This is a genomic window from Henriciella pelagia, from assembly GCF_002088945.1.
Classification (GTDB): domain Bacteria; phylum Pseudomonadota; class Alphaproteobacteria; order Caulobacterales; family Hyphomonadaceae; genus Henriciella; species Henriciella pelagia.
Window position 1 is genome coordinate 1 of sequence record NZ_NCSU01000015.1, and the last position, 113,022, is coordinate 113,022.

Annotated in this window: 107 protein-coding genes and 2 tRNA genes (1 of these 109 only partly in view); 53 read left to right on the forward strand and 56 right to left on the reverse strand. The window is 60.4% G+C overall.

Annotation, left to right across the window (positions count from 1 at the left end; translation table 11 throughout):
* Window positions 1-86: 86 nt before the first annotated feature.
* The 7 genes from B8746_RS14585 to B8746_RS14615 form a co-directional block, all read right to left on the reverse strand.
* On the reverse strand, window positions 87-1,160 hold the full coding sequence (locus tag B8746_RS14585; RefSeq protein WP_084394447.1) for an SDR family NAD(P)-dependent oxidoreductase: 1,074 nt from the start codon (window positions 1,158-1,160) through the stop codon (window positions 87-89).
* 33 nt (window positions 1,161-1,193) lie between these two features.
* Entirely contained in the window at window positions 1,194-2,093 is a 900-nt protein-coding gene (gene dapA, locus B8746_RS14590) for a 4-hydroxy-tetrahydrodipicolinate synthase (protein WP_084394448.1), read from the reverse strand.
* 37 nt (window positions 2,094-2,130) lie between these two features.
* Window positions 2,131-3,267 (reverse strand): cupin domain-containing protein, encoded by a 1,137-nt coding sequence (locus B8746_RS14595; RefSeq protein ID WP_143434614.1) that lies wholly within the window; start codon window positions 3,265-3,267, stop codon window positions 2,131-2,133.
* A 137-nt stretch (window positions 3,268-3,404) separates the two neighbouring features.
* Entirely contained in the window at window positions 3,405-5,693 is a 2,289-nt protein-coding gene (locus B8746_RS14600) for a TonB-dependent receptor (RefSeq protein WP_158084651.1), read from the reverse strand.
* Window positions 5,694-5,849: 156 nt separating this feature from the next.
* A complete protein-coding gene (locus B8746_RS14605; RefSeq protein WP_158084652.1) occupies window positions 5,850-6,704 on the reverse strand; it encodes an MBL fold metallo-hydrolase in 855 nt (284 codons plus the stop codon).
* Between the two features lie 224 nt (window positions 6,705-6,928).
* On the reverse strand, window positions 6,929-8,356 hold the full coding sequence (locus tag B8746_RS14610) for an FAD-binding oxidoreductase (RefSeq protein ID WP_158084653.1): 1,428 nt from the start codon (window positions 8,354-8,356) through the stop codon (window positions 6,929-6,931).
* Between the two features lie 286 nt (window positions 8,357-8,642).
* Window positions 8,643-9,191 carry a TetR/AcrR family transcriptional regulator gene (locus B8746_RS14615; protein ID WP_084394453.1) on the reverse strand — a complete coding sequence of 183 codons (549 nt, stop codon included), beginning with the start codon at window positions 9,189-9,191 and terminating at the stop codon, window positions 8,643-8,645.
* Window positions 9,192-9,339: 148 nt separating this feature from the next.
* Between B8746_RS14615 and B8746_RS14620 the strand changes: the two genes are divergently transcribed.
* The 12 genes from B8746_RS14620 to B8746_RS17635 all read left to right on the forward strand — a co-directional run bounded on the left by B8746_RS14620 (window position 9,340) and on the right by B8746_RS17635 (window position 20,614).
* Entirely contained in the window at window positions 9,340-10,194 is an 855-nt protein-coding gene (locus tag B8746_RS14620; RefSeq protein ID WP_084394454.1) for a fumarylacetoacetate hydrolase family protein, read from the forward strand.
* 48 nt (window positions 10,195-10,242) lie between these two features.
* A complete protein-coding gene (locus tag B8746_RS14625) occupies window positions 10,243-11,172 on the forward strand; it encodes a flavin reductase family protein (RefSeq protein ID WP_084394455.1) in 930 nt (309 codons plus the stop codon).
* Window positions 11,169-12,629, forward strand: a complete 1,461-nt coding sequence (locus B8746_RS14630) for an NAD-dependent succinate-semialdehyde dehydrogenase (RefSeq protein WP_084394456.1) — start codon at window positions 11,169-11,171, stop codon at window positions 12,627-12,629. The genes B8746_RS14625 and B8746_RS14630 overlap by 4 nt, the downstream gene beginning before the upstream one ends.
* A complete protein-coding gene (locus B8746_RS14635) occupies window positions 12,626-13,948 on the forward strand; it encodes an MFS transporter (RefSeq protein ID WP_158084654.1) in 1,323 nt (440 codons plus the stop codon). Before B8746_RS14630 ends, B8746_RS14635 begins: the two co-directional genes overlap by 4 nt.
* 7 nt (window positions 13,949-13,955) lie before the next feature.
* Complete coding sequence (locus B8746_RS14640) at window positions 13,956-14,873, forward strand: LysR family transcriptional regulator (protein ID WP_158084655.1); 918 nt, start codon at window positions 13,956-13,958, stop codon at window positions 14,871-14,873.
* Between the two features lie 99 nt (window positions 14,874-14,972).
* Window positions 14,973-15,641, forward strand: a complete 669-nt coding sequence (locus B8746_RS14645) for a carboxymuconolactone decarboxylase family protein (RefSeq protein WP_158084656.1) — start codon at window positions 14,973-14,975, stop codon at window positions 15,639-15,641.
* A 2-nt stretch (window positions 15,642-15,643) separates the two neighbouring features.
* Window positions 15,644-16,159 carry a carboxymuconolactone decarboxylase family protein gene (locus B8746_RS14650; RefSeq protein WP_084394460.1) on the forward strand — a complete coding sequence of 172 codons (516 nt, stop codon included), beginning with the start codon at window positions 15,644-15,646 and terminating at the stop codon, window positions 16,157-16,159.
* A gap of 55 nt (window positions 16,160-16,214) precedes the next feature.
* Window positions 16,215-17,159: an SDR family NAD(P)-dependent oxidoreductase gene (locus B8746_RS14655; RefSeq protein WP_084394461.1), complete on the forward strand. Its 945-nt coding sequence runs from the start codon at window positions 16,215-16,217 to the stop codon at window positions 17,157-17,159.
* Window positions 17,159-18,118 carry a thioredoxin-disulfide reductase gene (gene trxB, locus B8746_RS14660; RefSeq protein ID WP_084394462.1) on the forward strand — a complete coding sequence of 320 codons (960 nt, stop codon included), beginning with the start codon at window positions 17,159-17,161 and terminating at the stop codon, window positions 18,116-18,118. The genes B8746_RS14655 and trxB (B8746_RS14660) overlap by 1 nt, the downstream gene beginning before the upstream one ends.
* 17 nt (window positions 18,119-18,135) lie before the next feature.
* A complete protein-coding gene (gene nrtS / locus B8746_RS17630; protein ID WP_084394463.1) occupies window positions 18,136-18,348 on the forward strand; it encodes a nitrate/nitrite transporter NrtS in 213 nt (70 codons plus the stop codon).
* 407 nt (window positions 18,349-18,755) lie between these two features.
* The gene (locus tag B8746_RS14670) at window positions 18,756-18,956 is read left to right on the forward strand and encodes a hypothetical protein (protein ID WP_084394464.1); all 201 of its coding nucleotides are present in this window, start codon (window positions 18,756-18,758) and stop codon (window positions 18,954-18,956) included.
* An 8-nt stretch (window positions 18,957-18,964) separates the two neighbouring features.
* Complete coding sequence (locus tag B8746_RS17635) at window positions 18,965-20,614, forward strand: recombinase family protein (protein ID WP_370374008.1); 1,650 nt, start codon at window positions 18,965-18,967, stop codon at window positions 20,612-20,614.
* On the opposite strand, the gene B8746_RS14685 is transcribed toward B8746_RS17635, so the two are convergent.
* A tRNA-Ile gene (locus tag B8746_RS14685) sits at window positions 20,571-20,647 on the reverse strand. The genes B8746_RS17635 and B8746_RS14685 overlap by 44 nt on opposite strands.
* A gap of 103 nt (window positions 20,648-20,750) precedes the next feature.
* On the opposite strand from B8746_RS14685, the gene B8746_RS14690 reads away from it, so the two are divergent.
* Complete coding sequence (locus B8746_RS14690) at window positions 20,751-21,536, forward strand: SIMPL domain-containing protein (RefSeq protein WP_198943749.1); 786 nt, start codon at window positions 20,751-20,753, stop codon at window positions 21,534-21,536.
* An 88-nt stretch (window positions 21,537-21,624) separates the two neighbouring features.
* Here the strand turns inward: B8746_RS14690 and panD are convergent, their stop codons facing one another.
* Complete coding sequence (gene panD / locus B8746_RS14695) at window positions 21,625-21,990, reverse strand: aspartate 1-decarboxylase (protein WP_084394466.1); 366 nt, start codon at window positions 21,988-21,990, stop codon at window positions 21,625-21,627.
* Window positions 21,991-22,272: 282 nt separating this feature from the next.
* Here panD and B8746_RS14700 point away from each other — a divergent pair, with 282 nt between their 5' ends.
* Window positions 22,273-24,048: an SLC13 family permease gene (locus B8746_RS14700; RefSeq protein ID WP_084394467.1), complete on the forward strand. Its 1,776-nt coding sequence runs from the start codon at window positions 22,273-22,275 to the stop codon at window positions 24,046-24,048.
* On the opposite strand, the gene B8746_RS14705 is transcribed toward B8746_RS14700, so the two are convergent.
* Window positions 24,031-24,438: a VOC family protein gene (locus tag B8746_RS14705; protein ID WP_084394468.1), complete on the reverse strand. Its 408-nt coding sequence runs from the start codon at window positions 24,436-24,438 to the stop codon at window positions 24,031-24,033. The two genes, B8746_RS14700 and B8746_RS14705, sit on opposite strands and share 18 nt — an antisense overlap.
* A gap of 23 nt (window positions 24,439-24,461) precedes the next feature.
* Between B8746_RS14705 and B8746_RS17185 the strand changes: the two genes are divergently transcribed.
* Window positions 24,462-24,623, forward strand: coding sequence for a hypothetical protein (locus B8746_RS17185; protein WP_158084657.1), 162 nt, complete (start codon window positions 24,462-24,464; stop codon window positions 24,621-24,623).
* Here B8746_RS17185 and B8746_RS14715 read toward each other — a convergent pair.
* A complete protein-coding gene (locus B8746_RS14715; protein WP_084394734.1) occupies window positions 24,620-25,039 on the reverse strand; it encodes a secondary thiamine-phosphate synthase enzyme YjbQ in 420 nt (139 codons plus the stop codon). The two genes, B8746_RS17185 and B8746_RS14715, sit on opposite strands and share 4 nt — an antisense overlap.
* A 175-nt stretch (window positions 25,040-25,214) precedes the next feature.
* On the opposite strand from B8746_RS14715, the gene ypfJ reads away from it, so the two are divergent.
* On the forward strand, window positions 25,215-26,060 hold the full coding sequence (gene ypfJ / locus B8746_RS14720) for a KPN_02809 family neutral zinc metallopeptidase (RefSeq protein WP_084394470.1): 846 nt from the start codon (window positions 25,215-25,217) through the stop codon (window positions 26,058-26,060).
* Between the two features lie 8 nt (window positions 26,061-26,068).
* On the opposite strand, the gene B8746_RS14725 is transcribed toward ypfJ, so the two are convergent.
* Window positions 26,069-26,488, reverse strand: coding sequence for a VOC family protein (locus B8746_RS14725; RefSeq protein ID WP_084394471.1), 420 nt, complete (start codon window positions 26,486-26,488; stop codon window positions 26,069-26,071).
* 79 nt (window positions 26,489-26,567) lie between these two features.
* Between B8746_RS14725 and B8746_RS14730 the strand changes: the two genes are divergently transcribed.
* The 3 genes from B8746_RS14730 to B8746_RS14740 all read left to right on the forward strand — a co-directional run bounded on the left by B8746_RS14730 (window position 26,568) and on the right by B8746_RS14740 (window position 29,370).
* A complete protein-coding gene (locus tag B8746_RS14730) occupies window positions 26,568-27,215 on the forward strand; it encodes a helix-turn-helix transcriptional regulator (RefSeq protein ID WP_084394472.1) in 648 nt (215 codons plus the stop codon).
* Between the two features lie 121 nt (window positions 27,216-27,336).
* Window positions 27,337-28,620 (forward strand): O-acetylhomoserine aminocarboxypropyltransferase/cysteine synthase family protein, encoded by a 1,284-nt coding sequence (locus B8746_RS14735; RefSeq protein WP_084394473.1) that lies wholly within the window; start codon window positions 27,337-27,339, stop codon window positions 28,618-28,620.
* A 189-nt stretch (window positions 28,621-28,809) separates the two neighbouring features.
* Window positions 28,810-29,370, forward strand: a complete 561-nt coding sequence (locus B8746_RS14740) for a GIY-YIG nuclease family protein (RefSeq protein WP_084394474.1) — start codon at window positions 28,810-28,812, stop codon at window positions 29,368-29,370.
* Here B8746_RS14740 and B8746_RS14745 read toward each other — a convergent pair.
* From B8746_RS14745 to dnaG, 3 genes are all read right to left on the reverse strand, one after another.
* The gene (locus B8746_RS14745; protein ID WP_308421837.1) at window positions 29,345-29,755 is read right to left on the reverse strand and encodes a transglutaminase-like domain-containing protein; all 411 of its coding nucleotides are present in this window, start codon (window positions 29,753-29,755) and stop codon (window positions 29,345-29,347) included. The two genes, B8746_RS14740 and B8746_RS14745, sit on opposite strands and share 26 nt — an antisense overlap.
* Window positions 29,756-29,886: 131 nt before the next feature.
* On the reverse strand, window positions 29,887-31,851 hold the full coding sequence (gene rpoD, locus B8746_RS14750; RefSeq protein WP_084394475.1) for an RNA polymerase sigma factor RpoD: 1,965 nt from the start codon (window positions 31,849-31,851) through the stop codon (window positions 29,887-29,889).
* A gap of 60 nt (window positions 31,852-31,911) precedes the next feature.
* Window positions 31,912-33,735, reverse strand: a complete 1,824-nt coding sequence (dnaG, locus tag B8746_RS14755) for a DNA primase (protein ID WP_084394476.1) — start codon at window positions 33,733-33,735, stop codon at window positions 31,912-31,914.
* Between the two features lie 156 nt (window positions 33,736-33,891).
* On the opposite strand from dnaG, the gene B8746_RS14760 reads away from it, so the two are divergent.
* The gene (locus tag B8746_RS14760) at window positions 33,892-34,350 is read left to right on the forward strand and encodes a hypothetical protein (RefSeq protein ID WP_084394477.1); all 459 of its coding nucleotides are present in this window, start codon (window positions 33,892-33,894) and stop codon (window positions 34,348-34,350) included.
* A 7-nt stretch (window positions 34,351-34,357) separates the two neighbouring features.
* Here B8746_RS14760 and B8746_RS14765 read toward each other — a convergent pair whose 3' ends face one another.
* Window positions 34,358-36,379 carry a caspase family protein gene (locus B8746_RS14765; RefSeq protein WP_084394478.1) on the reverse strand — a complete coding sequence of 674 codons (2,022 nt, stop codon included), beginning with the start codon at window positions 36,377-36,379 and terminating at the stop codon, window positions 34,358-34,360.
* A gap of 153 nt (window positions 36,380-36,532) precedes the next feature.
* The gene (locus B8746_RS14770; protein WP_084394479.1) at window positions 36,533-37,021 is read right to left on the reverse strand and encodes a GatB/YqeY domain-containing protein; all 489 of its coding nucleotides are present in this window, start codon (window positions 37,019-37,021) and stop codon (window positions 36,533-36,535) included.
* Between the two features lie 128 nt (window positions 37,022-37,149).
* On the opposite strand from B8746_RS14770, the gene carA reads away from it, so the two are divergent.
* Complete coding sequence (gene carA / locus B8746_RS14775; RefSeq protein ID WP_084394480.1) at window positions 37,150-38,325, forward strand: glutamine-hydrolyzing carbamoyl-phosphate synthase small subunit; 1,176 nt, start codon at window positions 37,150-37,152, stop codon at window positions 38,323-38,325.
* An 89-nt stretch (window positions 38,326-38,414) separates the two neighbouring features.
* Here carA and B8746_RS17440 read toward each other — a convergent pair whose 3' ends face one another.
* Complete coding sequence (locus B8746_RS17440) at window positions 38,415-38,699, reverse strand: hypothetical protein (protein WP_233124351.1); 285 nt, start codon at window positions 38,697-38,699, stop codon at window positions 38,415-38,417.
* Here B8746_RS17440 and B8746_RS17445 point away from each other — a divergent pair.
* Complete coding sequence (locus B8746_RS17445) at window positions 38,649-38,984, forward strand: 2OG-Fe(II) oxygenase (RefSeq protein ID WP_233124353.1); 336 nt, start codon at window positions 38,649-38,651, stop codon at window positions 38,982-38,984. The two genes, B8746_RS17440 and B8746_RS17445, sit on opposite strands and share 51 nt — an antisense overlap.
* Before the next feature lie 4 nt (window positions 38,985-38,988).
* Here the strand turns inward: B8746_RS17445 and B8746_RS14785 are convergent, their stop codons facing one another.
* Window positions 38,989-40,611: a BCCT family transporter gene (locus tag B8746_RS14785; protein ID WP_084394482.1), complete on the reverse strand. Its 1,623-nt coding sequence runs from the start codon at window positions 40,609-40,611 to the stop codon at window positions 38,989-38,991.
* A 345-nt stretch (window positions 40,612-40,956) separates the two neighbouring features.
* Here B8746_RS14785 and B8746_RS14790 point away from each other — a divergent pair, with 345 nt between their 5' ends.
* Both B8746_RS14790 and B8746_RS14795 read left to right on the forward strand, forming a co-directional pair.
* Window positions 40,957-43,527: a TonB-dependent receptor gene (locus tag B8746_RS14790; protein WP_084394483.1), complete on the forward strand. Its 2,571-nt coding sequence runs from the start codon at window positions 40,957-40,959 to the stop codon at window positions 43,525-43,527.
* 74 nt (window positions 43,528-43,601) lie between these two features.
* Complete coding sequence (locus B8746_RS14795; protein WP_084394484.1) at window positions 43,602-45,596, forward strand: tetratricopeptide repeat-containing sulfotransferase family protein; 1,995 nt, start codon at window positions 43,602-43,604, stop codon at window positions 45,594-45,596.
* Window position 45,597: 1 nt separating this feature from the next.
* Here the strand turns inward: B8746_RS14795 and B8746_RS14800 are convergent, their stop codons facing one another.
* Window positions 45,598-46,104 (reverse strand): hypothetical protein, encoded by a 507-nt coding sequence (locus tag B8746_RS14800; protein WP_143434617.1) that lies wholly within the window; start codon window positions 46,102-46,104, stop codon window positions 45,598-45,600.
* A 64-nt stretch (window positions 46,105-46,168) separates the two neighbouring features.
* Window positions 46,169-47,080 (reverse strand): M48 family metallopeptidase, encoded by a 912-nt coding sequence (locus B8746_RS14805; RefSeq protein ID WP_084394486.1) that lies wholly within the window; start codon window positions 47,078-47,080, stop codon window positions 46,169-46,171.
* Window positions 47,081-47,188: 108 nt separating this feature from the next.
* Here B8746_RS14805 and B8746_RS14810 point away from each other — a divergent pair, with 108 nt between their 5' ends.
* From B8746_RS14810 to B8746_RS14865, 12 genes are all read left to right on the forward strand, one after another.
* Window positions 47,189-47,719 carry a paraquat-inducible protein A gene (locus tag B8746_RS14810; RefSeq protein ID WP_084394487.1) on the forward strand — a complete coding sequence of 177 codons (531 nt, stop codon included), beginning with the start codon at window positions 47,189-47,191 and terminating at the stop codon, window positions 47,717-47,719.
* Between the two features lie 5 nt (window positions 47,720-47,724).
* Window positions 47,725-48,462: an MBL fold metallo-hydrolase gene (locus tag B8746_RS14815; protein ID WP_084394488.1), complete on the forward strand. Its 738-nt coding sequence runs from the start codon at window positions 47,725-47,727 to the stop codon at window positions 48,460-48,462.
* 290 nt (window positions 48,463-48,752) lie between these two features.
* The gene (locus tag B8746_RS14820) at window positions 48,753-49,961 is read left to right on the forward strand and encodes a Tad domain-containing protein (RefSeq protein WP_084394489.1); all 1,209 of its coding nucleotides are present in this window, start codon (window positions 48,753-48,755) and stop codon (window positions 49,959-49,961) included.
* A gap of 98 nt (window positions 49,962-50,059) precedes the next feature.
* The gene (locus B8746_RS14825) at window positions 50,060-51,319 is read left to right on the forward strand and encodes a TadE/TadG family type IV pilus assembly protein (protein ID WP_084394490.1); all 1,260 of its coding nucleotides are present in this window, start codon (window positions 50,060-50,062) and stop codon (window positions 51,317-51,319) included.
* Between the two features lie 133 nt (window positions 51,320-51,452).
* Entirely contained in the window at window positions 51,453-51,791 is a 339-nt protein-coding gene (locus B8746_RS14830; RefSeq protein WP_084394491.1) for a YMGG-like glycine zipper-containing protein, read from the forward strand.
* 183 nt (window positions 51,792-51,974) lie between these two features.
* Window positions 51,975-52,301, forward strand: coding sequence for a hypothetical protein (locus tag B8746_RS14835; protein ID WP_143434618.1), 327 nt, complete (start codon window positions 51,975-51,977; stop codon window positions 52,299-52,301).
* 127 nt (window positions 52,302-52,428) lie between these two features.
* Window positions 52,429-55,707, forward strand: a complete 3,279-nt coding sequence (carB, locus tag B8746_RS14840; RefSeq protein WP_084394493.1) for a carbamoyl-phosphate synthase large subunit — start codon at window positions 52,429-52,431, stop codon at window positions 55,705-55,707.
* 69 nt (window positions 55,708-55,776) lie between these two features.
* Window positions 55,777-56,250: a transcription elongation factor GreA gene (greA, locus tag B8746_RS14845; protein ID WP_084394736.1), complete on the forward strand. Its 474-nt coding sequence runs from the start codon at window positions 55,777-55,779 to the stop codon at window positions 56,248-56,250.
* Window positions 56,251-56,499: 249 nt separating this feature from the next.
* Window positions 56,500-57,603, forward strand: coding sequence for a mitochondrial fission ELM1 family protein (locus tag B8746_RS14850; protein ID WP_084394494.1), 1,104 nt, complete (start codon window positions 56,500-56,502; stop codon window positions 57,601-57,603).
* Window positions 57,604-57,683: 80 nt separating this feature from the next.
* The gene (locus tag B8746_RS14855) at window positions 57,684-58,601 is read left to right on the forward strand and encodes a cation diffusion facilitator family transporter (RefSeq protein ID WP_084394495.1); all 918 of its coding nucleotides are present in this window, start codon (window positions 57,684-57,686) and stop codon (window positions 58,599-58,601) included.
* Between the two features lie 100 nt (window positions 58,602-58,701).
* A complete protein-coding gene (gene trxB / locus B8746_RS14860) occupies window positions 58,702-59,670 on the forward strand; it encodes a thioredoxin-disulfide reductase (protein WP_084394496.1) in 969 nt (322 codons plus the stop codon).
* 51 nt (window positions 59,671-59,721) lie between these two features.
* A complete protein-coding gene (locus tag B8746_RS14865; protein ID WP_084394497.1) occupies window positions 59,722-60,777 on the forward strand; it encodes a tetratricopeptide repeat protein in 1,056 nt (351 codons plus the stop codon).
* Window positions 60,778-60,786: 9 nt separating this feature from the next.
* On the opposite strand, the gene B8746_RS14870 is transcribed toward B8746_RS14865, so the two are convergent.
* Window positions 60,787-61,539: a tetratricopeptide repeat protein gene (locus B8746_RS14870; RefSeq protein ID WP_084394498.1), complete on the reverse strand. Its 753-nt coding sequence runs from the start codon at window positions 61,537-61,539 to the stop codon at window positions 60,787-60,789.
* 62 nt (window positions 61,540-61,601) lie between these two features.
* Between B8746_RS14870 and B8746_RS14875 the strand changes: the two genes are divergently transcribed.
* A complete protein-coding gene (locus tag B8746_RS14875) occupies window positions 61,602-62,714 on the forward strand; it encodes an NAD(P)/FAD-dependent oxidoreductase (protein WP_084394499.1) in 1,113 nt (370 codons plus the stop codon).
* A gap of 88 nt (window positions 62,715-62,802) precedes the next feature.
* A tRNA-Met gene (locus B8746_RS14880) sits at window positions 62,803-62,879 on the forward strand.
* An 82-nt stretch (window positions 62,880-62,961) separates the two neighbouring features.
* Here the strand turns inward: B8746_RS14880 and B8746_RS14885 are convergent.
* Both B8746_RS14885 and B8746_RS14890 read right to left on the reverse strand, forming a co-directional pair.
* Complete coding sequence (locus B8746_RS14885; RefSeq protein WP_084394500.1) at window positions 62,962-63,456, reverse strand: hypothetical protein; 495 nt, start codon at window positions 63,454-63,456, stop codon at window positions 62,962-62,964.
* 54 nt (window positions 63,457-63,510) lie between these two features.
* A complete protein-coding gene (locus tag B8746_RS14890; RefSeq protein WP_084394501.1) occupies window positions 63,511-63,990 on the reverse strand; it encodes a hypothetical protein in 480 nt (159 codons plus the stop codon).
* A gap of 395 nt (window positions 63,991-64,385) precedes the next feature.
* Here B8746_RS14890 and B8746_RS14895 point away from each other — a divergent pair, with 395 nt between their 5' ends.
* Together B8746_RS14895 and B8746_RS14900 are read left to right on the forward strand one after the other, a co-directional pair.
* Complete coding sequence (locus B8746_RS14895; protein ID WP_158084658.1) at window positions 64,386-65,669, forward strand: TadE/TadG family type IV pilus assembly protein; 1,284 nt, start codon at window positions 64,386-64,388, stop codon at window positions 65,667-65,669.
* 458 nt (window positions 65,670-66,127) lie between these two features.
* The gene (locus B8746_RS14900; RefSeq protein WP_267905925.1) at window positions 66,128-66,820 is read left to right on the forward strand and encodes an alpha/beta fold hydrolase; all 693 of its coding nucleotides are present in this window, start codon (window positions 66,128-66,130) and stop codon (window positions 66,818-66,820) included.
* 10 nt (window positions 66,821-66,830) lie between these two features.
* On the opposite strand, the gene B8746_RS14905 is transcribed toward B8746_RS14900, so the two are convergent.
* The 5 genes from B8746_RS14905 to B8746_RS14925 form a co-directional block, all read right to left on the reverse strand.
* Complete coding sequence (locus B8746_RS14905) at window positions 66,831-67,424, reverse strand: ATP-dependent Clp protease proteolytic subunit (RefSeq protein ID WP_084394737.1); 594 nt, start codon at window positions 67,422-67,424, stop codon at window positions 66,831-66,833.
* 71 nt (window positions 67,425-67,495) lie between these two features.
* Window positions 67,496-69,451, reverse strand: coding sequence for a hypothetical protein (locus B8746_RS14910; RefSeq protein WP_084394504.1), 1,956 nt, complete (start codon window positions 69,449-69,451; stop codon window positions 67,496-67,498).
* A gap of 20 nt (window positions 69,452-69,471) precedes the next feature.
* Window positions 69,472-69,999: an adenine phosphoribosyltransferase gene (locus B8746_RS14915; protein WP_267905918.1), complete on the reverse strand. Its 528-nt coding sequence runs from the start codon at window positions 69,997-69,999 to the stop codon at window positions 69,472-69,474.
* 10 nt (window positions 70,000-70,009) lie between these two features.
* Window positions 70,010-71,239: a hypothetical protein gene (locus B8746_RS14920; RefSeq protein ID WP_143434620.1), complete on the reverse strand. Its 1,230-nt coding sequence runs from the start codon at window positions 71,237-71,239 to the stop codon at window positions 70,010-70,012.
* A gap of 109 nt (window positions 71,240-71,348) precedes the next feature.
* A complete protein-coding gene (locus tag B8746_RS14925; protein ID WP_084394507.1) occupies window positions 71,349-72,221 on the reverse strand; it encodes an S-methyl-5'-thioadenosine phosphorylase in 873 nt (290 codons plus the stop codon).
* Window positions 72,222-72,336: 115 nt separating this feature from the next.
* Between B8746_RS14925 and B8746_RS14930 the strand changes: the two genes are divergently transcribed.
* Entirely contained in the window at window positions 72,337-73,146 is an 810-nt protein-coding gene (locus tag B8746_RS14930; RefSeq protein ID WP_084394508.1) for a DUF1206 domain-containing protein, read from the forward strand.
* Between the two features lie 224 nt (window positions 73,147-73,370).
* On the opposite strand, the gene B8746_RS14935 is transcribed toward B8746_RS14930, so the two are convergent.
* From B8746_RS14935 to petA, 3 genes are read right to left on the reverse strand one after another with little or no spacing between them, the layout of a single operon-like run.
* Window positions 73,371-74,369: a cytochrome c1 gene (locus B8746_RS14935; protein ID WP_084394509.1), complete on the reverse strand. Its 999-nt coding sequence runs from the start codon at window positions 74,367-74,369 to the stop codon at window positions 73,371-73,373.
* A gap of 12 nt (window positions 74,370-74,381) precedes the next feature.
* Window positions 74,382-75,839 (reverse strand): cytochrome b, encoded by a 1,458-nt coding sequence (locus tag B8746_RS14940; RefSeq protein WP_084394510.1) that lies wholly within the window; start codon window positions 75,837-75,839, stop codon window positions 74,382-74,384.
* 18 nt (window positions 75,840-75,857) lie between these two features.
* Window positions 75,858-76,433, reverse strand: coding sequence for a ubiquinol-cytochrome c reductase iron-sulfur subunit (gene petA, locus B8746_RS14945; protein WP_095380899.1), 576 nt, complete (start codon window positions 76,431-76,433; stop codon window positions 75,858-75,860).
* 268 nt (window positions 76,434-76,701) lie between these two features.
* Here petA and hemF point away from each other — a divergent pair, with 268 nt between their 5' ends.
* Window positions 76,702-77,586 (forward strand): oxygen-dependent coproporphyrinogen oxidase, encoded by an 885-nt coding sequence (hemF, locus tag B8746_RS14950; protein ID WP_084394511.1) that lies wholly within the window; start codon window positions 76,702-76,704, stop codon window positions 77,584-77,586.
* A 4-nt stretch (window positions 77,587-77,590) separates the two neighbouring features.
* Here hemF and B8746_RS14955 read toward each other — a convergent pair whose 3' ends face one another.
* Genes B8746_RS14955 through B8746_RS14980 form a run of 6 tightly spaced genes read right to left on the reverse strand, consistent with a single transcriptional unit; the run spans window position 77,591 to window position 81,194 of the window.
* On the reverse strand, window positions 77,591-77,977 hold the full coding sequence (locus B8746_RS14955) for a type II toxin-antitoxin system death-on-curing family toxin (protein WP_084394512.1): 387 nt from the start codon (window positions 77,975-77,977) through the stop codon (window positions 77,591-77,593).
* Complete coding sequence (locus tag B8746_RS14960) at window positions 77,974-78,267, reverse strand: AbrB/MazE/SpoVT family DNA-binding domain-containing protein (RefSeq protein WP_233124356.1); 294 nt, start codon at window positions 78,265-78,267, stop codon at window positions 77,974-77,976. Before B8746_RS14960 ends, B8746_RS14955 begins: the two co-directional genes overlap by 4 nt.
* Window positions 78,268-78,321: 54 nt before the next feature.
* Window positions 78,322-79,518, reverse strand: a complete 1,197-nt coding sequence (locus tag B8746_RS14965) for a CCA tRNA nucleotidyltransferase (RefSeq protein ID WP_084394513.1) — start codon at window positions 79,516-79,518, stop codon at window positions 78,322-78,324.
* Window positions 79,515-79,955: a DUF6111 family protein gene (locus B8746_RS14970; protein ID WP_084394514.1), complete on the reverse strand. Its 441-nt coding sequence runs from the start codon at window positions 79,953-79,955 to the stop codon at window positions 79,515-79,517. The genes B8746_RS14965 and B8746_RS14970 overlap by 4 nt, the downstream gene beginning before the upstream one ends.
* Window positions 79,952-80,587, reverse strand: coding sequence for a CoA pyrophosphatase (locus B8746_RS14975; RefSeq protein WP_084394515.1), 636 nt, complete (start codon window positions 80,585-80,587; stop codon window positions 79,952-79,954). Before B8746_RS14975 ends, B8746_RS14970 begins: the two co-directional genes overlap by 4 nt.
* Before the next feature lie 16 nt (window positions 80,588-80,603).
* A complete protein-coding gene (locus tag B8746_RS14980; protein WP_233124358.1) occupies window positions 80,604-81,194 on the reverse strand; it encodes a DUF1285 domain-containing protein in 591 nt (196 codons plus the stop codon).
* Between the two features lie 67 nt (window positions 81,195-81,261).
* On the opposite strand from B8746_RS14980, the gene B8746_RS14985 reads away from it, so the two are divergent.
* The 5 genes from B8746_RS14985 to B8746_RS15005 are packed head-to-tail and all read left to right on the forward strand — an operon-like array spanning window position 81,262 to window position 88,444.
* The gene (locus B8746_RS14985) at window positions 81,262-82,251 is read left to right on the forward strand and encodes an AAA family ATPase (RefSeq protein ID WP_084394517.1); all 990 of its coding nucleotides are present in this window, start codon (window positions 81,262-81,264) and stop codon (window positions 82,249-82,251) included.
* Between the two features lies 1 nt (window position 82,252).
* Complete coding sequence (locus tag B8746_RS14990; protein WP_084394518.1) at window positions 82,253-82,702, forward strand: hypothetical protein; 450 nt, start codon at window positions 82,253-82,255, stop codon at window positions 82,700-82,702.
* Window positions 82,678-83,565, forward strand: a complete 888-nt coding sequence (locus B8746_RS14995) for a DUF58 domain-containing protein (protein WP_233124360.1) — start codon at window positions 82,678-82,680, stop codon at window positions 83,563-83,565. Before B8746_RS14990 ends, B8746_RS14995 begins: the two co-directional genes overlap by 25 nt.
* Window positions 83,562-86,408: a DUF4159 domain-containing protein gene (locus B8746_RS15000; RefSeq protein ID WP_084394519.1), complete on the forward strand. Its 2,847-nt coding sequence runs from the start codon at window positions 83,562-83,564 to the stop codon at window positions 86,406-86,408. Before B8746_RS14995 ends, B8746_RS15000 begins: the two co-directional genes overlap by 4 nt.
* Window positions 86,405-88,444, forward strand: coding sequence for a hypothetical protein (locus tag B8746_RS15005; RefSeq protein ID WP_084394520.1), 2,040 nt, complete (start codon window positions 86,405-86,407; stop codon window positions 88,442-88,444). Before B8746_RS15000 ends, B8746_RS15005 begins: the two co-directional genes overlap by 4 nt.
* Before the next feature lie 390 nt (window positions 88,445-88,834).
* On the opposite strand, the gene B8746_RS15010 is transcribed toward B8746_RS15005, so the two are convergent.
* Window positions 88,835-89,692 (reverse strand): hypothetical protein, encoded by an 858-nt coding sequence (locus tag B8746_RS15010; protein ID WP_084394521.1) that lies wholly within the window; start codon window positions 89,690-89,692, stop codon window positions 88,835-88,837.
* Window positions 89,689-90,837 (reverse strand): DNA cytosine methyltransferase, encoded by a 1,149-nt coding sequence (locus B8746_RS15015; RefSeq protein ID WP_084394522.1) that lies wholly within the window; start codon window positions 90,835-90,837, stop codon window positions 89,689-89,691. The genes B8746_RS15010 and B8746_RS15015 overlap by 4 nt, the downstream gene beginning before the upstream one ends.
* 211 nt (window positions 90,838-91,048) lie before the next feature.
* Here B8746_RS15015 and B8746_RS15020 point away from each other — a divergent pair, with 211 nt between their 5' ends.
* Both B8746_RS15020 and B8746_RS15025 read left to right on the forward strand, forming a co-directional pair.
* Window positions 91,049-91,429 (forward strand): hypothetical protein, encoded by a 381-nt coding sequence (locus tag B8746_RS15020; RefSeq protein ID WP_143434621.1) that lies wholly within the window; start codon window positions 91,049-91,051, stop codon window positions 91,427-91,429.
* A gap of 716 nt (window positions 91,430-92,145) precedes the next feature.
* Complete coding sequence (locus B8746_RS15025; protein WP_084394524.1) at window positions 92,146-92,637, forward strand: GNAT family N-acetyltransferase; 492 nt, start codon at window positions 92,146-92,148, stop codon at window positions 92,635-92,637.
* Between the two features lie 51 nt (window positions 92,638-92,688).
* Here the strand turns inward: B8746_RS15025 and B8746_RS15030 are convergent, their stop codons facing one another.
* The 5 genes from B8746_RS15030 to B8746_RS15050 are packed head-to-tail and all read right to left on the reverse strand — an operon-like array spanning window position 92,689 to window position 95,780.
* Window positions 92,689-93,669 carry an alpha/beta fold hydrolase gene (locus B8746_RS15030; RefSeq protein ID WP_233124363.1) on the reverse strand — a complete coding sequence of 327 codons (981 nt, stop codon included), beginning with the start codon at window positions 93,667-93,669 and terminating at the stop codon, window positions 92,689-92,691.
* 5 nt (window positions 93,670-93,674) lie between these two features.
* Window positions 93,675-94,109, reverse strand: a complete 435-nt coding sequence (locus B8746_RS15035) for a PaaI family thioesterase (RefSeq protein WP_084394525.1) — start codon at window positions 94,107-94,109, stop codon at window positions 93,675-93,677.
* A gap of 42 nt (window positions 94,110-94,151) precedes the next feature.
* Complete coding sequence (locus tag B8746_RS15040; protein WP_084394526.1) at window positions 94,152-94,895, reverse strand: CPBP family intramembrane glutamic endopeptidase; 744 nt, start codon at window positions 94,893-94,895, stop codon at window positions 94,152-94,154.
* A gap of 56 nt (window positions 94,896-94,951) precedes the next feature.
* Window positions 94,952-95,131, reverse strand: a complete 180-nt coding sequence (locus B8746_RS15045) for a rubredoxin (protein ID WP_084394527.1) — start codon at window positions 95,129-95,131, stop codon at window positions 94,952-94,954.
* Complete coding sequence (locus B8746_RS15050) at window positions 95,124-95,780, reverse strand: TetR/AcrR family transcriptional regulator (protein ID WP_158084659.1); 657 nt, start codon at window positions 95,778-95,780, stop codon at window positions 95,124-95,126. The genes B8746_RS15045 and B8746_RS15050 overlap by 8 nt, the downstream gene beginning before the upstream one ends.
* A gap of 94 nt (window positions 95,781-95,874) precedes the next feature.
* On the opposite strand from B8746_RS15050, the gene B8746_RS15055 reads away from it, so the two are divergent.
* The gene (locus B8746_RS15055; protein ID WP_084394528.1) at window positions 95,875-97,149 is read left to right on the forward strand and encodes a cytochrome P450; all 1,275 of its coding nucleotides are present in this window, start codon (window positions 95,875-95,877) and stop codon (window positions 97,147-97,149) included.
* On the opposite strand, the gene B8746_RS15060 is transcribed toward B8746_RS15055, so the two are convergent.
* The 7 genes from B8746_RS15060 to dapB all read right to left on the reverse strand — a co-directional run bounded on the left by B8746_RS15060 (window position 97,146) and on the right by dapB (window position 104,341).
* Window positions 97,146-98,504, reverse strand: coding sequence for an ABC1 kinase family protein (locus tag B8746_RS15060; RefSeq protein WP_084394529.1), 1,359 nt, complete (start codon window positions 98,502-98,504; stop codon window positions 97,146-97,148). The genes B8746_RS15055 and B8746_RS15060 overlap by 4 nt on opposite strands.
* Window positions 98,505-98,978 carry a VOC family protein gene (locus B8746_RS15065; RefSeq protein WP_084394530.1) on the reverse strand — a complete coding sequence of 158 codons (474 nt, stop codon included), beginning with the start codon at window positions 98,976-98,978 and terminating at the stop codon, window positions 98,505-98,507.
* Window positions 98,975-99,445 (reverse strand): hypothetical protein, encoded by a 471-nt coding sequence (locus B8746_RS15070; protein ID WP_084394531.1) that lies wholly within the window; start codon window positions 99,443-99,445, stop codon window positions 98,975-98,977. Before B8746_RS15070 ends, B8746_RS15065 begins: the two co-directional genes overlap by 4 nt.
* A gap of 48 nt (window positions 99,446-99,493) precedes the next feature.
* Entirely contained in the window at window positions 99,494-100,378 is an 885-nt protein-coding gene (locus tag B8746_RS15075) for a methylated-DNA--[protein]-cysteine S-methyltransferase (RefSeq protein WP_084394532.1), read from the reverse strand.
* Window positions 100,379-100,467: 89 nt separating this feature from the next.
* Window positions 100,468-101,916, reverse strand: coding sequence for a sigma-54-dependent transcriptional regulator (locus tag B8746_RS15080; RefSeq protein WP_084394533.1), 1,449 nt, complete (start codon window positions 101,914-101,916; stop codon window positions 100,468-100,470).
* A gap of 286 nt (window positions 101,917-102,202) precedes the next feature.
* Entirely contained in the window at window positions 102,203-103,453 is a 1,251-nt protein-coding gene (locus B8746_RS15090; protein WP_084394535.1) for an acetyl-CoA C-acetyltransferase, read from the reverse strand.
* Between the two features lie 78 nt (window positions 103,454-103,531).
* Window positions 103,532-104,341, reverse strand: coding sequence for a 4-hydroxy-tetrahydrodipicolinate reductase (gene dapB / locus B8746_RS15095; RefSeq protein ID WP_084394536.1), 810 nt, complete (start codon window positions 104,339-104,341; stop codon window positions 103,532-103,534).
* Between the two features lie 147 nt (window positions 104,342-104,488).
* Between dapB and B8746_RS15100 the strand changes: the two genes are divergently transcribed.
* Entirely contained in the window at window positions 104,489-105,049 is a 561-nt protein-coding gene (locus tag B8746_RS15100) for a hypothetical protein (protein WP_084394537.1), read from the forward strand.
* A gap of 12 nt (window positions 105,050-105,061) precedes the next feature.
* On the opposite strand, the gene B8746_RS15105 is transcribed toward B8746_RS15100, so the two are convergent.
* Window positions 105,062-105,949, reverse strand: a complete 888-nt coding sequence (locus B8746_RS15105; RefSeq protein WP_084394538.1) for a peptidylprolyl isomerase — start codon at window positions 105,947-105,949, stop codon at window positions 105,062-105,064.
* Between the two features lie 50 nt (window positions 105,950-105,999).
* Between B8746_RS15105 and B8746_RS15110 the strand changes: the two genes are divergently transcribed.
* A complete protein-coding gene (locus tag B8746_RS15110) occupies window positions 106,000-106,884 on the forward strand; it encodes a 50S ribosomal protein L11 methyltransferase (protein WP_233124365.1) in 885 nt (294 codons plus the stop codon).
* Between the two features lie 43 nt (window positions 106,885-106,927).
* Window positions 106,928-108,739: an aminopeptidase P family protein gene (locus tag B8746_RS15115; RefSeq protein ID WP_084394539.1), complete on the forward strand. Its 1,812-nt coding sequence runs from the start codon at window positions 106,928-106,930 to the stop codon at window positions 108,737-108,739.
* On the opposite strand, the gene ligA is transcribed toward B8746_RS15115, so the two are convergent.
* The 3 genes in view from ligA to B8746_RS15130 are tightly spaced (at most 53 nt apart) and all read right to left on the reverse strand, a layout consistent with a single transcriptional unit that may run on beyond the window.
* Window positions 108,736-110,841 (reverse strand): NAD-dependent DNA ligase LigA, encoded by a 2,106-nt coding sequence (gene ligA, locus B8746_RS15120; protein ID WP_084394540.1) that lies wholly within the window; start codon window positions 110,839-110,841, stop codon window positions 108,736-108,738. The two genes, B8746_RS15115 and ligA, sit on opposite strands and share 4 nt — an antisense overlap.
* Window positions 110,838-112,538, reverse strand: coding sequence for a DNA repair protein RecN (recN, locus tag B8746_RS15125; RefSeq protein ID WP_084394541.1), 1,701 nt, complete (start codon window positions 112,536-112,538; stop codon window positions 110,838-110,840). The genes ligA and recN overlap by 4 nt, the downstream gene beginning before the upstream one ends.
* A 53-nt stretch (window positions 112,539-112,591) precedes the next feature.
* A protein-coding gene (locus tag B8746_RS15130; RefSeq protein ID WP_084394542.1) for an outer membrane protein assembly factor BamD crosses the window boundary here: on the reverse strand, window positions 112,592-113,022 show its 3' portion. 391 nt of this gene lie beyond the right edge of the window; the window shows 431 of its 822 coding nt (coding positions 392-822); its start codon lies off the right edge, out of view — the gene reads right to left on this strand; its stop codon occupies window positions 112,592-112,594.

A 113,022-nucleotide genomic window follows, 5' to 3' on the forward strand; every position in this document is an offset into this window, starting at 1 on the left:
TCGATTTCTGACAGATCGCAGAAAATGCGGCCTTGCGGGACGAACTCGCAAGGCCAGTTTGCTCGGAGGAATCGATTTGCTCGATCCTAGCGGATTTCCTGAACCCCGAAATCCGACGCCCCAAGAGCGAACAGCTTCATGATCAGGTCCATCGCCCCGGGCGCAGCCGCATGCGCGTCAAGGGCGGCTTTGCTGTCCCAGACCTCGAATATGACCAGTTGTTCGGGATCAGATGCGCTGATCGCTATGTCGTAAAACTGGCAGCCATAATGGCCTTGGGTGATGCCTGCGAATTCACGGAACAGTGCCAGGGCTTCATCGCGTTTGTCGAGGGGCACACGAAGGCCGCCCTTTGATACAACAACCCTTGACTGGCCGTGCTCGTCGAATGCGTCGCTTTCCGGCGCGAGATCAGCTTTTGCCATGGCAAGCAGTTTTTCCGATGTATCGGGTACCGCGGAGATCAGAAATCGGTCAGCTTTCAGCCCCTCGATCAGCACCTCTGCAGCCTGCCGGGCGGTCTGAATCTGGTCCGCTGACACGCCTGCGGCGAGAATTTCCTTCGGTATGCCCGTCAGGCGGCCAGCAGACATGAAGTTGGTCGCCGTTGCATCGGGACAGAAGACCGATACGCCGATGCCGCGATTACGAGTATAAGTCGCAAGGGCCCGACTATAGGCAATTATGCCAGCCTTGGTGGCAAGGTAGGGACCACCGAAGGGCATGTCATGAAACAGGCCAAGGCCGGAGGAAGTGTTGACGATCCAGCCACCGCCCTGCTCCGTCATGCGAGGAACGAATGCCGAGATGGACCGGCCAAGGCCTGTCAGATTGACGTTCAGCATCCAGTTCCAGTCCTCAGACGGTATCTGCTCGAGAAGCCCACCGACCGACACGCCAGCATGATTGAACAAGAGGTCTACCCGCCCGAGCTTATCGAAGGCGAAGTCGGCGAAAGCATTCACCGAGGCGTCTTCGCCGATATCGCAACTGGTCGCATGCATCTCAGCGACAGCCTGCGCCGCTACACCTTTTGCTGCGGCCCCATCAACATCACCAATAACGACGCGCGCACCAGCCTCATTCAGCATCAAGGCAAGTTCGCGACCGATACCGCCGCCTCCGCCAATGATCGCTGCCGTTTTTCCCTTGAACTCCATCAACCTGCCCTCCTTTTCTGTTTGTTTCGTCAACTAGTCGACCAGCTCCAGACGCTCCAAAAGGGCATCGAGACGTTGCTCAAGTTCCGGACTGGCCGGCACCATCGGCAAACGATGTTCATTCGCCGGAAGAATTCCGAGACGGCGCATCATGTATTTCATCGGGATCGGGTTGGTGTCCCAGAAGATGGCCTGGTTGATCTCGAACAGTTCGAAGTGAAGGCGCCGGGCTTCGGCCATGTCACCAGCCAAAGCTGCCGAAGCGAGTGCAGAAATCTGTTTTGGCAGAAGATTACCCGCCGCATTCATGAGACCTGCCGCTCCGATCGCCATCATCGGAAAGCTCAGCTCCTCAAGGCCTACGAAGATCCTGAAATCGGAACCACAGAGCGCCAGCGTCTCAGTGACAAATGCCAGGTCGGTCGATGCATGTTTGACGCCGACCAGGCTGGGGACCCGGCGCTTGATCTCGGCAATCGCTGACGGCGGCAACGAAACCCCCGATCGTCCGGGAATGTGGTAGATCAGGATGGGCAGACTGGTCTGCTCCGCGAGGGAGCGATAGTATTCTACCATTCCGCGCACAGGCGGCTTGATGAAATATGGTGTCACAATCATCAAGGCATCTGCCCCGGCGGCTTCGGCACCCTGACACAAAGCAAGGGATTCACGAAAGTTCTGTCCGCCGGTTGCTGCTACGACTGGAACCCGTCCCGCCGACACTTCCACGGCGGTTTTCACAAGCGAGATTCTCTCCTCGATGGTCAGGGTTGTTGGTTCTGCCGTCGTGCCATTTACAACAATGCCGTGCGACCCACCGTCGATGACATGCGTGGCAAGCGCGCGGTATGCGGCAAGGTCAACCTCGCCATCACGAAACGGCGTTACCAAAGGAGGAAAAGAACCCTGAAGGTTGGTCGAAACAGTCATCATTAACGATCCGTATTTTCGTGGAAAATGGGCAGGACGATCAGGCAGTCGTCTTGTTCTGAACGGTTGCAAGATTGGTCCCGAAACCGGCTTCCGAACCGAGCGTCAGGATGGGGCCACCCTTGATGTCTTCCTGCCAGATCAGCGATTCCATCCCGATGTGCAGGGGGTGATCCTGAATGGTCAGAATGACGGCGCCATCATCCTTTGTTGCATGCCCATGTGGCGCCCAACCGGGAGCCGAAAGCATGATGTCTCCCGCCCCCCATTCGAGACGCACACCATCCACGATGCTGTAGCCGCTGCCATCAAGAATATAATTGATTGCTGCGGAGACATGCTTGTGCGCCGGTCCCGTGAAATTCGGACCCGCAGCGGTAATCGTGGCGAAAAAGGAAAACGTTGTCCCGTTCCGGATTCCTGTCGCCGGGTTATAGAGGCACCAGAGCGGGCGCCCTGTATAACCCGTTTTCAGTGATCGAACGATACCGAGATGCTCGGCAACCTCGTCCCACTGCCAGAGAAGCGGCCTGGACTCGACGAAGTCTGGATCGATCAAGTGCTCATAAGGCAGCAACATCGCGCCCGAGTCGCCCACTGGAATGGCGCCACCCGCTGCCTCCTTGGCGCTCGCGATCTTTGAAGAGTAGGTCGAAGCAATTTGCGAGTCTGCAGCAGCCTCTTCGCCTTCGGCCGGATCATACTCTTCGTAAAAAACCTCGAGCTTTCGCAGCAAGGGCGAGTTCGAGTAGCTGACATAGGTGAACGGCTCTGTGCCATTATTGAGAATGGTTTCGACACGCATCCCCGGCGTATTCCAGCAATCGCGAGCCCGGACGTTAAATGCACGATCACCAATTCTCGCCTGCGCCGAACCCGACAGCGCCATTGTGAAACTGGAGGCGTTGTGACGCCGCGGACGCGTCCGCTCGCCCGGCAAAAGCACACCGAACACCACGGCAATGCCGGGCGACAGTCCGAGACCTGGCTCCACACTTGAAGGATGGACGACCAGGGCTTCTCTTCGCCCATCACTCCCGCAAGGGCCGTCGGACAACATGGTCAAGGCGTCTGAAATCTCACTGCCCCGCACAAGATGCGATGACCAGACGTCTGTTGACTGCGCCGAGAAGGAGCGCTGGTCGATCATTTTTCCTGGTAGAGTATGAGTTGTCATCGTTTGTGTCCTCTGGTTCTGCTCGCCGCGCGGGTCGGCCTTTACATGTCCCCCGCAACTGAGTTGCTGGATAAATTACGGCAGATGCGAACCGGCCTTCTGCCGGTACCGTCGCACCTCTCGGGTGCTTCGGATGATCAAAACCTCTGTGATACCGTCACGCCGAAGGTTCGCTTGGCAGACCAGCCTTCCGTCACCTGCTGATCGAGCAGGTTCGAATAGGTGCGGTACTCTTCATTTCCGAGATTGCGCCCCCAGAGCTGAATGCTGGTCGTCCCGTTTGGAAATGTATATTGAGCCGAGGCTGAGATCAGGCCGTGCGATTCTTCGAGATCTCGAGGCAGGTTTGCCGGCTGATAGTAGAACTCGCCGATATAGTTGTACGCTGCTCGTAACTGCAGCTCAGCTTCGCCGAAGGCCTTCGTGTAGATGGTCTCCAGATTGTAGCGGTGGTGCGGTGTGCGTACCAAATCATTGCCGCTGAAATCGATGCCTGCATTGGCATCAACTACGTAGGAATCATATGAAGCATCAAGGTAAGCGTAGCTCGCGTTGATCTGTAATTCCGGCGACAGAACCGCGGACGTTTCAATTTCCAGCCCCTTGATCGTGCTGCTGGCAGCGTTCTCGATGATGGCAGATGAGAAACCACCCGGAAAAACCACGACCCGGCGCACTTGCAGGTCTTCAAATTCATTCTGGAAGGCGGCGATGTTGAGACGGAACCTGTTGCTGAAGAACTCGGACTTCATTCCGACTTCATAGGCTTTGACCGTTTCCGGATCGGCTGATCGCCCTGCGATCTGTATCGTTGTGGCAGTTGATTGAACGGCTCCACTTTTGAAGCCTTCCGAATAGGATGTGTAGAACATCACATCGTCCACCGGACGGAACTCCAGGCCGACCTTCGGATCAAACGAGTTTGATTTCAGATTACCCGGCAGTGAAAAACTTTGCGGCACGACTGGCAGGGGCACACCCGGCAATCCATTGATCGAAGTATGGGTATAATCGCGATCATCCTCGGTGTAGCGGGCACCAAGCGTGAGACTGAGATAGTCGGTAAGTGAAAGTGTTCCCTGACCATAGACCGCAACACTCGTCATGTCGGTCGTCTGGTTCGTCTGGTCCGCCTTGCGAAGAACGCCAGGCGAGAACGGAGGCGTCTGCGTGGGATTGGCAGCCAGGAAGCTGACGATGCTGTCCGTTCCTGTTGTGAAAGTGGCGCCTTCATCACCTTTGTCATTGAAATAGTAAATGCCGGCGACCCAGGAAAGACGATCTCCGAAAGTCGCACCCCCACCATCATTGGAGGCGAGCCGCAGCTCAGCGCTATACGTGTCGGTATCCGTGACACCTTCATAGGTCACAATGTCGAAGGCTGTAGCGTCCAGATCCTGGGTGGCTGTCTGCTCAAACCCGATCCAGCTTGTGATGGCAGTCGCGGTGACAGCATCACCGCTCCAGATCAGTCGAGCGTCGATCTGCTGATGCTGAAGATCATTCTCGCCCGGAAGACTGTAATCTCCGCGATACCGGTCTCCATCCAGGGCAGTGGCCTGAGGCACAAACGGGCTTGCGATGAAGAGCGGCGTATTGGCAGCATGCAGGAAGGTGCCGCCCTGATTGGTGTCGGTGTAATTGGCGCCCAGCCTGAACAACAGACTGTCCGTGAGATCAAACTCAATCTTGCCGCGTACTGAGTACGTACGAACGCCATTGTCCTTGCCCGACACATTATCGAACATGAAGCCTTCTTCGTCGGCGTACCCTCCGCTCAGCCGCGCGCGAACGCGGTCACTCAGTGGCCCGGAAAGACTCCCGCCGCCAGCAATGTGTTCCTTGTTGCCGACCGTTCCGTAGATACGCCCCTCGAACTCGTCGGAGGGCGCCGAGGTCGTCGCTGAGATTGCGCCGCCGATGGTGTTCCGACCGAACAGAGTGCCCTGAGGCCCACGCAGGACTTCGACCCGCTCCAGATCGACAAGCCCAGACAGGACGTTGGAGAAACGCGGCTGGTAGATGTCATCGACATAAACCGCTGAGGAAGGATCACTGCCGATGTCGCGGCGGTTGGTTCCAACGCCGCGAATATACAACTCCGGTGTGGCAATGCTTGTATTGTCGTAGCTAATTCCGACAATTCCCTGGGACAGCTCGTCAAGATCGGTGACGGCCTTTGCTTCGAGCTCAGCACCGCTAACTGCCGTTAGTGATACAGGAACATTCTGCGCCGTTTCTTCCCTGCGCTGAGCCGTGACAACCACCTGGCCAAGGCGTGCGACAGCCTCTCCTTCCTCGGGTGATGCATCCGCAGCTGGCCCTGACACATCCTGCGCGAACGCAGAGTGCGAAAAGATCAGCCCAAGGGCGCTCGCACACAATGCGTGACGCTTCCAATCGCGAATAACCCTTTGATTATTCATAGCTACTCCTCCCATTTATTATTCTTAAAATCGGACTGTAACCGACCGACTTCACCGCTATAACCGAGCGACTACAGTCGTGTCAATCGGGATTCGCTCCTCGGGGCTAATTTGATCGGTAGTTCGATACGCAGGCGGGCTACAGATGCCCGTCGATCACAAACAATCGAAGTCAGATCCCAGCTGGACGGCTCCAGCGTAGTGCTGCCTGACTCCACTTACGTATGGGGTGATATCCTGCTCGCTATCGAGGCCCGGCACGACATGAGTCAGGACGAGCTGGCCGACGGATGCCTTCGCTGCCAGCAAGCCAATCTGGTCGGGCGAAATGTGCTCCTTCGCCATGTGATCCATGACCATTTTTAGCTGGCTGTCGGGTAGACCGCTCATTTCACGGACGACTTCCATCTGGCGCTCCAGATCGATGACCTCAATCACCAGAATATCTGCGTCTTTTGCGAGCTTCGCCAACGCATGGCTCTGACCAGTGTCTCCGGAGAACACGACCGATCGGTCTGCTGTATCGAACCGGTAGGAGTAGGAACGGTCGACACCGTATGGATGAACAAAGGCAGGCATCGTTGTGTAGTGCGAGTTCTCTGTCGCATACACGCTGACATTCTCGTCCTCGTAGATCAGGCTCGGCTCAACGTCTCCACTCACGCGAGGTTCTTCAGCGCTGAACAGCTCCACCGGCATAGGCACAGGTGGGTATTGCAAACGATGGATGTTGACTGGCGTGTCGATATAATCCAGCGCCGTCCGCACAAGGTGGCTTGTGCCCGGAGGACCGTAGACCGTCATCGGGCGAGCCTTTGCCGACGTCCAGCTAAACAGGAATAGTGGCGCAAGGCCTGCGACATGATCCGCATGAAGATGGGTGAGGAATGTCTGTCGGACCTCGGCAACGGGGATGCCGGCTTGCGTCAACTGGCGCACCACTCCGTCACCAGCATCGATAAGGTAATGCGCCCCATTGACGCTCAGCAGGCTTGCTGGCTGAGACCGCAACTGACGGGGTATCGGCCCCCCCGCCGTACCAAGTAATGTAACGGTTGTTGCGACTGATCCATCAGCATTGCACGCACGAGAGTTGGCTGCGTCGGCCAGATCCCGAGCGTCGCTTTGACGGCACCCACCCATCAGACCCAACGCACAGATTGCTGTCGAAAGGAACAATCTGGCCGAAACGCTCGGGCACCAGGCCGGTCTAGCGCGGCGCGGCTTTTGAGAGGTCACTCCCCCTTCTCCCAGCCATTGCGATTCTGGAAGCCGCCCGGCCCCGCCAGATGGGCGTGGAATACACCCTCAGGGTCTCGCTCATCCCGAATTTTCTGATACCGGCTCCAGGTCTCGTCGGTGAGGCATTTCACTTCACGGAAGGTCTGGTCGGAATCGCCCCAGTTCTGTCCGACCGTGTAAGGCTCAAGCTCGCCCATGGCATTGCGCAGCCAGTCCCGCAGCTTCTGATCGGCTGACTCATCTTCATGGATGATATAGGCGCCGACGCAGAGATCGGTTCCGAGATCCATGGCAATTTCTGGCGCATCGTCGGGACGTGGCAGCCGGAAGATCAGGAAGGTGTAGCCTGTATCTTCGGCCTGGCGATCCATCACGAGCGTTCGCATCGCCTTGATGATGTCCTGCTGCGGGCCATCAACCCAGGCGGAATCGACCTTGTAATACAGGCCAGCAGGATGAAGCTGATCAACCAGAGACAACTGCTCCGGCAGCGTTGTCGGCTGGGCGTCCGAAACCATGATGGCATCTTCACGGTATGGACAGTCTTTCAAGGGAGCGAGGACTTCGGCTGCCTCTTCCTGGGAATCGCAGAACGCGCAGGCCCAGATCATGAAGACGAGACCGCCGTCATGGCCCGGGATCGGCATGGGAGGCCGGGCAGAAACTGCGTTGAAATATACTTTGTCAGAAATATCTGGATGCTTGTCCCACAACCATTTCAACACCTGCTCATAACGCTCCACCGGATAGGCCTGCATCGACACAGCCACTCCGTCGGTCAGCGCACGTGTTTTCAGATGGAAACGCGAAATCAGGCCACAGAAACCCGGCCCGATACCTCTCGCGGCCCAAAAAAGATCCGCATTCTGATTTTCGCCGGCGCGGACAAGCTCTCCGTCGGCCGTAACAATATCGATAGCGACGACTTGCTCACAGGCATAACCCCATCCGCGGAAGTTCCAGCCCATACCACCCTGTAGCAGGAAGCCTCCGAGCCCCACGGAAGGGCAGCCACCCGCCCCAAAATATCGACCAAACTGCTTCAGGTACGGGTTCAGCTCGTCGCCGCCTTTGATAGCGGAAGTTGCAGTGACGATCTGGCTGTCGGCGTCGTAGGACATCTCCTTGTACCCCCCCAGGTCGATCAGCAGACCGGAATCCCGGACACTCCAGACGGGAAAACTGTGTCCGCCCGATCGCACAGCGACTGACCACCCTTTCTGCCTGGCCAGACGCACGCCGTTAACGAGGTCAGACTCGTTCTTCGCCAGAAGGATAGCCTCGGGAAAGCGGTCCGGTCGATTGGCATGCCAAATCCGGGCCGTACGGGCCTCTTCATAGCCGGGCTCTCCACGCAGGAATATCTGGCCCGCAAAGCTCGTAATTGCGTCGTTTAATGTGTTGTTTTCTTCGATTGGCACGACAGTCTCCCTTTGAATCGCGTGCCGTTCTTTCAAGGCGCGCCTGGTTCTGATGCACCTGCGGAGGGACGCCTTCTCAAGACAAAACGAGATTGCGCCGCCCGCACCCCGACTGGCGACAACAAGAACGCCCAGCCATCCGAGCCGCATAGTGCAACCCGTCGACTACAACAAGAGTTTTTAGATTGCAACCGAAAGACTACACTCTCGACGATTAGCGCCTAGAGTGCCTGAAAACCAAAGCTGACAGTCTTGTGGATCCGGCCTGACTTGAGGAGGAATGATGCTATTCAGTGGTGCCGGGGATCTTCGTTGCCAGCTCCCGCATCATCTCGCGAATGCCGGTTTCCATCTTGTCGGGTGCGCCGTCATAATCCAGCGCATGAATGATGAAAGGGGCAAAGAGGTGCCAGCCCAGATTGAGTGATGCAGCTGCCGCAATGACAGTCATCGCCTGCTCTCTGTCCTGCTTGCTTTTCCCCTTGGAGACCTTGTCAGCGAGAACTTTTAGGCCTCCCTCCTGCGCGACAAATGCATTCGGCGCATCACCGCCAAGCAGAAGCTGCGCGACAATCATCGTAAAGGCTGGCCGTTCGGTCGCGACATCAAACAACCGGACAAGAGTCGCACCAAAATCCTCCTCCTTGAGCATTGCCGCCCGGAAGGCACGCGCATGCTCATCCAGGACAGCCTGAAGCAAATTCTCCTTCGTGCCGAAATGGCGATGCACCAACGCGTGATTGACGTCGGCTTTCGCCGCGACATCGCGCACGGAAACAGCTTCCGGACCAAGGTTTCCAAACAACTCACTCGCCGCCTGGGTCAGGGCTTCCATCACTTCCTTTTTTCCGGTGGGGCGAGCTTGATCCAAATCGCTTGACGGCTTCGTAGTCACTTGGTTACACTCCTGTGTAGTCGGTCAACTTCACAACCATTAGTGGCTGATCCGAAGATTACCAGTCTGTTTTTGGGAGGACAGATGAATGAAGATTGGGAAGATCGTCTGCTCAGGGCAGACCCGAATTATTGCGCAATCAGGGTCGGGAGACTGGCGTGATCTCACAACCGGGGGCGGCATCGGCACAGTCGGAGCCGCCGCAGCCGCACTAGCAGCCGGAGCGTTGGAAGCAATCGCCAGGTTGAGCCCGCCCGCAAGGTTCGAGGAAAAAAACCTCGTCGCACCAATTGATGAAACGGCCCGAATCCTGTGTGCCGGGTTCAACTTTGGCGCTCATGCGACCGAATCCGGACGCGACGTGCCAGATCAGCCTACTTTCTTCTCCCGCTTTCCGACAAGCTTTGTCGGAAACGGCCACCCGATCACTCGGCCCCTCGCCTCAACGAGCCTGGACTGGGAAGGCGAGCTTGCCTTTATGATTGGCCTGGGAGGCAGGCACATTTCCGTGGAATCGGCGCTGGGCCATGTAGCGGGCTATTGCCCAATGGGCGAGCACAGTGTCCGCGAATACCAGCTACATGGTACGCAGGCCACTGCTGGAAAGAATTTTGACGGATCTGGCGGGTTCGGCCCCTTCATCGTCTCGGCGGCAACCTGCCCTGCCCCGTCGCAGATGGAAGTGTTCACACACCTCAATGGCGAGCAGATGCAACATGGCCTGCTCTCGGACCTGATTTTCGACATCCCGAAACTGATCAACTACATCTCCACATTCATCACTCTGCACCCGGGCGACATCATCGCAACCGGGACCCCGCCCGGCATTGGCGGACGGATGACTCCCCCGCGATGGCTCGTCCCTGGTGACACGATCTCTGTGGAAGTTCCGGGCGTCGGAAAGCTGTCCAATAGCGTCGTCGACGAACAACCCGGCCAGTGACCGAGCTTTTCGATCAGCCCGTCCCGTTAAAACAAGGAATATGACCTGATGTCAGACATACCAAGCATGAAGTGCTTTGATCCGGCCACAGACGGACCGGTTGCGTTCTTCAAGATCTTCAGCAGTGCCGTTGCGCCGCGACCAATTGCATTCGTGAGCACAGTCGCAGCTGATGGCACGAAGAATCTCAGCCCATTCAGTTTTTTCAATTTCTTCAGCGCAAATCCGCCCGTCCTGGTGTTCTCGGTGTCGACCCCAGCGTCCGGTGGTGAGAAGGATACGCTTCGCAATGTACGTGAAAGCGGCGAATGCATTGTACACATTACCGATCGCCCGCTGGGGGACCAGCTTAATCTGGCAAGTGCTGTCTATGCTCCGGACGTCGACGAGTTCGAAAAGTCCGGTCTGACGGCTGTTGCAGGCGAAGCAGTCAACGCCTTTCGCGTGGCTGAAGCAAAAATCGCCATGGAATGCCGCCTTCGACAGATCGTCCCCCTTGGCGACCAGCGCGCGTCCGGCAATCTTGTCATTTGCGACGTTGTCAAGCTGCACGCGGATGAAGCCATACTGTTTGAGGACGGCGCCAGTATCGATCCTCGCAAGTTCGCCTCCCTCTCCAGGCTCGGCGGGGAATGGTATATGGAAACTCGCCCCGACGCGCTCTTTGAATTGCCTCGTCCACCTGGCGGAGATGCCATGGGCGTCAAGGGTGTGCTGGCCGCCGCACCGCTCGCCAGCCAGTTGTCCCTAGCTGAGAGGGCAATACTCGGAACATCAAGCGCGCCACCAGACGGGACCGCAGTCGCTGCATTCGCCGAGCGCTGGCGCGCATCGCGGGCGAATGAGGAGCCGACACGTCAAGAAGTTGCCCTTCTGGATCACGCCCGAAAATCCCTGTCCGAACACAAAGTCGATGAAGGCTGGCTCGCCATCCTTGCTGCTGAACAACTGTCCGTCCCAAAGGAGCTGCATCGGTGAAGCTCTCAATCCGCGACAATCGCCTTCTCAGGCATGACGCCTTTATTGGCGGGGAGTGGGTGGCTGCCGATGACCGGTCAAGCATGGACGTGATAAATCCGGCGACGGGCGACATCATCACTTCAGTGCCCCGCATGGGGGACGTCGAAACGCGGCGCGCAATAGATGCCGCTGCGACCGCCCTGCCCGCATGGAGCGCCCTGACGGCCAAGGCGCGGGCAGAGCTGCTACGTAAATGGTTTGAGCTGATCCTAGCGAATGAGGACGATCTCGCCGCCATCATGACAGCAGAACAAGGCAAGCCGCTAACCGAAGCCCGGGGCGAGATCCGGTATGCTGCAAGTTTCATTGAGTGGTTCGCCGAAGAGGCGAAGCGAATTTACGGGGACATCATCCCATCGCACAAAGCTGGTGCGCAGATTGTCATCACGCGAGAACCGGTTGGTGTCACGGCCGCCATCACACCGTGGAACTTCCCTTCTGCCATGATTACCCGCAAGGCCGGGCCGGCCCTCGCAGCGGGTTGCACGATGGTGGTCAAGCCTGCTTCGGCCACCCCCCTCTCTGCCCTGGCTCTCGCCGTTCTGGCTGAACGCGCCGGCATTCCTGCCGGGGTCTTATCGGTTGTAACGGGCAGTGCGACCAGGATTGCCGGGGAAATGACCCGCAACCCAGCGGTCCGCAAGATCAGCTTTACAGGCTCGACCGACATCGGCAAGCAATTGATGGCCGAGAGCGCAGCGACGCTCAAAAAGCTCAGCCTCGAATTGGGTGGCAATGCGCCATTCATCGTGTTTGACGACGCTGACATTGATTCAGCCGTTCAAGGCGCGATCGCATCCAAATTCCGGAATGCCGGACAAACCTGCGTGTGCACCAATCGCTTCCTGGTCCAGGATGGTGTGTATGAATCTTTTTCGCGGAAACTGGTCGACGCCGTCGCCGCCCTTAAGGTTGGCAATGGCGCTGAACCGGACGTGGACCAGGGCCCACTGATCGACCGGGCGGCCGTTGAAAAGGTCAAGGCTCACATCGCCGACGCGCTCGCCAAGGGTGCCCGCGTGCTCCATGGCGGCGAACCCGATCCACGCGGCGGCACGTTTTTCATGCCGACGGTTCTCGCCGACGTGTCCAGCGCGTGTGAAGTCGCGAAGGAAGAAACATTCGGACCGCTTGCGCCGCTGTTTCGCTTTTCTGACGAAGCCGATGCGATCAGACAGGCCAACGACACCTCATTCGGCCTCGCCGCTTATGTCTACACGACGGATCTTGGACGGGCCTGGCGCATGTCGAGCGCGCTCGAATACGGAATCGTGGGGATCAATGAGGGGCTGATCTCGACCGAAGTGGCGCCCTTTGGCGGCATGAAGGAAAGCGGATTTGGCCGCGAGGGGTCCAGGTACGGGATCGAAGACTATCTCGAAATCAAATACACATTGATGGGAGGACTGCAGTGAAGACCTCGTTTGGTGCACTCGGACTTCTGCTTGTCCTGCTTCTGGCCAATACGTTCGCTTTCATTGACCGGCAGGTCATCAGTCTCCTGGTCGACCCGATCAGGAGCACTGTTGGCGCAACCGATATCGAAATGGGATTGCTCCAGGGGCTAGCCTTTGCGCTGTTATTTGCCGTGTTCGGGCTACCAGCTGGCCGGATGGTCGATACACAGAACCGCAAGATCATCCTGGCTGGCGGAATTATCATCTGGAGCGCCGCGACCGTGGCCTGCGGACTGGTGGGGTCATTTGCGGGACTATTTGTTGCTCGCATATTTGTCGGTGTGGGCGAGGCCACACTCGCCCCGGCCGCCTATTCCATGATCGCAGACAGGTTCGACAAGAAGGCACTGGGCCGGGCGCTGGCTGTCTACCAGTCTGGCATATACCTGGGGTCGGGCATCGCTTTTATTGGCGGCGGTGAACTTTACCGGCGCGCGCTGGAATCCGGTTCAATTGGCATACCTCTAACTGACGGGCTCAACGCCTGGCAGCAGGTCTTTGTCGCGGTGGGGCTGCCTGGCTTTATCATTGTTGCCCTGATTGCCTTCCTGAAGGATCCACCGCGCAAGTCGAAAACCGAGCCGCCATCCATGCGTGAGGTCTTCGGCTTTATCCAACGGCACATGTCTGCATATGGCTGGCTGACACTCGGCATGGCCGCGTTCGGCTCACTTGGCTACGGGCTGAATGCCTGGGCACCTGCGGCTGCTGAACGTACATTCGGCCTGTCGCCTGACATTGTCGGACGAGGTCTGGGCATTGCGGTTCTGGCCGGATCACTCACCGGGATAATTCTGGGCGGCCTGCTGGCAGACTGGCTGTCATCGCGGCGTGGCGGTCATATGCGCCTTGTCCTTCTCATGGTCGCGGGCTGTCTCGTCGCGCCTGTCGCATTCTTTTCGGCAACCGCTCCGTCGGCTGGCGTCGCCCTTGGCGCCGCAGCTATTCTCTTTCTATTGGCCGCGATGCCCTTCTCGGCAGGTGTTGCCGCCCTGCAGGCGATCACGCCCAGCGAGATGCGCGGGCAGATTTCAGCCCTCTATTACGCAACCGCGCTCGTCATGGCGATCATCATCGGGCCTGCCTTGCCGCCGGTGATCGCCGCTGTATTCCTGAATGGCGAACAGAGCATCGGCATGGCGCTGGCCTGGTCGATGGCCGGTCTCGGCCTCATCGGGGTCATGTGTCTGGGCTTCGCAGTCCGCGGCTATATTGCCGCCTCGGATGAGGCCAACGAGATGGACAGTGGCTTGCAGCCCAGTCTTCAAGGAGCCTGACACCGGAATGTCTTTGCGCCGTCAGGATCTAAACCTTCTCCCGATACTGCGTGAACTCATTCGCGCACAGAGTGTGTCCCGGGCCGCAGAAAGCATTCATCTCAGCCAGTCCGCAACGAGCGGAGCGCTTGCAAGACTACGAGACGTTTTTAATGACGAGCTCCTTGTCATGGACGGCCGCAACATGATTGCGACACCGTTCGCGAAATCCATTCAGCAAAGAGTGGAAGAGGCCTGTGCGGCCATCGAGACGCTTTACGAACCGTTGTCGTTTGATCCGAAATCCGAGCCCCGACAGTTCAATGTCGCAACCACCGACTATGTCGCGTACATGTTGGCTGGTCGAGTTGCAAAACGCATACTGAATGAGTGCTACTCTGTCAGCGTCCGATTCCACCCCATCAGCCGGGCGGTCGAGCAACATCTGCTACATGGCGATATCGACATAGCCATCATGTCGGACAAGGGGGCGGAACATACCGGCTCGACACTGCACGGTAGCCGCCTGTTCGAGGATGAACGCGTTGTCATTGCTTCGGCAATCAATCCGCCTTTCAAAGGCGCTTTGACACTTGAAGCCTACCTGAACGCGCCTCATGCGAATTTCGAGCTCCATCAGTTTGACAGTCTCTCGATGTCACAAATCTGGCCCGAGCTGGAGCGCCCGGTCCGCCAGGTCGTAAGCGTTCCGCATTTCACGGCCCTGCCAGAAACTGTCGCAAATAGCGGCTGCCTCGCACTGATACAGAAGCGGCTGGCGGCACAGATGGCAACCGCTGGTCTGGTTACAATTCACCCGGCGCCTTTCGAGGCACCTGCTGTCGAAATCTATGCCTATCGCAGCCCCCTGCGTTCCCAGGACCGGTCACTCGACTGGGTCACGGACCTTCTGGCAGACATCAGCGCGCATCTTCCTGATGTCTGATGGAGCGATCGCCTGCGCCGATACCTCTGTCCAGACAAGCGATTGGATTGCGATGGCGTCTCCATGTCAGGATCAATGGATAATAAGGGAGAACTTCAGATGGCGTTTGTATCTTCGCTGCCGGACGAAACGGTCGGACCGACTGTTTGGCAACTCCATCCGGAAGCCTATAGCGCCTGGCCTGACATCTGCGTCAGCATCATGGCGAGCGAGTCAGAGCTGACACTCGGCGAAAAAGAGCTGATTGGTGCCTACAGTTCGGCCCTGCGCGGCTGCCGGCACTGCTACACGGCGCACTATCCGGTCGCGGTGGCCTACGGGATTGACCAGGAACTGTTCCAGGACATCATGCGTGATCCGGAAGACGCGCCCGTCGATGTAAAGACAAGGGCTCTGCTCGTATTCGTCAAAAAGCTCTGCGATGAACCAGGCACGTTTTCACGGGCCGATGTTGAACGCCTCATGGCCGCGGGCTGGTCGGAAAGAACAGCATCAGATGCGATCAAGATGAGTGGTCTGTTCGCCTTCATGAATGTGATGATGATCGGGCATGGCGCTGACGATGTCGATCTCACTGATATTGGCCCTGTTCATGCAATCATCCGTGGCCGCGGGAAATATGGGCACGGTGAAGGCACCGGTCGCCAGAACGTCCTCCTGGTCATGCGCGAAAGCATCTCGAAATACGGTCTCTTCAACACACTCAAGGCCATCCGCCGGGGTCGCCAGCTGGGCGTTGTCGGCAACAAGAAAAAGAAGGCGCATTGATCATGACCACTTTTTCCTTTCTGCCTGAAAGTGCTGTGTCGACAGATGTCTGGAGCACCGAACCGGACCTTCTTGAAGCCTGGCGGACACTGCCGCGCAATGTCATGGCCAATACATCTGAACTCACAAGGGATGAGAAGGCTCTTATTGCTGCCTATTACGCCTCCTTGAAAGGCTTCGGTGATGCGGAAGCAGGACGGTTCCCCCTGGCTGAAGCCCTCGGCCTCGACGTGAAGGTCGACCACGGTCTCTTCCAGCAAGTCCTGAATGATCCAGAGACCGCTGCGGTCGACCAGAAACTCGTACCCTTGCTCCTTTACGTGCGCAAACTCGCGCTCGAGTCCTACAAGCTGCTGCAGCGCGACGCGGACAAGGTGTTCGCCGCTGGCTGGTCTGAACGCGCCTTCACGGACGCGATCATTGTTTGCGCGACCGTGATGTTCTTCGTGTCCGTTATGATCGGGCACGGGGTCACTGCGACAAAACTCGAAGATTTCGGCGGCACTGCGGCAGCGTAAGCCAGCACACCAACTGCTCAACCAGTCAGCACTGCTGGCAAGGAGAAGACGCTTGATGAAAGTTATTCAAGGCGGCACCTATCTGATCACAGGGGCAACTTCAGGCATGGGGCTGAAGACGGCCAAGCGCCTGATTGCTACGGGCGCCGACCATCTCATTACCGGAACGCGCAAGTCCGGGACAGATGCAGCCCTCCGCCGGACGATCCCCAAAGAAAAACTGACCGTACTGGATCTGGACCTCATGTCGCTCGCCAGTTCCAGGGACTTTGCGACCGCCGTACAGCAGACACTGGAGCAACGCAGCGAAAGCCTTTCGGGCATAGTCTGTAATGCCGGGCTTCAGATGATTGGGCCGAAAACCATGACCGAGGATGGGGTTGAGGCCACATTCGCGGTCAACTTCCTCAGCCACTTCATGATCGTGAGCCGTCTTCTTTCCAAGCTGAAGGATGGCGGGAAGGTCATTACTATTGGCAGCGGCACGCATAACCCTGATGACCCTGTCGCGAAGGCTGGCGGGTTTCGCGGTGCCGCATTTCCAAGCGCCCCGGCCGTTGCGCAAGGCGATCTCGGCACATCCGGAACCGATATTGAACTCGGTCAGGACCGTTATGCGACATCCAAACTCTGCTGCGTCCTCTTCGCGCGCGAAATGGCTCACCGCCACCCGCCACAGACTGCCAAATTTTTCTGTTTCGATCCCGGCCTGATGCCCGGCACAAATCTCGCGAGAGAACGACCTGCTGTGGTGCGCTTTGTATTCAAGAATGTGATGCCTATGCTGGTGCCGTTCGTCAGTCAGATCAGCTCCCCCAGCACGTCGGCCAAGATGATCGTTGACGGACTTCTGTCAAAAAATAGCGAATACAATTCGGGCGACTATGTCGAATTTACCGGCCATCTCGCACCGCACTCACCTCTGGCCGTTGATGACAGACGCGCCGCAGACCTGCTGGACCATAGCTACACGCTCATTCAGAATTTTGGGGCCCGGTAATGGAACGCAGCACAGCAACAGTTCAACATGCCGAGATTCTGATTATTGGCTCGGGCCCAGCAGGCTGGACAGCGGCCCTCTATGCAGCACGGGCCATGCGAAAAACCCTTGTCGTGAGCGGCCTGCAGCCGGGTGGCCAGCTGACAATTACAACGGAAGTCGAAAACTATCCTGGCTTTGCCGAGATCCAGGGCCCGGAGCTCATGTCAAAGATGCAGGATCATGCGCTTCAGATGGGGGCCGAGATCTCGGAAGATCATATTGCCTCAGTTGACTTCAGTTCGCGTCCCTATCGCGCTATCGGCGAAAGCGGCGTAATTTACACTGGTGATACGGTCATCGTCGCAACCGGCGCACAGGCGCGCTGGCTCGGCCTGCCCTCCGAGAAAAAGTATCAGGGGTTTGGCGTATCTGCATGCGCAACATGTGATGGCTTCTTCTATCGGGGGAAAGAGGTCATCGTTGTTGGCGGGGGAAATACAGCCGTTGAAGAAGCACTCTTCCTGACGAATTTCGCGAGCAAGGTGACGATTGTCCATCGGCGCGAAACCTTGAGGGCCGAAAGGGTTCTTCAGAACCGCGTATTCAATCATCCGAAAATCGAAGTCATCTGGAACAGTACGCTCCAAGAAGTGCTGGGTGAGGACAATCCGCTGGGGGTCACCGGCGTGCTCATCCAGAACCGGGAAACAGGCATCGTAACCAGCCTTCCGGCTCATGGCGTCTTCATTGCAATTGGGCATGCGCCCTCAACAGCCCTGTTTGAAGGTAAGCTTGCAATGAAGCCAAATGGATACCTGGTCACGTCTTCCAACTCGACAGCAACCAATGTCCCCGGCGTGTTTGCCGCAGGTGACGTCACCGACGAGACCTACCGGCAGGCAGTCACAGCGGCCGGACTGGGGTGCATGGCCGCGCTGGAGGCAAACAGAATGCTCGAAGAAGTCACGCTAAGTTGAGACGAAATTTAGACTGAATGGGCTTCTGGGACGCATTCCGCTTAAAGGCTACGCAACACCGCGCTCTGAGAGTCGCGATTATCGTCGGAACCGTTCTTACTCTGATCAATCAGGGCGATCTAATTCTGGCAGGGTCTGTCCCTGAAATCTGGAAAGTTCCACTGACCTACCTCGTGCCCTATTGCGTGTCGTCCTACTCAAGCGCCGCGATGCTGTCTTCCAAGGCATGAGCTAACGCGGCGTACACTGCTGCTGCTGAACCATTTCCTTCGCTGAGGCCGATACTCGACATCTCAAAGGCACTGCAGGTTAGAGGACTCAGGTTTTTCGGCTGAAAATAGCCCTCGGCATTTCTCGCTCACTGCACACGGAGCGCACACGAAGGTCCGTACACCTTTGTAATGTATTATTTTTTACCCCTTCCATCATTGCATGCATCCAGCCGCATAGCGATCGAAAGACTTGCAAAACCACTCAAGCCCAAAACACCAAAACCCTCTTTTGTACATCTTCGCTAGAGTTGCTAGCGGCTGCCGACGTTGGCCTGCTTCATGTCTCGCTACCAGCTCGACCAAATGGGATACTCACTCAAAAGTCAGTCTGGTCGGAAATGTAGACGGCTGGTTTCGAGTTGAGGATGATCCTGTTGAGCCGGCGCAATTCAGATAAAGTTGAATCAGCAAACCGCGCCACGAAACTTGTGGGCATCGACAAGTTTAGTCCTACCGGTAGTTTCAACTTGGAACCGGATGAGAATATCGTTCGGATCGTCAAGCTGTTGGCTCGGCAAAAAGCCGAAGAAGACTTCGCGAGGGCCACCGGCAAATCAACAAGCTGAGAACAGCCATGTCTAAAGTTGCCATCTACGCCCGCTTTTCCTCCGATCTGCAACGCGACGCTTCAATCGAAGACCAAATCCGTGAGTGCCAGGCACGTGCGGCGCGCGAAGGATGGACGATCGTTCAGTGTTACACTGATCACGCCATTTCCGGTGCCTCGATGAACCGGCCAAGAATACAAGCCCTGCTCCGCGACGCCCAGGAAAAGAAGTTCGATATCGTGCTAGCCGAAGCGCTGGATCGTCTGTCGCGTGACCAGGGCGATACCGCACACCTTCACAGGCAGATGAAGTTCCTTGGCATTCGGATCGCCACGCTGGCGGAAGGAGATGTCGGCATTCTCGACATCGGCTTCAAAGGCGTCATGAACCAGCTCTATCTCGACGACATGAAAGAGAAAGTGCGCCGTGGCCAAAGAGGCAGAGTGGAAGCGGGAAAGATCACGGCCGGCCTCGCCTATGGATACTCTGTCGTCAAAAAGTTTGGTCCCGATGGAAAGCCTGTTGCGGGAGAACGGGAGATAATCCCTTCGGAAGCTGCCATCGTTCGACGGATCTTTCAGGAATACGCGCTGGGTAAGTCGCCTCGTGCAATTGCTGTTGATCTCAACCGCGAAAACATTCCATCGCCACGTGGAGGTAAATGGCACCCTAGCACGATCGCCAACAGCCAAAGGCGCGGACTCGGGATCATCAATTGCGATCTCTATAGAGGAAAGATCATCTGGAACCGGACTACGGAGCTTCGTGAACCAGGAACGAACAGGCGCATTCCGCGCCTCAATGACGAGAGCAAACTCGTCACTGCTGATGCAGAACATCTTCGCATTGTACCTGACAAACTCTGGCAGGCAGTCAAAGAGAAACAGGAAAGGACCGCCAAGGGAGCGAGAACATTCAGAGACGCCAAGCGCCCCAAATATCTTCTCAGCGGCTTATTGAAATGCGGTGAGTGCGGCGGCGGTTTCAACAAGGCCAACCATGGCCGCTATGCGTGTTCGTCACGCCGAAACGCCAAGTCCTGCGAAAATCATTTGGCCATTCATCAGGACGATCTGGAAGAGGCCGTCATTGGCGGTCTCAGAGCTCGCTTGCTCACCGACGAACTCCTGCAAGTCTTCTGCGAAGAGTATACGCGCCACATCAACAAACTCAGCATGGCCAAGAACGCCAGGGTCAACCAGCTGCGGACCGAGCTCAACAAACTTCACAAGGCGAAAGAACGCTACCTTACTGCGATCGAAAACGGCGTACCCGCTGAAGAAGTCCGCGACAAGATTATCGCGGCTCGAGATCGTCGAGAGGAAATTGAGAAACAACTCGAACTGACAGAAGAGACACCCGTTCTCCTGCATCCAAAGATGGGGGACCACTACAAGAGCCAGATCGATCGTCTGGTAAAGTCTCTAAATGACGAGAGCTGCAATCTCGAAGCTCAAGAAATTCTTAGAAGCCTGATCGACAAAGTCGTGCTGACACCGAATTCAGCGCGCGACGAACTTGTCATCGACCTGCACGGCGACCTCGCTGGCATCCTAGCGGTGGCCGAGTCTCGCCAGGATACCAGCAGGCGGGCAGCGAAAACCGGAACTGGTCGTAGTCCGGTACTACTGGTGGTGGGCCCGGAGGGACTTGAACCCCCGACCAGACCGTTATGAGCGGTCCGCTCTAACCAACTGAGCTACAGGCCCGGATCTAAAATTTCTTGTGACCATCTTCTCGATGACACGAAGCCGCCGCAATGGCCGAATTATATCCGGAACGCAAGTCCCTGACGCTGAAAGGAGCTCAGAAATGCAATTGCCAAACGCCCGAATGATCGCAACCATCGCCGGCGCAGGCGCTCTCGTCGCCTGTGGAACCAGCATGGCGCAACAGGCCCCCGCCAGCACGCTCAACGTGCCCGGCGAGGCGCCTATTCCATCCTCGCACCCAAACTCGATCCAGCCGGAAACCACCCTGCAGATTTCCGCGACCGGTGAGGTTTCCCGTACTCCTGATATTGCCACCATCACCGCCGGCGTGCAGACTGAAGGCAAGACCGCATCCGAAGCCATGTCGCAGAACGCCTCGCGCATGCAGGGCGTCTATTCAGCCCTGCGCAGCGCTGGCGCCGCCGACCGGGACATGCAGACGTCCAACCTCTCCCTGCAACCGGCCTATGACTATTCCGGCCGGGACGGCAGCCCGCCACAGGTGACCGGCTATACGGCGAGCAACCAGCTGGATGTGAAGGTCCGCGACCTCGCCAATCTCGGCAAGACGATGGACGCCATTGTGTCCCAGGGTGGCAACACCATCTCCGGCCTGCAATTCGGTCTCGATGACCCATCCGACGCGCGTGACGAGGCTCGCGTCATCGCGATCCAGAAAGCCGTCGAGCGCGCCAACCTCTACGCCTCGGCGACCGGCTATCGCGTCGCACGGATCGTGACGATTTCAGAAAGCTCCGGCGGCGGCTACCAGCCCATGCCGATGATGAGCATGCGCGCCGAAAGCGCCGATCTATCAACCCAGGTATCCAGCGGCGAAGTTGGCTATTCGGTTGACGTGACCGTGACGTTCGAGCTTCGCAAATAAGTTCCAGACAAGACAAAAGCCGCCGGTCCCTTCCATGAAGAGCTGGCGGCTTTTTCTATGCGCGGGCCAAAACCCCTCGCAAGATTGCCTAGTAGGCCGCGCTTGGCGCCTTCATTTCATTGGCATCGTCAAGCAGGACCACCGTTGGCGCATGCTGGCGGGCCTTTTCCGCATCGATGGATGCGAAGGCCGCGATGATCACCTTGTCGCCGACAGAGAAGTGGCGGGCCGCAGCACCGTTCACGCCGATGGTCTTGGAACCGCGCGGCGCTTCAATCGCATAGGTCTGGATACGGGCACCATTGGTGACGTTCCAGATATCAACACGCTCATTGGGCAGGATGCCGGAGGCGTCCAGAAGCTCCTGATCGATAGAAACCGAGCCTTCATAGTGAAGGTCACACTGGGTGACCGTCCCTGAATGAAGCTTGGCCTTGAGCATGTTCAGAAGCATGAATGCGACTCCCGTGTTCCGATACGCGGCCTGTTACCGCCTCATTCGATATGGGTACAGCCTACCCCGAGGTAAAGAATGATACCGCACCGCAATAGTCATGCCATAAAGCATAGTTGGCGCTGCAGGTGAAGCCACCTTCGCCTCTGCAGGAGTTACAGCAGCGCAAAGGCCCTGAACAATTCCCTGATACGCCACTGGTTTATTGCCCTTTTCTGCCCGCCCGCCATGCAACCCTCGCATAGGCCGTGACGTTCTTGTTCCAATCCTGTGAGGTCCGGTTTGCTCGAATTCATAAATGCGCATGCGGCGTGGGTCGCGCTGTTCATCCTGCTTTGCATGTTTGCGAGCTTTGTGGCCGAACGTATCAATCCGGCCGCCACAGCGATTGCTGGAGCCGGAGCTTTCCTGGCCCTTGGCTACGTCAATGAAGATCTCGCCCTCGGTGCCTTTGCCAACAGCGCTCCGGTCTCCATCGGTGCCTTTTTCATTCTCGCCGCGGCGCTGCAGCGAACCGGGGTGCTGGAATATATTGCAGGCCGCATTCTCGCCATCGCAGACCGCTCACGGCTCGGCGCGCTCGGTCTTGTTGCCATCGTTGCGATCCTCGCCTCGGCCTTTGTCAGCAACACGGCCGTCGTCGTCATCCTCGTGCCGGTCGTGATCGCGCTGGCCCAGAAGCTTTCAATATCGAGCAAGCGCCTCCTCATTCCGCTGTCATACGTATCCATTCTCGGTGGCACGATGACGCTGATCGGCACCTCATCCAACCTGCTCGTTGCCGGTGTTGCCCAGTCACGCGGGCTGGAGCGGTTCGGCATCTTCGAGATCACGGTTGTCGGCTTCATCACGCTGGCGATCTGTTTCGCCTTCCTGCTCCTTCTCGGCCGCTGGCTGCTGCCTTCGGGCGAAGGTGACGCCAATGCCAGCCCACAGCAGCGCCAGTTCCTCACCGATATTTTTCCGAACGCAGACAGCAAGGTGATCGGCCAGCTTCCCGAAGATGTTCCGGCCCTGAAGGCAAAAGGTGTCACGCTGGTCTCGCACCGGCGCGGCAATCGCATCCTCTCCGCCGATCATGAGGACCGTGTCCTTGCCGCCAATGACCGGCTGACCATACGCGCCACGCTTGAGGAGTTGCTGACCCTGTCAACCGGGCAGACGTTCAAGGTTGGCTTGCGCGTGCGCCGGGCCAATCCCGATGAGCCCTTGCAGGCGCAGGCCACCATCTCCGCCACCGATGCCAATATCGGCCGCCCACTATCGCAGCTTTCGCACCTGTCCAATTACCAGATAACTGTGCGCGGCCTTGCCAGGCCCGGCAATACACCTGGGCCGACACTGGCCGCCTGCCGGGTCAGGGCGGGCGACCATCTCCTGCTTGAAGGCTCAGAAGGCACGCTGCGCGCACTGTCGAACTCGACGCCTCTGCTCATCGATCACGATATCGGTGCCGTCCCGTTTCGCCGTGGCCATGCGCCAATCGCCATTGCGACCCTCGCCGGCGTCATCATCGCCAGTGCAATCTTCGGCACGCCCCTGGCCGTGGCCGGCCTGATTGGCGTTGGCATTGTCATGGTCACCGGCTGCATCAGCAGCGATGATGCCTGGCAGTCGCTTCACGCCAGCGTACTCGCCCTGATTGTCGCCATGCTCATCGTCGGGCGCGGCATGGAGGAAACCGGCGCGCTCAACCTGATCGTGGAGGCGGTCTCGCCCGTGCTCATGGCAGCATCGCCTTTCCTCGTCCTGCTCGCTATCTACGCGCTGACCTCGCTGCTGACAGAACTCATTACCAATGCGGCAGTCGCCGTCATCATGACCCCGCTGGTCATCTCCCTCGCCGCCTCTCTCGGCATGGAGCCGCGTGCCCTCGTCCTCGCCGTGATGTTCGGGGCCAGCGCGAGCTTTGCCTCGCCCATTGGCTACCAGACCAATACGATTGTCTATTCGGCGGGCAACTACCGCTTCAGCGACTTCCTGAAGATCGGCCTGCCGATGAACGTAATCGCCGGCCTCGCCTCCTGCACGGCGATCTGGCTACTTTTCGTGCGCTGACGGGCCGATCCGCCAGGGCGGAAACCGGCGCATCTCGCCCGCCTGATAGAGGCAGATACGGTTTCCGGCCGGATCCCTCAGATAGGCCTCGCGCCATTTCCAGCTCTGGTCGACCGGCGGCGAGATGAAGCTCAAGCCTGCCGCGACAAGCCTTTCATATTCCGCGTCCAGGTCATCCACCTCGAAATAGACGAGCGGGTCGTCGGCACCCGGCCAGCCCTCAACATGGTGCAATGAGAATGTCGCCGGTTCGTCCCAGCCGTCAGCCGGACATTCGAACCGCGCATAGCGCGGCGGGCTGTCGACGATCTGGATGAGGCCGAGCGTCTTGTAGAAAGCAACACTCTTCTCATATTCGACGCATGGAACGGTCACCTGATTGAGCCGCATTATCCAATCCCCCGGAGGCCGTCATGGCGCATCACAAACGAAAAGGTCCGAAATCGACCCGTGCCGGCTGCCTTCTCTGCAAGCCGCACAAGCGCCAGGGCGCGCCGCTGCAGTCCCGCGAACGTTTCCGCCAGCATGCCAAACGTGTTGCCGCCGACCGTGAGGCCACGAACGCCGCTCACTAGCCCAGCAGGTGCAGCACGACCTGCCGCGTATGCGGACGGTCACGATGCTCGAACAGGTATAGCCCCTGCCAGGTGCCGAGCAGCATCTCGCCGCCGCTCACCGGAATGCCGATCGAGGTCTGCGTCAGCGCGGCCTTGATATGGGCGGGCATGTCATCGGGCCCTTCAGCGTTATGGATGATCCAGCCCATGGACGGGTCATCGGAGTGCGGCACGAGCCTTCGAAAGAACGTCTGAAGATCGGCTTGCACATCCGGATCGGCATTCTCCTGGATGAGCAGCGAGCAGGACGTATGCCGCACGAAGACCGTCAGCAGCCCTTCGCTCACCCCGCTTTCACGCACGAACTGGCGCGCCTGGCGCGTAAATTCGGTAAGGCCGGGGCCGCTCGTCGAAATGGATAATGTGTCGATCATGCGCGCCCATTGATAGGGCGTTGGCCGCATCCTGTCAGCCCAGCTGCGGCAAGGCTCGCAGGTTTCGTCAGGTGCACTCGTGTTCATCGTATCAACCTTTCAATTGACGGCGCTTGCGTGCATCCTCTTCAACGCTCGCGCGTTGGGGTTCGAGACAGCCAGGCAGGAGACAGGGATGCGTTGGAAGGGTGGCCGCACGAGCGGGCGGGTAGAAGACAGGCGCGGCATGAAGACAGCGGCCGCTAGCGGAGGTCTCGGCATTATCGTTCTCAGCCTGATCGGTTATTATTTCCTCGGCATTGAGCCTCAGACCACACAGAAAATCGCAAGCTCCTTTGGCGGCGCTGGTGTGCAGGAACGCGGCGAGGTCGGCACCCCGGAAGACCAGGCGGGCCTCTTTGTCGATATCATCGGCTCCAACATCAATGATGTCTGGTCGGCCAGCATGAACAATTATTCGCCGCCCAATACCGTCCTCTACACCCAGGGCACCAATACGGGCTGCGGCTATGGCCAGTCCGCCATGGGGCCGTTCTACTGCCCGGCTGATGAGACCATCTATCTCGACCTCTCCTTCTGGCAGCAGATGGAAACCCAGCTTGGCGCGTCCGGCGCCGACTTCGCCAAGGCCTATGTCATCGCGCATGAGTTTGGCCATCACGTCCAGAAGCTGACGGGCGCAACGACAGAGGTCCGCAACGCTCAGCAGCGGGCGAGCAACCAGGCCGAAGCCAATCAGTACGCCGTCGCGCTGGAACTTCAGGCCGATTGCTATGCAGGCGTCTGGGCCGCCAATGCGGCCCGCGTATCCGGCGGCGACGTCGCCCTTGAAGAGGGCGACATTCAGGAAGGCCTGCGCACCGCGAGCGCTATCGGCGACGACGCCCTGCAGGAGCGCGCCGGACGCAATGTGAACCCGGAAACCTTCACGCATGGCTCCTCCCAGCAACGCATGGACTGGCTGATGCGGGGCTACCGGTCGGGCGATCCCAATCGCTGCAACACCTTAGACGAGCTGTAGGGGCACCCTCACTCATACCGGTTCTTTTCGGCCGGATTGTCCGAGAAGTACTGCACGAATTCGAACTCGATATTGTTGCCGTCGATGAAATAGACATTGCGGCGGTGTTCAGTCGGCGCACCAGGATTGGTGACCTCGTGTCCTGCCGCTTCAAGCCGCGCTATGAGGCGTTCGACATCCGAGACCTCGAACGCGAGATGCGCCAGACCCGGTGCATGGCCCTTCAGGTCTCGCGGCGCGCCTTCGCCATTGTCTGAAAGCGCAATGTAAAACTCGTCGTCACCGAAATGCAGCCACGTACGCGGCTTGCCATACCAGTCTCCCTGGCCGCTGCCCCTGACGCGCCAGTGCGGGAAAGCGGCTTTCAGGAAGCTCAGTGTTGGTTCGATATCAGTGACGACGAGATTGGCATGTTCGAGGCGTACCATTGTCCTTCTCCAATTATTCTAGGTTTTTCTTTACTTATTTGCGCTTGTTTTTGAAAGCAATACCTTTTAAAAAAGAAAAATGGCTGCTGACTCCTCCCTTCCCGCGCTCACCGCAACGCGCAATACAGTTCTCGACCTGTTGAAACGCGGTGGCCCGCAATCGGCGGGCGCTCTGGCCGAAACGCTCGGCGTCACTGCGATGGCAGTGCGGCTGCACCTTTATGAGCTGGCCGAAGAGGGGCTGATCGAAGAAACGTCAAAGCCTCAGGGCCGCGGCAGGCCGACCAAGATCTGGTCGCTGACGGACGCGGCTTCCCGCGCCTTTCCGGATGCGCATCAGGGTCTTGCGCTGGAGATGATCACCTCGATCCGGGACATGTTCGGAGAGGACGGCCTTGCCCGCGTTATCGACCGCCACAGCGAGACCCAGCTCGCCGCCTATCGAGAGCACCTTGCCGGGCTGAAGGATATCGGCGCACGCGTGCAACGCCTGACCGAGCTGCGCTCAGCCGAAGGCTACATGGCCGCTGCCGCCCGCGATGGCGACGACTGGCTCCTCATCGAGAACCACTGCCCGATCTGCTCTGCCGCCAAGGCGTGCCAGCGCCTCTGCGCCAACGAATTACAGGTTTTCCAGGACGCCCTCGGCCCGGATATACGTGTCAGCCGCGAGGATCATATCCTCAAAGGTGCTCGAAGATGCGTGTACAGGGTGCACGCCCTGTAGCGTCGTCCTTTGCCAAAAAAACAATGTACATTCGTGCCTGCAATCCGCACAAAGCGGCGAGCATAATCTGGTGCGCCAGCCCTGCCTGTGCGGACGCATCAATCGTAGAGGGAACACCACAATGTCAGACACACCGACGCAGCAATTCGAAACCATCCAGATCCACGCCGGCACTGAGCCGGACCCGGCAACCGGCGCTCGCCAGGTGCCAATCTACCAGAATGCCGGCTATGTGTTCCGCGACACGGAACACGCCGCCAAGCTGTTCGGCCTGCAGGAAGTGGGCTTCATCTATTCGCGCCTGACAAACCCGACGGTTGCCGCGCTTCAGAACCGGATGGCCGCGCTTGAGGGTGGCGCCGGCGCGGTCTGTTGCTCGTCCGGGCATGCTGCGCAGATCATGGCGCTTTTCCCTCTCATGGCGCCAGGCCGCAACGTCGTCGCTTCGACCCGTCTTTATGGCGGCACGATCACCCAGTTCAGCCAGACTTTCAAACGCTTCGGATGGTCCGCGAAATTTGTGGACTTTGACGATCTCGACGCTGTGAAGGCAGCCATTGACGATGATACGCGTGCTGTTTTCTGCGAAACCATCGCCAATCCGGGCGGCTATGTCACCGATCTCGACGCCATCGCCAAAATCGCAGACGATGCCGGTATTCCGCTCATTGTCGACAATACCAGCGCCACGCCCTATCTCTGTCGCCCGATCGAGCATGGCGCGACGCTGGTCGTCCACTCGCTGACAAAATACCTCACCGGCAATGGCACCGTCACCGGCGGCGCCGTAGTCGATAGCGGCAAGTTCGACTGGTCGGCCTCCGACAAGTTCCCGTCGCTCTCCGCACCCGAGCCAGCCTATCATGGCCTGAACTTCCATGAGACGTTCGGCCCGGCAGCCTTTACCTTTCACAGCATTGCCATAGGCCTTCGCGACCTCGGCATGACGTTGAACGCGCAGGCCGCGCACTACACGCTGATGGGGATCGAGACGCTGTCGCTACGCATGACTCGGCATGTCGAGAACGCACAGAAAATCGCCCGCTGGCTGGAAGGCCATGAGGCTGTCGCTGCCGTGACCTATCCGGGCCTCGACTCCTCGCCTTACAAGGCCCGCGTTCCCCGCATCTGCCCGAAAGGCCCCGGCGCTCTGTTCACGATCAAGCTGAAGGGCGGCTATGATGCCTGCGTGAAGTTTGTCGAAAGCGTAAAGCTGTTCAGCCACGTCGCCAATCTTGGCGATGCTCGCTCGCTGGTCATCCATTCAGCCTCAACGACGCACCGCCAGTTGACCGAGGAACAGCAGATCGCCGCCGGCGCCGCACCGGACGTGGTCCGCCTGTCCATCGGCATCGAAGGCGCAGAGGACCTCATCGCCGATCTCGACCAGGCGCTGGGAGCATAAGGCCCTAAAAGGCTCTTCAACGAACGGTAGTCCAAATGGAAGGCGGCTCAGTGAGCCGCCTTCTGCCCGCCGGTGCATCTACCGGATCAGCGAACAAATCTGATTCCATAAAATTTCTTGTTTCCACCTAAGAGATCATCATCACCCTCCTGATAGAATGCCACACATAAGAATATAAGGAGAATGCGGGTGAAGACGACATCGATCAGGACGGCGCTGATCGCCGCCAAGGGGCCATGGTACCCGAAAGACCATCAGGGACAGGGCTTCTACGCATTGTTCCTGAAACAGGGCTGCAGCCTGCCATGCCTCGAAGTGGCAGAGGACGGACTGCTCTATATCGGCAAGACCGAGAAGGGCTTTTCCGCCCGTGATCAATTCGATCCGAAATGCGGCCATAGTGGCAGCTGCACGGCCCGCCGCAGTCTCGGCGCCCTTCTCAAGGATCAACTTCAGCTTTCAGCAGAGCCGCGAAGCCGCCGCTCATTCTTCAACCGCTCGCATCACTTCCGGTTCGACGAGGAAGGCGAACGCGCTTTGTCCGGCTGGATGCGAGCGCATCTCCATATTGCCCGTGTGCCCTTCGAAGGCAATGTGACGGCAGCCGAAACCATACTGATCGACTTGCTCTGTCCCCCGCTCAACCTGACGAAATGGCGAAACCCGCAAGCCCCTTATATCAAGCGGATGCGGCGACGCTGCGCCAGTGAGGCCCGGCTCTTCTTCATGCCGCGCCGCTCGGCTGCTTAAGCGCGCCTGATACGGCCCTCGCTTTGGCCTGCGCAAGCGTCACACTGACCGTTTGCCGGTTCAGCTGCACGGCCCCAAAGATTGTCATGAAGCTGATATTGGACGCGTCGCGTCCGGTGCAGATTCGCACCATTTGCGAGACATCGGCGAGCCGTGACGGATCAACCAGGTGCCAGCTTCCGTCCAGCCAGACCTCGACCACGGCATGAAAATCCGGCGGCTGGATGTTCGGCGTGTAAACCAAAACCATGCGCGCCGGCACACCGGCCGCCCGCCAGAAGCTGATCAGCTCGTCCCGATTTAGCAATCGCTGTAGGGTGGGTTGAGGCCCTGCCGATACCCACCGCGCTCCAACATAGCGAATGGCGGGTATCTCTCCGTTCAACCCGCCCTACAGCGCCAAAGTCGTTCGTAGTATATTGCATTGCTAATGAGCTTCCGGCTCATCGAGCGTGACGAAAATTGCAGCGCCTGGCTCCAACAAAAAAGGCGGCCCGCAGACCGCCTTTTCCAGATTTAAGTATCCAGGAAGCTCCGCAGTTTCCGGCTTCGGCTCGGATGCTTCAGCTTGCGCAGCGCCTTGGCTTCGATCTGGCGGATGCGTTCGCGGGTCACCGAGAACTGCTGGCCGACTTCTTCGAGCGTGTGGTCGGTGTTCATGCCGATGCCGAAGCGCATGCGCAGCACACGCTCCTCCCGCGGCGTGAGCGAGGCGAGCACGCGGGTCGTGGTTTCGCGCAGATTGCTCTGGATCGCCGCATCGACCGGCAGAAGCGCCATCTTGTCCTCGATGAAGTCACCGAGGTTTGAATCCTCGTCATCACCGATGGGCGTTTCGAGCGAGATCGGCTCTTTCGCGATCTTCAGAACCTTGCGGATCTTCTCCAGCGGCAGGCCGAGCTTTTCAGCCAGTTCTTCCGGCGTCGGCTCACGGCCGATCTCGTGCAGCATCTGGCGCTGCGAGCGGACAATCTTGTTGATCGTCTCGATCATGTGCACCGGAATACGGATCGTGCGGGCCTGGTCAGCGATGGAGCGCGTGATGGCCTGGCGGATCCACCAGGTCGCATAGGTCGAGAATTTGTAGCCGCGGCGATATTCGAACTTATCGACCGCTTTCATCAGGCCGATATTGCCTTCCTGGATGAGATCGAGGAATTGCAGGCCGCGATTGGTGTACTTCTTCGCAATGGAGATCACGAGGCGAAGGTTCGCTTCGACCATTTCCTTCTTGGCGACGCGCGCTTCGCGCTCACCCTTCTGGACGCGCTGGACGATGAGGCGGTAGTCGTCAATCGGGATACCGATTTCCTGAGACACAGCCGAAATCTCTTCGCGGATGTCATTGATCTGCTCGCCTTCCTTCTCGAAGAATTTTTCCCATTTCTTCTTCGATTTGGAGGAGCTGATCGCTTCTTCCTGCCAGGCCGGGTTCAGCTCGTTGCCGAAATAGCTGGTCAGGAATTCCTTGCGCGGCACACCATGCGCATCGGCGAGGCGCATCAGCTTGCCCTCAAGCCCCATCAGCTTCTTGTTGATCGCATAGAGCTGTTCAACCAGCGCTTCGATACGCGCATTGTTGATGTGCATCGTCTTCAGATTGTCGACGATGGACTGTGACAGCGCGTCGTATTCTTCCTGTGCCTTGGCGGGCAGCGCCTTGCCTTCCATGCGGCATTCGACGAGCTTTTCCTGGAGCTTGCGATACTGGCCAAAAGCCAGTGCCATCTCATCCAGCTTGCCGAGAACACCGTCGCGCAGTTCCGCTTCCATGGCGGACATGGACATGGCTGCGCCTTCTTCCTCATCCTCGCGTTCTTCGCGGGCAAGGCGTTCTTCGGTCGTCTCGTTCTCGCGGGCCTTGGCTTCGGCTTCTTTTTCTTCCTCGGTCTTTTCTTCCGGCTCTGGCGCAGGGTTTTCCGCGCCATAAGTGGTTTCAAGATCGATCAGGTCACGCAGCAGGATGCGCTCATTCATGAGCTCATCGCGCCACACCATCATTGCTTCGAAGGTCAGCGGGGACTCGCAGAGCCCGCGGATCATCGCGTCACGGCCAGCCTCAATGCGCTTGGCAATCGCGATTTCGCCTTCGCGTGAGAGGAGCTCAACTGCACCCATCTCCCGCAGATACATGCGAACCGGGTCATCGGTGCGGTCAGAGCCGCGCGCATTGCCCTTCTTGGCAACAGCGGTCGAACCAGTTTTGGCGACAGCTGTGCCCTTGGATGAGGTCTCGACCTCATCCTCATTCTCGACGACCTGGATCCCCATTTCGGACAGGGCCGACATGGTGTCTTCGATCTGGTCGGAGCTCAGCTCGTCAGACGGCAATACGGCATTGAGCTCGTCATGTGTGACATAGCCCTTGTCCTTTGCCTTCTTGATGAATTTCTTGACCTTGGAGTCATTCAGATCGAGCACCGGACGGTCTTCAGTTTCCACATCACCGTCTTCGTGCTCATTCTTCTGGGCTTTCGCCATGTAGTTCTCCCGCCTGTCGCAGTGCCTGTCTGCAACATTCAAACCAATTTTGCCAGCCGGTCAGTCCTGATCGGCTTGTTCTGCTGCCTCATTGAGACGCGCTGCGCGAGCCTTGCGTTCAGCGACCTCATGGTGCAATCGGCGCCAGTTCTCAGGTGATGCCGTCACATCATCTCCACTGCCGCCCCCATAAGGGCTGCTATCATCTCTGGCTACATATTGCTCCAGGGCGATCAGCCATTCCCGTTCCTCTGGCCCATCAGGCTCAATCTTCGGAATTTCGGGATAGTTTTTGAGCAATTCAGCAGCGCGCGTGTTACCTCGTTCTTCTAAATGGTCGCGGATAGCCTCGCGGTCAACTCCCTTGCCTGCTTGAGGCCAGGAAATAATCACATCACGGAGAATAGCGACATCTTCGTCACGAAAAACGCTCATCGACAACGTCTCGAAGCCAAAGTCGATCAGGTGCGGATTGTCGATCGCCCGGATGATCAGGCCGAGCCCGCGCGTCTTGGGCGCAGCAGCGGTCTGTTTCGCGCCTTTCTTGGGCGGCGCGCCTCCACCGGAAAACGTGCGCTCACGCCTGGACCGGCGCAGCTGCCAGAGATGCTCATTCATGCGGGCCTTCAGGTCCCGCTCATAGGCCGCCTTCACCGCCGGATTTTTAATGTGCGCAGCCGCCTGCATCAGCCGGGCTTCAAGTCCGGCCTGGCGTTCCGGCGTATCGATGGGCTCTGCATCACGTTCGCGCTGCCACAGCACCTCGACCAGCGGGACAGCCCCGGCCAGCGCCTGTTTCATCGCTTCGGGCCCCGACTGGCGAATGAGATCATCCGGGTCCATGCCGCCAGAGAGCAGGCAGAAGAAGAGTGAGCGCCCCGGCTCAAGGAATGGCAGCGCGCGCTCAATGGACCGGTACGCCGCGCGCAGGCCCGCCGCGTCGCCATCAAAACACAGCACAGGCTCGGGCCCGGCCCGCCACAACAGGGCCAGCTGGTCTTCCGTCAGCGCCGTACCAAGCGGGGCGACCGCGTGGCCGATCCCAGCCTCCGCCAGCGCGATGGCGTCCATATAGCCTTCCGTGACAATCAGGCCGCCTTCATCGGTATCGCCGAACGCGGTGCGCGCATCTTTGTACCGGTAGAGCACACGGCCCTTGTGGAAGAGCTCGGTATCATTCGAGTTGAGATATTTCGGCTTGGCGTCGGGCGCCATGCCCCGCCCGCCAAAGGCGATCACCTGCCCGCGCACATCGGTGATCGGGAAAATGACCCGGCCCCGGAAGCGGTCATAAGGATCGCCGCCGCCCTCCTTCTGGACGGAGAGTCCGGATTCAAGGATTTCGCGGTCGCTAAAGCCTTTGGACTTCAGATGTTCGATCGTGGTGCGCCAGTCATCGGGCGCATAGCCCAGCCGGTGGCGTGCCCACGCCCCAGCGCCCAGTCCGCGTCCTTCCAGATAGGCCCGCGCTTCTGTGCCTTCCGCCGCGCGCAGCCGGTCTTCATAGAAGGCGCAGGCCGCCTCGCAGCACTCATAGAGCCGCTTGCGACGGTCATAGGTTTCCTCATCCGCAGCCGTCGCCTTGGGCAGCTGCATGCCTGCTTCGTCCGCCAGCTTCTCCACCGCCTCCATGAAGGAGAGACGCTCTGTCTCCATCACAAATGAGATGACATCGCCGCCAATGCCGGAGGAGAAATCCTTGAAGATGCGCTTCTGGTCATTGACGTAGAAGCTCGGGCTTTTCTCGTTGGTGAAGGGCGACAGACCCACCCATTCCTTGCCCTGCTTCTTCAGCTTCACCTTGCGCCCGATGACATCCGACGGGCGGATGCGCGCTTTCAGCTCTTCGACAAAGCCATCGGGAATGCGGATGGGGGCGGACATTGGGGAGAGTGTAGCGCGGACCGGGCGATGCAGGAAGAACGAGGTTCAGAACAGCTTGCGCAATCCATATCGGGACCACAAGCATCGAGTTTAGAGTTAATTGTCCAGCCATTTTCTGCTACAGGTTAAGTTCTCTATTGAAGAAAGGGTGGAACAATGGGGTTTATTAGACCGGAGCTCTTCGAAGCACTTGCTGCGTTCGACGACGCCCCAGACTGCACGAATGTGTGCAAACAGGATGCTGTGCCAGCTGACACCCTAACGCCGGACGGCGCGGTACGTGAACTTACTCCGTGCGAAATCTGTCAATTGAAGAAGAAGAGGAATGCTTTATTTCGATTGGCGATGCTCCGGGCCGCAGCCTTCGTGAAAGCCAACAACCAAATGGATATAAAAGGCGGAAAGGGACTCGAAAAGAAGAGAGTCGCCCGCGTTACGATTGAGCTAGAATTCAATCATAGAATATTTCACGAGCGAAAGCCTAATCATCAACCACGAGGCGTTTCACCCGCAGCAAATTTTTCCGTTCCAATGGGCGTAGAGTACTCCAGATATGACGATGGTTCGACAGATCGCGAGCTTGCTGAACTGAACGGCTTTTGGCCCTGCATCTGAGCACCAGCTATTCCAATGCACTGACCTCGATGAGCTTGGAAGTGCAGCCCAGCGCCTCAATAGTCTTCAGGGTGGTCGGGCTGATGCGCATATCGTCGGCATAGAGCAGTTCGGCGCGGGACACTGTGGCGCAAGCGCCCTCACCATCTCCCAGAGCCGACTGGACTTCAGCAAGCCCAAGCAGGCTGAAGAATTGTCCGACAGGGGATCCTTCCTCACGCGCTGTCTTCAGTGCGTGGCTGAAGCCCGCTTCGGCGGCCTGCGTGTTGCCAAGCTTGAGATCAATCGAAGCAAGCTGGCGGTAGCCATTGGCGAGTGATTCAGGCCGGCCGGTCTGCTGCTCAAGGTTTAGGTAATTCTCAAAAAACCCTCGCGCCGCTTCCAGATCGCCATCAAGCTCCGCCATATTGCCCATGGTTGAGTAAGCCACGCCAAGGTCGCGGTCGAAACCGTGCGTCGTCTGCCAGGGCATCAATTCAGCCAGCATGGCGCGGGCTTTCTCATGTTCACCGCGAATGGCGAAACTCAGCGCTGCATTCGTCCGGGCCTGTGACACGAGCCGGTCAAATCCGTCGGCTTCTGCACGCCTGGCCGCATCGAGCAGGATCTCGCCAGCCTCCACCAGCCGGTCTTCATAGACCCGGATGGACCCTTCCTGAATATCAAGAAAGATCTCATCCTCAGCTCGCCCCGGTGACAGCGCGCGTGCCCGCTGAAGATAGCGCCGTGATGCCTCCACATCATGCTCGAAACGCGACAGGCGGACGAGCCGGAGATGGGCGTAATAGTCTTCCGGGTCCAGATCGATGAGCCTCTCATAAGCCTGCCTTGCCATCGGCATGTCAGCGTCGACGGCAAATGCTCCGATCCGGTGCAGGATGGTAATGGCTTCTGTGTCCTGCAGATGGTCCTTGTTGTCATCATAATAGTCCCAGAGCGTGTCGACGGCCGCGTGCAGGTTTCGCCGCTCAATCAGGTTCAGGACGGCCGCGTCGATGTCCTGTTCGGAATCGGCGAGACGCTGGATGATGGCGCGCAGCATGCGTACATCCACTGGCATGGCGTCTGGACCGGACAGCGCATCGACCGCCGCTTCGATCCGAAGGGCGCGGGCCGGACCAGGCATCTTGCGAAGCTCTGCTATCCGCGCCTCTACAAGGCCGCGTCCCTCGGCTCCCGGATATGAGCTGAGAAAGGATTCGAGCAGATCGGCGCTTTCACTCTTAACCGCCAGCTGCAGGGCGGCAATCTCGACCGAAGCTGCATCTTGTGCACGGTCACATCCAGCAAAGCAGAAATCGGCCTCTCCGCGCAGGCCCGACTCTGTCCAGGGCTGCTGGCTATATCCGGTCTGCTCCTCAACCTGGGTGGCGACACGCCGGAACATGGCCTCGGCCGCAATCCCGGGCTGGACCAGGTTCAGTGCCAGAGCTCTGCTGAATGGGCTGTTGCTTCCCTTTCCGTCTGCCGCCGTCATCCCCGGCGCCGTGGCATAGGCAATCAGGATGCCCCGAAGCCTGGAGGGCGGCGCAAGTCCAGACCCGCCGGACCGCGCCGCCGCGGGCAAGGGATTGTCCCGGCAGGCGTCCAGAACAACGAAGTTCACGTCATTCGACGCAGTCTCCAGCAGTTCGAGGAGCTGGCCAAGACGAGGCGCCTGGGCCCAGATATCCGCTTCGCTTCTCGGACTGGCATCGACCGGGATGAGATAATTGATTCCCTCGGACTGCACCGCGTGTCCGGCATAATAGAAAAACCCCGTGCTGGCCGGGCCGGCATCCTTCAGCTTCTGCGCATGACGTATGAAAGCGTCCTCAAGACCTTTCTCGTCGACGTCGAAAACCAGTTCCGTTTCGAAGCCGACAGCCTTGAGCGCATCCGCAACCAATCTTGAATCATTGTGGGGGTTGGCCAGAGTCCATCCAGGGCGCTCATAGTCTGCATTGCCAACAATCGTCGCAATTCTCTGCGCCGTCGCAGGGCTGGCTACGAGCACCAGAAATCCGAGCACTGACAAGAGAGTGCGCAATGTTTCGCCTCCGTAACGAAGGCACTATAAGCCACTTATCCACAGCTTGTTAACTATGATTCCGGGAAAATTCTTGTTCAGCAGGCCTTCCGCACACGCAGGGTCCTTGCCCTCAGCGGCTGCGAAAACCTCAAACTGGCAGGAAGGATCGGCTCAGACCAGCGCGCGCCGGACAGCCTTGCCGGCGCTTCCGGTATCGATGCGCCCCGGATAGCGGCTCTGCAGCTCAGCCATGCAGCGGCCCATATCCTTCAGCTTGTGCGCGTCGAGATCCTCGACCACCTTGCTGACGGCCTGTTCGAGGGCTTCGCCGGAAAGCGCCTTCGGCAGGAAGGTCTGGATGATGTCCATCTCTTCGCGTTCGCGCTCGGCATCGCTGACACGGCCGGCTTCGTCATATTCGCGCGCCGAAATTTCGCGCTGGGCGACCATGGTCTCCAGCAGGGTGCGAATTTCTGTTTCCTCGCAGCCTTCACACTTGCCCATGGTGCGCGCGGTAACGTCGCGATCACGCATGGCGCATTTGACCAGCCGCAGCGTGCGCGCACGCGTGCTTTCCGGCTCGTCTCGTTCAGCTGTCTGGAGCGCAACCAGGAGACGGTCGCGGATATTACTGGATGGAGAAACGCCTGTCTGTCCCATACCTGTACTTTTCTAATGGACCTGCCGCTTGACGGCCCGGTCACTGCACGCCTATCTCGCCAGCCAGAGTGCGATCATATAGTGACCGAAATCCTAATGACGTCGATAGGACGCGAGGAGATACGCCCATGGCCGATAAAAATCAATACGATACACCAGCGACGGGTGCGATAGCACTGGCAGATGGAACGGTTTTCCTCGGAACAGGTTCCGGCGCCCCGGGAATCGCCGTGGGTGAACTTTGCTTCAACACCTCGATCACAGGGTATCAGGAAATCCTGACAGACCCGTCCTATGCCGGACAGGTCGTGCTCTTCACCTTTCCGCATATCGGCAATGTCGGCGCGAATGCCGACGATCACGAAGAATCCTCGACAGCTGCAGGTAAAGCAGCGACCGGCGCGGTGTTCCGCGATCCGATCACGCCGCCTTCGAACTGGCGCGCCAATGACCATTTCGACGCCTGGCTCACGAAGAAGAACATCACGGCCGTCTCCGGCGTCGATACGCGTGCCCTGACCCGCATCATCCGCGAGAAAGGCATGCCGAAATGCGCCGTCGCCCACTCGCCTGAGGGGAGAATTGATGTCGACGCGCTGATCGAGGCGGCCCGCGCCTGGGAAGGCCTCGAACACGCCGATCTCGCACTGAATGTGGTCGGCGATGCCGCCTATGACAATTCCGAGCGTCTCTGGGACCTCACCACAGGCTTCGCCAATAATGACGAGACCGACTTTCATGTCGTCGTGCTCGATTTCGGCGTGAAGAAGAACATCCTGCGCAACCTCGCCCATGTCGGCGCCCGTGCCACCATTGTTCGCGGCGACACCCCCTTCGAAGAGATCATGAAGCTCAATCCGGACGGCGTCGTCCTGTCGAACGGCCCGGGCGATCCAGCCGCCACGATCAAGCGGTGCGGCGACACGATCCGCCAGCTCGTCGACAGCGGCAAACCGCTGCTCGGCATCTGCCTCGGTCACCAGCTTCTCGCCCTCGCGCTCGGTGCCCAGACCAAGAAGATGCCGCAGGGCCATCATGGCGCGAACCACCCGGTCAAGGATTTCGAGACCGGCAAGGTCGAGATTGTGTCGATGAATCATGGCTTTACGGTCGATACCGCGACGCTGCCTGAAGGCGTCGAGGAAAGCCACAAATCGCTTTTCGATGGCACCAATTCCGGGCTTCGCGTCAAAGGCCGCCCGATCATCTCTGTCCAGCACCATCCGGAGGCGAGCCCCGGCCCGCAGGACAGCTTCTATCTGTTTGAGCGGTTTGCCCGCTTCATGAAGGACCAGCAGAGCTGAACGCCATCTGTCTCGCGCCGGGCGACAATCGTCTCGGGGCCATCATTGACGACCTCACAAGCAAGGGCTGGAGCTGGCAGCCGGGTCTCCTACCGGACGCCCTCACCGCTGCCCTGCGCGAGGAACTTCTGGCCCGCGACGCCGCCGCCGATCTCGAAGCCGCCGGTATTGGCCGAGAAGGCGATTTCCAGCTCGACCGCTCGATCCGCCGCACGCGTATCACCTGGTTTGACGGCTCGACGCCGGCCCAGCGCGACTTCCAGGCCTGGACCGAAACCCTGCGCCAGGCGCTCAACCGCGAACTCATGCTCGGCCTGTTCGAGATGGAAGTCTGTTTCGCCGTCTATCCGCCCGGCGGCTTCTATGACCGCCATCTCGACAGTTTTGCCGGCGCACGAAACCGGATGGTCTCGCTCGTCGCCTATCTCAATGAAGACTGGGACGAGGCGCGCGGCGGCGCGCTCGCCGTCTGGCCGGAAGGGGCTGGCGAGGATGACATCCCCACCGCCCGTATCGTCCCGGAAGGCGGCGGCATCGTGCTGATGCTGTCGGAAGACATCCCCCACGCCGTCGAAGTCACCACTGAGAAACGCCTCGGCCTTGCCGGCTGGTGGCGCGTCAACCAGTCAGGCGCAGGCCGCGTGGACCCGCTGAACTAGTCGATCAGCCTGGATCCGGCGCTGCGGCTTCGTTCGTTGCCTTCATGATTCTCAGCTCATCCCGCATGCCGAGATAAAGGCTGATACAGCAGACCAGCAAGATCGCCGTGAAGGGCAGCGCCGCCGCAATCGTTCCCGCCTGAAGGGACTGAAGCGTTGCGCGTCCACCACCATAAAGCAGCATGGACGCCGTGACGCCGAGCATACAGGCCCAGAAAACGCGCTGTGGCACGGGTGCGTCTGTCTTGCCGCCTGACGTAATGCTGTCGACCACGAGCGCACCGGAGTCGGCAGATGTCACGATAAAGACAACCAGCAGGAAAACCGCGGCGGACGAGGTAATCGTGGCAAGAGGCAGGGTGTCCAGCAACTGGAAGAGTGACAAGGCCGCCGTCTGGATACCCCCGGCAAGATCGCCCGCTCCGGCTTCGTATTGCTGGATCGCTGTTTCGCCAAAGGTGGTGAACCAGATTACACAGATAATGAAAGGCGCGATGATCACGACGCTGAGATATTCGCGAACCGTCCGCCCGCGGGAGATACGGGCGATGAACATGCCCACAAATGGCGACCAGGAAATCCACCATGCCCAATAGAAAATGGTCCAGTCGTGGAACCAGGCCTGGTCTTCACGGCCAAACCAGTTGGTCAGCGCTGGTGTATCCTTCAGATAGCCAATGAAATTCTCGCCAAAGCCCAGCGTGATGGCGAGGGTTGGTCCTGCGACGAAGACAAAGATCATCAGGAGCAACGCGATCGTCATGTTGATGTTGGACAGCAGCTTCACCCCGCCATCCATGCCGCGCAGAACCGAAATCACAGCAAGCCCGGTGATCGCAAGCACCAGCCCCACCTGCATCAGCAGCGTCGGCTTGAAGCCGAGAAGATAGCTCAACCCGCTGCTCGCCTGCATGGCGCCGATGCCAATCGTGGTGGCAAGGCCAAAAACCGTGGAAATCACGGCCATCGTGTCGATAAAATGCCCCCATGGCCCCCAGACACGGTCGCCAAGGATAGGATAAAACGCAGACCGGATCGTGAGCGGCAGGCCCTTATTATAGGCAAAGAAGCCGAGAGCGAGGCCGACAACCGCATAGATCGCCCAGGGTGACAGTCCCCAGTGAAACAGGGTCGCGCTGAAGGCAAGGCGGCGCGCCTCTTCGCTTCCGGCTTCGGCATCCAGCGGCGTACCGAACCAGTCTGTGAAGTAGGCGAGCGGTTCGGCGGCGCCATAGAACATGAAGCCAATCCCCACACCGGCAGCGAATAGCATCGCGACCCAGGAGGTGAGCGCGAACTCAGGTTTTGCATCGACACCGCCAAGCCTGATCCTGCCGAGAGGAGAGACTGTCAGGAAGACGCAGAAGATGAGCAGCAGAACCGGGGTCATCGCAAACATCCAGTCGAAAGTTTGCAGCGTCCAGCTACGAGCGGCTTCCAGTCCGGCACCCGCCGCGCCAGGAAAGATGAGAGAAACAGCCGCGAAGAGAAGCACAAGGCCGGCGCTCAGGAAGAAAACCGGATTGTGAATGTCGAGGCCCCAGACATTCACATTGTCCTGCCCGACTTCGTAGTCGGTCTCATACTCACTTGTTTCGGGTTCGATCGGCGTAATGGGGTCGTTCATTCAAATCTTTCAGAACTAAACATTTGATTTTTTGAATTAAATAGTTCGGGCATCGCTATGAACATATATTTAGACAGATTCCAACAAGCCTGTGATTGCAGCCCACCTGTGACATCAAGGCAACAACCCTCACAACCCTTTATTTTAATTATATTTTCTTTGCTATTTTCGCACCCGCAGCAAACAGAGGGCAATCGCAGCTCCCTCCTCTCATTTTACTTTGCAAAATAAAATAATATCCATTGAGCGGTCGTCCGAACCGTTCGTGTTCAACTCGGCGCGTCTCATGGCGCTGCACGAGGTGATGCACGTACGACAATCGAAGCAATCGAAGGATACAACTCCATGAACAGACTTATGGGCGGAGCATCGCTGCTCGCCATCACCGCATTTACGATCTCATTGCCAGCCATAGCACAATCGGCCGATGGCGCTGAAAACCGGCGTCTAAAAACGGTCACTGTGACAGCGACCAAACGCACCGAGTCGGCACAAAACATTCCTGTCACGGTCAACGCACTCGGCGAGCAGGAACTCGACCAGCTCGGCGTCAAGAATTTCAGCGACTATCTGGTTCAGCTTCCCGGCGTAACCGCAGGCGGCTCAGGCCCCGGCCAGAACACGATCTATATTCGCGGCCTCGCCTCGACGACCCCGAACCTGACCGTGGCTGGCGTTGCCGGTCTCGCTCCAAACGTCTCCTTCTATCTCGACGAGCAGCCCCTCGCCCAGCCGGGTCGCAACCTTGATGTCTACGCGGCCGACTTGGAGCGCGTAGAGGTGCTGTCCGGCCCACAAGGCACGCTGTTCGGTTCAAGCTCGCAGGCTGGCACGGTTCGCCTGATTACCAACAAGCCATCGCTGTCCGGTTTCGATGCCGGTTTCAAGGCTTCGACCGCGTTCACCGATGGCGGAGAGATGAGCAACAGCGTCGAGGCGATGCTGAACCTGCCGGTGACTGACAAGTTCGCCCTGCGCGGCGTTGTCTACACCGACACCCAGGGCGGATATATCGACAATGTCGGCGGGACGCTCTCGACACGCGAATCGGCTCGTTTCCGTCCTGAAGGCACAGTTCGTGGCAATGGGGTGCCTGTGTCAGCCCAGCGGGCTGGCTTCCAGGCCGGCGCGGACCTGTCGGGCGTCACCTTTGTCGATGCGAACAATGGCACCATCGTCGAGAATGACATCAACGACACGACCTATCAGGGCTTCCGTCTGAGCGGCTACTACGAGTTCAACCCTGACTGGGACCTGCTGATCCAGCATTCGCAGCAGACCATTGAATCCGACGGTGTCTTCTTTGCCGATCCGGAGCTGGATGACTATGATATCGTCCGCTTCACACCCGAAGAGATCGAGGACAAGTTCCACTCGACCGCCTGGACGCTTGAAGGCCGTCTCGGCATGCTCGAAGCCATCTATACCGGCGCGTATACAGAGCGCACGACCGATCAGGTCGTCGACTATTCCGACTATCTCTTCGTCGGCCAGTACCTGCCTTATTATATCTGCGACTATGACGTGACCTATCCAACCGGCGCCGCGCCTGCGGGCACCTGCTATGCACCGGATCTGTTCGTGAAGTCGCACTCCGAAACCAAGGTCCAGACCCACGAACTGCGCTTCAATACGCCGAGTGAGAATCGTTGGCGCGCCACCTTTGGTGCGTTCTACAGCGACCTCGAACTGGCAGAGCGTAATGACTTTACCTATCCGGGCTCAACCATGGTCCAGTACACCGATGGTTCTGTCGGCTTTGCCCCGAACTACCCTCTGACCAATACCGAGGTGACCGGAGAGATCGGATCCGCATCGCCAGGCTATTTCAGCCAACCCGGACCATTCCCGGAAGGCGTGATTTTCCGCAATGACGTGCTGCGCACAGATGAGCAGATCGGCATCTTCGGTGAAACGACATTCGACTTTACTGACCAGCTCGCTCTCACACTCGGCGCGCGGTATTATGATGTCGAAGTTGACCTGAAGGGCAGTGCAAACTCCTCCTTCTTCAACCTCTTCGCCGACACCGATCAGCAGGTGTTCGGGACGAACATCTCCTTCCTCTACGGTCCGAACGGACCAGCGGAGGCACCTGACAAGGCGGCGACGGACGGGGTCATCCTGAAAGCGACGGGGGAGTGGACACCAACCGCGAACACCCTGTTCTACGCGACCTATTCGGAAGGCTTCCGGGCCGGACTGCTCAACCGTCCAGGCGGCGCGAGCGGACCGAACAATTATACCGTGCCTTACGCGGTCGATACCGACGAAGTGAAGAACTACGAAATCGGCTGGAAAACCGAACTGTTCGACAATTCGCTCCGTTTCAATGGAGCGGCCTTCTTTGTCGATATTGAAGGGCTCCAGACGACCATCTTCGATCCGTCCATTGTGAATCTCTTCTTCTCTGACAATGCGGCCAATGCCGAACTCAAGGGCATCGAAGGCGACTTCACCTGGGTGCCCGAGAGCGTCGACGGCCTGACCGTGGCCGGCGCCTTCTCCCTGCTCGATTCAGAGATCACGGATGTGCTCGTGCCAACGGATGACGTGGTCGCAGGCTCGGAACTTGCCTTTGCCCCTGCCTATCAGGGCAACCTGCGCGTCCGCTATGAGTGGGATCTGGAGCGCCAGATCGCCGGCCAGAATGTCCGGGCTCATGTCATGCCGCAAATGGTCTTCTCTGACAGCTCGGTCACCGACGTCATCGAAATCAACAAGATGGAACTTGATGGCTATGTTACCTTCGGGGCGACAGCCGGTATCACAGGCGACAATTGGGGTGCAGAACTCTTCGCGACCAACCTGACGAATGAATATGCCGAACTGAGCGGCAGCTTCATCTTCGACAGGAAGCGCGTCACGCCGATCCGTCCACGCACGATCGGCGTCCGCATCAAGTACGACTACTAGTCCGAACCATCAGCCCAGGGCTGAATTGCAGCGCTCCGTTTACTCGGGGCGCTGCATTGCTATTGAATGGACCCATGACCGCAACAGACACCTCTACCGACCAGCTGAAGCAGGCGCGCAGCCTGATGCAGCGGGGGTCGTTCAAGGAGGCATCGGCATTGCTCGGCGGTGTCCTGAAAGCGACGCCAGACCATCAGGATGCGATCTACATGGCCGCCGCCTGCGCCCGTTACCTCGACGAAACAGACGTCGCGTTCGAACACCTTGACCGTCTGAAACGTCTGGCACCGGACTTCGGGCGCGCCTTTCAGGAGGAAGGCCATCTTCACCGCAAACTCGGCAATGGCGATGCGGCACTGGCGGCCTATCAACGCGCCGTGCGCTACAATCCGGCACTCGTCGCAAGCTGGACCGCGCAGGCGGAACTGTTGTCAGCCTCCGGACGCACTGAGGCCGCTGCCCATGCCCGCGCCCAGGCCGAACGGTTGAAACAGCTTCCGCCGGAGCTGCTGGCGGTCACCAATTATATCCATGAGGGACGGCTTATCCACGCCGAGCGCCTCGCCCGGTCCTTCATGCAGAAAAACCCCAGACATGTGGAAGGCATGCGGCTGCTGGCCGATATCGGGTCCAGGCTCGGCGTGCATGAAGATGCCGACTTCCTGCTGGAGACCGCGATCGAGCTTGAGCCAGACAAGGCCCAGCTGCGGATCGACCATATTCAGGTCCTGCGCAAGCGCCAGAAGTACGAAGCAGCCCTCGAGCAGGCGAAAAAGCTGCTGGCCTTCGACCCGGGCAGCCCGGTCTTCAAATCGCTTTACGCCATCGAAGCGATGCAGGCCGGCAATTACGAGGAGGCGCTCGCTATATTCGATGAGGTCCTTGCCGTCCTTCCGGATGATCTCGCCACTCTGACCTCACGCGGCCATGCCCTGAAGACGGCGGGCCAAACGGATGAAGCGATCATTTCCTACCGGCGCGCTGTCGAGGTGACCCCTCTGCACGGCGACGCCTGGTATGCGCTGGCCAATCTCAAGACCTATCGCTTCAGCGAGGACGACATCGCAAAAATGCGGGCCGCCCTCGACGATCCGGACCTCAGCTTCATGGGGCGGGTGCATCTGGCTTTTGCGCTTGGCAAGGCGCTTGAGGATGATGGCCAGTATGACGCATCATTCGAGGCCTATGATCAGGGCAACCGGCTGAAAAAGAGCCAGGTCCGCTACACGACCGATCAGATGCGGGCCGAGGTCGATGCACAGATACAGCATTGCTCGGCGAAGCTGTTCGAACAGCGCCGCGGCGTCGGACACGATGACCCTGCCCCGATCTTCATCGTCGGGCTGCCGCGGGCCGGGTCGACGCTGATTGAACAGATACTTGCGAGCCATAGCCAGGTCGATGGCACGCTGGAGCTACCGAACATCCTGTCGCTCGCCCACCGCCTGCGCGGACGCCAGCAGATAACTGACCGCGATCGCTATCCCCGTGTCCTGCATGAGCTGCCGGACGAGGAACTCGTGAAACTCGGCCAGGATTACATCGACAACACGGCAATTCATCGCCAGGGGGCACCTTTCTTTACTGACAAGATGCCGAACAATTTCCGGCATATCGGTCTGATCCATCTCATCCTGCCAAATGCGAAGATCATTGATGCCCGGCGCGAGCCGATGGCGTGCTGTTTCTCGGGCTTCAAGCAGCTCTTCGCCGAAGGTCAGGAGTTCAGCTACAGTCTGCAAGACATCGGCAATTACTACCGGCTCTATGTCGAGCTGATGGACCATTGGGACCGCGTTCTGCCGGGCAAGGTGCTGCGGGTTCAGCATGAAGATGTCGTCGCCGACCTGGAAGGACAGGTCCGGCGCATCCTCGACTATTGTGACCTCTCATTCGAGCAGGCCTGCGTCGACTTTCACAAGACCAGACGCGCCGTCCGTACCGCGAGTTCAGAACAGGTTCGTCAGCCGATCAGCGCGGCAGGGCTGGAGCAGTGGCGCCATTTCGAAGCGCATCTGGGGCCGTTGAAAGACGTGCTCGGCCCAGCCCTCGCAGGCGCACCCGGCTGACCTATTCGTAAAGGCCGCACGCCGAGCCGGGCAATGGGTTCAGCACAAGCTGCCTTGCCGTTGGAATCGACACATCGCGCACGATATAGCAGCCAGACAGCCGCATCCGCGCCCAGTCCTGAGGCGCTTCGCCGCCATTGATCGGGCTGTATTCACACGAAAGTCCATTAGCCGGGTGATGCACAGCGTCGCCAATCGTCACATCCATGAGCAGATGGTTCGAGCCCGTCGGCACCGAAATGCTCTTCACATCGTCCAGCATCCCGAATTCGCAGGTTTGCGGCGTGGTATAAGTACCGTCCGCCTGCTCCACACTCGGCCAGGCAAGCGGAAGCATGTTGAGATCGAGCAGCACCACGTCGCGGTCGGCGAGGCCCTCAAGCCCGGCAAGCGCTTCGAACTCCGCCTCGCCCGGCAGGTCGCCCGCAACCGTCTTAACATCCTGCGCAAAAGCGCCTGACGCCAGAACGCCAAGGCCGAGCGCGGCCATAACAAGCCTTTTCACCATCGGGACTCCCCTATTCTGCTATGCCATCAAGCCGGAGGATTGTGGCAATCAATGGACGTTCGCCCTAACGCAGCCGGCCGCAATTTTGCTCGTACTGGGCAATCGCTTCCGGCATCCAGCGGCGGAAATTCTCAGCGCGCGTTTCAGAGGCAGGATGCGTCGACATCCATTCCGGCGGACGCTGGCCGCCTACTTCGCCCATCCGCTCCCACAGTTCCGGAGCTTCGCGCGGGTCGTAGCAGGCCCGCACTAGCAGCTCGAGGCCGATCTTGTCGGCTTCGGCCTCATGTTCACGCGAGAACTTCATCAGCCCACCCTGCGCCGCCATGCCCAGAGTCGCCATCACCATCTGGCGCTGGCCGGGGTCCATGTCGCCGACACCGACGCCGACAGCCATCATGCCGAGCTGCGCCAGTTGCCCCTGGCTCATCCGCTTGGCACCATGATGGGCGAGCGCATGACCGATCTCATGGCCCATCACCACGGCAAGCTTGTCGACATCATCAAGGTCGGCCAGCGTGACGCGGCCATCATAATTGCCGGTAAGGTCCAGAATACCGGTATAGACCGCCACATAGCCGCCCGGCAGGCAAAAGGCGTTCGGCTGTTCGGACACGATGACATTATAAGTCCACTGGAAGTCGCGGGCGACCGGCTCGAAGTCATATCCGGCAGCGATATAGTCCTGCTCCAGTTCGATGGCCGCCGCCTGCAGGCGCTCGCCAATCTCGCGAACGGTCGAGACCACCTCAAGGTCATCATCGGGGCACGCACCGGCAGACAGGCTCGGGCACAGAAGCTTGCCGCGCTCCTGCTGCAGGATTTGCGCATAGGACTGCGCGCCAAGCTGTGAGGCCTGATCAATCGAGATCGTGTTGAACTCTGCCCGCCCCGAGTACGGGTTCACTTCCCGGTTCGAGAAGTAATAAAGGGCGAGGCCCACAAGGGCGATGAGAATGATGGCGCCGCGACCCATTAGCTGCCTCCGGACAGACCCGTTTCTGCTCGCCGGCCAAGCTAGTCCTTATTGCGTTGAGAGGGAAGCGTTGACACCTTTGCCCGTGTCTGACGTTCTCTCCCCGACATGACAGATACATCCGCCCCTGAAACCACCGCCGAAGCGCGCCCCCAGACCAGACTGCCGAGCAAGATAATAGACGTCACCGCAGAGTGGCTGCTCTATGTTTCGGCCGCGCTGATCATCATGGGCATCTCCCAGCCGTCGATCATGAAGCCGAACACGATCGGCCTGATGATCGAATACAATCTCTGGGGCATTGTCCGCACCCTGTTCGAGTTCGACCTCGTCTTCATGGGATTGGTGGTGGTGGTCTTCTCGGGCATCTTCCCGCTGACGAAGACCTTTCTTGCCGCCGTCATCTTCCGGCGCGGGGCACCACCCAGCCCGAAGCTTGCCTGGTGGCTCAACGTGCTCGCCAAATGGTCAATGCTGGACGTCTTCCTCGCCGCCCTGCTGATCGGCTTGTCACAGACCATGGCCTATGTCGGCTTCATCCCGCGTATCGGACTCTACTACTTCACCGTAGGCGTGATCCTGAACAATCTCGCGACGCTGCGTCTGTCCTTTTCACGATGGAAACCAGTGACTAAATAGACCCCATGACAGACCAACAGACCGCACAGCCCAAACTCGAAATCCGCGTCATCCCGACGACACCACTGCAGCAGAATACCAGCATGATCTGGTCCATCGAGACCATGGAAGGCGTGTTCGTCGATCCGGGCGGCGATATCGACAAGCTGATGGGCGCGGCTGAGCAGTTTGGTGTGAACATCAAACAGGTCTGGCTGACCCACGGCCATATGGACCATGCCGGCGCGGCCAAGGCCGTGAAGGATATCACCGGCGCCGAGATCATTGGCCCGCACAAGGATGACCAGTGGCTGCTCGACGAGATTGAGTCTTCCGGCGCGCGCTATGGCATCACGGACGGCCAGAACGTCACGCCGGACCGTTACCTCGAAGATGGCGACGAGCTGGAACTCGGCGGCATCAAGTTCGGAGTCGCGCACTGCCCCGGCCATACGCCCGGCCATGTCGTCATCTACAATGAGAGCGGCGCGCTTGCCTTTGTCGGCGATGTCCTGTTCCGCGGCTCGATCGGGCGGACAGATTTTCCGCGTGGTAACCACCAGCAGCTGATTGATTCCATCACCGGAAAGCTCTGGCCGCTCGGCAAGGACATCCGCTTCGTGCCGGGCCACGGCCCGATGAGCACCTTCGGGCAGGAGCGGACCGACAATCCCTTCGTTGCCGACGCTGTCACCGGGTATCAGGGCGCGCAGAAAGGCGAAGCAAGCGAGATCGACCAGCGCCTCGCCAAACGCTGGAGCTAGCTGACCGACCTTCAAAGGTGATTCGAGTCTCGGCCTTTTTTGCTTTTCGGAAAGGGCTGATTTCCCAATTTCGCACCGACCGAAAATCTATTTCTGATTATTTATTAGCACCTTTGGTTTAATAAATTTTAGCATTAACTGAAAAACACTGCAAAAGACTGCTAAATCCGTCAAATTTGATCATTCAGCGTAGATCGGTTTTCACCAGCGCGTGTCATACGTAAGATGTGAAAAAGTGGCCGTTCCATACTGTTCTGGGCAAGTTTGCTGCGTCGCAAAGCGCCAGCACCATGCCCATTTTCGTCATCAGCCTGATGGCGATCATGTCGCTGGTCGGCGCGACGATCGCGCTCGGCATGGACTCCCGCTCATCCAACAATCTCCAGCATACAGCTGACTCCGCCGCTCTCGGCGGGGCGACAGCCTTTGTCACGCACCCCTCTCCCCGGGCTGCAGACCGGCTCGATGCAGCACGTCAGCAGGCGACTGTGCTCGCCCAGAGCAACTCCGACTATGTCCTCGCCGATCTGGAAGTCGGTGCGGTCACTGAAGATGCTTATGGCCAGCACACAAATCTCGAAGTTGAGGTCGAGGCCAAACCAGTCAATTATTTCGCGAACTTTGTGGGCGACGCGCAAACCGCGCCAAACCGGCGCCGCGCTGTAGCCATAGCAACCTGGGGGTTTCCGCTCTGCGTGTTGACGCTAGAGCCGAAGGACACTGGGCTTACGGTGAAGGATAGGGCCCAGCTCTCGGCCCAGAACTGCATTATCTGGTCGAACTCGACCGCAAAGGATTCGATGAAGTTTGACGGCGGCTCGGCCTCGACAAAAGCATTCTGCACGGCTGGCGATGTTGAGCGCGACGTCAAGGCAAGGGTCACTCCAATGCCGGAAACCGGCTGCCAGAAACTGCCTGACCCGCTGGCGGGATATGACCTGCCGATCGAAGGGCTGTGCGACGACATCGAGGTCAGCGTTATCAAGCGGGGGTCGACGCGGCTTGGGCCTGGCAACTATTGCGGCGGCATTGAAATAAAGGCCCGCAACGTGACGTTCGAACCAGGCGTCTATGTCATTCGCGGCGGAGGGCTGAAAATTGATGCGAGCGGCATTCTGCTTGCCGAAGGGGTGACCTTTGTTTTCGACGGAGAGATCGACAAAGTTGAAATCAAGGGCGATTCCGGCCTCACAGTCACAGCACCAGCCGAAGGCGCCACGGCCGGCATCGCGTTTGCAGAACTGGACACTGTTCTTCCTGCGTTCAAGGATATGAAAATCGAGGGTCAGCTGAACGTCGAAGGCGTGATCTACATGCCGTCCTATGACATCGAGATCAAGAAAATGGGCGGCGGGACGACCAAATCGCCCTATCTCCAGATCGTCGCCAACAGTCTTGAACTCTCTGATCAGGGTAATTTGGCGATTGAATTCGACATGACGCAAACTGACCTGCCCATGGTCATCAAACCTGCGCGCGAAGCGCGTCTGGTCGAGTAGCGACGGCTCGGGCTGCCGATACAAATATTTGGAAATTGATAGATTCCGATAACCGGGCCTAGATATATTTTTGACAGTGTCCGGTCGTGGAAACCTGCATGCCTCATACGCTCGGGAAGCGGATAATCCGGCACGCGTCCGGAAGTACCCTGCCGATCTTCGCCATCTGCCTGATGGCGATCATGTCGCTGGTCGGTGCAACAATTGCGCTCGGCATGGACACACGCTCGGCCAGCAACCTGCAGCACTCAGCAGATGCGTCGGCGCTTGGTGGGGCCACAGCCTTCCTGAACACCGACTCGCCGAAAGCGGACGTGCGTCTGAAAGCCGCTGAGACGCAAGCCCGCGTGCTCGCAACGGAAAACTCGCACTACTCGCTCGCCGACCTCGATGTCGCAGCGGTCACCGAGGACGCTTATGGCCAGCACACCAATCTCGCTGTCGAACTTGAATTCCAGCCCGTGAACCTTTTCGCGAAATTCGTTGGCCGCAATGCAACTGCGCCGGTACGCCGCAAGGCCGTGGCAACGGCGACGGCTGGGTTTCCCCTGTGCGTCCTCACCCTGGCAGAAACCGGCGTCGGCCTGCGTATCAAGGACCAGGGCAGCCTGCTCGCCAACAATTGCATTGTCTGGGCGAACTCGAAACATGCAGACGCCATGCGATTTGAAGGTGGCACAGCCGAAGCCAAGGCATTTTGCGCTGTCGGCGATTATGCGCGCGATTCCATCACCAAGGTATCGCCAACGCCGGAAACCGGCTGCCAGAAACTGCCCGACCCCCTCAGCAATTATTCAGTGCCAGTCTCAGGTCTTTGCGATCATCTGCAACTCAGCATCATCCGCATCGGATCGACCCGGCTTCGGCCGGGCATCTATTGCGGGGGTCTCGATGTACGTGCGCGCGACATCGCGCTCGAGCCGGGCATCTACCATATCCGCGGCGGCGGCATTAACATCGACGCCAGGGGCCAGGTGCTGGCCGAAGGCGTCACATTCGTTTTCGAGGGCCTGCTTGGCCAGATCTCTATCCGCGGCAATTCCGGCCTCCGGATCGCAGCGCCAAGCGAAGGACCGACTGCCGGTGTCGCCTTCGCCGAAATGGAGGCGCTGCTGCCCGGCACACGCGACATGATTGTCGAGGGCGCGCTCAATGTCGAGGGCGTCATCTATATGCCGAGTTACAATGTCCGCGTCCGCAAGACAGGCGGCGGCACCACCAGGTCCCCCTATCTGCAGATGGTGGCCAACACGCTTGAGGTGTCGGAACAGGGGGCGCTTGAGATCGATTTCAACATGGGCAAGACGGACCTGCCCCTGGTCATCAGGCCCGCCCGTGAAGCCCGTCTCGTAGAGTGAGAAAAGGGGGGCGAACGCCCCCGAACATCACAATTAATTCACTTTAAATTCCGCGTTCTGTCTGCGTTCATACGGGAACTCTTAGGGCACAGCTTCGTTTCCTGCAGTCGAAGCTACGAGAAAGGATGCCTCGATGAATACGCTTTTGAAGACAACCGCCATTGCCGCGACCGGCCTGATGATGGCCGCCTGCACGCAAACCGGCCAGACCGAACGTAACGCCGCTGTCGGCGCTGGCCTCGGTGCCGTTGCTGGTGCCGTGATCGGTAACAATTCCGGCGACGGAGATGCAGGCAAAGGCGCAGCCATCGGTGCAGCTATCGGTGGTGCTGCCGGTGCGGCAAAAGGCTGTACGGAAGCGGCTGACTGCGACATGCCTGGCGTAAAGGACCAGCCGGACGAGAAGGACAGCGATGGTGACGGCTATGCCGACGCCTATGACCGCTATCCCTACGACCCTCGCGCCTGGTAAGCGGAAAGGCCGCCTCGTTGGTCTGAACAGACCATTTTCAGGGCCCCTGCTCCTTTCGGATGCAGGGGCTTTGTTTTGCACAAGTCGCGAAAAACTAGCCGATAATTGCCGCCCTGTGCTTGACCGCACTCGCCGCACCACGAAAAACGTCAGCTGACGTCAACAGAACGGATCATGGGGAAGATGAGACCACTCCGCTATCTTGTCGCCTGTGCGGGCGTTGTGGCGCTGCTCGGCGGCTGCGCCGATCAGGGTGACCGGACCGCCGATGCTGCGTGCGCGATCGCTGTCGCCAAGGCACTGCCGCTTCTGCCTGAAAACATTGAGGTAGAGGCCGCACAGATCATGTCGGGCAAGAGCGGCCAGGCGGTGTCCTGCAAGGTCACCGGAAACCGCGACCACATCATGATCGACGCCACGACAACCTGCACGGGCGGCGCAGACGCGTTGATGGAATGCACCACGATTGATGCCATTCAGACCATGGATGGCGAGCCGGTTTATCCATAGGCCAACCAACTGGCCTGACAGAATGTCGCCGCCTGCGTTTTATTCTGCCTGCGGCCTTGCCCACCCCATCGACTCCCCGCTATAGCGCACCCGTTTGGCCATTAGCCATGAATAGCGAGGAGCCGAGATGCCGAAACGTACTGACATCAAGTCTATTCTCGTTATTGGCGCTGGCCCTATCATTATCGGCCAGGCCTGCGAGTTCGACTATTCCGGGGTGCAGGCCATCAAGGCCCTGAAATCGGAAGGCTACCGGGTCATCCTGGTCAACTCCAACCCGGCCACCATCATGACCGATCCGGACATGGCGGACGCGACCTATGTCGAGCCGATCACACCGGATTTTGTCGAAAAGATCATCCAGGTCGAAAAGCCTGACGCGCTCCTGCCCACGATGGGCGGACAGACCGCGCTCAATTGCGCGCTCGACCTCTACAAGGCGGGAACGCTGGACAAGTACGGCGTCGAGCTGATCGGGGCGCGCGCCGATGCCATCGAGATGGCCGAAGACCGCAAACTCTTCCGCGAAGCCATGGACCGCATCGGCCTCGAAAACCCAAGAGCCGCCATCGTCGCTGCGCCCGAGATCCGGAACGATGCCGGCAAGATCATCGGCTATGACCGGATCGGCGGCCTCCAGAAAGCGATGGAAGTCCTCGAAGAGGTCGGCCTGCCCGCCATCATTCGCCCCGCCTTCACGCTTGGCGGCACGGGCGGGGGCGTTGCCTACAATGTCGAAGAGTATGAAGAGATCGTCCGCTCGGGCCTTGCTGCCTCCCCGGTTGCCCAGGTCCTTATCGACGAGAGCCTGCTCGGCTGGAAAGAGTTCGAGATGGAGGTCGTCCGCGACAAGGCGGACAATGCGATCATCATCTGCTCTATCGAGAATATCGACCCGATGGGCGTCCACACCGGCGACTCCATCACCGTCGCACCAGCCCTGACGCTGACCGACAAGGAATACCAGATCATGCGCAATGCCTCGCTGGCTGTGCTGCGCGAGATTGGTGTGGAGACCGGCGGGTCCAACGTGCAGTTCGCTGTGAACCCGGACAATGGCCGCCTCGTCGTGATCGAGATGAATCCGCGCGTCTCGCGGTCCTCCGCGCTGGCTTCGAAGGCGACCGGCTTCCCGATCGCCAAGATCGCCGCAAAGCTCGCCGTCGGCTACACCCTGGACGAGCTGACCAATGATATTACCGGCGTTACGCCAGCCTCTTTCGAGCCGACGATTGATTACGTTGTCACCAAGATCCCGCGCTTTGCCTTCGAGAAATACAAGGGCTCCGAACCGCTCCTGACGACCGCCATGAAATCGGTCGGCGAAGCCATGGCCATCGGCCGCAACTTCCAGGAAAGCCTGCAGAAGGCGCTCTGTTCGCTCGAAACCGGTCTCAGCGGTCTCGACGAGAGCGAGATCACCGGCCATGACGCGCTGACCTCTGCCCTCGCCCGTCCGACACCAGATCGTCTGCGCCACGTCGCCCAGGCCCTGCGCGAAGGTTTCAGTGTCGAGGACGTCTACAAGATCACCAGTATTGACCGCTGGTTCCTGCGCCAGATCGCCGAACTGATCGAGATCGAAGGCAATATCCGCCGCGACGGTCTGCCCGAGGACAGGCACGCCATGACGACGCTCAAGGGCATGGGCTTCTCCGATGCCCGCCTCTCTGCTCTCACCGGACAGACTGAGCAACAGGTCCGCGACTTCCGTCACAAGCTCGGCGTGCGCCCGGTCTACAAACGCATCGATACCTGCGCGGCCGAATTCGCCGCCAAGACACCATATCTGTACTCGACCTATGAGCACCCGGCTTACGGCAAGGACCATGGCGACGATGAAGCCGGCGTGTCGGATCGCAAGAAGGCGATCATCCTCGGCGGCGGCCCGAACCGCATCGGCCAGGGCATCGAGTTTGACTATTGCTGCTGTCATGCCGCTTTCGCCATGGAAGATGTCGGCATCGAGTCGATCATGGTCAACTGCAACCCGGAAACCGTCTCGACGGATTATGACACGTCAGACCGTCTCTATTTCGAACCGCTGACGCATGAGCACGTCTCTGAGATCATCGCCAAGGAACAGAGCGCAGGCGAACTTGCAGGCGTCATCGTCCAGTTTGGTGGCCAGACCCCGCTGAAGCTCGCAACGCCGCTGCACGAGGCCGGCGTCCCGATCCTCGGCACCAGCCCTGTCTCCATCGACCTCGCCGAAGACCGCGAACAGTTTGCTGCCCTTCTCGACAAGCTCGGTATTCAGCAGGCGCCATCCGCCACGGCCCGCTCCGAGGAAGAAGCCCTCGAGAAAGCGCAGAAGCTCGGCTACCCGATCATGCTGCGCCCGAGCTTCGTCCTTGGTGGCCGCGCCATGGAGATCTGCCGCAATGACGAGGATGTGAAGACCTTCGCCAAGGAGGCCATGAAAGTCTCCGGCGACCAGTCCCTTTTCCTTGACCGCTACCTTTCCGACGCGATTGAGGTCGATGTCGACGCCCTCTGCGACGGCACGAATGTCCACGTCGCGGGCGTGATGGAGCATATCGAGGAAGCGGGCGTGCACTCTGGCGATAGTGCCTGCGCCCTGCCGCCCTACACCCTGTCGCCAAAAATGGTCGCGCGCCTCTCCGAACAGGCCATCGCGCTCGCGCGCGAACTGAAAGTGCGCGGGCTCATCAACATCCAGTTCGCCGTGAAGGATGAGGAAATCTTCGTCCTGGAGGCCAATCCGCGCGCCTCGCGCACAGTGCCTTTCGTCGCCAAGGCTGTCGGCGCCCCCATCGCGAAGATCGCCGCCAAGGTCATGGCCGGCGCTGATCTCACCGATTTCGACCTCTCCATGGCCAAGCCGCGCCGTGTCGCGGTGAAGGAAGCTGTCTTCCCGTTTGCCCGCTTCCCAGGCGTTGACCCTGTACTTGGCCCGGAAATGCGCTCCACCGGCGAAGTCATGGGCTGGGACGATGATTTCGGCGCAGCCTTCCTCAAATCGCAGATCGCCGTGGACGTGCACCTGCCGCGCGAAGGTGCTGTCTTCATCTCGCTGAAAGATGGCGACAAGCCTGCCGTCATCGAGTCCGCGAAAGACCTAATCGAGATGGGCTTCACCATCGTCGCAACCAGCGGCACTGCAGATTACCTTGAAAAGCAGGGCATCGCTGTCGAGCGGATCAACAAGGTCATTGAAGGCCAGCCGCACATTGTCGACCGCATGATCAATGGCGGAATCCAGCTCGTTTTCAACACGACAGAGGGTGCCCAGTCGCTCAAGGACTCCGCCTCGATCCGGCGCACGGCATTGACGCGGAAGATTCCTTATTTTACGACGCTCGCCGCCTCACGAGCATCCGTTCAGGCCATTCGGGCCCTTCGCGAACGCGAATTAACAGTCCGATCCTTGCAAAACGCCTGATATCAAACCACTTGACGCAAATCGCGTTTGGAAAGACGCTATTCGTTTACAACGACGGTTATCCAGAACATGCAAAGAACACCCATGACCGCCGAAGGGCACGCCGCCCTCGACGCAGAACTGAAGCATTTGAAGTCGGTTGAGCGCCCTGCCGTTATCGCAGCGATCGCCGAAGCGCGCGAACATGGCGATCTCTCCGAGAATGCCGAGTATCATGCTGCCAAGGAAAAGCAGAGCTTCATCGAAGGCCGCGTGGCTGAACTCGAAGACAAGCTCGCCCGCGCCGAAGTCATCGACGTGACCAAGCTCAAAGGCGAGAAAATCGTTTTTGGCGCAACGGTGACCCTGACTGATGTCGACACGGAGAAGCAGGCAACCTACCGCATCGTCGGTGAGGACGAGGCCGATATTGCCAAGGGCAAGGTCTCCATCACCTCGCCCATCGCCCGCGCCCTGATCGGCAAGACAGTCGGCGACGAAGCCGAAGTCGCCGCCCCCGGCGGCGCCCGCGTCTACGAGATCGAAGCCGTCGAATTCAAATAGGCTTCCATATTTCAACAACCAAAGCCCTCGTCCTTCGACTTCGCTCAGGATGAGGGCTTTTTTATATGCGCCGCCAGGAAGGCCTCATGGTGAGCGAGGTCGAACCACGAAGGCCGCTCGCGCATCGACAGAAGTCAAAGCCTCCCAGCCTCGGCAATCTCGATTGCACCCCTGCTGTTTCGCGAAAGGTGCAAGGGCATAGAAAAACTGGCACTCTCCGAGGGTAAACGAATCGCGAGGCATGCCGGGATGAACGCGCCAAGGAAAGCCAAGCCGATAGCCCCGCAAGTGGGCCCGTCCGTCTGGGCTGTGTCGGACGGCCGCGCCGGCAATGCCGCCCAGGTCCGCGCCATCATTCAGGCGCTCGGCAGCACCAGCCGCTGGATGAAGATCGCGCACATCCAGGGCGAGGGTCACCGCGAACGCCCCATCGTACTGACACCGCGCGCCCCCTGGACATGGCTTCCGGGCGCAAGGTGGCCAATGGAACGCCTCGCCCTGCCGCCTGAACAACGCACCATCTTCCAGCCGCCCTGGCCCGATGTCTGGATCGCTGCCGGCCGGCGCAGCGCGCCCTTCACCGCGGCTATCCGGCAACTATCCGGCGGCAAGACCCTCACGGTTCAGGTTCTCGACCCGAAATCCGATCGCGGTGACTTTGACCTGATCGTCGTGCCCGAGCATGACGAACTGGAAGGCCCGAACGTCATCCGCACCGTTGGCGCGCCCTCCTATTTTGCGCCGGACGATATTGAGGATGCCGGGCAGGCCTTTGCCGATCTTGCCGATGAGAATGGCAAGTCCGCCATCATCATTCTCGGCGGCGCGTCCAAGACGCACACCTTCTCCGATGCCGTGGCAGACAGGCTGGCCCAAGACCTGAAACGCCTCTCCGGCCAGGGCTGGCGCCTGCGCATCACGACCTCGCGCCGCACCCCGATCCCGGTCATCGCGAAGATGCGCGCGCTTGCTGGCGAGATTGGCGCAAGGTTCTGGGCTGGGCCGGACGATGGCCAGAATCCCTATCTTGCCTGGATGCTGTATTCCGATGTCGCCATGGTGACAGAAGACAGCGCAAACATGCTGTCTGATGCCGCCTTTCACGGCCTGCCAATCCACATGGTCCGGCTGGAAGGCTCCAATCCGAAATTCGACCGCCTGCACGACAGCCTCATCAAGCGCGGCTGCGCCCGCTGGTTCGAGGGCACGCTGGAGCAATGGCCATACGAGCCGCTGCGCGAAGCCGACCGCGTCGCCGATGAGATTGTCCGCCGCCTCGTCGCCCGTCACCCTCAGCCAGCGATGAAAAACCTCAAGGACGGCGGTGGCGTCGTCGCGCCGGACTGGCTATAATGCAATGTTATAGCATTCTTAAGTGATTGATTTTATTGAATTTCTTGACAATTCGACCGCATGACCGCATCTAGCAGGTCATGAGTCACGGACACGGCCATCATCACGATCACGATCATGGGCACGGCCATGCGCACCTGCCCTCGACCGATAGCGCCGATGCCCGCAAGCGCGTCGCCATTGCGGCGCTGCTGACCTTCGCCTTCATGGTCGTTGAAGTGGTTGGCGGCGTTATTTCCGGCTCGCTCGCCCTTCTCGCGGATGCCGCGCACATGCTCACCGATGCCGGTTCGCTCGCCCTCGCCTGGTTCGGCTTCCGCCTCGCCGCGCGGCCGGCAGACTCAAAGCGAAGTTTCGGCTTTGCCCGCTTCAAGGTGCTTGCCGCTTTCGTGAACGGTCTTGCCCTGGTCCTGCTGGCTGTCTGGATCATCTGGGAAGCCATTCACCGGCTGATGCAACCGCAGCCTATTCTGGGCGGCGTCCTTCTGGCGGTCGCAATAGGCGGCCTCATCGTCAACATCATCGCCTTCTGGATCCTGCATGGCGGCGACCGTGAGGACCTGAACATGCGCGGCGCGCTCTGGCATGTCGCCGGTGACCTCCTTGGCTCCGTCGCCGCCATCCTCGCAGCCATCCTGATCCTGACAACCGGCTGGACGCCCGTCGACCCGATCCTCTCAGTGGTGGTTGCGCTGATCATCGCCGTGGGCGGCGTCCGCCTCACCCGCGAAACCGCGCACATCCTGATTGAAGGCGTCCCTTCCGGCCTCGACCCGGCCATCATCAAGGCCGATCTCGAAGCCCATGTCGAAAACGCAGAAAACGTCTCCCACATTCACGCCTGGGCGCTGACCGAGCAGAAACCCCTCGTCACGCTGGAAGTCGTCGCCCGCGACGGCACCTGCCTCGACACGCTGCGACGTGCCGTGAAAGCGCGCCTGCACGACCAGTTCGGCGTCAGCCATGCCACGGTCGAAGTGCGCAAGTCTGTGCAATAGCTGAGCTTCACGGCCAGTTGAGCACCCCCGGGGGTTTATTCACGCGCCAAGAATCCCCATACCTAGTCCCCAACAAGCATAGTGACGCGTGGAGCGGGTGATGAGCGAGACAATCCATTCTGAAATCCTGATCATCGGGTCCGGCCCGGCTGGCTGGACGGCGGCCATCTATGCGGCCCGCGCCATGCGCGACACGCGCGTCGTTGCCGGTCTGCAGCCGGGCGGCCAGCTCACCATCACGACCGAAGTCGAGAACTATCCGGGCTTTGCAGAGATCCAGGGCCCGGAGCTGATGGAAAAGATGCGCGACCATGCCGAAAAGATGGGTACGCACGTCTCCGAGGATCACATTTCCGAAGTCGATTTCGAAAGCCGCCCTTTCAAGGCGCATGGCGAGAGCGGCGTTACCTATACTGCCGATGCCGTCATCATCTGCACCGGCGCGCAGGCCAAATGGCTCGGCCTGCCGTCCGAAACCAAGTTCCAGGGCTTTGGCGTCTCCGCCTGTGCGACCTGCGACGGTTTCTTCTATCGCGGCAAGGAAGTGCTCGTCATCGGCGGCGGCAATACCGCTGTCGAGGAAGCGCTGTTCCTCACCAACTTCGCCTCCAAGGTCACCGTCGTGCATCGCCGCGACAGCTTCCGCGCTGAGAAGATCCTGCAGGACCGCCTTTTCAAACACCCGAAGGTCGAAATCCTCTGGGACACGGTACTTGAGGAAGTCGTCGGCGACGAGAACCCGCTTGGCGTCACCGGCGCGAAGCTGAAAAACGTCAAGACTGGCGAAGCATTCACCCGTGACGCGCACGGCGTCTTCATTGCGATTGGCCATGCCCCGTCGACCGAGCTCTTCAAGGGCAAGATCGACATGAAAGCCAATGGATACCTCATTACCGAGCCGGGCACGACCAAGACGAACATTCCAGGTGTCTACGCTGCGGGCGACGTCACCGACGAGACTTATCGACAGGCTGTGACAGCCGCGGGCATGGGTTGCATGGCTGCCCTAGAGGCAGAGCACTGGCTTGAAGAGCAGGCGGCGATCAAAGAAGCCGTCGCAGCCGAATGAGCCTGTAACAGAGTTCTGGACGCGAGGCCCGGTCTGGATAAACTGCTCGCCATGCACAGGGTGGTCCGCACGGTTTTCCTGACTGCATCAGCCATGTTCGTCGCGTATTCAGGCCATGCTGACGAGCTGGGTGATGCTGTCGATGCATACCTGAAAGAGGATTACAGCCAGATCGAAACGATCGCCCGCTACGCCGATGATGGCATACCGGAAGCCATCGCCCTGCTCGGACAGGCCTATTTGTACGGAAACGGCGTGGAATCGGACCGCCCGCTCGGCCTTGCCCTGCTCGAACAGTCTGCCAGCCTCGGTGACCGCGCCTCCGCAGTACAGCTCGGGCGCGTATACGAATTTGGCGTCGATGGCGTCGCGCCCGATGACGCCCTCGCCGTCAAATGGTACCTCGTCGCCGCGAATGCCGGCGACACCGCATCTGCACCCGCCGCCCTCAAACGGCTTCCAGCCGAGCTCGTGATCGAAGCCGGCGGCGCAAGCTGGGCCAATCCGGACCAGCTCTACCGCACGGCAGAGGCGACAGAAGAAAAACCCCAATCAGTCGAAGAAGCCCCGGTCACGAATCCGGTCCTGCCGGCCGCGACATTCGCAACCGATGTCACTGCGCAGCACTCCACATCCGGCTCGCCCGCACGCGCGATTCTTGGCACCGACACGCCCCCTGCCCCGCTCTCCCTTCTCGACAAGACAAGCTTTCCGATCTTTGCCGACACGCGCCTCAGTGCCATCGGCGACGCCGCCGCAAGTTGCCTCGTGGTCCTGAAGCCGGAAGTCGAACGCCGCCAGTCCACGCTGGACGGCATGATGCAGCTCGGCAGTGAGATACCCACAGAGGAAAGCGGCGTCGGCTATGACAAGCTGCTGATCAATGACCGGGAACTGAAGGCGATGCGGGAAGCGCTTCAAGCCAGCGAGCGCGTCCTGTCGAGCACAAGCCAGAATGGTGGGCTCAACCCGGAAGGATTGCGGCTGGCGCTCATACCGCACAAGGAAGCCTATGCCTCCCGCCCCGCGACGGGCCCGTCTGCCGCATTCTGTGGCCGCCGGTTCATCCAGCTTGTCGGGGAAAGCGCCGGCTGGACCAGCCAGTAAACCGGCACTTCAGAGAAGCGACGCAGCCATCCGCTCGATGTCCCGCCTCGAATGCGTCGTCATATACGCCTCGAAATCGCGGGCCCGTGCCTGCATCACGCTAGACAGGGCCGTCTTCGGGGCTGCCGCTGCCGCACGCGACAGGCAGGCTTCGATTTCCTTACGGTATTTGCGCGCATTATGGGCAGCGAGGGCCCGCGCATATTGCCAGTCAAAGGATGGGTCCACGCCGCCATGGACCAGCGCCGCACGGTAATGGTCTCGCGCCTTGCGCATGCTCGCGCCCATGAAGGCCGACCCCATACTGCCGCCCCGCCTCACCACTTCGACATTCCAGACAGCCATGAAGCCGTGCGCATAGGCATTGTCTGGCTCATCCTCGAGCACGGCCTGGACGAGGTCGCGCGCCTGTGAGGCATGACCGGAGTCCAGAGCCTCTCCCCGGCTCATGTCACGGGCCAGCATGGACAGGGCAATGGCAAGCTGAAGGCGCGCATCGCCATGGTCCGGCTCCAGCGCCAGCGCCTGCTTCGCCAGCCCTTCCGCCTCTTCGATCTTCGCCTTGTCGACCCGGCCGGACACCATCGTCTCCGCCAGCAGCGCCCGCGCTGCAATGGCCAGATTGTCCGCGCCGCCCTCCGCCCTGGCGAGCGCAGCTGCCTCTGCGAACCGACCCGCATCGAAAGCGTCGGCAATGCCGTCCGCGCATGCCGGTGAGGCCGACATCAGCAAGACCGCGATCAGGCCAGCGACGAGCTTCATGACTCACCTTATATCTCAATCAAGATCGTGCTCATAATGCATAAAGCGAGGCGAGACCGGGCGTGGACCAGTTCGAGGCAGACATTGTGGTGATTGGCGCAGGCGTGATCGGCCTTGCCATTGCCCGTGCCGCAGCGAGGCGCGGCCGTGACGTGATTGTGCTTGAAGCCGAGGAGGCGATCGCCGTCCACACCTCCTCGCGCAATTCCGAAGTCATCCATGCGGGGCTCTATTACGCGGCCGGGTCCTACAAGGCGCGTTTCTGCGTGGAGGGTCGCCGCAAGCTCTACGCCTATCTCGAAGAACACGGCATCGACTACAAGAATTGCGGAAAGCTCGTCGTCGCGCATCCAGACGAAACGGATGGGCTGTCCGGCATTCTCTCGCGGGCAGAAGAGAACGGCGTCGAAGACCTGCGGATCATTTCCGGTAAGGAGGCCCGCGCCATCGAGCCTGCCCTCAGCCCTGACATCGCAGCCGCTATCCAGTCCCCCGTCTCCGGCATTTTTGACAGCCATGGCTACTTCCTCGCCCTGCAGGGAGAGCTGGAAGATCGCGGCGGCATGATCGCCTTCGGCACCCGCGTCGTGTCCGGCGAGGTCCGGTCCGGCGGCGCTGACCTTGTCACCGCCGGCGAGACGCCCGCGAAAATATCGGCCCGCACCGTGATCAATGCCGCTGGCCATCACGCCATATCGGTTGCCGCCTGCATCGACGGCCCGCACCAGGCCGGCCTGCCGACACCGCGCTATGTAAAGGGCAACTATTTCAGCATTCTCGGCAAGACGCCTTTCTCGCGGCTGATCTATCCGATGCCGGGACGCGCCAGCCTCGGGCTCCACCTCACCGTGGACCTTGCAGGCCGCGGCAAGCTTGGCCCCGACGCCGAATGGCTTCCCGAAGACGCATCCCCACCCTTCGACTACAAGGTCGATCCGGCGCGCGCCGGGCATTTCTACGCATCGGCCCGCCGGTACTGGCCGGACCTGCCGGACGGCGCCCTCGCCCCTGACTATGCAGGTGTGCGTCCGAAAATCGTCGGTCCGGGCGAACCATCAGGCGACTTCATCATCGATACAGCCGCTCCTGGCCTCATTAACCTGATGGGGATCGAGAGCCCGGGCCTCACCTCATCGCTCGCTATTGGTGATTACGTTGCCGGCCTGCTGGATTAGGCGGTTGCAGAGCGCCAAATCAATGTGTATTCAGCCCGCTTGCTGTGCTGACCCGGTGCCCGCCGCGCGTTTGCACACAAGCCGGATCGGTTCGGTAGCTCAGCTGGTTAGAGCGCACGACTCATAATCGTGAGGTCGGGAGTTCAAGTCTCCCCCGAACCACCATTCCTTCCCGTGTTGCATAGTTTCCGGACGTCAGCTGCAGCTGATGCTGGCCCCTTCCACCTCGACAGCGTCCCAGACGGCTTTACCGCGGTGTCGTCTCCACCAGCCTGGACGCTGTGATGGTGTCCGCACCGTCATTGAACAGCATCACGCAGACCTGCTCGTCCTCATCCACCTCAAACTCGAAGCTCTGGTTTCGAATGTCGGGATGATACCCGCCCAGAACCGCCATTTGGGACGCGTCGCTGGCAGGCCAGTTGGCCCTGAACCGGCAGGCCAGGGCATTTTCACTGCAGTTGAGAAAATCTAGGTGCGCCTGCTTCAGCGACGCATCGCTGATGCTTTGCGGCTTGTAGACGACCAGTGACACACTGCCGGATGCCGCAATGGAGACGCTCATGTCGCGATCGGAGGTGAAGGTCAGGCAATCGATCACGGTCTGGCGACCGACCTCGATCTCATCATCAATGAAAACGGAGGGGTTTGCCCGCAGGAAAACGTTGACGACAACCGGCACCAGAAAATAGATGGCCACCCCAGCCACGGCATAGATCAGCAACAGTTTCAACCGGTTCATGTCTTAACCCCCAGAAGTTTCCACCCGCCCCTCATTGCGGCGGCCGTCCCAAATTCATTCACCACAAGCGAGCTTGCCCGCCCGAAAGTCTGCGCTCGCCTCATCGAGATCGAACAGCAGTATCGACACCGTTGTGTCTGGCGGGTCTGCCACCCTGATTTCACGATCCCAGAGAATGCTGATGCTCATTGCGCGATTGGACGCCAGGTCGAGGTATTCGATGTTTCGGCTCTGATAGTTGTCCAGATCCGTCACGCGTTGCCCGCACCATTGCCAGCCGCGATAGTTCGCCCCTTCCGGCAGCCACGACTCATAGAGATCGAACGCCTTGCTCCGCCCCAGCTGCGTATCGTAGATACCACTGCTGATGAGATGCGGAGCGTCCTGGCCGGTCGCATTGGTGATCTTTGCCTGGTTGGAGACGAGGCTGACGGCCGAACCAGGAACTGGAATATCTCCCTCGACGAGGACAGGCGCTGTTCCACCCCCATCCGCGCATCCAGAGACTAACAGTATAGAGACAAAAACAGACAATACCCCACGCACAAGCACGTATGAACCTCCCCCAAATGCTCACCACCTCACCTACAATTGCATCAATGACTACCTCTGTACACCAGTACAGTCCTCCAAAATTGCCGAGATACACAACAAATTCTTTGGCGCACGAAATCTCGCCCTCTTCCGACCGGCAATCGAGCATGCCTGTCGCCGTAATATTTCTGACGCTCGCGTAACCGGACGCAGCCTCCTGCACCACCAAAGGTCGGTCTGCCGCTGAAAACCGCCAGACAGGCACCCCGGGGTGGCATTGCCCCCAGGGCAGTTGAACTTTTCGGAAACTCGTCGAAGGCCCACCTTGCGAAAGCATTTAACTTCACATCTGGGCGAAATACTATGTTTATCAGTCTCCATTAAGAATGCTTCTTATGGGGAATGCTTCATTCGATATTCGCAGGCTATTGCGCGATCAGAACGGCTCGACCATGCCGATCTTCGTACTGTGCCTGGCTGCGCTGGTTGGCCTTGTAGGCTTTGCGCTGGCTTTTGCCTTCGACCTGCGCACAACCTCAAGGCTGCAGCAGGACGCAGATACCGCCGCGCTGGCCGGCGCTTCAGCCTACATCATGGAAAATTTCTCCACGCGGGAAACCAGCCGTCTTCAATCAGCAGAACAGGCGGCGCGGATAAGCGCGGATGCAGTGGCATGGGACACAACACAAGCCGCCGCCGTCCAGGTGCAGAAAGTGGGAACTTTCCGGCAGAAGGCGACTGTTGAAGTCAATCTCAGCTCCAGGCCTGAAAACCGGTTTGCCTCCTGGGTCGGCGCCAGCACCGACCGGGTCCGCAGCCGCACCGCCAAGGCCGAAGTCACGCGCGGTCTTCCACTGTGCGTGCTGACCTTGGGCCTTGTCGTCCAAGGGGTGGAAATCGATGGCGGCGGAACGCTGAACGCGGAAGACTGCGTTGTCTGGTCGAATGCCGGAGGCCTGCTCTCCATGTCTTTTTCCGGTTCCGGTTCAGCCACCGCAGAACTGTTTTGCGCCGTCGGGCGAACCTATAAGGCGAGCAATTTCACGGCGACTCCCCGTCCTTCGGAGAACTGCGATTCACTCCCGGACCCTCTGGAAAGCTGGGAAGCCCCGAAACCCGGACTGTGCACGTCGAAATCACCCAGTCGCGTTCGGGGCCGCGATGGCGAAACAGTCACGCTGCAACCGGCGACATATTGTAATGGCCTGACCATCTCTGCCGACAATGTCATCCTCGAACCAGGCGTCTACTTCATAAAGAACGGCGCCCTCACCATCAGCAGCGACAGTCAAGTCATCGGTGAAGGCGTCACCATCGTCCTGACCGGATCAGGCGCGACCATGGAAATGAAAGGGCAGAGCCTCGTCGACATTTCAGGCCCCACATCAGGCCCACTGGCCGGGCTGGTGCTGGTGAGCGACCGGACCACAGACATCGGATCCGATGTGAAGCTCGTTGGCGGCGCTGGCTTTTCGATCAAGGGCCTGATTTACCTGCCTCGGCAGGATCTTGAAATCGGCGGCGGAGGAACCCTCAACACAACGGCGCCAAACCTTCAGATCATTGCCCGGAGCATGAGATATTCCGGCAATGGCACCTTGAACCTGAGCTATGACAAGAACGAAGCTGCACTTGGCAGCCGGGTCATCACGAATTCCTTCGTCCGGCTCGTGGAGTGACTCTCTTCGCCCGAATGAAGTCCGCTCGCAATCCGACGAAAAGCTCGATTATCGCCGCCTGCCTCGCAGGAAATCCAATCGATCAAGCGTGCGGTCGTATTAGTTATCCACACCTTCCGGATACTTTTCTTTGCATTATAAAAACACAACCTCTATAGTGCCGCCATTGTAGAGTAACTGAGTAGAGTGTTTAAGGGAGGCCTGTCTGGCCTCCCTTTTTCTGTATGGGACTGCAGTATTGACTGCACAAAGCGGTTGCTTCTGGCGCGGGATTTGCAAACTCTTCCGGACGCTGGGCGCCTCTCGATCCAGCGAATCAAGAGGATGCCGAACTGCCTGCACCTGCGATCATCGACACGCCATCAACCCAAAATGAAGGTCCGCACGAGATATGGTGCGATTCCGCCGGCATATGCCTGCGCGCCCATATCTGGCACGCGGATGCCGCACGAAAGCCGATCGTCTTCCTGAATGGCATCGGATCGAGCCTCGAAATCGCAGAGCCACTGGCGCGCCAGTTTCGCAACCGCCCCTTCGTCGCGCTGGAAATGCCGGGTGCCGGACAGACGCCGCTTTCCCCCTTCCCGCTGGCACCGGCCAGCCTTGCCCGGATTGCGGTTCGCTGCCTTGAGCAGGCCGGCCTGAGACGGTTTATCCTGATGGGCCTCTCGCTTGGCGGCGCGCTCGCCCAACAGATCGCTATCCAGTACCGGGGCCGTGTCGACCGGCTGATCCTCGCCGGCACGTGCAGTGGTACGACCATGCTGCCGGCCGACTGGACCGAAGCCAGCCTCTGGCGCACGCTGAACCCGTTCGCTGCCCTGATGGATGACCTGATCTCGGACCTTGCCAATGCACATGTGCGGGGGGTCGCCATGGCGAACACGCCGGCCATGCTGGCGCAGTTCGCGCCCTTCATGGGCTGGTCCAGCCTCTGTTTCCTGCCGATGATCGAAGCGCAGACCCTCGTTCTCGCCGGATCGCGCGACCGCATCATCCCGCCGAAGAATGCGGTCCAGCTGTCAGCCTTTATCCGCCGCGCCGATCACCGCATCCTTCCGGATGCTGGACACCTCTTCCCGTTCACGGAGCCGGAACGGACCGCAAGTCACATTGAACGCTTCCTGCAGCCCGGACGCACCGTCGACTGAGCAATAACGCCTAGAGGATTTCCTTGCGGCTCGTCACGATCTTGCCGACGAGGCCGTACTCGACCGCTTCTTCCGCACTCATCCAGTGGTCGCGGTCGGTATCAGCCTTGATCTTTTCGAGCGGCTGGCCGGTGGCTTTCGAGAAAATCTTGTTCAGGCGCTCGCGCATGCGAACGATCTCGCGAACCTGGATTTCCACATCAGACGCCTGACCGCCAACACCGCCGCGCGGTTCATGAAGCAGGAAGCGCGTATTCGGCAGGGAGTAGCGGTTTTCCTTCTTGGCCGCTGCATAGATGAGTGCGCCCGCGGACGCGACCCAGCCAGAGCCGAGCACCTTCACAGGCGCATCCACGAACTTGATCATGTCGTGGATCATGTCGCCGGATTCGACATGGCCGCCCGGTGAAGAAATCACCAGCAGGATCGGCTTGTCGCTCTCAGAGCCCAGCGCCAATAGACGCTCACAGACCCGGCGCGCGAGCTTGTCATCAACACCGCCCGTCAGAAGGATGGTGCGGGCATTGAACAGCGCTTCTTCCAGAAATGCGTTCGGCTCAGCCATGGGCTTGGACTCGTTTTCGTCATCGAGGCGGATCGTCATGTTCACTCCGTGCATACCGTCAGTTGCCATAGGTGAGGCGCGCCCGCGCCGGGGTCAAGCGCCGCAGGCACCTATTCCGGTGTATATGTGACGGAGAAGCCCAGATCATCGACGATTTTCTGCGGATCAGGGCCGGTATCGGCAACCTCCATATATGCCATGTCGATCGTCACCGTCGGCTGGGACAGGAATTCGAGGCTGCCGCCGGGCGTCTCATAATAGAGCGCCATCGATTCCAGCCACTCGGCCGCCTGCGGTAGTTGCTGGGATGCTGCGCCCTTGGCCGACCGGATGCCCGTGGCAATGAACTGGCGCATCTGCACCGCATCCATATTGCCAATCATCGCGCCCCAGCCCTCATTCGGATAGAGCTTGCCGATATCGCTGGCAAAGCCGAGCAGCTTGTCATAGCCGCCATCATCCTTTTCGAAGAAGCGGAAGCCTCGCAGTGCGAAAGACTGCTCGAAGGCGTCTTCGAAGGCTGCTTCCTTGTCCTCGGCCTCCATCGCCGTGCGCACGGCGTCATAGTCCGGCAGCGTCAGACGGATAAAGCCCGCGCCTTCCCCAAACCCGTCAGATTCAGAACTGGCCCGGACTTCGAACGCCCCGGTGTCATCATTCCACTCGCCCGCAAAGTTCAGGTCGAACGGGATTGTATCAAGGTCATGTTCGTCCAGCTTGCTGATTGCCGTCTGGAGTCCCATCACGACGCCAGCCGCCTCGGAATCTTCTTCCGGTTCTGTGGGAAGGAAGCCGAGCGCCAGTTCGCCAATTTCCTGTACGCCGATTGCTGCGCCCTCAATGTCGAGCTCCAGCTTGTTCGGGATGAACCAGCTGAACTGCTCACCATCGAAATTGACCCGGTCTGCCTTGAAGACATCGCCATCATTCAGCTTCAGCGTGTAATCGCGCGTCGTCCATTTGCCGAGGCTCAGCAGATCCTTCTGGTCCATGCCGGGAAACTCGCCGCGCGCCAGGAACCCGGCCAGCTTGTCCATCTTCAGCCCCTCATAGGAGAAGAACTGCATGGTTTCTTCCTGGCGGTAGCTGATCCCGTCTGGATAGCCCACCTCTTCCAGCTCGCTGCCCTCATCGTCGAAGGTCATGCCCTGAGCCTGGCGCACGTCGTAGGCAATCGCCCGCCCGATATCGAGTCCGCTCAGGTCTTCATAGCCATAAAAGCCAATCGTGGCCTGAATGGACTGGTCGATGTCCAGTTCGTCACTGCCCTGCATGATGTCGAGATTGACCTTGGCGTCATACATGACGGCATCATCGATGCTGATGGTGCGGGAAACGGCCAGCACCTGCTGGACGAGTTCAACCGCCTTGCGGGCATTGCCGCGCTCTTCTTCCGGCACGTCCATGAAGTCATAGAGGCTGTCGGGGGCCGGAGCGAATTCGAAGGGACGCAAATTGAGGCTGCTCACCACCATACGCTCCGCCGTGACATCGAATTTGTCGATGGCAAGATCGACATCCTGCGCAGCCTCTTCATCTTCAATCGAGGTCACGAATGCCTCGAACAGCGTGTTCACCGCATTGGCGACCCCGAAATAGCTGATCGTCTCGGCTTCGAGCCGGTCGAACAGCTTGCTGCTTTCATCGAGCCGCTCGCCGCCGAGCCGGGCCACCAGAAAGTCTTCATCAAAGCCCCAGAGGCGCGCTTCTGCGGCGCGAAGGCCAAAGGCCGGCTCTGTATTGATCGTGATGGCAAGGCCGTCGAATTCGGTCGCCCCACTGTCAGCATTGAAGGATTTTGCGTCATAGGAGACCGACACAAGCTCCGGCAGCGCGCCGTTCAGCGCATCGAAACCGGCCTCTGTCCCGCCTTCGAGCGAAAAGGCTTCATCGGCAAAGGCCTGGAAGGCCGCGACGGTTTCTTCAATGCTCGGTCCGTCCCCGGCAATCCGCGGCGTCTCGCCATTGAATTCCGGCGTTTCCGGCAGTGGCGGCGGCTCTTCCTTGCCACAAGCGACCAGGGCGCCAGCCAATGCGAGTGTCGATACAAAGGTAACAAGCTTCATGATCTTTGGTCCTTGATCGTCTAGTGGCCTTCAAATGCGATGAGTGACCGCACCTCGATGCCGAGTTTTCGTATCCGGTTTGCCCCGCGCAGATCAGGCAAATCTACCAGGAAGACCGCCGCGACGATGTCCGCTCCGCCCCGGCGCAGCAGTTTGACACCCGCTTCAGCGGTTCCGCCCGTCGCGATCAGGTCGTCGACCAGCACGGTTTTCTCGCCCTCTGAGACGCCATCGACATGCATGTGCAGGGCGTCGCTTCCATATTCCAGCTCATAGGACTCGCTCCACGTCTCATAGGGCAGCTTTCCCGGCTTTCGCAGCGGCAGGAAGCCTGCCCCAAGCCGGACAGCCATCGCACCGCCCAGGATGAAACCACGCGCATCGATGCCCGCAACCTTGGCGATGCCCGCCGCCTCGTAAGGGCGGCACAGATCCTCGATGGCTGCCGCAAACGCTTCCGCATCGCTCATAAGCGTGGTGACATCGCGAAACATGATCCCCTGGGCAGGGTAATCGGGAATGGTCCGGATCCTGGCCTTGTAATCCACGCAGGTGTCGTTACTCAGCCGCGTCGGCGGGTTTGGGCGGTTTGGGCTCTTCATCCTCACCGGGAACATCATCGCTGAGCTTTCCCGTTTCCGGGTCCGGCTCGAACGCGCTGAGATCGGCAGAGTTGAGCACCGCGAACGGATCGTCTGCAGGCTGGCCGGACGGCACGGCGGCCGCGGCTGCAACCTCAGGGGTCACATCCGGCTCATCCGCCTCTTCAGCCGCCTCTGCTTCCTCTTCAGTGTCTTCCTCCGCGTCATCGGCATCGGCGAAGGCCGGATCGGCTTCTGCTTCATCGGAGAAGCTGTTTTCGTCCGCGAGCTCATCTGCCTCACCTGCCGGCTCGACCTCGCTGGCGCGATCATCCTTCACCGCGATATCGGCCTCATAGGGTGCCTCGTCAGCCGCTTCCTGGCTGGCGCTGGAGGCAGCGACCGCCGCCGCTGCGGCTGGTGCGGCAGCGAGCGCCGTATCGGCCGATGTATACTCCTCGGCCTCGTCAAACCCCTCATCGGCGCCCGCTTCAGCCGCCGCGTCCTTCTTGCGGAAGCGGCGCTTGCCGAACACGCCGCGCGGATCGGCCTTGCGATCGTAATGGCGCGAATAATAATCGTGCGCGGTCAGCGTCAGCGGTTTCGGCGTCAGCACCATGCCATTGTCGCGGAGATCCTCCACCACGGCATCGCGCAGGGCGAGGCCGGATAGCAGGTCCTGCGTAAAGCCATGTGCCTTCATCCAGTCGCGCACCCACCAGCTGCGGGTTGAGCGGGCTTTCTCTGGTGGCGCCCCTTCATGGTCCTCCCAGAGATAGAGCGTGGAAATGCCGTGCACGGTGGCCTGCTTCAGTGCGTCCAGTTCTTCAGGATCGACCGCCCCGTCGCCAAGCTGCATGCGAACCCTGCGCTTGCGCGCCTCGAGCGCCTGATAGGTCGCCTGTATCGCCGCCAGCGCACGCTTGTCAGTCGCGACCAGCTCGCCGAGCACGGCGTCCAGCTGCGGATGGGCGAGCGTCGGCAAGTCAATCGGCAGGCGGATCATGCCGCTTTCGACGTCGTTGATCTCGCGGACCATCTGAAACATGTTGAAGCGAAACTCGTGGCCGATGCCTTCCAGCGCCAGCCCGACAGCCTCACGGCGAATGTCATCCTGACGCCAGAGCAGCCAGGCAATCGACAGGGCCGCGGCGACCATGAGCGCCAGCCCTCCAACCATGAAAGTTTCAAAGTACGTCCCGTTCATGCGACCTCACCCAAGTTGCATTAACGGAAGCTTAGCAAATGCAGACTCATGCGTCGACAAATGTCTTTACGCCTCGTCCCGACTGCGGGTTTGACGTCACACGGACCGCTCAGAGCACCCGCCCGGCAACCGCATCAAGCTTTGCCAGCAGCGCCGGGTCGCGCGCCGTCGGCGCTGTTATCATTGCGAAATCGAGGCAGGTTTCGATCCCCTGCGGCGATGGCGTGCGCGTCGTCCCCTGAAGGTTCTCGACAAGTGCCAGCAGCGTCTTCTTCGCCTTGTCTGTATTATTTTTTATGACTTCGAGCACATTGCTGACCGACACCGCCTCGCTGTCATCGCGCCAGCAGTCATAATCGGTGACCATGGCAATGGTCGCATAGGGCAACTCTGCTTCCCGCGCGAGCTTGGCTTCCGGCATGTTCGTCATGCCGATGACGTCACAGCCCCATTGGCGATAGAGATGGCTCTCAGCGCGCGAGGAAAATTGCGGGCCCTCCATCGCGAGATAGGTCCCGCCGCGATGCACGGCCGCGCCAATCGATGCAGCCGCATCGCCGGCCAGTCCCGAAAGCCTCGAGCAGACCGGCTCGGCCATCGACACATGCGCCACCATGCCCGGCCCGAAAAACGTCTTGTTGCGCGCAAAGGTGCGGTCAATGAACTGGTCGACCATCACAAAATCGCCGGGCGCATACTGCTCCTTCAACGAACCGCATGCCGAAATCGACAGCACATCGCTGCAGCCGAGCCGCTTCAGCGCGTCAATATTCGCCCGGTACGGAACGTCTGTGGGCGTGAGGCGATGACCCTTGCCATGCCGTGGCAGGAAGACCAGCGTCACATCGCCAATCGTGCCACGCACCAGCGTATCGGATGGCGCGCCCCACGGCGTCTCCACCGTGACCGGTTCAGCATCGCCCAGCCCGTCTATCTCATACAGCCCCGACCCGCCGATAACGCCAATCGTCCAACCGCCCATATCGCTGCTTCTCCTGCACTTTCCAGCATGTGGCTGAAGCAGTCGCCGCAGGTGAAATCAAGTCTGCGTGACCAGATTGCGGGAACCGCCCCCTCCCGCGAAACGTCTTTGATGGATGAGCACGACTGAACTATCGGACATAACTGACCCCGCCATCCCAATCCTTGCCCGGGTCGGACTTGGCGCACGCGCCTTCGTTTATCTCGCCATTGCGGCAGTCCTGATAGACTCGGCCATCACTTCAAAGCCCGACAATGGCGCAAGCCCGGGCGATGCCTTCAGGGCGATCGAGACGGCCGCCGCCGGACGCGCCATCCTCGTCGCCGTCGGGATTGGCCTCTTTCTCTACGCCCTCTGGCGTTTTCAGCAGGCTATTCTTGATCCTGAGGACCACGGCACTGACGCAAAAGGCATCCTCGCCCGCGCTGGAATGGCGTCGTCGGGCATCAGCTATCTGCTCGTCGGTATTGCAGCGATTTCAGTCACATTCGGCTCAAATGAAGGAGGCGGCGGTGGCAAGACAGAAGAGTCCATGAAATGGCTGATGCAGCAGCCCTTCGGAAGCTGGCTGGTCATGCTCGCCGGCCTCGCGCTGATCGGCATTGGCGGCGCGCAGATGTGGCGCGCGCGATCGGGTCAGTGGAAGAAGAATATCGACTTGTCAGGCTGGGCATCCAGACTGACCTCAATGATCTCGCTCGGCATTGCCGGACGCGGCATCCTGTTCATCCTGGTCGGCCTGTTCCTCGCCATTGGCGGCTGGACGGCAGACCCCTCAGACATCAAGGGCCTCGCCTCGACGCTCGGCTGGATCCGCTGGCAGCCCTTCGGCCTGTGGCTGTTCATCGCCTCCGCCCTCGCCATCGGCGTCTATGGCATCTATTCCGGCGTGCAGTCGCTACGCTACCGCTTCCCGGAAGACTGATCGGTTCCAATCATCCCGGCATTATCATCTGTGCGATTGATAGGGTTCACCACGGCTAGTCCGTGGTGACCATCTTCAAACGGTAAGTTTCAACGCAACGGAATTGATGGATCGCACGGACAAGCCGTGGGAAACACCTGAGCTTTGGCTGTCCAGATACGCATCAAACGAAAAATGCCGCCCCTTCGGGACGGCATTCTCCTCATTAAATCAGCGGCAAAAGCCTAGTGATCCACTTTCCGCCAGATGCGGTGGAAAGAGAACCAGAGCAGCACGGCCAGGATGACAAGATAGATCAGCGCGGCAAGACCGGTGGACTTGCGCTGGCTCTGCTTCGGCTCACCAGCCCATTGCAGGAAGTTTGCGACATCTTTCGCCATCTGCTCGACCGTGGCTTCTGTGCCATCAAGATAGGACACGCGGCCGTCGGTCAGCTGCGGCGGCATTGCCAGGAAGCCACCTGGAGGGGCGTGACGTGGATCACCGCGCCACTGGGCGGTGGTATCACCCGCCATATACGGATTGTAGTACTGGCCAACCGGCTGGACGAGCGTACCTTCATAGTGATGGTCGCCATGCGACAGCGCTTCTATGCGCGATGGGTCGATCAGCGTTTCGGTCGTCGGGCCAGCAGGGGCCGCGGCTTCCTCGCCCTCGGCCGGGGCTTCCACTTCAGCTTCGATCTCGACGGTCGAGATCGCCTCCTCAGACGGATAGCCCGTCATCAGGCTGTAGATATAGCTCGCACCGCCATGGCGGGCCTTGGTGATGACGGAAAGGTCCGGCGGCAGCGCCCCGCCATTGGCCGCGCGGGCCGCATTGGCGTTCGGGTATGGTGCCTTGAACGTGTCGGACGTGCGGGCCGGACGATAGTCGTAATCGCCGACATCGTTCGGTTCGGTGTCGAGGATCTCGTCCATCGCGGCGAAGGATTTCACCAGCGGATTGTCGTTCGCGTTCGGATATTCCGGATCATAGAACGGGCCGCCTGGCTCGCCGAGGTTACGATAGCTCAGCATCCGCATGGAGTGGCAGGATGCGCAGACTTCGCGGTAGACCTGATAGCCGCGCTGGACACTTTCCATGTCCAGCTGGCCAAGCGGGCCTTCGAAAGCCCAGCCCTCTTCAGGGCCATGCGCGTGAAGGGCGCCGCCGGCGGCATTGGCGCTTGCAACAACGGCAATTGCACCCAGTCCAGCGGAAACGAAACGAAGGAAGTTCATGTCCTAGACCTCTTATTCAGCTGGGGCCGGAGCGGCGCGGTCTTTGTTACCGAGCACAGCTTTGTGGATAGACGCAGGCTCGTCCTTTGGCTTCTCGCGCAGGCCGAGCAGCGGCAGGATCACCAGGAAGTAGGCGAAATAGTACAGCGTCAGGATTTGGGCGAGGTGCACGAAGCGGAAAGCCGGAGCCTTCTTGATCGCAATCGTTGCTTCCTGGCCAGCCTCGATACGGCTGTCGCGGAATTCCGCAGCAGGTTCGTACTCTTCATAGGTCTGCGTTGCCTGAAGGCCGTTCGCGTCGGTGTAGGTGACGACAAGCTGGTCTTCACCCATCGGGATGATCGGATCATCCGGATTGGACGCACCGCACCAGCCGAGAAGCAGGCCAGCGACCACGAAACCGAAGAAGAACTGGCGCGCAATCGGGCGATAGCGCATCGACCGGACCTTGGAGGTGTCGAGCCATGGCAGGACGAACAGGATCGCAATCGAACCGAACATCGCGATGACACCAAGGAGCTTCGCATCGATCGGGCCGATATTGAAGGTGATGGCGCGCAGGATCGCGTAGAATGGCAGCAGGTACCACTCCGGCACGATGTGCGCTGGCGTCACCAGCGGGTTGGCCTCGATATAGTTGTCGGCGTGGCCGAGAACGTTCGGTGCGTAGAAGACGAAAGCAGCAAAGATGATCAGGAAGACGACAATCGCGAACGCGTCCTTGATCGTGTAGTAAGGGTGGAAAGGAACCGTGTCCTTCTTCAGCCCTTCCTTGTCCTTGCGGGCTTCAACGCCGGTCGGGTTATTGTTGCCAGGAACGTGAAGCGCCCAGATGTGCAGGATGACAACACCCGCAATCATGAATGGCAGCAGGTAGTGCAGCGAGAAGAAGCGCTGAATGGTCTGGTTACCGATTGACGGTCCGCCCATCAGCCAGGCCTTGATGCTGTCACCAACGACCGGAACCGCACCGATAAGACCGGTGATCACGTTCGCGCCGTGATACGACATCTGGCCCCAAGGCAGCACATAACCGAGGAAGGCGGTGCCCATCATCAGCAGGAAGATCACACAGCCAAGGATCCACAGCACTTCGCGCGGCGCCTTGTAGGAGCCGTAATACAGGCCGCGAACCATGTGGATGTAGACGGCGAGGAAGAACATCGACGCGCCATTGGCGTGGATGTAGCGGATCAGCCAGCCATAAGGCACGTCGCGCATAATGCGCTCGACCGAGGCGAAGGCGCCATCGACGGTCGGCGTGTAGTGCATGGCCAGGACGACACCCGTCAGGATCTGCGTCATCAGGCAGACAGCGAGGATACCGCCAAAGGTCCACCAGTAATTCAGGTTCTTGGGCGTCGGGAAGTCGACAAAGCTGTCATAGGCGAGCCGAACGATCGGCAGGCGCGAATCGAGCCATTTCGTGAAACCGGTTTTCGGCTCGTATGTTGAGGGGTGTCCGCTCATCGTGTCGTCCGTCCTCTCTTAAAGCGAAATATTGATGACGGTCGGGCTGACATAGCGATAGTCAGGCACCGGCAGGTTCGACGGTGCAGGACCACGCCGGATGCGGCCGGACGTATCATAGTGAGAGCCGTGGCATGGGCAGTACCAGCCACCAAAATCGCCCGTATTGCCCTGCGCGGGGCCAACGGGGACGCAGCCAAGGTGCGTACAGCTGCCTGACGTTACCAGGATGGCGCGGTTATACTCGCCATCAGGCAGCGGACGCAGGCGCTCATCATCGGTTTGCGGGTCGGGAAGCGTGCTGACATCGACACTTTCTGCGGCCGAAATCTCGGCTTGCGTCCGGTGACGGATGAAGAAGGGCTTGCCGCCGATCAGGACGCGAATCTCGCCGCCCAGCGGAACCTTGGACACATCTACTTCGAGGCTCGACGCCGCTTTGGTGTCACTCGCTGCGTTCATCTGGTCGACGAACACATATGCCAGTGCGCCTGCACCGGCCACAGCGGTCGCCGCCGTGGCGATGTGGATAAAATCGCGGCGATCCTCATCGATCGCTTCATGTGTCGTATTTTGCGCGTCGCTCACTCTCATCGTCCTCTGGTCAAGGATTTCTCCGACTGCATACATTAACGGGGCGAGAAATCATTGCGGCGCAACGCCGCAAAACAGACCTCCCCCGCATGTTCAGTCGCAGCGGTTAGCGCGCCCGTCCCGCCATTGCAAGCCGCGCATGTAGCCCTGCGGCGCTAAGACGCCATGTAAGCTGAATTTGCATGTCACAGCAGCAGCATTAGGAACATTACGTATTACGCAAAAGGCCGGCTTGGGCTGTGTGGCGCCAGTCAAACGGGAGATTTACATGTCAGACACCTTGCTGGAAACCCGCAAGACGAAGGCAAAAGCCTGGTTCGAATCACTTCAGGCCGACATCATGTCGCGGTTCGAAGCGCTCGAACGCGAAGCCCGGTCGCCGCTCTACAAGGGTGAGCCGGGGACGTTCGAAAAGACGCCCTGGACCCGCGGCGATGGCTCAGAAGACCTTGGCGGCGGCACGATGGCGATCATGAAGGGCAAGCTCTTCGAGAAGGTCGGCGTCCACGTTTCCTGCGTCTATGGCAGCTTTTCCGAAGCCTTCGCCGCGCAGATCCCCGGCGCCGACAAGTCCGGCGGCAAGTTCTGGGCGTCCGGCATCTCGCTCATCGCGCACATGCACAGCCCGCGCGTGCCAGCGGTCCACATGAACACGCGCATGCTCGTCACCTCCGAGAGCTGGTTCGGCGGCGGCGGCGACCTCACCCCCCTGCTCGACGATCAGCGCCAGGACGACTTTCCCGACACCCTCGACTTCCACGCCGCCTTCAAGGCCTGCTGCGACCGGCATGATCCGGAATACTATCCGCGCATGAAACGCCAGTGCGACGAATACTTCCACCTCGCCCACCGCGGCGAACCTCGCGGCACGGGCGGCATCTTCTATGACCGCCACAATACCGGCGACTGGGATGCCGACTTCGCCTTCACCCAGGATGTCGGCCGCACTTTCGCAGACATTTACCCTGAGCTTGTCCGCCGCCGCATGGTGGAAAGCTGGACGCCTGAGGAGCGCGAGGAACAGCTCATCCGCCGTGGCCGCTATGTCGAGTTCAACCTGCTTTATGACCGCGGCACGACTTTCGGCCTGAAGACCGGCGGCAATGTAAACTCCATCCTCTCCTCCATGCCACCCGTGGTGAAGTGGCCTTAAGGCATCAGACCGGCGCGGTATTCTCCCGCAGCCACTGAGCGTAGACTTCCGGCCCGATCTCGCCCGCCGCCAGCATAAGCGTCCAGGCTAACCGGTCCGCCATCGGCGCAGTTAGCACGAGGCCGTTCGCCCGCAGGAAGGTCAGGCAAGCGACATAGCCTGTGCGCTTATTCCCATCCACGAAAGGATGGTTCTGGATGATGCCCGCCCCGTAAAGCGCGCCGAGCATGCAAATGTCACTTTCGCCATAGCCGAAGGCGTTCAGCGCCCGCGCAAGGGCACTGTCCAGCAATCCTTCATCCCGCAGGCCTGTTGCACCGCCATGCAGTTCAAGCTGGCGCTCATGGACTCTCAGAATGAACGACTTGTCGAGCCATCTCGGCTCACTCATTTGGCAAGCGCCCGCAGCACAGCCCGGTTCTCGGCCATGATATCCTCGGCCATCGCCATCAGATCATCCGCTTCCCGGTCGACCACGACGAGCTCAATCCGGCCGTCTGGCAACCGGACCGCGTCAATCGAGTCGCCCTCGTCGACACCAAGCATGGCGAGCACGTCCTTGGGCAGAATGACACCAAGCGAGTTTCCGATCTTGCGAACTTTCATGCTCGCATTCATTGTCGGGTGAAGCGGCGCAGTGCCCGCTTCCTTCATGCCCTTGTCCTTTTCGCGGTCGGTCATCGCGCGCTCCATCGTTACAACATGAGTTATAACATGCTCGCCGGCCGCGCGCAATCAATCCAGCTCGGCCAACCGCGCCAGCAGCTCATCCCGATCCGGCTGGAAATCCTGCTCGATCCACCATTCCTCGAGGGTCCGCAGCGCTTGGCCGACCGCAGGTCCGGTGAGCCCCACCGCCAGCGCATCGTCGCCGCCAACCGAAAACTCCGGCCGCTTCCACGCCAGGATCGCATGAATGAGATCGCGCACATCCTTGCCCGACAGCATCGCCCGGTCCGCCACGGCCTGCGCGCCGTGCCAGTAGAGTGCCTTCCTCAGTTCCCGGCCATTGAACGCCGTCGGGTCCGGCAGATTGTCTGCGGCCCAGCGGCTGATGCGCTCGGTCTCGGCATTTGACATGCGCAAACGTTTCGACACCGCCATCACGGCCGCCGCGCTGCATGGAATGAGAGACATCAGGCGCAGCATCGGATCAGGTTTCGCCCTGACCAGTGCTTCGGTGACGCGCAGGTCGTAGAGCCCCTCCACCATGGTCGCCTCCGGCGCGATGATGGCGAGCACACCGCTTTTCAGCATTGCTTCGACAGCAATAGAGGGATCGGGCGCAGCGAGCAGCTTGTGAAACTCCTTCCAGATCCGCTCAACAGCAATCTGTTTCAGCCCATCCTTCTGGCGCTCGCAGGCGGCAAGGCCTTGCTCGTCTATCCCCGCGCCATACCAGGCATTGAACCGGAAGAAGCGCAGGATGCGAAGATAGTCCTCTTTCAGCCGTTCATCGCCGTCGCCAATAAAGATGACGGCTCCGGTCGATGCGTCCTCTATGCCGCCGCCCGTCGGGTCATACAGCGCGCCCGTGGCGTCCGCATAGATCGCGTTCAGCCGGAAATCGCGCCGCCCGGCATCTTCGGCCCAGTCCTGGGTGAACGCCACGACCGCGCGCCTGCCATCGGTCTCCACGTCACGGCGCAGCGTCGTGATCTCGAACGGCTTGCTGTTGACAACTGCGGTGACCGTGCCGTGATCGATGCCGGTCGGGATCGCCCGGATGCGCGCCGTCTCCAGCGCTTCCAAGACCTCGCTCGGTTCCAGTTGTGTGGCGATGTCGATATCGTCCACCGGTCGGCCCATCAGCGTATTGCGCACGCAGCCGCCGACAAAGCGCGAGCCGCCCGCCCAGCTCGCGTCGAGCGCGTCCATGACGGCACGTGTCTCGGCTGCTTTCAGCCAGTCTGCGTCTGCAATCGTCTTCATTCTGGAAGGTCTGGGTCGTCGGGCAAGGTATCGGACGCCGGCGGATCATCCTCCGGCCGCGCTTCAAGCGGGCCTGCGGGCGTCCCTGGTCCTGCCGGATCGGTCTCGCCGAGGCCATGCGCCCGGCTGCCGGGGTCTGTGCTGGCCGGAATGCCGAGATCGGATTTCTCCTTCGGGCACGGAACTTCCTCGCCGCCGACCATCCTGCCATCGACCAGCCTGCGCGGTTCGTAGCAGGTTTGACCGCTGCCACGGTCGAGAAAGATCAGGATCACCCAGGCCAGGATCGCGAAAGCCGCGCCGACGATGAAAAGGATGGTGATCGGCCAGGGCTTCTTGCCCTCCTCGATCGCTTCCTGCCGCGCCAGCCGGTACAGCCCGAACGCGATGAATGGCGTCAGGAAAATGACCAGTTCGAATATCAGCCTGTAGGTCACGCGGCTCTCTCCCCCGAATCATATAGGCGTTCATATAAAGCGCGGATGATCCCCGCCGTCACGCCCCAGATCCTGTGGCCCTCATATGGCATCTCATAATAGTCGCGTTCCACGCCGTGCCAGACCGTGGACCGGCGATGATGGTTCGCACCATCCATCAGGAAGGCGAGCGGTGTCTCGAACACGTCGGCAACTTCGGTCGGGTCGGGCTTCGCGACAAAGTCTGCCGGCAGCACCGCAATGACCGGAACAATGCGGAACGCCGTGCCAGTGAGATAGGGCGCACCGCGCGCAATCAGCTCCACACTGTCTGGCTCGACGCCAACCTCTTCATGCGCCTCGCGTACGGCAGCCTCGATTTCATCGGCATCGGCAGGGTCAACCTTGCCCCCCGGAAACGCGACCTGCCCGGCATGCGTCGGCATTGTATCGGGCCGGTGCGTCAACAGCGTCGTCGGCCCCTCGGCGCGCGGAATGATCGGCACCAGCACGGCGGCGCGGCGGATATTCTCGATCCCGGCCGCATCCAGCAGCTCGATATCGCCGCCTTCGGCAAGGCGCTCCTTGCCGGTCACGCTGTCGAGCCGCAGGCGGGCGCGCGCGAGGAAGTCTTCGAGGTCGATAAAGGCCATGCCGTCAACGTCTCACTTAAGTGCCGGCAGGCCCAAGATCATAAAACGCGCCCTGAGACCAGACCCCAAGCCGCTCTTCGTCGCCATCCGGCGCGGGCTCAGCCAGCTCTGCCAGTTCGTAGAAAGCCGGCCGCGTCAGCTTCGCCTCCAGCCGGCCGCGCACAAACACATAGGGTGATGGCTCGAGCGTCTCCGGGTCGGTTTCCACCCGCAAGGGATGATCCGGCCCGACCACTACGACATCGCCGAGATTCGTCTTCATAACGATCTGCTGGTCCCGGCCGCGCTCGCCTGCCACGTCCACCCGCACCGCCATGAAAGGCGCATCCTCGACATGCACGACGACTTTTTCATACGGGGTGACCAGCCAGAATGAGCCATCCGCATCGCGTCGCAGGATTGTCGAGAACAGCTTCACCAGCTTTTCACGCTTGATCTGGCCGCCTTCATGCCACCAGCTGCCATCGGCTCGGATTTCCATGTCGATATCGGTTGAACGTTCCGGACTCCATGCGTCCACGGGCGGCAATTTGCGCCCTGACGGGTCCGGTGCGATCTGTTTCAGCAGGTCGTCGAGGCTGATTGCAGTGTTTTGATTGGATTTCACGTCGCGCTCCGCCATGATTTTGCCTAGACGTAAGTCTCATGTACCCGGGAGTGAAGACGGAGACCTCATGGCAGACGACAATCAGGCAATTGTACAGGACGCAGAAGCAGCCGGCGAAACCCTTGCCAGGGTCAAGGACGAGATCGCGAAAGCCATTTTCGGCCAGGAGCGCGTCATCGAGCTTGCCCTCTCGGCCATTCTCGCAGGTGGCCACGCGCTGCTGATCGGCGCACCCGGCCTGGCAAAGACCCGCCTCGTCGAGGCGCTGGGGACTGCGCTCGGCCTTGATTCGGCCCGCATCCAGTTCACGCCAGACCTTATGCCATCGGACATTCTCGGCTCCGAAGTGCTGGACGAAAGCGCCTCTGGTGAGCGCAGCTTCCGCTTCATCAAGGGCCCGATCTTCACCCAGCTGCTAATGGCGGACGAAATCAACCGCGCCTCCCCCCGCACCCAGTCTGCCCTCCTCCAGGCCATGCAGGAACGCCATGTCACCGTTGCGGGCGTGCGTTATGACCTTCCCGCGCCCTTCCACGTCCTCGCCACACAGAACCCGATTGAACAGGAAGGCACCTATCCGCTGCCCGAAGCCCAGCTCGACCGCTTCCTCCTGAAGATCGATGTGTCCTATCCCGATGTCGATACCGAACGTAAAATCCTTATCGAGACGACGGGCCTCGGCGATGCGAAGGTCGAGGCTGCGCTCACCGCCGAAGAGCTGATGAAGCTGCAGACCCTTGTTCGCCAGATGCCCGTCGGTGAGAAAGTCCTCGCCGCCATCCTCGCCACCGTACGCGAAGCCCGTCCCGAACAGACCTCCGATGACCGCGTCAAACGCTTCGTCGACTGGGGGCCATCCCCGCGCGCCGGTCAGGCCCTCATGCTCGCCTGCCGCGCCCGTGCGCTCCTGCGCGGCCGTCTCTCGCCTTCGCTGGAAGATGTCGAGGCGTTGGCAGAACCCTGCCTCGGCCACCGCATGGCCATGCGCTACGACCCGACCGGACAGGCCCCGCCCCTTCGTGACCTCATCGGAGACCTTGCGAGGGCCCCTGCCTGAGATGAAGCCGGCTCTCCAGACGCGAACAGGGCTGGTAACGCTCGGGCTGGCAGGTCTCAGCGCAATGAGCGCGTGCGCGCCAGCCACGCGCGGGCCCGATGCCGATGAGATGGGCGCCTGCTATCGCGCGATTCAGGTCGCAGCCATCGCCATTCAGGCCGATGGGGTAGAGCTGACACCGGACGAGATTGCCCTCGCCGCCGATACGCTTGTGGAGGCTCGAACCGATATCGTCCTCGCCTGGGCCGCGCGCGAGGGCGTCGCCTTGAAGCGCGATGACCTCACCTATGAAACGCCGCTCGCCGTGGACTTCCTGCGCGGTATCGAGGCCGAAGCCGCCCTGTCCCGGCAGGCGATCCAGAATGAAATGGTCGAGGCGGACGAGCACCCCGACCAGTGGTCGGCCAAGCTGGATGCCGCCCATGCATGCACCGGAAAGATCGCTTCATGATGGATCTTGCCGCCCTCCGCGCTGAAGCCGAACTTCTGGCCCGCTCCCTGCCCGGTCTCAATCTCAAGGCCCGCGCCGCTGATGCTGCCCATCTCGGCGCAGCCGGCCGCAAGCGTGCAGGCACGGGTGAGCAGTTCTGGCAATACCGCCACTATGCGGATGAGGATGCCGCCCAGCGTGTTGACTGGCGCAAGTCCGCGCGCGGCGACGAGCTTTTCGTCCGAGAGACCGAACTTGAAACTGCCCGCACAGTTCTCTTCTGGTGCGACCAGTCCGGCAGCTTCAACTGGACCGGTCAGGCCAGCCGCATCACCAAGGCTGACGCCGCCCGGATCGCCATGCTCGCCGCAGGCCTGCTGCTCTCCAAGGCGGGCGAGCGTATCGGCGTGCTCGGCAGCGGCCGTCCCGCAAGCTTTGGCCGCGCCGCCGGTGAACGTCTTGCCGAAGACCTCAAACAATCCTCCAGCGCCAATTTTCCGGCACCGCCCAGATCGCAGGCCATCTTCGTTATCGCCAGCGATTTCTATGACCCGATCGAGAGCTGGCGCGATCGCCTCGCCAACCTCGCCGCCCGGTCAAAGGAAGGCATCCTGATTGCCGTCAGCGATCCGCTGGAAGAAGACTTCCCATGGCGGGGCCGCACCCGATTTTCCCGGCCGGGAGCCCAGCTTTTCCGCATCTTCGGCCGCGCCGAAACCGTGCGCGATGAATACCTCACCCGCTTCGACCAGCATTTCGCCGCGCTTGAACAGCTCGCCGCGAGCTTCGGCTGGCAGCTGGTGCGCCATTCCACCGGCAATCACCTGCTCAAGCTTGGCGCAGACCTCAAGGCCGCTCTCGAAACCTTTGGCGCGCGCCTATGATGCTCGGCCCCTTCCTCTTCGGCGCGCCGCTCGCGCTCATTGGCCTCATCGCCCTGCCGGTGATCTGGTACATCTTGCGTGCAACGCCGCCGGCCCCGAAAGAGGCGGACCTGCCATCGCTGCGCCTGCTCGATGATTACACCGCGCAGGAAGAAGAACCGGCCCGCACGCCCTGGTGGATCCTGCTTTTGCGCCTCGTGGCTGCAGCAGCGGCGATCATCGGCCTGTCACAGCCCGTCTATGCCCCCGGCGCCAGCCCGGCATCGGAATCGTCCGGCCCGGTTCTCGTCGTACTCGACAATGGCTGGACGTCTGCCGCCCGCTGGAGCGAGATGCGCACCGTCGCTGCCAGCGCCCTTGACGGCGAAGCACGCAACACCCCCGCCCACCTCCTGCTGACTGCGCCCCGCACCCTGAACGTCGATCCGGCCGAGCGCCTCTCCAAGACTGAGCTTCCCCAGCGCGTGAACTCGCTCGACCCGGTCAGCTGGGACGTTGACCGCGCCAATGCACTGGAGCGCCTCGACGCCTCGGGCCTGCAGCCGGGCCGTATCTTCTGGATCACGGACGGACTGACACCGGATACCGCCATTCCCTTCGCGCGCGATCTTGCCGCCCGCGCCCCGCTCAGCATCTACGCCGCCCCGCCGCGCGGCCCAGTCGCGATTACCGGGCTGAGCTCGGATGCAGAAGGTGCGAGCGTCGAACTCACCCGCGCTGCCCTTGCCAGTGATGCGACCTATTTCGTCTCCGCCCTGACCCTTGATGGCGCGGCGATCGGAACGGCGCAGGCCGCCTTTACCGAAGGCAATGCGACCGCCCTTGCCGGTTTCGACATTCCGGCCGCCGCCCTTGCCCGCGTTGCCCGCTTCCAGATCACCGGCGCAGATGGCGCAGGCGCAGTCTGGCTCTGGGACAGCTCTGCCCGCTCGCGCCGCGTCGGTCTTGTCTCAGGCGATGCCACGGCCCAGCCGCTCCTGTCGGACATGCACTATGTCCGCAAGGCGCTTGAGCCCTTCGCCAGCATCACGGAAGGCGACATTGTCGATCTCATCGCCGCCAATCCGGACGCCATCATCATGACTGACATTGGCCGTCTCTCCCCGGATGTGGAGGCAGACGTCGCCGCATGGGTCGAAAAAGGCGGCGCGCTCATCCGGTTCGCAGGCCCCCGCATGGCCGCACAGTCCGACAGCCTCGTTCCGACGCCGCTGCGCCGCTCATCACGCGCCATTGGCGGTGCCCTCACCTGGGAAGAACCGCAATCCATCGGAAGCTTTCCCGATGGCTCCCCCTTTGCTGGCCTCAGCGCGCCGGAAGACCTCAAAATTCGCCAGCAGGTGCTGGCCCGCCCTGACCCGGAGCTGGCCAATCGCACCTGGGCCCGCCTCACAGACGGCTCGCCCCTCGTCACTGCCGCCCCGCGCGGACAGGGCATGCTCGTCCTCTTCCACGTCACCGCTGGGCCGGACTGGTCGGACGTTTCCTATTCTGGCCTCTTTGTCGAGATGCTGCGCCGGGCCATCGCTGCCGGACGCGGTGAAGCGGTCGCAGACGCGGAAGGCACCTATTCGCCGGATATCGTCCTCAATGGCTATGGCCGTCTCGTCAGCCCCGATTCCAGCGCAACACCTGTCGCCGCCGCAGACTTTGCCGACATCACGCCAAGTGAAGCCAACCCGCCTGGCCTCTATCGCGGCCCCGCCGGCACCCGCGCCATCAATGCCGGCGACGGCGCCACGATCAGGCTGATGACAGACTGGCCGGCCAGTGCGCGCCTGCTTGGCGACGCGGAGGCCAGATCCCTGCGCCTTGGCGGCCCGCTGCTCGGCCTTGCCGGACTGCTCCTCGCCATCGACCTTATCGTCGCACTCGCCATCGCAGGCCGCCTGCCGCTCCCCGGCCGCGCCAGCCAGGCCGTCATCGGCGTCCTCGCCCTCGCCAGCCTCGGCGTCATCGCCGCCCCGTCAGCCGACGCCCAACAGCCCTACCGGCCAAGCCCCTATGGCTATGGCATCAGCCCCGGCTATGGCGCAGACATCAACGTCAAGGGCGAGATCGACAAGGCGACCGAAGCCGCGCTCGACATGCGCCTCGCCTACATCCCGACCGGCGATGCCAGTGTCGACCGCGCCACGCTGGCGGGCCTTCGCGGTCTCTCCCTCATGCTCTACCGGCGCACCTCGGTCGAACCGGCCGAACCGCATGAAGTGAACCCCGAAACCGACGCGCTCGACGTCTATCCCGTCATCTTCATCGGCCTGTCGGATGCCGCCGCGCCGCTCTCGGCCGATGCCGTGCGCCGCCTCAATGACTATCTGCGCAATGGCGGCGCCCTCTTCATCGACACCCGAAGGGGCGGCGACGCGGCGAGCACGAACAATTTCGCAGATCTCGAACGCGTTCTTTCCGGCCTCGATACCCCGCCGCTCGAGCCTGTCCCCACCGACCATGTCCTCACCCGCAGCTTCTATCTGCTCGACGGTTTCCCCGGCCGCTATGAGAACCGCCGCCTCTGGATCGAATCCTCCGGCATCGGCGAAAAGACAGAGCGCCGCGGCGACGGCGTCTCGCGCCTGATCATTGGCGACGCCGACTATCTCGCCGCCTGGGCCGTGGATGAGCGCGGCCGCCCGATCTACAGCGTCGATGGCGGCGACGAGCAACGCGAAATGGCCCGCCGCTTCGGCATCAACCTCATCATGTACGTCCTCACCGGCAATTATAAGGAAGACCAGGTCCACATCCCGGCCCTGCTCGAACGCCTCGGACAGGGCGATGAGGGCGAGGATGACTTCAACATTGACGACATCCCCCGCATCCAGGATGGGGGCCCGCAATGACCGAAGCCGGACGCATCAGTTTCGACCCGCTGCTTGGCTGGCCCGTCCTCTGGGCCCTGCTTGCCGTGGTCGCCATCTGCTTTGCCGCCTATCTCAGATGGCGCGGCGCTGCCTGGCTCACCCGCCTTGCCGCCTTCACCGTGCTCGCCGCCGCCCTGTCGAACCCCGCCTATGTCCGCGAGGAGCGCGAGCCCCTGCCATCGGTCGCAGCCCTCATCATCGACCGCTCCGAAAGCATGAGCTTCGGCGAGCGCACCGCCATCGCAGACCGCGCCCTCGACGCCTTCCGCGAGAGCATGGACGCCGACGCCTCGCTAGAGCTGCGCCTTCTCGAATCCGACCCGAACGCTGACGGCACAGACCTTGTTGCCGCCCTCGAAGGCCTGATGGCGGACGTCCCGCGTGACCGCATTGCCGGCTCCATCCTCGTCACCGACGGCCAGGTTCACGACGTGCCGGAAGACCTCTCCCCGCTTGCCGCCCTTGGCCCCGTCCACGCCGTCATCACCGGCGACCCGGATTCAGGCGACCGCCGCATCACCCTCGTCCAGTCGCCTGACTTCGGCATTGTCGGCGAGAACGCCCCCTTCATTGTCCGCGTTGACGACCCGGCAGCCGACACCGCCGCCGTCTCCATCTCCGTCAATGGCGGCCTGCCCCAGCGCATCACCGTCCAGACCGGCACCGACACGCCCATGCCAATCGAGATCGAGCGCCGCGGCGACAATATCGTCGTCGTCGAGACGCCCCCCGGCGAGCAGGAGCTCACCCTCGCCAACAACCGCACCGCCGCCACGCTCTCAGGCGTGCGCGACCGTCTGCGCGTCCTCCTCATCACCGGCAAGCCGAATGCCGCCGGCCGTGTCTGGCGTGACCTCCTCAAATCCGACCCCTCGGTCGATCTCGTCCACTTCACCATCCTCAGGCCCCCCTTCAAGCAGGACATCACCCCGCTGGAAGAGATGGCCCTCATCGCCTTCCCCACCGATGAACTGTTCGAGGAAAAGCTGGACGAGTTCGACCTCATCATCTTCGACCAGTATGAGCGCCGCACCGTCATCACCATGTCCTACCTCGCTAATATGGCGCGCTATGTTGCCGATGGCGGGGCGCTTCTGATTGCGGCGGGAGAGGATTTTGCCGGCCCCGCCTCCCTCGCCAATACGCCGCTCGCAGGCGTGCTCCCGGCGCTGCCGACCAATACGATAGAAGTCGGCAAGTTCACGCCGGAGCTTTCTGACACAGGCCGCCGCCACACCGTCACCGAAGCCCTCGATGGCCGCTCATGGGGCGGCTGGGTGCGTTACATTGGCGCCACCGCCGAAGCCGGCGACGTCCTCATGACCGCCGAGAATGGCGACCCGCTCCTCGTCGTCGACCGCGTCGGCGAAGGCCGCGTGGCACAGCTCCTCTCCGGGCAGATCTGGCTCTGGGCGCGCGGACATGATGGCGGCGGGCCCTTCGCAGAGCTGATCCGCCGCATGGTCCACTGGCTGATGAAAGAGCCTGAGCTGGAAGAGCGACAGCTCCGCCTCGAAGCCCAGGGCGACACCGTCCGCGCCACGCTGCGCACCCTGTCGGACAATGCCCCGCCGCTCACCATCGAGACGCCCGACGGCACCACCATGGAGCCCGCCTGGCAGGCGGTCGGCCCCGGCGAATTTGCCGCCGAAGCCCCGATTGACCGGCTCGGGCTTTTCAGGGCGCGCTCTGGTGGCCTCGAAGCCGTCACCCTGAACGGACCGGTAAACCCCAAGGAATACGCCGCCCTCGAAGCGACCCCTGACGTGCTCACCCCGCTCGCGGAACGCACCGGCGGCGGAATCTATGAAGTCGACAGCCCCTCAGACAGCCTGCCGGACATCCGCCGCGTCGGCCGCAGCGCCGGTGCCGAGGGCACGAACTGGCTGGGCCTGCGCGAGAGAGGCGCCTACGCCGTCCGCAGCTCCACCAGCCTGCCGCTCCTACCGGGCATACTGGCGATGGCGCTTATTGTGGCGTTGCTGATGCTGGCCTGGAGACGTGAGGGGCGTTAGGGGGCGGGGCCAGGACCGCTTAAATCCAGAAAGCGGACAGTCCGCTGCAGCTGCACCTGGGGCAAATATTTGCCAAGAGTGTAGGAACGACTGAGCTTCCGCAATGTCGGCAACCATCATTCGAACAATCGTAGGGCGGTGTTGAGGCCGAAGGCCGATACCCGCCGTGACAACGACTGAACCAGCCGGCAGGTTGGGATAGCGGGTATCACTGCGTTCAACCCGCCCTACGTTGCTCGGTCTTCGCGAAAGAGGCGCCTACGCCGTCCGCAGCTCCACCAGCCTGCCGCTCCTACCGGGCATATTGGCGATGGCGCTGATCGTCTTGTTGCTGATGCTGGCCTGGCGGCGTGAGGGGCGGTAAAGCACACAACACGCTAGCGTATTGAACTAGGAGCGCTTGATCGCGGTCCAGCCTGAGGTTCTGTTCAAACCCGATCCAGATGTTACGGAAGTCCGCCTTACAGTGTCAGCACCTTCGTATTTTACGTCAAAATCTACCCTTGCCACCTCGTTCTGAAAGGCACCGAACGTCTTTCGAAAGGCTTCTAGGATCTCCACATTTTCAACAGACTGCGCTTTCGCATTCGGGTTGTTTCGAGGAGACGGGATCGTTTCGGGAAATGTATAAATGCATGGTGGAGGCAATGAGAATGGACCCACCATATTCTTTCGATTCGGGTCAGCAATTAGCTTTGGACAAGGTCTGCCGACGGTGCCGCAAACCATATCCCAGATGATCAATCCGTCGACACGCTGCTCCCGCGAGATAATCTCTGCACTCAATCTCGTATGAACGCCCGACCAAGCGTTATGCTCAGGATCAGCTCCCGGATTGGTGCAAACGCTCCATACAATAAATTCTTGTGCATGTGGAGGCCGCTCGAAAATGTTGGTGTTATTTCCATCCAAACATCCTTTCAGCTCAATCGCGGCAACGCGCTCAGAGCAAAGCGTCACTACGTAATCATGCCGATTAGCTTCTCCCGCAGATTCCCAACCTTTTATCGTTCCTGCGTCCTGCATGTGGTTCAGCACATGCTGCACGAACTCACGTTTTGGCTGCATCGTCGCCGAGAATTGGCCTCTCACGCGCTCTATAGCGCCCCTGAATAATCCTGACCGATAAAACTCATCTTCAGAAAGTCCGTGAGAACCCAATGTGTGGGCTTGTGTCTTTAGCACTTCAGCAAACTCTTCGATTTGCTCTTTTAGTGATGCATTTCTCTGGCAAGGAATAATTTTCATGCAGCTTTTTTGTCTGCAGAAAGATAGGGTTGTAAAGTATCCTCAAAAATCGACTTCACCAAGAAATTAACCACTGGGACTACTACGCCGTCACCAGTTAGATGGTAAGATTCATTGTACTTTTCTGGAAGAATGTAACTGTCCGGCAGTCCCATTAGCCGGGCAGTTTCACGAGCCGAAATCAGTCGAATACCTATTTCGTCGCCGTCCACCACTATAACCAATTGGCGAGATGATCCGCCGGCCGGCGTCCTGAGACAACCTGCAACCCCATCAAAGCGGACCTCTGCTCGTTGTACTTTTCGACCGAATTCGTCTCGACGTGTACGTTTGTAGACCGTGCCAACGCACCGCTTTCCACTTTCCTGGCAGGCACGCACCTTCGCAATGTTTCTCTCGGACATCATCGACAGCAACTTGTCCGTTTGTGTTTGATCAAACCATTCTGAGTTTTGAAGCGAACCTTCAATAATGGAATTCAAGTCAGCCTTCATTTCCGGCGGGTTTGGAAGATTCCACCAAACCCATTTGTTCTTGGATTCCGCTGGTAGCCTTTCGACGGCACGCTGTAGCGCCTTTGTGTGAAACCGAGGGTCAGGTTCCGAGCGTATTAAATTCTGCGGAACATCGACGTTGTGCCGCACTCCAATAACGAAGAGTCTTGGACGCGACTGAGGCACAAACAATGAAGCGTCAATTACGACGGCTCCCACTTGATACCCAATTGACCGGTACGCATCACAAATGGCGGCAAAATCTTTGCCTTCATGGCTCGTCAGCGTACCAGCGACGTTCTCTAGCGCGATGATTTCAGGCGCACGGCCCTCATCGGTCAAATCGCACATCAATTTCCAGAATGGCCAGAACGTGCCGGAGCGATCACCTTTCAAACCCGCTCCGCTTCCGGCCAAAGATAAGTCCTGGCAAGGGAAGGATGCCCAAGCAACGTTTGCGGTTTCTGAAAATTGTGATGTTGATACATCACGTATATCACCGTGCACCAAGGTGCCATCGTTTGGGTAATTGCGGAGATAGGTCTCACACTTCTTGATGTCAAAATCGTTTGCAAAAACACAGTTCCATTTCGAACCGAAACCGGCTCTCGCCATTCCCCCGCCGCAAAAGAATTCGTAGAAATTTAGCATTTTTGCTCCCAACCGCGCCGATTGAATCTGGATTCACTGTTGAGGTCAAAACTATAAATCAGGACAAGAACATTTCAAGAACTATTTCTCCCTCTGCGTGTTTTGGTATTTTTTACAACCAGCAAGAAAATTAATTCCATCCCCCTCCCTCAGCTCCCGGTTATAACCCTGCCGCATGGAGCTGACCCTCTCGATGATATGGAGCTGTCTGATGCGGGTGCCGGTGCGGCACTGGCGGGTGCTGTTCCATAATCTCGGCCGCCTGCATGTCACCTTCGAGACAGCGCGGGCCGAGGGTCGCAGCTGGATCACCTGGCATCTGCGCGATGATGGCGTCATCTGGATCTCGGCCTGGGAAGAGACCGAGGCCGAAAAGCGCGCGAAATGCGCCCTGCCGGGCGGGTTTGACCGCACGCCCTGGACGCGCATGGAGCATGCCTTCGAGCCCAGCCTCCTCGCCCATCTTGGCGCGCGTCTGGCAAGCGCCCACGTCCACGCCGCCCTTACACTCACCGCCGCCACCAGCCTCGCCCTCAAGGGCGGCGCCAGCGGCCTTGCCTGTCTCCCCCTGCTCGCCCTGCCGCCGCCCTGACGCATTTCAGTTTCCTTCATGGTGAGCGAAGTCGAAGGGCGCTCACCATGAAGGCTTTCTTTCCAGATAAATCGCCCACCGCACTCCAGAACCGGAGCCTGCGGGCGCTGCTGCTGCCCGCCATATCCCCCGCTCCTCCCTTTGCCCTCCAAGCCCTGTTCTCGTACCTGCTCTCCAGCCGCCGCCCTGACCCTTCTCATCGTCATCCCGGAAAAGCCGTCAGGCTTTGTCCGGGACCCAGTGCCTCTCGTGGCCCAGGTCCCGGCCCTCCGCTCCGCTACGGCCGGGATGACGCCAATCAAGCCTTGCGTGACACCCACCAGCAACCGGCATGCTTTCTCCAACATCCGCCAGTCCCTGCGAAGGCAGGGACCCATGGTCAGACCGCGCGCCAGGACCTGCTCTCCCATCATGGAGACCCGCCCCTCATGGTGAGCGGCGTCAAAGAACCCCGCTCATTCCGGATCAAAGCCGGCATGATCGCCCCCCAAGCTGCGTCACCCTCGACCGCGCAGCGGTCTGGGGGTCCATCTCCTGCCCTCACAGCAGGCGTACACGTCGCCGGAAGGAGTTGGGCACTCAGATGAGCGAGCGCTCATCGAGTGTGACGCCAGCGATCCGTCGTTGCGCATTCCCCCCCTTCACCGGAAAGCGCGGCCACCCTGCACGCGCAATGACCATTGCATCTACCCCCGTACCGCCCTAATCCGCCCCGCATGTTGCAAATCATCCCCGAGACGCCGGAGCTGCACGCCGAGGCCATTGAAGACCTCTTCGACAGCACCTTCGGCCCCGGCCACTTCGCAAAGACGGCCGAGCGGCTACGCGAATATTCGGCCTCCATCCCGGAGGTGAACCGCGTCGCCGTGCTGGATGGAGAGGTGGTCGGTGTGTGCCGCGTCTGGCCGCTCGTGGTTGGCCCGGCCAGGATGAAGGCGCTGTTCTATGGCCCGGTTGCCGTGGCACGCTCGCACCGGGGCGACCGGCTGGGGCTCACCATCACCGGCGAGGCGCTGGAGGCCGGCAAGGCGGCGGGCTGGCCCGCGGCGGTGCTGATCGGCGCGCCGGCCTATTTTGGCGAGATCGGCTTTGTCGTCACCCCGCGCGGGAAGCTGAGATTTCCCGGCCCGCAGGACCAGACGCGGGTGATGGTCCGCGACCTTGCAGGCGATGCCTCCCAGCTCGAAGGGCTGGTCACCGCGCGATAGACGATTTCTGGACGGTTTCTGGACTGTTTTCGGACGGCTATCGGACGGCGCCTAAGGCCATCCGAGCAGCATCCCCCGCACCGCCGAAACAAAGGCCAGCGGCTGGTCCAGCATGACATGATGATGCGCCTCCGGCACCGTCACCACAGGGATGGGCGGGTCCTGCAGCGTCTGCATATAGGCCGTCGTGCGCGGCGTCATCAGGATCGACTCGGCGCCCCGCATGAAGGCGATCGGGCAGCGCGTATCGAAGCTCAGCTCATCGCGCTGGTCCCAGCTCGGGCTGAGCTTGTTGAAGATGAACGGATCGAACTTCCAGGTCAGGCCCGGCGTGCCGTGTTCGTCCACCGTCTCCTTCACGCTGTGCCGGGCGATATAGTCGACGGCGTAATGGTTGTCGCAGGGCTGGGGCGGCGCGAGGCGGAAGCGCTCAAGCAGGGCGGGCAGGCCCGGATAGATGCGGTTGGGCCGCGTTCGGCGCGGCGGGCCCGGCCTGTCATCGCCCGGCGGCTCTATGTGCGTATCGACGATGATGCCACCCCTGAAGCGCTCGCCCGCCTTCGTCGCCGCCACGATACCGACCATGCCCCCGAAGGAGTGCGCAACCATGACAGGCTTTTCAGCATGATCGAACAGCCCCGCATGCTCGGCCACGGCAATGAGTTCATCTGCAAAGCTGTCGAATGAATAGGTCTCGCGCCAGTCGCTGTCGCCCATGCCGGAGAAGCTCGGCGCGATGACCCGGTAATCCTCGGCAAAGAAAGGCGCGATGAAGTCCCACCAGTGCGAATGCGCGCCATTGCCATGAACGAGGAGCAGGCCGGGACGCGAGCGATCTCCCCAGGCCTGATAGACAATGTCTGCGCCGTCCACAGTCACGCGGTGGTTTTCATAAGGCGTCGCAATGGCCTCATTGAACCAGTCCGGCGCGGGCGGCTTCGCGCCGCCATAGGCCTTCAGCGGCAGCTGGTCGTCGGTTGGCTGTGACGCCATGTTGCGCGGATCGCGCGGCGGTGTCGCTTCGTCTGCCATGCTGCTCAGCTCCGCCGGTCAATGACCTTGAAGACGCCGGTGCCGGTGAGCAGCGTTCGCTCCCCGCACCAGATGCGGCCCTCAACGGTGAAGACGTCGTCAGCGCGGCCGACCACCTTGCCGCTTCCCTCCACCCACTCACCAAGCTTGGCACCGGAAAGGAAGTCGCAGAGGAGCCGGATCGTCACCCACCAGGTATCCTCATCCTTCTCGACGGCCCCGCCCCAGCACATGTCGGCAAAGGTCATCATCATCCCGCCATGCGCGTTCATCATCCCATTGGTGTGATGCTCCTCGACACGGAAGGCGCGGGTCAGGCCCGTTGCGTCGCGCTTTTCAAAGAGTGGACCAACCTGCCGGCCAAAGCCGCGATGCCAGGGAAGAAGCTCGAAACCATCGGGAACGTCAAAGCTCTGCGAGCGCGTAAAATCATCAGTCATAGGATGTGCGATGTGCCCGATGCGGCGAGGTCCAGCAAGCCTTCACCCAGCGGGAGGCGCAAGGCTCGCCAGGAAGGTAATCATGCTGTTCGCCGCAATATGCGCGGCAATCGGCACGAGCATGCTGCCGCTCCTGAGGCGCAGCCACGCAAAGCCCACGCCGGCGACAAACACCACCATCAAGGCCGGAACAGAGTACTGGAAATGCAGGAAGGTAAAAGCTGCGCTGGAAGCGACCATGGCCATCCATGGCGGCACGCCCCGGCACACCAGCGCCCCGAGCGCGACGCCCCGAAACGTCACCTCTTCCAGCAAGGGGGCGAGGAACAGCGCGAAGACCAGATAGGTCAGCCCCCAATTGTCAGGCGCAAACAGGGACGTGTTGACGTCGCCATTATATTCCCATCCATCCGTACCGCCGAATATCATGCCGGCGATGATGTTGGGCGCGAGCAGGATGGGCGGTCCCAGCAGAAGCGCGGCGATAAGCCAGTTCGGCGTGACGCGCATATCGCCTGCAAAGGCACCCGCGCCGACCCGCTCGCTCCAGATGCTGAGGATGACGAAATGTGCGAAATGGATCGACGCCATGACGAGCCAGATGCGTGAGATAGCATCCCGGCTCGGTGCATCGCTGCGCACCGCATCGATGAAGCCGGGCCAGATCAGACTCGCTATGGCGGTACCGATAACCGGAAAGAGCAGTGGCGCGGCCAGCACCCAGAAGGCAGCCGTGAATGGTTCGCGGCCAAGCGCCACGGGCGTATTGTAAGGGCCGGTTTCCATATGTCGGGCTTAGTGGCTGTTGACGCGATTGCAAAGCACCCTTTGTGCCCCGGCCTCTACAGTTCGGCCATGTCGAAATCGGACTTCGGCGTGCCACAAAGCGGACAGATCCAGTCAGCGGGAATGTCAGTCCAGCGTGTCCCAGGCGCGAGCCCTTCATCGGGGTCGCCTTCGGCTTCATCATAGAGATAGCCGCAGGTTCGACACTGCCAGACCTTGAAGGGCGCATCACTCATCGCTGAGCCCTGACTCCTTGGCACGAAGGTTCGCGCGGAGAGACTGGATCAGCGCTTCGCGAACAGGGTCTATGTCTGTCGATGCATCAATCAGGTTCTGCATGCGAATGCCGATCAGCGCACATCCCGCCATCAGGGCCATGGCGTCTGCATCGGCGTCCTTGCGAATGCTGCCATCGGCCTGCCCCCGCTCAATGATGCGGCGGATGAGGACGCGCTGCACTTCATGGGAGTCGGCAAAGGCTTCGCGGATGTCCAGCCGGTCGGCCGCCGCAGCCGCCAGCAGCATATAGTACGCCTTGTCCTCTTCATGGCCGTCCACTGTCCGGCAATGCAGCGCCACGAAGGCACATAGCGCAGACAGGCCAGACATGTCGGAAACATGCGCTTCATCCAACGCGCCCTGCTGCCAGCTATAAAGGCCGTCGATGAGTGCACGAATGAGGCCGTTCTTCGACCCGAAACGCTGTGTGACAAGGCCGCGCGAATAGCCGGCCTCGCGCGCGATGGTTTCGAATGTCGCTGCCGCAACACCATCGCGGGACACGACCCGCATTGTGGCTTCCAGCAATTCCTGGTGGGACCGCTCGCGCCGTTCGGCCTGTGTGAGCCTGGGGCCGGAATCGGCAAGAATTTCAGTGTCAGACATGGATAGGACGTAACATAGTTGTTGGTTGTATAGCAAGTATATGGTAAGCGACCCGAAAAGAGGCGGCCTGATCCGCCCCGTACTGGAGGATTTGATGAGCATACCTGCCCACATCGCCGATGCTGTCGTCGACCCGAAGGCCTATGCTGACTGGGACAGGTCACACGAAGCCTTCGCCTGGCTGCGCAAGAACGCGCCGCTGGATGTTGCCGAGGTGGAAGGGTTCGACCCGTTCTGGGTGGTCACAAAGCATGCCGACATCAAGGACATCGAGCGCCAGAACGACCTCTTTCACAATGAGGATCGTTCTGCGACGCTGACCACGATTGAGGCCGACCAGAAAGTCCGCGCGATGATGGGCGGCTCACCGAACCTGCTGCGCTCGCTCGTCCAGATGGACAATCCGGACCACCTCCAGTATCGGCGGTTGACGCAGGGATGGTTCATGCCGCAGAACCTGCGCAAGCTGGAAGACGATATCCGTCAGATCGCGCGGGGCTTTATTGATCAGATGGCGGACAAGGGGAATGAATGCGACTTCGCCAAGGATGTCGCCTTTCTCTACCCGTTGCATGTGATCATGAAGGTGATCGGCGTGCCGCTGGAAGATGAACCACGCATGCTCAAGCTGACTCAGGAGCTGTTCGGTGCGCAGGATCCGGATGTAAACCGCACAGGCGAGGCCGTCTCGGATACTGAGGCCGGTATCGGCAATATCATGGCCACCGTGACCGATTTCATGACCTATTTCGGCGCCATGACGGAAGACCGGCGCAAATGCCCGCGCGAAGACCTTGCCAGCGTCATCGCCAATGGGAAGGTCTATGACGAGCCACTCGGCCAGCTGGAAGCGATGAGCTATTACATCATCGCCGCAACCGCCGGTCACGACACCACTTCCGGCACGACGGCCGGCGCGATGTGGGCCCTTGCCGAGAACCAGGGAGAGCTTCGCAAGCTGATGGACGATCCATCGCTCATCAACTCCATGGTGGACGAGTCCATCCGCTGGGAAACACCGGTGAAGCATTTCATGCGCACGGCCATGGAGGACACCGAAATTGCCGGCCAGAAGATCCGCAAGAATGACTGGCTGTTCCTCGCCTACCCTTCCGGGAACCGCGATGAGGATGTCTTCGACGACCCTTATTCCTTCAAGGTAGACCGGCCTTCGAACAAGCATGTCGCCTTCGGCTATGGCGCGCATGTCTGCCTCGGTCAGCACCTCGCCAAGATGGAGATGCGCATCCTCTGGGAAGAGCTTTTGCCGCGCCTGAGATCGGTCGAACTCAATGGCACGCCCACACGGGTGCAGGCGAATTTCGTGTCCGGGCCGAAATCCGTCCCGATCCGGTTTGAAATGAACTAGGCGGCGTCGAGGCCGACGCTAGCAAGGGCGTCTGTCTGCCGTTTTGCCACTATTGCTTCGCTGAAGCCTTCAAGACTTTCCTCGAACAGCTGGTGGAAGTTCAGCTCAGCCTTCAGACGCAAATAGGCCGCACCGAGGCCGATCGCGGCCCGGTCCATGAAGACGAATTCGCGTGGAATGGTCACGGGGCCACGCGCCTTCAGGAGCTTGCGGACCTCGAAGGCTTCCTTGCGGCCATATTCGCCGGGCTTCACCCCGTCGGCGACACTTCGCACGCGGTCATCCAGCAGCGGGCCATAGATAAAGCGAGCCCAGATGTTCAGGACTTCTGCAAGATCCTTGTTGAGATTTTTGAACCCCCACTTCTCATAGGCCGCATAGGTCGCATCAAAATCGTCAGCCAGCAGCGCGCGGTAAAGATCAACCACACCCCCGACAAAGACAGGCGGGAAGATGCGCACGCAGCCAAAGTCCAGCAGGTTCAGCGACTGGCCGCCATCCTTCACCTGGTAATTTCCGAGGTGCGGATCGCCATGAATGACGGCGTGATGGGTGAAAGGCAGCCACCATGTCCAGTAGAGGCGCCTGGCAATGTCATTGCGGACGTCCTGCGGCGCATCCTCGAAGGCGCTGAGCGGTTCGCCGGTCACCCAGTCCATGGTCAGCAGCCGATCAGTCGACAGGTCTTCGACGGGCTCGGGGATGGTCACGAAGTCCTTCTCGCCCAGCATTTGCCGGTAGAGCTGCATGTGCTGGCGCTCTCGCTTGTAATCGAGCTCCTCGCGCAACCGGTCTGAGATTTCCTCTACCATCTCTCGCGGATCAATTGAGCCATCCATACGCCGGAAGAGACCGAGCAAATTCTTCAACTGGCCGACATCGGCTTCCACGGCGCTGGACATATCCGGATATTGCAGCTTGCAGGCGACTTCACGGCCACCCGGCAGCGTTGCACGGTGCACCTGGCCCAGCGACGCGGCATGCGAGGCCTCCTTGCCGAACGCTTCGAACTTGTCCTGCCAGTCAGGGCCAAGCTCGGCGCGCATGCGGCGTTTCACGAACGGCCAGCCCATGGCCGGGGCCTGCGCCTGAAGCTGGGACAGCTCGGCGGCATATTCTGCCGGCAGGAAATCAGGAATGGTCGACAGCATCTGTGCGACCTTCATCAGCGGACCCTTGGTCTTGCCCAGCGCCGATGCCAGCGCCCGGGCGACCTTCTCGTCGCTGTCATCCCCGCCGAACATACGGTTGGCGGCGAAGGCGAGGCCCGCTCCAGAAAGATTGCCGCCGACCTTCGCGGTTCGTGCGATGCGGGCGCTCAGGCGGTTGCGTTCAGGGTCTCGCTCGTCTGCCATTTACCAGGTGCCGATATTCTCGGCGCTGGCCCAGGGCTCCTTCGGGGGCAGCGGGTCGCCCTTCTGCAGCAATTCGACAGAGATGCCGTCTGGCGAGCGGACGAAGGCCATGTTCCCGTCGCGCGGCGGCCGGTTGATGGTGACGCCGATCTTCTGAAAGCGTTCGCACGCCTCGTAGACATTGTCGACCTTGTAGGCGAGGTGGCCGAAATTGCGGCCGCCCTTCAGCTCCTCCGGGTCCCAATTGTGCGTCAGCTCGATCATCGGCAGACCGGGCGGCAGGCCCTTCTCGCCGTCACGCGCAGCTGGGTAGCGGGCAATGTCTTCCGGAGAGGCCAAAAAAATCAGGGTGAAACGCCCGCCCTCATTGTCGACGCGGCGAATCTCTTCAAGGCCGAGGCCATTGCAGAAGAAGTTCAGCGCAGCATCAACGTCGCTGACGCGGATCATGGTGTGGAGATATTCAACGCTCATATATCTTTTCCTTCGAGCCGCCGGATCTCTGAACGCAGCGAAGGCGGCGCATTCCGGTAGTAATGGGACGTAACGAGAAAGAGGAAGCCGACAATGACCGCCATCAGGAAGATGAAGGTCATGAAGCTGTGGAACATGTATCCGCGCTCCAGCGGCCCCTCAATGGCACCGCCAAGCCGCCAGAGAAAATCCCATATCCAGTTGAACACCATGATCAGCGGCGGCAGCGCGACAAGGCTGATCAGCGCGGCAACCCAGCGATAGGTGCCGGCGAGCGGCGCTTCGCAGCGGATAAAGCTTTGCCTGAACAGGTCGCGGTCAACGGCGTCTGAAAGCAGGCCCTTCTCGACCATGGAATTGTAGACCGCGTTGGAGAACTCCGGCAGCTCCCGCCACTTCATGATGAGCCATATGCCCCATAGCCCCAGCGCGACAAACATCAGCGCATAGAATGTGAGTATCTGCATCTGGTATCCTGCAATCTGGAGGGCGCTTCAGGCCACACCGATTACAGGTCAGGCCGCATGCGCGCGCTCAAATGTAAGCATGGCACGCTTGCGCGCCACTCCCCAATGGTAATTATGTAACCTCTTGTCCGAAGCAAGGGCACGATGGCAGGGAATGAGCCAGGCAATTGTATTGGCACCGATTGCCGTGCCCGCTGCACGGGCCGCTTTGGGTTGGCCAGCCGCAGCCGCCACCTCTCCATAGGTGCGCGTTTCGCCAGCCGGGATATCAAGCAGGGCTCTCCAGATCTGCCGGCGAAAAGGTGTCCCATAAAGCGCGACGGGAACCGGCTCATGCGACTGGAAGATGCGCTGTGACCATGTCATCGCTTCGGCGTCGTCACGGCGGAGGCTGGCTTCGGGGTAGCGGCCGGCAAGGTCTGCGAAGACGCGATCTTCGTGATAACCGGGATGCTCGAAGCCGGATTTTGCCGCAGCCCCATCATCGGCAAACCCGAGGCCGCAGAGCCCGCGCGGCGAGGCCATGAACACGCCGGTTCCAAACGGCGTGGGGGCCTTGCCGATGATCAGGTCCGCGCCCTTTCCGCCCGTTTTCGCTTGACCCGGGCTGAGCCCTTCATGCGCGATGAACAGGTCGTGCAGGCGAGATGGGCCGGACAGGCCTGTCTCAAGCGAGGCATCAAGTACCGATGCGCCTTGTCGCAGCAGGTCACCCGCTTCAGCGTGGGCCAGCGCGGCCTGGAACTGTTTGGGGCTGATGCCAGCCCAGCGGGTGAATTCACGTTGAAAGTGATGTGGGGACAGGCCCATCGCATGAGCGCATTGCGACAGGTCTGGCCAGTCGCGCCAAGTATCGCCCAGAAAGGAAAGCGCGTCCGCCATCCGCTCATAGGCAACGGCGCGCTCGTCAAGATTGTGAAGTGTCGTCGTCATGAGGGCAAGTGTCCCCCAATCGCATCAGGCTTTCCACCCGTTTCTTGCGGGTCAGACGCCCATGCATGACGCAATCACGCCAAGCTGGATCAACCAGCCTTCTGTTCACCGCCATCAAGTTCGTACTCGCGGATCTTGCGATACAGCGTCGAGCGGCCAATGCCGAGGCGGCGGCTGACTTCGGACATATGCCCTTGATAGAAGTCGATTGCGTATTCGATGATGTCGCGTTCGATCTCTGCCAGAGGGCGCAGTTCGCCGGTCTCATCCTTCACCGCGATAGGGCCGCCCTGGCCAGGCCGGGCCTCGGCATCATTGGCGACACCCACCGATTGTGGAACGGGCGGCAGGTCCACCATTTCCGGCATGACACCGGAAATCTGCGGGAAGTCATGCGTCTGTAGCTCCGTTCCCTCACAGAGGATCACAGCGCGGAAGACTGCGTTTTCAAGCTGGCGGACGTTGCCCGGCCAGTCATGGGCGCAGAGCATGCGCATGGTCTCTTCGCTCGCCGTCTGGACGTCGCGGTTCTCTGAGGCATTGAAGCGGGCAATGAAATGATCGACCAGCGCCGGAATGTCCTCCTTGCGCTCACGCAGCGACGGCATGTCCACCGGGAAAACGTTAAGGCGGTAATAGAGGTCTTCGCGAAAACCGCCGGCTTTGACCTGTTCGGCCAGATCGCGGTTGGTTGCGGAGATGATGCGCACATCGACCTTGGTCGGACGGCGCGAACCGACGGCGTCCACCTCGCCCTCCTGCAGGGCACGTAGCAGCTTTACCTGCATATCGAGGGGAAGTTCGCCAACCTCATCGAGGAAGAGCGTGCCGCCATCGGCTTCGACAAACTTGCCGAGGGATTTGGAGACCGCGCCGGTAAACGCGCCCTTCTCATGGCCGAACAGGATGGACTCAACGAGATTTTCAGGGATGGCGCCGCAGTTGACGGTCACAAACGGCTTGCCCGCACGCTCCGAAGCGCCCTGGATGCAACGGGCGATGACTTCCTTGCCGACACCGCTTTCACCAAGGATGAGAACAGGAATATCTGAGCTTGCGGCGCGCTGTCCGAGGCGGACCACCTGGCGCATTGCCGGGGCTGCCGCGATCATGTCATCGAAGCTCATGCCGCCTTCTGACTTGCGCGTGAGGCGTTTCACTTCCCCGGAGAGGGACGACATCTTTAGTGCGTTGCGGATCGAAACCACGACCCGTTCAGGATTGGCTGGCTTCACGATGAAGTCGACAGCGCCGGCCCGCATCGCAGACACGATCGTATCGATGCCGGAGGTGGCAGTCAGCATTATGACCGGGACATCCGGGACACGTTCGGACAGGCGCTCCAGCGTTTCCATCCCGGTCAGGCCCGGCATGGTGAGGTCGAGCAGGATGACGTCGGCGCCAGCTTCGGTTGCCGTGGTGAACCCGCTCTCGCCGTCTGGCGCTGTGCGGCAGGCAAAACCAGCCTTCTCCACAGCCGCCTGAATCAGCCTGCGCTGCGTTGGATCATCATCGATCACCAGAACCGTCTTGGCCATATCAACTCACCCGTATCTTCGACCCAGTGGGTCATTTCGTTACGACCCGATATGGCACACAGAGATGGAGTTATGGTTCAGCCGATCCTTGAAATTTCATGGAAATAATCCGGCAGCTCGGATTTCCGCTCGCAGCGGGCCGGAGGACCGCAAGGAAGACGAAACAAGCGGCGTCAGGCCTGTCGCGGATTTCTGAGGCAAAGATCCACCAGATGGATGACGCTCCTCCGAAATGCAAAGAGCCGCCCCCATTGAGGGAGCGGCTCCATTCCGGGGGTGTCGTAGACTAGGCGCCGAGACGTTCAATGATGATGGCCGGGGCCATGCCGCCTGCCGCACACATTGTGATCAGGCCATACTTGCCGCCCGAGCGCTCAAGCTCATCGAGGGCCGTGCCGATCAGGATCGAGCCGGTCGCACCAATCGGATGGCCGAGTGCCATCGCGCCGCCATTGATGTTCACTTTCTCGCGGTCGAGCTTCAGGTCGCGGATGAATTTCTCGGCGACGACAGAGAAGGCTTCGTTGATTTCATAGACGTCGATGTCGTCTGTGGTCATGCCTGCCTTTTCCAGCACCTTTTTCGCCGCAGCGACCGGTGCGTTCAGCATCAATGTCGGGCAGTCGCCCATGTTTGCCGTGGCGACGATGCGGGCGCGCGGCGTCAGGCCGTTCTTGTCGGCATAGTCTTTCGAGGTAACGAGAATGGCAGCCGCGCCGTCGACAACACCTGAGGAGTTGCCGGCATGGTGGACATGATCAACCTTGCCTTTGATCTGCGGGTACTTCTTCTCGATCATGTTGCCATAGGTGGTGCCCTTGTCGTCGACCGGAATGTCCCAGAACATGTTGAACACCGTCTTGAGGCCAGCAAGGCTCTCCATCGTGGTGCCTGGGCGCGGGAACTCGTCCTTGTCGAGCGCCAGAGAGCCATCGCGATTATGGACCGGGACGACCGACTTGTCGAAGCGGCCCTCATCCATCGCCTTCTTCGCGCGCTCCTGAGAGACCACGGCCAGTTGATCGACCGCTTCGCGATCAATGCCTTCCAGCGTCGCGATGGCATCTGCGCAGCAGCCCTGCTGGGACTGCGGATGCAGTTCGCGAAGGTGAAGGTTGCCGGCATCCATCATGGGCGGGTTTTTCGGATCAGCGGTGGATGCGGTGTAGCTCATCATCTCGCAGCCGCCTGCGATGACGCAGTCTTCCATGCCGGACATGACCTGCGCAGCGGCGAGTGAGACAGACGTGATGCCGGAGCCGCAGAAGCGGTCCAGCGTCACGCCTGATGCCTTGACGTCGAAACCGGCATCAAGCGCTGCCATGCGGCCCATGTCAGCGCCTTGCGCGCCACGCTGAGAGCTGGTGCCCCAGATCACATCGTCAATCGTGGCGGTGTCCAGCTTGTTGCGGTCACGGATCGCGGCCAGCACCGTTGAGCTGAGATGTTGCGGATGAAGGTGGGCGAGCGAGCCCTTGCCAACCTTGCCGATGCCGCGCGGCGTGCGAACCGCGTCGATGATATATGCGTCTGCCATGAATTCCTCCCGAAGGCTTTGAACTGATGAGGTCAGCTAATCGGCTTCCGCAAAGGAAATGCAATCTATGCCGTTGCGTCAGAGGCCCAGCACATCATTCATATCATAGAGACCGGGCGGCTGGCGTAACGCCCAGCGGGCCGCAGCAATCGCGCCATTGGCGAAAACAGCCCTGTCGAGCGCCGTGTGTGACAGCGACAATATCTCCATGTCGCTGCCGAATGTGACTTCATGTTCACCGATCACATCGCCAGAGCGGCGCACCGCAAAACCGATCTTTCCCGGCTCGCGTCGTGCGTCCGGTCCATCATAAGGGGGCGAGCGCAACGTCTTGAGATCAGCGCCGCGTCCACGCGCGGCTGCATCGCCCAGCATCAGGGCGGTACCCGACGGGGCGTCCACTTTCCGCCGATGGTGCGTTTCAAGCACCTCAATGTCCCAGTCTTCACCCAGACTCTCGGCAGCGCGCCTCGTCAGGGCACACAGCAGGTTGACGCCGAGCGAGAAATTACCAGCCTTGACGATGGCCAGATCGCCAGCCACTTCCGCGATTTCGGCTTCCCCGGCGGCGTCGAAACCGGTCGTCCCGATAATCACAGCCTGAACATTGGTCTTCCGCAAGGCCGCAAGTGCCGCGAGCGTCGCGTTTGGTGCCGTAAAATCGATCCAGACATCGGCCTTTCTCGCCGCGTCCTCGACGCTCTCGCTCACCGCAAGCGACAGGCCGGGCCGTCCTAGCACCTCGCCCAGTTCCTTGCCGACATGCGGCGAGCCCGGCGCCTCGCTGGCCCCCGCCATGATCTGCCCGCCATCAATGACAGCGTTTGCAAGCTGCCGTCCCATCCGCCCGGCAACGCCGGCAATCGCGATTTTCAGTCCTGAAGTCATGGCGACACTCTTAGACGGTTTTGTCTGGCTTCGCCTAGGGTGGATTTTGCGGCCTCGCACCGGACTTCCGGAACCGTTACCGCGCCGCCGGTTTGTGTGTTAACCTTGAAAGTGCCCAATACGCCAGCAGCCCCGGAAGGACTTCCCATGCGCCCGCCTGCCCTGACCGCGCTTTGCCTGACCGCTCTATTCGCCCTGCCAGCCGCTGCCGATGGCTATGCAACGCCTCGCCCCACCACAGCAGCGCCCTCGCCGCTCAATCCGCATGAAAAGCAGGTGCGTATCGTCAAGATCCACAAAGAGTCTACCGGTCATGGCTATAGGGGATGCCCGTCAAGCTGCGGGCCCTATTATCACAGCCGGACCTATATGACCGAGCCGGTCGTGACCCGGCGCTATACGCGAACCTATACGCGCCTGGCACCGCCTGCCTGTTCGCATTCAGGCGGTTACCATCACCCTCATCACTATCCTGGCTATCATTCGTCCCACAGCTATGACAGTGCGCGTTCCTACAGCTATTCCACACCCAACCAGCACGGGCACCATGCCTACTCATCCGGTGGGTCGACCGCCTATCATGGAAGCAGCTACCGCGCGCCTCGATATACTTATTCCTACACGCAGGCGGTCCCGCACACAGATCGCGACAAGGCCTGGGCCCATTACGACGATGGCTGGAAAGGCAAGACCAATTCAGGACGCTAGAGCCATCAGGTCCTAGTTTTCACCAACCCGGCGCACCGGCGCTGAGAAGCTGCAAATGTCGAGAACCTCCGGGGGCTTCAGGAAGAAGAACTCCTCGCTTCGCACACGCTTGGACCGCTTGAATTCCTCGAATGCCTTGCTGCCGGTGACCATGACCTCCCATTTCGGGCGGGTCTCTTCCGGCATATCGGCGGCGATGCGGAATGAAATGATCTCGTCGCCTTCGGCGGGCGGCTGGATCACGCCATTCTCGATATCTCGGCTTCCCCGCTGCAGCGCCTGGACATGTTCCATGCCGTCGATCACCCGGCCAAAGATGGTCAGGTTGCGGTCCAGATAGCGCTGCGCGTCCAGCACAATGTAGAATTCAGTCGAACCACTGTTCGGGTCCGTGTCGCGCGCCATCGCCATGGCACCCGGGCAATGCAACAGCCATTCGCGCCCGACAAGTTCGCTGCGTCCGACGGGAAAGCCCGCAATGTGGCCGACTTCCGGAGCGAACAGATCCTTGTTGCCAAGCGGTGTGAACCGGCCTGATGAATAAGGCCGGTCATTCTCATGGGTGAGGTTCGGCCAGTCGAGAATGGCAGTCTCGTCCTGAAATCCGCCTTGCGCGACAAATCCGTCGATCACGCGGTAGAAGCGGTTGCCATTCATGATGCCGCCAAAGGCAAGCTTGCGGATGCGCTCGACATGCCCCGGCGCGAAATCGGGATTGAGTTCAATCGTGATCGTGCCGTGCTCGGTCTCGATGAGGAGAAGGTTCTCCGGCAGGACCGGTCGCCACTCCGGCAGAACTTCTACGGCGCCGTCTTCCTGAGCGACCATCTGCGAGGGACTGGCAAGACCTGTCAGCATTGCAATACCCAGCGCCGCCCCCAGCCTGAAGAATTTGGTCATTGCCTGCTCCCTGATTCCCTGTCGTGATACAGAGACTATCGAGGTTTTGCGTGCTCTGCTATGCGCTTGGCGCAATGTATCAGATTACCGCAAAAGGCCCGCGTGAGGCCATTGAAGCTGCCTGGGATGCGCTTGCCTGGGCTGATCCGTCACCGGCCGGCGCTGTCGATGCCAAGGAGGATGGCCGTCATGCCTGGCGCCTTGATGCCTATGCCGAGGACGGTGAAGATGCCGAAGCCTGCAAGGCCATCATCCTCGACACCTCACCTTCGCTGAACCCGGTGGTCGAGGCACTGGAAGACCGCGACTGGGTGACGATGTCGCTTGAAGGTCTTCCGCCCGTCGAAGCTGGCCGCTTCATCGTCGCTGGCAGCCACGCGCTCGCCAAATCAGCGCCCGGCAAAACGCCGATCCTGATTGAAGCGGGCCCGGCTTTCGGGACGGGCCATCATGGCACGACACTCGGCTGCCTGATCGGGCTCGAACATGTGCTGAAGTCAGGCGTGCCGAGGAAGGTGCTGGATGTCGGCACAGGCTCTGGTGTGCTGGCTATCGCCGCCATCAAGGCCGGCGGCAAGCGCGCATGGGGCACAGAGATTGACCGCGACAGCGTTCGCGTCGCCAATGAGAATGCTGCGAAGAACCAGGTCGCGAACGCTTTTCAGACGTTTGAAACAGGCGGCGGCATGAACACAACCATTCGCGCCGACGCACCTTACGACCTCGTTTTCGCGAACATCCTGTTCCGTCCGCTTGTGGGCCTGTGCCCGACCATTACGCATCTGACGGCGCCGGGCGGCCATATCATCCTTTCCGGCCTGCTCGCCCATCAGGAACCGCTGGTGCGCGCCGCCTATACCGGCCACGGCCTCTGCCTCGTCAAGCGCATCCGCAAGGATGGCTGGGCGAGCCTCGTCTTCCGCAAGCCCCACTGAACAAAAACTTCCGCTCTCCCATCAGACGCATTAGGTTAGCCCCATGAGACAGAATTTCGACGTTAAGGGCGGCCCGCAACTTGGCCGCAGGAATTTGCCGAAACTGCGCGACGCGATGAAGGCGCAGGGGCTGGACGGTTTCTATATCCCCCATGAGGACGAATATCAGAACGAATACCTGCCGGCTTCGAATGACCGGCTGACCTGGGCGACAGGCTTCACCGGCTCGGCGGGTGCGGCGATGGTCCTGCTGGACAAGGCGGTGATCTTTGCAGATGGCCGTTACACGCTGCAGGTGCGCGACCAGACCGATCCGGCATTGATTGACGTCGAAGGCCTGCCTGATCCCGGCCCGTTCGGATGGCTCGCCCAGCAATCGCTTGCCGGCAAGACGTTTGGCTATGATCCGCGCCTCATGACGCCGAACGAGTTCACAAAGCTCGAAGCGGCCGCAACCAAGGCTGGCGTGTCCCTCAAATCTGTCGACACCAACCCGATTGATGCGGCATGGGATGACCGCCCGGCCGAGCCCCTGGCTCCCGTGGTGCCGCAACCGCTGAAGCATGCCGGCGTCGATGCCGCCGACAAGCGGGACACGATTGCAAAGGCTCTCGAGAAAGACGGCGCGGACGCAACCATCATCACATCTCCGGCCTCCGTTGCCTGGGCGTTCAACATCCGGGGGGGCGACGTTGCCTGCTCTCCCCTGCCCTTGTCACGCGCCATCATCAACAAGGATGGCTCGGCTGACCTGTTCATGGACCCGCGCAAGGCAAGCGAAGAGCTGAGAACCCATCTCGGGAACACGGTCACCTTGCGCCCGATCGACGAGCTGGAATCGGCGATTGCCAGCCTCTCCGGCAAGACGATCAGTCTTGATCCGGCGCTCGCCTCAGCCTGGTTCTTCAAACAGGTGGAAGACGCGGGCGCGAAAATCCTTCGCCAGCCAGACCCGGTCCTGCTACCGAAAGCCTGCAAGAATGCGACGGAAATCGCCGGGACCGAGGCGGCGCATATTCGCGACGGCGCAGCGTTGACGCGCTTTCTGCACTGGCTCGACACCGAAGCCCAGTCGGGCGAGGTCACCGAAATTGACGCGGCACTCAAACTCGAATCCTTCCGCGAAGACCTTGGCAATCTCAACGACATCTCATTCGAAACGATTTCCGGTGCGGGGCCACATGGCGCCCTGCCGCATTACCGCGTTTCGTCCGCATCCAACCTCAAGCTCGAACGCGGGACGCTCTATCTCGTCGATAGTGGCGGCCAGTATCTCGACGGGACAACCGACGTAACCCGCACCGTGCCGATTGGCGACGCGAGCGACGACATGAAGCGGCACTACACGCTGGTGCTGCAAGGCCATATCGCACTGGCCGTTGTGCGCTTTCCGAAGGGCACGACCGGTACGCACCTGGATGCGCTGGCGCGTTACCCGCTCTGGCAGGCCGGTCTCGACTATGACCATGGGACCGGCCACGGCGTCGGCGTCTATCTCGGCGTGCATGAGGGGCCGCAGCGTATCGCCAAGGCATGGAATAGCATCGCGCTCCAGCCCGGCATGATCGTGTCAAATGAGCCTGGCTATTACCGCGAAGGCGAGTACGGTATCCGGATCGAGAATCTGCAATATGTGACCGAGGCCGCCGACATTCCGGGCGGCGAACGCAAGATGCTCGGCTTCCAGTGCCTGACATGGGCTCCTCTGGCACGCGACCTCATCGTTCAGGACATGCTGTCGCCTGCCGAACATGAATGGGTCGACCAGTATCATGCAGAGGTGCTGGAAAAGATCGGGCCGCTTGTGGACGGTGAGGTCAGCGCCTGGCTGAAGGCGGCCTGCGCGCCCCTCTAGACGCCGGCCATCTCCAGCCATTCGTCTTCGGTCATCACGTGGATGCCAAGTTCTTCAGCTTTCTTGAGCTTGGAACCGGCGCCCGGGCCCGCGACGACGATATCGGTCTTTTTGGAAACGGAGCCTGAGACCTTCGCGCCGAGCGCCGTCGCTCGCGATTTGGCTTCGTCTCGCGTCATCTTTTCGAGCGTGCCCGTGAAGACGATCGTCTTGCCGGAAACCGCCGATTCCGATGACGGCGCTTCCGCATCGGCGACGTCTACCTCTTCAAGCAGCGATGCCAACATTTCCTGATTGTGCGGCTCGGCCGCAAACTCCTTGAGGCTGTTCACCGCCGTCTGCCCGACACCGTCTATGGAGAGGAGATCTGCTTCGGCACCCTCGTCGCCAGCAGCGGCTTTTTGCACCGTGTCCCAGAAGGCCGGCCAGCTGAGGAAGCTGCGTGCAAATACGCCGGATGTCGTCTCACCGACATGCCGGATACCGAGCCCGTTCAGGAAACGCTGGAAGGGTGGATTGCGGCGCGCATCTATCGAAGCGAACAAATTGCTCGCAGAGGTTTCGCCAAACCCCTCCCACTCCTTGAGCGGCTTCAGGCCTGCCTGCTCGATCTTCTGCGCAAGGCGGAAAATGTCCTGCGGACCGGCCACCACGCCTTTCGTATGGAAAAGCTCAACCTGCCGGGCACCAAGGCCATCAATGTCCAGCGCCTTGCGAGAGACAAAATGCTTCAGTCTTTCAACGGCCTGCGCCGGACAGGTAAGGCCGCCCGTGCAGCGGCGACGAACATCTTCCTCGCCCGTATCGTCAGTCTCGCGCACAGCCGCCGATCCGCATTCCGGGCATTCCGTCGGCATCTGGTAAGGGGGAGAACGATCAGCGCGTTCGGGGTCGACAACGCCCAGAACCTGCGGGATCACATCACCCGCCCGCTGGATTTCGACCTTGTCGCCGGGGCGCACATCAAGCCGCGCAATCTCATCTTCATTATGCAGGGTCGCATTCGACACCACGACGCCGCCGACGGTCACCGGCGTCAGCCGCGCCACCGGCGTAAGCGTTCCCGTGCGGCCCACCTGGATTTCGATGGTCTCCAGTGTGGTGACGGCTTTCTCAGCCGGGAACTTGTGGGCAATCGCCCAGCGTGGGAAGCGGCTGACAAAGCCGAGACGCTCCTGCCAGTCGAGCCGGTTCACCTTGTAGACGACGCCGTCTATGTCATAGCCAAGCACGGCGCGTCGTTCGGCGAAATCCTTATAGGCGTCAATCAGGCCGGACGTATCCTTGTGGGGCTTGAACAGCTCGTTGGTCACGAAGCCCCATTCGCCGAGTTTCGCGACAGCCTCGGTCTGGGTTTCGGCAAAGGGCGCCGACACTGCGCCCCATGCATAGGCAAAGAAGCGCAGCGGCCGCGACCGGGTGATGGCGACGTCGAGCTGCCTGAGGCTTCCGGCCGCAGCATTGCGCGGATTGGCGAACACTTTCTTGCCGGCCGCTTCCTGGCTGGCATTCAGCGCCTCGAAGGCGTCGCCTGTCATGTAGACCTCGCCGCGGATCTCGATCCTGTCCGGCCAATTGTCACCTGCGAGCTCTCCGGGGATATCATCAATTGTGCGGGCATTGGCAGTGACGTCCTCACCCACCTCCCCATTACCGCGCGTTGCTGCCCGCACCAGCCTGCCATTCTCATAGGTGAGGCTGAGCGAGAGACCGTCGATCTTCGGTTCAGCCGTGATGACGAGTTCCTCATCGGCGGCAAGACCAAGATAGCGGCGAATGCGGGCGACAAACTCTTCGACATCCTCATCCGAAAAGGCATTGTCGAGCGACAACATCGGCACGCCGTGCGTGACCTTGGAAAAGGCTTCGGAAACCTCGATCCCGACCCGGTCGCTTGGACTGTCGGACCGTTTCAGATGCGGGAAGCGGGCCTCGATTTCGAGGTTGCGCGCACGCAGCCTGTCATAGTCGGCATCTGAAAGGTGAGGATCGTCCTGCTTGTAGTAGGCTGCATCTGCGAGCCGGATTTCTGTAGCAAGCCGCGCGAGTTCCCGTCTGGCGTCCGCTTCACTCAGCGCCTCGACGGGAACAGGCTTGCTCATACATCCTCCAGCAACCTCGATGCGGCGGCCCGGGCTTCTTCGGTAATCCTGGCGCCGGACAGCATGCGTGCGATTTCTTCGTGTCTTGCGTCAGCATCTAGACTGGAGAGTCGGGTTTGGCCAAGTCCGGAGCCGCCTGAATTCTCCTTCGAGATCAGCCATTGCGCAGAAGCTGCGGCAGCAACCTGTGGAGAGTGCGTGATGGCGAAGACCTGACGGGATGCGGCAAGGCGCGCAAGGCGTTCGCCAATAGCCGCTGCCACCGCCCCGCCGACCCCCTGGTCGGCTTCGTCGAACACCATGACGGGAACGGCGTTCGATTCTGCCAGAACACATTGCAGGGCAAGGGAAAAGCGCGCGAGTTCGCCGCCTGAAGCAATCTGGCGAAGCGGGCCGAAACCCGCCCCCGGATTGGTCTCCACTTCGAATTCAACGCGTTCGCGGCCCATCGCACCGGAGGCGTCCTCGTCGATTTCGTCGAACCGCACCTGCACGCGTGTCCGGTCCAGCTTGAGAGGCTTTAGCTCTGTCTCGATCGACGCCTCCAGCTGCCGTGCAGCCGTCTGCCGGGCCTGGCTGAGGCGATCAGCAATGGTGCGCCAGCGCGCCGCGGCATCCTTTTCCTCCGACCGCGCCTTTTCGACATGCTGCTCAGGTGCATCGAACATTTCGAGCTTGTGGGCGATATCTGCTGCAAGGTCAGACAGCTCGTCCGGTTCAACAGCGTACTTCCGGGCAGCAGCTTTCAACGCGAACAGCCTCTGTTCGGCCTTCTCCAGGGATTCCGGATCGTGAACAGCAGCATCGGCAAGCGCGTCGAGCGCAGATCGCGCCTCGCCAAACTCGATCAGGGCACGCTCGAGCGCTTCGGCGGCGGCTCTCGCCGCCCGGGACAGGGGGCCATCCGACGCCTCCAGCCCATCAATGCGCAACACCCGATCGGCGGATCGGCTGGCTCGGGCAAGTGCTCCCTCGATGTCGCTCTCATCACAGGCCGCAACGGATTCTGCAACCGATTCGGCAATCTTCTCAGAATGCATGAGGACGCCGCGTTCGCCGCTCAGGCGGTCAAACTCGCCCGGCTCCGCAGCCAGCGCGTCCAGCTCTTCTGCAGCCGATGTCAGCCACGCATAGTGTTCTTCGGCTTCGGCAAGATCAGCTTCCAGCGCCTCCCTCGCGGCACGCTTGTCCTGATAGGTTTTCCAGGTGGCCGCACACTCTGCGAGCAAGGCCTCATTACCGGCAAACAGGTCGAGCATGGAGCGATGCTGCGCAGGCTTCATCAGGCCGGAGGCCGCATGCTGGCCATGAATTTCCACGAGCGTTTCGCCGACCGCCTGCAGCAGACCTGCGCTGGCGGGCTGGTCATTTATGAAGGCGCGGGCCGGTCCGGTCGCGGAAATGACACGCTTCAGCATCAGCGTTTCGAATGGCGATGCATCGACGCCCTGTTCAGAGAGGATCGTCCAGACCGGGTGATCCGGCGGCAGGCAGAACTCTGCCAGCACGCTCGCCTGGTCTTCGCCCTTGCGGACGAATTTCCGGTTGGCCGGATCGCCAAGCGCCTGGCCGAGCGCGTCAAGAATGATGGATTTGCCCGCACCGGTTTCGCCAGTGAGAGCGGTGAAGCCCTGAGCGACCTCAATGTCGAGCCGCTCGATAAGCAGGAAAGATCGTATGGAGAGCGCAATAATCATGCGCCCTCATACCACCGGAACAAATAGAGAACAAGCGGCTTTTGTTCAGCCGGTCACCAAGGCGTCAGCTTCTGCAGGATCGAGCGATCGGACGATGCCGGCCGCGCGCCGGAGCTATTGTTCTCGATGAGGTCGTAGCTCATCGTGTACCAGTTGGTGTTGGGATAGTTGTAACCAAGCACCGAAGCGGCCGCGACGGCCTGGTCACGCAGGCCGAGCGAGAGGTACGCCTCGACGAGGCGGTGCAGCGCCTCCGGCGTGTGGGTCGTCGTGTCGAAATCCTCGACCACGGTCTTGAAGCGATTGACCGCCGCAAGATGCTCGTTGCGGCGCAGATACCAGCGGCCGATCTCCATTTCCTTGCCGGCCAGCTGGTCTCGGACCATGTCGATCTTGAGCTGCGCATCGCGCGCATAGTCAGTGTTCGGGAAGCGGCGTACCACATCGTTCAGCGCGTTCTGGGCCAGTTCGGTCGTCTTCTGGT

What these genes read in the sequence shown, in the direction of transcription:
- B8746_RS14655 (WP_084394461.1), top strand. Translation starts at nt 16,215, where the DNA reads ATGAAAGTTATTCAAGGCGGCACCTATCTGATCACAGGGGCAACTTCA.
- B8746_RS14895 (WP_158084658.1), top strand. Translation starts at nt 64,386, where the DNA reads ATGGGGAATGCTTCATTCGATATTCGCAGGCTATTGCGCGATCAGAAC.
- B8746_RS15000 (WP_084394519.1), top strand. Translation starts at nt 83,562, where the DNA reads ATGATGCTCGGCCCCTTCCTCTTCGGCGCGCCGCTCGCGCTCATTGGC.
- recN (WP_084394541.1), bottom strand. Translation starts at nt 112,538, where the DNA reads ATGATTATTGCGCTCTCCATACGATCTTTCCTGCTTATCGAGCGGCTC.
- B8746_RS14810 (WP_084394487.1), top strand. Translation starts at nt 47,189, where the DNA reads ATGACAGATACATCCGCCCCTGAAACCACCGCCGAAGCGCGCCCCCAG.
- B8746_RS14625 (WP_084394455.1), top strand. Translation starts at nt 10,243, where the DNA reads ATGTCAGACATACCAAGCATGAAGTGCTTTGATCCGGCCACAGACGGA.
- B8746_RS17635 (WP_370374008.1), top strand. Translation starts at nt 18,965, where the DNA reads ATGTCTAAAGTTGCCATCTACGCCCGCTTTTCCTCCGATCTGCAACGC.
- B8746_RS15075 (WP_084394532.1), bottom strand. Translation starts at nt 100,378, where the DNA reads ATGACGACGACACTTCACAATCTTGACGAGCGCGCCGTTGCCTATGAG.
- greA (WP_084394736.1), top strand. Translation starts at nt 55,777, where the DNA reads ATGCAAAGAACACCCATGACCGCCGAAGGGCACGCCGCCCTCGACGCA.
- B8746_RS15045 (WP_084394527.1), bottom strand. Translation starts at nt 95,131, where the DNA reads ATGAGTGATGCGCCCTTCAAGGTCTGGCAGTGTCGAACCTGCGGCTAT.
- B8746_RS15050 (WP_158084659.1), bottom strand. Translation starts at nt 95,780, where the DNA reads ATGTCTGACACTGAAATTCTTGCCGATTCCGGCCCCAGGCTCACACAG.
- trxB (WP_084394496.1), top strand. Translation starts at nt 58,702, where the DNA reads ATGAGCGAGACAATCCATTCTGAAATCCTGATCATCGGGTCCGGCCCG.
- B8746_RS15040 (WP_084394526.1), bottom strand. Translation starts at nt 94,895, where the DNA reads ATGGAAACCGGCCCTTACAATACGCCCGTGGCGCTTGGCCGCGAACCA.
- B8746_RS15055 (WP_084394528.1), top strand. Translation starts at nt 95,875, where the DNA reads ATGAGCATACCTGCCCACATCGCCGATGCTGTCGTCGACCCGAAGGCC.
- B8746_RS14835 (WP_143434618.1), top strand. Translation starts at nt 51,975, where the DNA reads ATGAGACCACTCCGCTATCTTGTCGCCTGTGCGGGCGTTGTGGCGCTG.
- B8746_RS14725 (WP_084394471.1), bottom strand. Translation starts at nt 26,488, where the DNA reads ATGGTACGCCTCGAACATGCCAATCTCGTCGTCACTGATATCGAACCA.
- B8746_RS14805 (WP_084394486.1), bottom strand. Translation starts at nt 47,080, where the DNA reads ATGGGTCGCGGCGCCATCATTCTCATCGCCCTTGTGGGCCTCGCCCTT.
- B8746_RS14760 (WP_084394477.1), top strand. Translation starts at nt 33,892, where the DNA reads ATGGGGTTTATTAGACCGGAGCTCTTCGAAGCACTTGCTGCGTTCGAC.
- B8746_RS14985 (WP_084394517.1), top strand. Translation starts at nt 81,262, where the DNA reads ATGGCAGACGACAATCAGGCAATTGTACAGGACGCAGAAGCAGCCGGC.
- B8746_RS14595 (WP_143434614.1), bottom strand. Translation starts at nt 3,267, where the DNA reads ATGACAACTCATACTCTACCAGGAAAAATGATCGACCAGCGCTCCTTC.
- B8746_RS14790 (WP_084394483.1), top strand. Translation starts at nt 40,957, where the DNA reads ATGAACAGACTTATGGGCGGAGCATCGCTGCTCGCCATCACCGCATTT.
- B8746_RS14615 (WP_084394453.1), bottom strand. Translation starts at nt 9,191, where the DNA reads ATGGAAGCCCTGACCCAGGCGGCGAGTGAGTTGTTTGGAAACCTTGGT.
- B8746_RS14730 (WP_084394472.1), top strand. Translation starts at nt 26,568, where the DNA reads ATGGCTGCTGACTCCTCCCTTCCCGCGCTCACCGCAACGCGCAATACA.
- B8746_RS14855 (WP_084394495.1), top strand. Translation starts at nt 57,684, where the DNA reads ATGAGTCACGGACACGGCCATCATCACGATCACGATCATGGGCACGGC.
- B8746_RS14960 (WP_233124356.1), bottom strand. Translation starts at nt 78,267, where the DNA reads ATGACCGACCGCGAAAAGGACAAGGGCATGAAGGAAGCGGGCACTGCG.
- petA (WP_095380899.1), bottom strand. Translation starts at nt 76,433, where the DNA reads ATGAGAGTGAGCGACGCGCAAAATACGACACATGAAGCGATCGATGAG.
- B8746_RS14795 (WP_084394484.1), top strand. Translation starts at nt 43,602, where the DNA reads ATGACCGCAACAGACACCTCTACCGACCAGCTGAAGCAGGCGCGCAGC.
- B8746_RS14785 (WP_084394482.1), bottom strand. Translation starts at nt 40,611, where the DNA reads ATGAACGACCCCATTACGCCGATCGAACCCGAAACAAGTGAGTATGAG.
- B8746_RS14995 (WP_233124360.1), top strand. Translation starts at nt 82,678, where the DNA reads ATGCACCGGAAAGATCGCTTCATGATGGATCTTGCCGCCCTCCGCGCT.
- B8746_RS14870 (WP_084394498.1), bottom strand. Translation starts at nt 61,539, where the DNA reads ATGAAGCTCGTCGCTGGCCTGATCGCGGTCTTGCTGATGTCGGCCTCA.
- B8746_RS14690 (WP_198943749.1), top strand. Translation starts at nt 20,751, where the DNA reads ATGCAATTGCCAAACGCCCGAATGATCGCAACCATCGCCGGCGCAGGC.
- B8746_RS15035 (WP_084394525.1), bottom strand. Translation starts at nt 94,109, where the DNA reads ATGACTGATGATTTTACGCGCTCGCAGAGCTTTGACGTTCCCGATGGT.
- B8746_RS14825 (WP_084394490.1), top strand. Translation starts at nt 50,060, where the DNA reads ATGCCTCATACGCTCGGGAAGCGGATAATCCGGCACGCGTCCGGAAGT.
- carA (WP_084394480.1), top strand. Translation starts at nt 37,150, where the DNA reads ATGGCCGATAAAAATCAATACGATACACCAGCGACGGGTGCGATAGCA.
- B8746_RS14800 (WP_143434617.1), bottom strand. Translation starts at nt 46,104, where the DNA reads ATGGTGAAAAGGCTTGTTATGGCCGCGCTCGGCCTTGGCGTTCTGGCG.
- B8746_RS14850 (WP_084394494.1), top strand. Translation starts at nt 56,500, where the DNA reads ATGAACGCGCCAAGGAAAGCCAAGCCGATAGCCCCGCAAGTGGGCCCG.
- B8746_RS15100 (WP_084394537.1), top strand. Translation starts at nt 104,489, where the DNA reads ATGCGCCCGCCTGCCCTGACCGCGCTTTGCCTGACCGCTCTATTCGCC.
- B8746_RS15030 (WP_233124363.1), bottom strand. Translation starts at nt 93,669, where the DNA reads ATGGCAGACGAAGCGACACCGCCGCGCGATCCGCGCAACATGGCGTCA.
- dapA (WP_084394448.1), bottom strand. Translation starts at nt 2,093, where the DNA reads ATGATGACTGTTTCGACCAACCTTCAGGGTTCTTTTCCTCCTTTGGTA.
- B8746_RS17440 (WP_233124351.1), bottom strand. Translation starts at nt 38,699, where the DNA reads ATGGCGGTCATAGAAGCCGCCGGGCGGATAGACGGCGAAACAGACTTC.
- B8746_RS14935 (WP_084394509.1), bottom strand. Translation starts at nt 74,369, where the DNA reads ATGAACTTCCTTCGTTTCGTTTCCGCTGGACTGGGTGCAATTGCCGTT.
- B8746_RS14955 (WP_084394512.1), bottom strand. Translation starts at nt 77,977, where the DNA reads ATGAGTGAGCCGAGATGGCTCGACAAGTCGTTCATTCTGAGAGTCCAT.
- B8746_RS14705 (WP_084394468.1), bottom strand. Translation starts at nt 24,438, where the DNA reads ATGCGGCTCAATCAGGTGACCGTTCCATGCGTCGAATATGAGAAGAGT.
- carB (WP_084394493.1), top strand. Translation starts at nt 52,429, where the DNA reads ATGCCGAAACGTACTGACATCAAGTCTATTCTCGTTATTGGCGCTGGC.
- B8746_RS14770 (WP_084394479.1), bottom strand. Translation starts at nt 37,021, where the DNA reads ATGGGACAGACAGGCGTTTCTCCATCCAGTAATATCCGCGACCGTCTC.
- ypfJ (WP_084394470.1), top strand. Translation starts at nt 25,215, where the DNA reads ATGCGTTGGAAGGGTGGCCGCACGAGCGGGCGGGTAGAAGACAGGCGC.
- B8746_RS14815 (WP_084394488.1), top strand. Translation starts at nt 47,725, where the DNA reads ATGACAGACCAACAGACCGCACAGCCCAAACTCGAAATCCGCGTCATC.
- B8746_RS14735 (WP_084394473.1), top strand. Translation starts at nt 27,337, where the DNA reads ATGTCAGACACACCGACGCAGCAATTCGAAACCATCCAGATCCACGCC.
- panD (WP_084394466.1), bottom strand. Translation starts at nt 21,990, where the DNA reads ATGCTTCTGAACATGCTCAAGGCCAAGCTTCATTCAGGGACGGTCACC.
- B8746_RS14975 (WP_084394515.1), bottom strand. Translation starts at nt 80,587, where the DNA reads ATGGCCTTTATCGACCTCGAAGACTTCCTCGCGCGCGCCCGCCTGCGG.
- B8746_RS15060 (WP_084394529.1), bottom strand. Translation starts at nt 98,504, where the DNA reads ATGGCAGACGAGCGAGACCCTGAACGCAACCGCCTGAGCGCCCGCATC.
- B8746_RS14990 (WP_084394518.1), top strand. Translation starts at nt 82,253, where the DNA reads ATGAAGCCGGCTCTCCAGACGCGAACAGGGCTGGTAACGCTCGGGCTG.
- nrtS (WP_084394463.1), top strand. Translation starts at nt 18,136, where the DNA reads ATGGGCTTCTGGGACGCATTCCGCTTAAAGGCTACGCAACACCGCGCT.
- B8746_RS14820 (WP_084394489.1), top strand. Translation starts at nt 48,753, where the DNA reads ATGCCCATTTTCGTCATCAGCCTGATGGCGATCATGTCGCTGGTCGGC.
- B8746_RS14640 (WP_158084655.1), top strand. Translation starts at nt 13,956, where the DNA reads ATGTCTTTGCGCCGTCAGGATCTAAACCTTCTCCCGATACTGCGTGAA.
- hemF (WP_084394511.1), top strand. Translation starts at nt 76,702, where the DNA reads ATGTCAGACACCTTGCTGGAAACCCGCAAGACGAAGGCAAAAGCCTGG.
- B8746_RS14650 (WP_084394460.1), top strand. Translation starts at nt 15,644, where the DNA reads ATGACCACTTTTTCCTTTCTGCCTGAAAGTGCTGTGTCGACAGATGTC.
- B8746_RS17445 (WP_233124353.1), top strand. Translation starts at nt 38,649, where the DNA reads ATGGAAGTCTGTTTCGCCGTCTATCCGCCCGGCGGCTTCTATGACCGC.
- B8746_RS14920 (WP_143434620.1), bottom strand. Translation starts at nt 71,239, where the DNA reads ATGAACGGGACGTACTTTGAAACTTTCATGGTTGGAGGGCTGGCGCTC.
- B8746_RS15090 (WP_084394535.1), bottom strand. Translation starts at nt 103,453, where the DNA reads ATGGCAGACGCATATATCATCGACGCGGTTCGCACGCCGCGCGGCATC.
- B8746_RS14670 (WP_084394464.1), top strand. Translation starts at nt 18,756, where the DNA reads ATGATCCTGTTGAGCCGGCGCAATTCAGATAAAGTTGAATCAGCAAAC.
- B8746_RS15010 (WP_084394521.1), bottom strand. Translation starts at nt 89,692, where the DNA reads ATGAAAATTATTCCTTGCCAGAGAAATGCATCACTAAAAGAGCAAATC.
- B8746_RS15025 (WP_084394524.1), top strand. Translation starts at nt 92,146, where the DNA reads ATGTTGCAAATCATCCCCGAGACGCCGGAGCTGCACGCCGAGGCCATT.
- B8746_RS14910 (WP_084394504.1), bottom strand. Translation starts at nt 69,451, where the DNA reads ATGAAGCTTGTTACCTTTGTATCGACACTCGCATTGGCTGGCGCCCTG.
- B8746_RS14885 (WP_084394500.1), bottom strand. Translation starts at nt 63,456, where the DNA reads ATGAACCGGTTGAAACTGTTGCTGATCTATGCCGTGGCTGGGGTGGCC.
- B8746_RS15080 (WP_084394533.1), bottom strand. Translation starts at nt 101,916, where the DNA reads ATGGCCAAGACGGTTCTGGTGATCGATGATGATCCAACGCAGCGCAGG.
- B8746_RS14940 (WP_084394510.1), bottom strand. Translation starts at nt 75,839, where the DNA reads ATGAGCGGACACCCCTCAACATACGAGCCGAAAACCGGTTTCACGAAA.
- rpoD (WP_084394475.1), bottom strand. Translation starts at nt 31,851, where the DNA reads ATGGCGAAAGCCCAGAAGAATGAGCACGAAGACGGTGATGTGGAAACT.
- ligA (WP_084394540.1), bottom strand. Translation starts at nt 110,841, where the DNA reads ATGAGCAAGCCTGTTCCCGTCGAGGCGCTGAGTGAAGCGGACGCCAGA.
- B8746_RS15015 (WP_084394522.1), bottom strand. Translation starts at nt 90,837, where the DNA reads ATGCTAAATTTCTACGAATTCTTTTGCGGCGGGGGAATGGCGAGAGCC.
- B8746_RS15005 (WP_084394520.1), top strand. Translation starts at nt 86,405, where the DNA reads ATGACCGAAGCCGGACGCATCAGTTTCGACCCGCTGCTTGGCTGGCCC.
- B8746_RS14865 (WP_084394497.1), top strand. Translation starts at nt 59,722, where the DNA reads ATGCACAGGGTGGTCCGCACGGTTTTCCTGACTGCATCAGCCATGTTC.
- B8746_RS14715 (WP_084394734.1), bottom strand. Translation starts at nt 25,039, where the DNA reads ATGATCGACACATTATCCATTTCGACGAGCGGCCCCGGCCTTACCGAA.
- B8746_RS14620 (WP_084394454.1), top strand. Translation starts at nt 9,340, where the DNA reads ATGAAGATTGGGAAGATCGTCTGCTCAGGGCAGACCCGAATTATTGCG.
- B8746_RS14600 (WP_158084651.1), bottom strand. Translation starts at nt 5,693, where the DNA reads ATGAATAATCAAAGGGTTATTCGCGATTGGAAGCGTCACGCATTGTGT.
- B8746_RS15070 (WP_084394531.1), bottom strand. Translation starts at nt 99,445, where the DNA reads ATGCAGATACTCACATTCTATGCGCTGATGTTTGTCGCGCTGGGGCTA.
- B8746_RS15020 (WP_143434621.1), top strand. Translation starts at nt 91,049, where the DNA reads ATGCGGGTGCCGGTGCGGCACTGGCGGGTGCTGTTCCATAATCTCGGC.
- B8746_RS15115 (WP_084394539.1), top strand. Translation starts at nt 106,928, where the DNA reads ATGAGACAGAATTTCGACGTTAAGGGCGGCCCGCAACTTGGCCGCAGG.
- dnaG (WP_084394476.1), bottom strand. Translation starts at nt 33,735, where the DNA reads ATGTCCGCCCCCATCCGCATTCCCGATGGCTTTGTCGAAGAGCTGAAA.
- dapB (WP_084394536.1), bottom strand. Translation starts at nt 104,341, where the DNA reads ATGACTTCAGGACTGAAAATCGCGATTGCCGGCGTTGCCGGGCGGATG.
- B8746_RS17185 (WP_158084657.1), top strand. Translation starts at nt 24,462, where the DNA reads ATGGCGCATCACAAACGAAAAGGTCCGAAATCGACCCGTGCCGGCTGC.
- B8746_RS14645 (WP_158084656.1), top strand. Translation starts at nt 14,973, where the DNA reads ATGGCGTTTGTATCTTCGCTGCCGGACGAAACGGTCGGACCGACTGTT.
- B8746_RS14965 (WP_084394513.1), bottom strand. Translation starts at nt 79,518, where the DNA reads ATGAAGACGATTGCAGACGCAGACTGGCTGAAAGCAGCCGAGACACGT.
- B8746_RS14925 (WP_084394507.1), bottom strand. Translation starts at nt 72,221, where the DNA reads ATGGGCGGTTGGACGATTGGCGTTATCGGCGGGTCGGGGCTGTATGAG.
- B8746_RS15065 (WP_084394530.1), bottom strand. Translation starts at nt 98,978, where the DNA reads ATGAGCGTTGAATATCTCCACACCATGATCCGCGTCAGCGACGTTGAT.
- trxB (WP_084394462.1), top strand. Translation starts at nt 17,159, where the DNA reads ATGGAACGCAGCACAGCAACAGTTCAACATGCCGAGATTCTGATTATT.
- B8746_RS14585 (WP_084394447.1), bottom strand. Translation starts at nt 1,160, where the DNA reads ATGGAGTTCAAGGGAAAAACGGCAGCGATCATTGGCGGAGGCGGCGGT.
- B8746_RS14905 (WP_084394737.1), bottom strand. Translation starts at nt 67,424, where the DNA reads ATGACGATCCGCCTCGATGACGAAAACGAGTCCAAGCCCATGGCTGAG.
- B8746_RS14830 (WP_084394491.1), top strand. Translation starts at nt 51,453, where the DNA reads ATGAATACGCTTTTGAAGACAACCGCCATTGCCGCGACCGGCCTGATG.
- B8746_RS14930 (WP_084394508.1), top strand. Translation starts at nt 72,337, where the DNA reads ATGAGCACGACTGAACTATCGGACATAACTGACCCCGCCATCCCAATC.
- B8746_RS15105 (WP_084394538.1), bottom strand. Translation starts at nt 105,949, where the DNA reads ATGACCAAATTCTTCAGGCTGGGGGCGGCGCTGGGTATTGCAATGCTG.